Annotated in this window: 98 protein-coding genes, 2 tRNA genes, 1 pseudogene and 2 riboswitches (2 of these 103 cut by a window edge); of the genes and pseudogenes, 38 read left to right on the forward strand and 63 right to left on the reverse strand. The window is 60.8% G+C overall.

Features of this window, described 5'->3' with window-relative positions; translation table 11 throughout:
• From RY113_RS06075 to RY113_RS06090, 4 genes are all read right to left on the reverse strand, one after another.
• Positions 1-1,374 carry the 5' portion of a helicase HerA-like domain-containing protein gene (locus RY113_RS06075; protein ID WP_315913885.1) on the reverse strand. 210 nt of this gene lie to the left of the window's left edge, so only the first 1,374 of its 1,584 coding nucleotides appear in the window; it begins with the start codon at positions 1,372-1,374; the stop codon falls past the left edge of the window.
• A 34-nt stretch (positions 1,375-1,408) separates the two neighbouring features.
• A complete protein-coding gene (locus tag RY113_RS06080; protein WP_315913886.1) occupies positions 1,409-2,335 on the reverse strand; it encodes an AEC family transporter in 927 nt (308 codons plus the stop codon).
• Between the two features lie 63 nt (positions 2,336-2,398).
• The gene (gene panD, locus RY113_RS06085) at positions 2,399-2,815 is read right to left on the reverse strand and encodes an aspartate 1-decarboxylase (RefSeq protein ID WP_315913887.1); all 417 of its coding nucleotides are present in this window, start codon (positions 2,813-2,815) and stop codon (positions 2,399-2,401) included.
• A 72-nt stretch (positions 2,816-2,887) separates the two neighbouring features.
• Entirely contained in the window at positions 2,888-3,763 is an 876-nt protein-coding gene (locus tag RY113_RS06090) for a LysR substrate-binding domain-containing protein (protein WP_110105353.1), read from the reverse strand.
• Positions 3,764-3,910: 147 nt separating this feature from the next.
• Here RY113_RS06090 and RY113_RS06095 point away from each other — a divergent pair, with 147 nt between their 5' ends.
• Positions 3,911-5,242 carry an MFS transporter gene (locus tag RY113_RS06095; protein ID WP_315913888.1) on the forward strand — a complete coding sequence of 444 codons (1,332 nt, stop codon included), beginning with the start codon at positions 3,911-3,913 and terminating at the stop codon, positions 5,240-5,242.
• A 45-nt stretch (positions 5,243-5,287) separates the two neighbouring features.
• Here RY113_RS06095 and RY113_RS06100 read toward each other — a convergent pair whose 3' ends face one another.
• The 4 genes from RY113_RS06100 to RY113_RS06115 form a co-directional block, all read right to left on the reverse strand.
• Positions 5,288-6,466, reverse strand: coding sequence for a N(5)-(carboxyethyl)ornithine synthase (locus tag RY113_RS06100; RefSeq protein ID WP_110105229.1), 1,179 nt, complete (start codon positions 6,464-6,466; stop codon positions 5,288-5,290).
• 295 nt (positions 6,467-6,761) lie between these two features.
• Positions 6,762-6,832: transfer RNA gene (locus RY113_RS06105), tRNA-Gly, on the reverse strand.
• Between the two features lie 440 nt (positions 6,833-7,272).
• Positions 7,273-8,457 carry a cation:proton antiporter gene (locus RY113_RS06110; protein ID WP_110105228.1) on the reverse strand — a complete coding sequence of 395 codons (1,185 nt, stop codon included), beginning with the start codon at positions 8,455-8,457 and terminating at the stop codon, positions 7,273-7,275.
• A gap of 6 nt (positions 8,458-8,463) precedes the next feature.
• Positions 8,464-8,949 carry a cation:proton antiporter regulatory subunit gene (locus RY113_RS06115; protein ID WP_110105227.1) on the reverse strand — a complete coding sequence of 162 codons (486 nt, stop codon included), beginning with the start codon at positions 8,947-8,949 and terminating at the stop codon, positions 8,464-8,466.
• 153 nt (positions 8,950-9,102) lie between these two features.
• Here RY113_RS06115 and dcd point away from each other — a divergent pair, with 153 nt between their 5' ends.
• Positions 9,103-9,678, forward strand: coding sequence for a dCTP deaminase (gene dcd / locus RY113_RS06120; protein ID WP_110105226.1), 576 nt, complete (start codon positions 9,103-9,105; stop codon positions 9,676-9,678).
• 51 nt (positions 9,679-9,729) lie between these two features.
• On the opposite strand, the gene RY113_RS06125 is transcribed toward dcd, so the two are convergent.
• The gene (locus RY113_RS06125; RefSeq protein ID WP_315913889.1) at positions 9,730-11,058 is read right to left on the reverse strand and encodes an MFS transporter; all 1,329 of its coding nucleotides are present in this window, start codon (positions 11,056-11,058) and stop codon (positions 9,730-9,732) included.
• Between the two features lie 209 nt (positions 11,059-11,267).
• Between RY113_RS06125 and RY113_RS06130 the strand changes: the two genes are divergently transcribed.
• From RY113_RS06130 to mnhG, 6 genes are read left to right on the forward strand one after another with little or no spacing between them, the layout of a single operon-like run.
• The gene (locus RY113_RS06130) at positions 11,268-14,246 is read left to right on the forward strand and encodes a Na+/H+ antiporter subunit A (protein WP_315913890.1); all 2,979 of its coding nucleotides are present in this window, start codon (positions 11,268-11,270) and stop codon (positions 14,244-14,246) included.
• The gene (locus RY113_RS06135; RefSeq protein ID WP_315913891.1) at positions 14,243-14,773 is read left to right on the forward strand and encodes a Na(+)/H(+) antiporter subunit C; all 531 of its coding nucleotides are present in this window, start codon (positions 14,243-14,245) and stop codon (positions 14,771-14,773) included. The genes RY113_RS06130 and RY113_RS06135 overlap by 4 nt, the downstream gene beginning before the upstream one ends.
• Positions 14,770-16,398, forward strand: coding sequence for a Na+/H+ antiporter subunit D (locus RY113_RS06140; protein WP_110105222.1), 1,629 nt, complete (start codon positions 14,770-14,772; stop codon positions 16,396-16,398). Before RY113_RS06135 ends, RY113_RS06140 begins: the two co-directional genes overlap by 4 nt.
• Entirely contained in the window at positions 16,395-17,054 is a 660-nt protein-coding gene (locus RY113_RS06145) for a Na+/H+ antiporter subunit E (RefSeq protein WP_110105221.1), read from the forward strand. The genes RY113_RS06140 and RY113_RS06145 overlap by 4 nt, the downstream gene beginning before the upstream one ends.
• Positions 17,055-17,059: 5 nt before the next feature.
• Positions 17,060-17,326 carry a monovalent cation/H+ antiporter complex subunit F gene (locus RY113_RS06150; RefSeq protein ID WP_110105352.1) on the forward strand — a complete coding sequence of 89 codons (267 nt, stop codon included), beginning with the start codon at positions 17,060-17,062 and terminating at the stop codon, positions 17,324-17,326.
• Positions 17,323-17,685 carry a monovalent cation/H(+) antiporter subunit G gene (gene mnhG, locus RY113_RS06155; protein WP_315913892.1) on the forward strand — a complete coding sequence of 121 codons (363 nt, stop codon included), beginning with the start codon at positions 17,323-17,325 and terminating at the stop codon, positions 17,683-17,685. The genes RY113_RS06150 and mnhG overlap by 4 nt, the downstream gene beginning before the upstream one ends.
• A 109-nt stretch (positions 17,686-17,794) precedes the next feature.
• On the opposite strand, the gene RY113_RS06160 is transcribed toward mnhG, so the two are convergent.
• A complete protein-coding gene (locus RY113_RS06160; RefSeq protein ID WP_110105219.1) occupies positions 17,795-18,055 on the reverse strand; it encodes a DUF4235 domain-containing protein in 261 nt (86 codons plus the stop codon).
• Positions 18,056-18,305: 250 nt separating this feature from the next.
• Here RY113_RS06160 and RY113_RS06165 point away from each other — a divergent pair, with 250 nt between their 5' ends.
• The 6 genes from RY113_RS06165 (at position 18,306) to RY113_RS06190 (ending at position 27,522) form a co-directional block, all read left to right on the forward strand.
• On the forward strand, positions 18,306-21,377 hold the full coding sequence (locus RY113_RS06165; RefSeq protein ID WP_315913893.1) for a beta-N-acetylglucosaminidase domain-containing protein: 3,072 nt from the start codon (positions 18,306-18,308) through the stop codon (positions 21,375-21,377).
• A 142-nt stretch (positions 21,378-21,519) separates the two neighbouring features.
• Positions 21,520-21,639: riboswitch (TPP riboswitch) on the forward strand.
• A gap of 46 nt (positions 21,640-21,685) precedes the next feature.
• Positions 21,686-22,318: an ECF transporter S component gene (locus RY113_RS06170; RefSeq protein ID WP_110105217.1), complete on the forward strand. Its 633-nt coding sequence runs from the start codon at positions 21,686-21,688 to the stop codon at positions 22,316-22,318.
• Positions 22,319-22,320: 2 nt separating this feature from the next.
• Entirely contained in the window at positions 22,321-23,859 is a 1,539-nt protein-coding gene (locus tag RY113_RS06175) for an ATP-binding cassette domain-containing protein (protein WP_315913894.1), read from the forward strand.
• Positions 23,856-24,650, forward strand: a complete 795-nt coding sequence (locus RY113_RS06180) for an energy-coupling factor transporter transmembrane protein EcfT (RefSeq protein ID WP_110105215.1) — start codon at positions 23,856-23,858, stop codon at positions 24,648-24,650. The genes RY113_RS06175 and RY113_RS06180 overlap by 4 nt, the downstream gene beginning before the upstream one ends.
• Before the next feature lie 119 nt (positions 24,651-24,769).
• Positions 24,770-25,723, forward strand: coding sequence for an L-lactate dehydrogenase (locus RY113_RS06185; RefSeq protein ID WP_110105214.1), 954 nt, complete (start codon positions 24,770-24,772; stop codon positions 25,721-25,723).
• A gap of 266 nt (positions 25,724-25,989) precedes the next feature.
• Positions 25,990-27,522: a UDP-N-acetylglucosamine 1-carboxyvinyltransferase gene (locus RY113_RS06190; protein WP_110105213.1), complete on the forward strand. Its 1,533-nt coding sequence runs from the start codon at positions 25,990-25,992 to the stop codon at positions 27,520-27,522.
• A 41-nt stretch (positions 27,523-27,563) separates the two neighbouring features.
• Here RY113_RS06190 and RY113_RS06195 read toward each other — a convergent pair whose 3' ends face one another.
• The 3 genes from RY113_RS06195 to RY113_RS06205 are packed head-to-tail and all read right to left on the reverse strand — an operon-like array spanning position 27,564 to position 29,417.
• On the reverse strand, positions 27,564-28,775 hold the full coding sequence (locus tag RY113_RS06195) for an O-succinylhomoserine sulfhydrylase (RefSeq protein WP_315913895.1): 1,212 nt from the start codon (positions 28,773-28,775) through the stop codon (positions 27,564-27,566).
• A gap of 10 nt (positions 28,776-28,785) precedes the next feature.
• Entirely contained in the window at positions 28,786-29,178 is a 393-nt protein-coding gene (locus RY113_RS06200; RefSeq protein WP_315913896.1) for a rhodanese-like domain-containing protein, read from the reverse strand.
• A complete protein-coding gene (locus tag RY113_RS06205; protein WP_315913897.1) occupies positions 29,175-29,417 on the reverse strand; it encodes a DUF1737 domain-containing protein in 243 nt (80 codons plus the stop codon). The genes RY113_RS06200 and RY113_RS06205 overlap by 4 nt, the downstream gene beginning before the upstream one ends.
• Before the next feature lie 105 nt (positions 29,418-29,522).
• Positions 29,523-29,641: riboswitch (SAM riboswitch) on the reverse strand.
• 144 nt (positions 29,642-29,785) lie between these two features.
• Between RY113_RS06205 and RY113_RS06210 the strand changes: the two genes are divergently transcribed.
• Positions 29,786-30,427, forward strand: coding sequence for a Pr6Pr family membrane protein (locus RY113_RS06210; RefSeq protein WP_315913898.1), 642 nt, complete (start codon positions 29,786-29,788; stop codon positions 30,425-30,427).
• A gap of 5 nt (positions 30,428-30,432) precedes the next feature.
• Here RY113_RS06210 and RY113_RS06215 read toward each other — a convergent pair whose 3' ends face one another.
• Positions 30,433-31,362: an aminodeoxychorismate lyase gene (locus RY113_RS06215; RefSeq protein WP_315913899.1), complete on the reverse strand. Its 930-nt coding sequence runs from the start codon at positions 31,360-31,362 to the stop codon at positions 30,433-30,435.
• 65 nt (positions 31,363-31,427) lie between these two features.
• Positions 31,428-32,033, reverse strand: a complete 606-nt coding sequence (locus RY113_RS06220) for a DUF308 domain-containing protein (RefSeq protein ID WP_315913900.1) — start codon at positions 32,031-32,033, stop codon at positions 31,428-31,430.
• 186 nt (positions 32,034-32,219) lie between these two features.
• Between RY113_RS06220 and cls the strand changes: the two genes are divergently transcribed.
• A complete protein-coding gene (cls, locus tag RY113_RS06225) occupies positions 32,220-33,695 on the forward strand; it encodes a cardiolipin synthase (protein WP_396334221.1) in 1,476 nt (491 codons plus the stop codon).
• A 17-nt stretch (positions 33,696-33,712) separates the two neighbouring features.
• On the opposite strand, the gene pabB is transcribed toward cls, so the two are convergent.
• The 3 genes from pabB to RY113_RS06240 form a co-directional block, all read right to left on the reverse strand.
• Positions 33,713-35,932, reverse strand: coding sequence for an aminodeoxychorismate synthase component I (gene pabB / locus RY113_RS06230; RefSeq protein ID WP_315913901.1), 2,220 nt, complete (start codon positions 35,930-35,932; stop codon positions 33,713-33,715).
• On the reverse strand, positions 35,925-36,416 hold the full coding sequence (locus RY113_RS06235; protein WP_315913902.1) for a low molecular weight protein-tyrosine-phosphatase: 492 nt from the start codon (positions 36,414-36,416) through the stop codon (positions 35,925-35,927). Before RY113_RS06235 ends, pabB begins: the two co-directional genes overlap by 8 nt.
• Positions 36,417-36,565: 149 nt before the next feature.
• Entirely contained in the window at positions 36,566-37,186 is a 621-nt protein-coding gene (locus RY113_RS06240; RefSeq protein WP_315913903.1) for a LysE family transporter, read from the reverse strand.
• Positions 37,187-37,282: 96 nt separating this feature from the next.
• Between RY113_RS06240 and RY113_RS06245 the strand changes: the two genes are divergently transcribed.
• A complete protein-coding gene (locus RY113_RS06245; RefSeq protein WP_315913904.1) occupies positions 37,283-38,764 on the forward strand; it encodes a multicopper oxidase domain-containing protein in 1,482 nt (493 codons plus the stop codon).
• Positions 38,765-38,842: 78 nt separating this feature from the next.
• On the opposite strand, the gene RY113_RS06250 is transcribed toward RY113_RS06245, so the two are convergent.
• Positions 38,843-39,730, reverse strand: coding sequence for a methyltransferase domain-containing protein (locus RY113_RS06250; protein ID WP_396334217.1), 888 nt, complete (start codon positions 39,728-39,730; stop codon positions 38,843-38,845).
• Positions 39,731-40,110: 380 nt separating this feature from the next.
• On the opposite strand from RY113_RS06250, the gene dnaK reads away from it, so the two are divergent.
• From dnaK to RY113_RS06270, 4 genes are all read left to right on the forward strand, one after another.
• The gene (gene dnaK, locus RY113_RS06255) at positions 40,111-41,976 is read left to right on the forward strand and encodes a molecular chaperone DnaK (protein WP_315913905.1); all 1,866 of its coding nucleotides are present in this window, start codon (positions 40,111-40,113) and stop codon (positions 41,974-41,976) included.
• Between the two features lie 2 nt (positions 41,977-41,978).
• Complete coding sequence (locus tag RY113_RS06260; RefSeq protein ID WP_110105200.1) at positions 41,979-42,572, forward strand: nucleotide exchange factor GrpE; 594 nt, start codon at positions 41,979-41,981, stop codon at positions 42,570-42,572.
• A gap of 102 nt (positions 42,573-42,674) precedes the next feature.
• Positions 42,675-43,661, forward strand: coding sequence for a DnaJ C-terminal domain-containing protein (locus RY113_RS06265; protein ID WP_315913906.1), 987 nt, complete (start codon positions 42,675-42,677; stop codon positions 43,659-43,661).
• A 44-nt stretch (positions 43,662-43,705) separates the two neighbouring features.
• Positions 43,706-44,146 (forward strand): heat shock protein transcriptional repressor HspR, encoded by a 441-nt coding sequence (locus RY113_RS06270; RefSeq protein WP_110105198.1) that lies wholly within the window; start codon positions 43,706-43,708, stop codon positions 44,144-44,146.
• Between the two features lie 188 nt (positions 44,147-44,334).
• On the opposite strand, the gene RY113_RS06275 is transcribed toward RY113_RS06270, so the two are convergent.
• The 7 genes from RY113_RS06275 to trmB form a co-directional block, all read right to left on the reverse strand.
• On the reverse strand, positions 44,335-47,736 hold the full coding sequence (locus RY113_RS06275) for a DEAD/DEAH box helicase (RefSeq protein WP_315914118.1): 3,402 nt from the start codon (positions 47,734-47,736) through the stop codon (positions 44,335-44,337).
• A 265-nt stretch (positions 47,737-48,001) separates the two neighbouring features.
• The gene (locus RY113_RS06280; RefSeq protein WP_315913907.1) at positions 48,002-49,246 is read right to left on the reverse strand and encodes an MFS transporter; all 1,245 of its coding nucleotides are present in this window, start codon (positions 49,244-49,246) and stop codon (positions 48,002-48,004) included.
• A gap of 13 nt (positions 49,247-49,259) precedes the next feature.
• Positions 49,260-50,006 (reverse strand): respiratory nitrate reductase subunit gamma, encoded by a 747-nt coding sequence (gene narI / locus RY113_RS06285; protein WP_315913908.1) that lies wholly within the window; start codon positions 50,004-50,006, stop codon positions 49,260-49,262.
• A 3-nt stretch (positions 50,007-50,009) separates the two neighbouring features.
• The gene (gene narJ, locus RY113_RS06290) at positions 50,010-50,630 is read right to left on the reverse strand and encodes a nitrate reductase molybdenum cofactor assembly chaperone (protein ID WP_110105195.1); all 621 of its coding nucleotides are present in this window, start codon (positions 50,628-50,630) and stop codon (positions 50,010-50,012) included.
• Positions 50,627-52,357, reverse strand: coding sequence for a nitrate reductase subunit beta (gene narH / locus RY113_RS06295; RefSeq protein ID WP_315913909.1), 1,731 nt, complete (start codon positions 52,355-52,357; stop codon positions 50,627-50,629). The genes narJ and narH overlap by 4 nt, the downstream gene beginning before the upstream one ends.
• The gene (locus RY113_RS06300; RefSeq protein WP_315913910.1) at positions 52,357-56,070 is read right to left on the reverse strand and encodes a nitrate reductase subunit alpha; all 3,714 of its coding nucleotides are present in this window, start codon (positions 56,068-56,070) and stop codon (positions 52,357-52,359) included. Before RY113_RS06300 ends, narH begins: the two co-directional genes overlap by 1 nt.
• Before the next feature lie 348 nt (positions 56,071-56,418).
• Positions 56,419-57,360: a tRNA (guanosine(46)-N7)-methyltransferase TrmB gene (gene trmB, locus RY113_RS06305; RefSeq protein ID WP_315913911.1), complete on the reverse strand. Its 942-nt coding sequence runs from the start codon at positions 57,358-57,360 to the stop codon at positions 56,419-56,421.
• A gap of 327 nt (positions 57,361-57,687) precedes the next feature.
• On the opposite strand from trmB, the gene RY113_RS06310 reads away from it, so the two are divergent.
• Positions 57,688-59,358, forward strand: a complete 1,671-nt coding sequence (locus RY113_RS06310) for a DEAD/DEAH box helicase (protein WP_315913912.1) — start codon at positions 57,688-57,690, stop codon at positions 59,356-59,358.
• Positions 59,359-59,476: 118 nt separating this feature from the next.
• Here the strand turns inward: RY113_RS06310 and RY113_RS06315 are convergent, their stop codons facing one another.
• From RY113_RS06315 to RY113_RS06330, 4 genes are all read right to left on the reverse strand, one after another.
• A complete protein-coding gene (locus RY113_RS06315) occupies positions 59,477-60,610 on the reverse strand; it encodes a cation:proton antiporter (protein WP_315913913.1) in 1,134 nt (377 codons plus the stop codon).
• A gap of 178 nt (positions 60,611-60,788) precedes the next feature.
• Entirely contained in the window at positions 60,789-61,394 is a 606-nt protein-coding gene (locus RY113_RS06320; protein WP_315913914.1) for a HutD family protein, read from the reverse strand.
• Positions 61,394-61,630, reverse strand: a complete 237-nt coding sequence (locus RY113_RS06325) for a hypothetical protein (RefSeq protein ID WP_110105189.1) — start codon at positions 61,628-61,630, stop codon at positions 61,394-61,396. Before RY113_RS06325 ends, RY113_RS06320 begins: the two co-directional genes overlap by 1 nt.
• Positions 61,631-61,683: 53 nt before the next feature.
• A complete protein-coding gene (locus RY113_RS06330; protein WP_315913915.1) occupies positions 61,684-62,085 on the reverse strand; it encodes a YccF domain-containing protein in 402 nt (133 codons plus the stop codon).
• A gap of 248 nt (positions 62,086-62,333) precedes the next feature.
• Here RY113_RS06330 and RY113_RS06335 point away from each other — a divergent pair, with 248 nt between their 5' ends.
• Positions 62,334-62,912, forward strand: a complete 579-nt coding sequence (locus tag RY113_RS06335) for a hypothetical protein (protein ID WP_110105188.1) — start codon at positions 62,334-62,336, stop codon at positions 62,910-62,912.
• 6 nt (positions 62,913-62,918) lie between these two features.
• Positions 62,919-63,440 carry a hypothetical protein gene (locus tag RY113_RS06340; protein WP_315913916.1) on the forward strand — a complete coding sequence of 174 codons (522 nt, stop codon included), beginning with the start codon at positions 62,919-62,921 and terminating at the stop codon, positions 63,438-63,440.
• A gap of 107 nt (positions 63,441-63,547) precedes the next feature.
• Here RY113_RS06340 and RY113_RS06345 read toward each other — a convergent pair whose 3' ends face one another.
• From RY113_RS06345 to RY113_RS06365, 5 genes are all read right to left on the reverse strand, one after another.
• Positions 63,548-65,221: a sialidase family protein gene (locus tag RY113_RS06345; RefSeq protein ID WP_315913917.1), complete on the reverse strand. Its 1,674-nt coding sequence runs from the start codon at positions 65,219-65,221 to the stop codon at positions 63,548-63,550.
• A 327-nt stretch (positions 65,222-65,548) separates the two neighbouring features.
• Positions 65,549-66,208 carry a pentapeptide repeat-containing protein gene (locus RY113_RS06350; RefSeq protein ID WP_315913918.1) on the reverse strand — a complete coding sequence of 220 codons (660 nt, stop codon included), beginning with the start codon at positions 66,206-66,208 and terminating at the stop codon, positions 65,549-65,551.
• A 47-nt stretch (positions 66,209-66,255) separates the two neighbouring features.
• Positions 66,256-66,573, reverse strand: a complete 318-nt coding sequence (locus RY113_RS06355; protein ID WP_315913919.1) for a hypothetical protein — start codon at positions 66,571-66,573, stop codon at positions 66,256-66,258.
• Between the two features lie 4 nt (positions 66,574-66,577).
• Positions 66,578-67,003, reverse strand: coding sequence for an ASCH domain-containing protein (locus RY113_RS06360; RefSeq protein WP_110105184.1), 426 nt, complete (start codon positions 67,001-67,003; stop codon positions 66,578-66,580).
• Complete coding sequence (locus tag RY113_RS06365) at positions 67,000-67,902, reverse strand: DUF4031 domain-containing protein (protein ID WP_110105183.1); 903 nt, start codon at positions 67,900-67,902, stop codon at positions 67,000-67,002. Before RY113_RS06365 ends, RY113_RS06360 begins: the two co-directional genes overlap by 4 nt.
• 87 nt (positions 67,903-67,989) lie before the next feature.
• Here RY113_RS06365 and RY113_RS06370 point away from each other — a divergent pair, with 87 nt between their 5' ends.
• The 3 genes from RY113_RS06370 to RY113_RS06380 all read left to right on the forward strand — a co-directional run bounded on the left by RY113_RS06370 (position 67,990) and on the right by RY113_RS06380 (position 69,827).
• On the forward strand, positions 67,990-68,679 hold the full coding sequence (locus RY113_RS06370) for a ubiquinone/menaquinone biosynthesis methyltransferase (protein ID WP_315913920.1): 690 nt from the start codon (positions 67,990-67,992) through the stop codon (positions 68,677-68,679).
• A gap of 80 nt (positions 68,680-68,759) precedes the next feature.
• Positions 68,760-69,179, forward strand: coding sequence for a GNAT family N-acetyltransferase (locus RY113_RS06375; protein WP_315913921.1), 420 nt, complete (start codon positions 68,760-68,762; stop codon positions 69,177-69,179).
• Between the two features lie 24 nt (positions 69,180-69,203).
• Positions 69,204-69,827, forward strand: a complete 624-nt coding sequence (locus RY113_RS06380; protein WP_315913922.1) for a maleylpyruvate isomerase family mycothiol-dependent enzyme — start codon at positions 69,204-69,206, stop codon at positions 69,825-69,827.
• 83 nt (positions 69,828-69,910) lie between these two features.
• On the opposite strand, the pseudogene RY113_RS06385 reads toward RY113_RS06380, so the two are convergent.
• From RY113_RS06385 to RY113_RS06395, 3 genes and pseudogenes are all read right to left on the reverse strand, one after another.
• Positions 69,911-70,213 (reverse strand): annotated as a pseudogene (locus RY113_RS06385) (GNAT family N-acetyltransferase); the annotation flags it as partial.
• Positions 70,214-70,231: 18 nt separating this feature from the next.
• Complete coding sequence (locus RY113_RS06390; protein WP_245932064.1) at positions 70,232-70,399, reverse strand: hypothetical protein; 168 nt, start codon at positions 70,397-70,399, stop codon at positions 70,232-70,234.
• A gap of 23 nt (positions 70,400-70,422) precedes the next feature.
• On the reverse strand, positions 70,423-71,193 hold the full coding sequence (locus RY113_RS06395) for a MerR family transcriptional regulator (protein ID WP_315913923.1): 771 nt from the start codon (positions 71,191-71,193) through the stop codon (positions 70,423-70,425).
• Positions 71,194-71,343: 150 nt separating this feature from the next.
• Here RY113_RS06395 and clpB point away from each other — a divergent pair, with 150 nt between their 5' ends.
• Positions 71,344-73,959, forward strand: a complete 2,616-nt coding sequence (gene clpB, locus RY113_RS06400; protein WP_315913924.1) for an ATP-dependent chaperone ClpB — start codon at positions 71,344-71,346, stop codon at positions 73,957-73,959.
• 92 nt (positions 73,960-74,051) lie between these two features.
• Here clpB and RY113_RS06405 read toward each other — a convergent pair whose 3' ends face one another.
• A complete protein-coding gene (locus tag RY113_RS06405) occupies positions 74,052-75,947 on the reverse strand; it encodes a hypothetical protein (protein ID WP_315913925.1) in 1,896 nt (631 codons plus the stop codon).
• A gap of 323 nt (positions 75,948-76,270) precedes the next feature.
• Between RY113_RS06405 and RY113_RS06410 the strand changes: the two genes are divergently transcribed.
• The gene (locus RY113_RS06410; protein ID WP_110105179.1) at positions 76,271-76,498 is read left to right on the forward strand and encodes a DUF3073 domain-containing protein; all 228 of its coding nucleotides are present in this window, start codon (positions 76,271-76,273) and stop codon (positions 76,496-76,498) included.
• Between the two features lie 178 nt (positions 76,499-76,676).
• Here the strand turns inward: RY113_RS06410 and purM are convergent, their stop codons facing one another.
• From purM to RY113_RS06450, 8 genes are all read right to left on the reverse strand, one after another.
• Positions 76,677-77,825, reverse strand: coding sequence for a phosphoribosylformylglycinamidine cyclo-ligase (gene purM / locus RY113_RS06415; RefSeq protein ID WP_110105178.1), 1,149 nt, complete (start codon positions 77,823-77,825; stop codon positions 76,677-76,679).
• A gap of 24 nt (positions 77,826-77,849) precedes the next feature.
• The gene (gene purF / locus RY113_RS06420; RefSeq protein WP_110105177.1) at positions 77,850-79,415 is read right to left on the reverse strand and encodes an amidophosphoribosyltransferase; all 1,566 of its coding nucleotides are present in this window, start codon (positions 79,413-79,415) and stop codon (positions 77,850-77,852) included.
• A 129-nt stretch (positions 79,416-79,544) separates the two neighbouring features.
• A complete protein-coding gene (locus tag RY113_RS06425) occupies positions 79,545-79,868 on the reverse strand; it encodes a hypothetical protein (RefSeq protein ID WP_315913926.1) in 324 nt (107 codons plus the stop codon).
• A 53-nt stretch (positions 79,869-79,921) separates the two neighbouring features.
• On the reverse strand, positions 79,922-80,275 hold the full coding sequence (locus RY113_RS06430) for a sterol carrier family protein (protein WP_110105175.1): 354 nt from the start codon (positions 80,273-80,275) through the stop codon (positions 79,922-79,924).
• Between the two features lie 101 nt (positions 80,276-80,376).
• Entirely contained in the window at positions 80,377-81,381 is a 1,005-nt protein-coding gene (locus tag RY113_RS06435; protein ID WP_315913927.1) for an asparaginase, read from the reverse strand.
• A gap of 46 nt (positions 81,382-81,427) precedes the next feature.
• Complete coding sequence (locus RY113_RS06440; protein ID WP_315913928.1) at positions 81,428-81,955, reverse strand: hypothetical protein; 528 nt, start codon at positions 81,953-81,955, stop codon at positions 81,428-81,430.
• A gap of 122 nt (positions 81,956-82,077) precedes the next feature.
• On the reverse strand, positions 82,078-84,621 hold the full coding sequence (locus RY113_RS06445) for an LPXTG cell wall anchor domain-containing protein (RefSeq protein ID WP_315913929.1): 2,544 nt from the start codon (positions 84,619-84,621) through the stop codon (positions 82,078-82,080).
• A gap of 483 nt (positions 84,622-85,104) precedes the next feature.
• Positions 85,105-87,918, reverse strand: a complete 2,814-nt coding sequence (locus RY113_RS06450) for a fibronectin type III domain-containing protein (protein ID WP_315913930.1) — start codon at positions 87,916-87,918, stop codon at positions 85,105-85,107.
• A 322-nt stretch (positions 87,919-88,240) separates the two neighbouring features.
• Between RY113_RS06450 and purD the strand changes: the two genes are divergently transcribed.
• Positions 88,241-89,533 carry a phosphoribosylamine--glycine ligase gene (purD, locus tag RY113_RS06455; protein ID WP_315913931.1) on the forward strand — a complete coding sequence of 431 codons (1,293 nt, stop codon included), beginning with the start codon at positions 88,241-88,243 and terminating at the stop codon, positions 89,531-89,533.
• Positions 89,534-89,543: 10 nt separating this feature from the next.
• The gene (locus RY113_RS06460) at positions 89,544-90,503 is read left to right on the forward strand and encodes a phosphoribosylaminoimidazolesuccinocarboxamide synthase (protein ID WP_315913932.1); all 960 of its coding nucleotides are present in this window, start codon (positions 89,544-89,546) and stop codon (positions 90,501-90,503) included.
• A 72-nt stretch (positions 90,504-90,575) separates the two neighbouring features.
• Here the strand turns inward: RY113_RS06460 and RY113_RS06465 are convergent, their stop codons facing one another.
• From RY113_RS06465 to RY113_RS06495, 7 genes are all read right to left on the reverse strand, one after another.
• On the reverse strand, positions 90,576-91,820 hold the full coding sequence (locus RY113_RS06465) for a helix-turn-helix transcriptional regulator (protein ID WP_315913933.1): 1,245 nt from the start codon (positions 91,818-91,820) through the stop codon (positions 90,576-90,578).
• A gap of 134 nt (positions 91,821-91,954) precedes the next feature.
• Complete coding sequence (locus RY113_RS06470; RefSeq protein WP_315913934.1) at positions 91,955-93,949, reverse strand: DUF6541 family protein; 1,995 nt, start codon at positions 93,947-93,949, stop codon at positions 91,955-91,957.
• Positions 93,950-93,995: 46 nt separating this feature from the next.
• Positions 93,996-94,349, reverse strand: a complete 354-nt coding sequence (locus tag RY113_RS06475) for a zinc ribbon domain-containing protein YjdM (protein WP_110105168.1) — start codon at positions 94,347-94,349, stop codon at positions 93,996-93,998.
• A gap of 93 nt (positions 94,350-94,442) precedes the next feature.
• Positions 94,443-94,519, reverse strand: a tRNA-Pro gene (locus tag RY113_RS06480).
• A 135-nt stretch (positions 94,520-94,654) separates the two neighbouring features.
• Positions 94,655-95,227: an META domain-containing protein gene (locus RY113_RS06485; RefSeq protein WP_110105167.1), complete on the reverse strand. Its 573-nt coding sequence runs from the start codon at positions 95,225-95,227 to the stop codon at positions 94,655-94,657.
• Positions 95,228-95,290: 63 nt separating this feature from the next.
• Complete coding sequence (locus tag RY113_RS06490; protein ID WP_110105166.1) at positions 95,291-96,241, reverse strand: metallophosphoesterase; 951 nt, start codon at positions 96,239-96,241, stop codon at positions 95,291-95,293.
• Between the two features lie 12 nt (positions 96,242-96,253).
• On the reverse strand, positions 96,254-98,554 hold the full coding sequence (locus tag RY113_RS06495) for a transglycosylase domain-containing protein (RefSeq protein WP_315913935.1): 2,301 nt from the start codon (positions 98,552-98,554) through the stop codon (positions 96,254-96,256).
• Between the two features lie 36 nt (positions 98,555-98,590).
• Between RY113_RS06495 and RY113_RS06500 the strand changes: the two genes are divergently transcribed.
• From RY113_RS06500 to RY113_RS06510, 3 genes are read left to right on the forward strand one after another with little or no spacing between them, the layout of a single operon-like run.
• Positions 98,591-98,746, forward strand: a complete 156-nt coding sequence (locus RY113_RS06500; protein ID WP_170120892.1) for a hypothetical protein — start codon at positions 98,591-98,593, stop codon at positions 98,744-98,746.
• On the forward strand, positions 98,743-99,234 hold the full coding sequence (locus tag RY113_RS06505) for a RidA family protein (RefSeq protein WP_110105164.1): 492 nt from the start codon (positions 98,743-98,745) through the stop codon (positions 99,232-99,234). Before RY113_RS06500 ends, RY113_RS06505 begins: the two co-directional genes overlap by 4 nt.
• A 49-nt stretch (positions 99,235-99,283) precedes the next feature.
• Entirely contained in the window at positions 99,284-100,162 is an 879-nt protein-coding gene (locus RY113_RS06510) for an NUDIX hydrolase (RefSeq protein WP_110105163.1), read from the forward strand.
• Positions 100,163-100,429: 267 nt separating this feature from the next.
• Here the strand turns inward: RY113_RS06510 and RY113_RS06515 are convergent, their stop codons facing one another.
• Entirely contained in the window at positions 100,430-101,107 is a 678-nt protein-coding gene (locus tag RY113_RS06515) for a Crp/Fnr family transcriptional regulator (RefSeq protein ID WP_038465875.1), read from the reverse strand.
• Between the two features lie 253 nt (positions 101,108-101,360).
• Here RY113_RS06515 and RY113_RS06520 point away from each other — a divergent pair, with 253 nt between their 5' ends.
• Complete coding sequence (locus RY113_RS06520) at positions 101,361-102,563, forward strand: MarP family serine protease (RefSeq protein ID WP_218867972.1); 1,203 nt, start codon at positions 101,361-101,363, stop codon at positions 102,561-102,563.
• A gap of 57 nt (positions 102,564-102,620) precedes the next feature.
• Here RY113_RS06520 and aroQ read toward each other — a convergent pair whose 3' ends face one another.
• From aroQ to acs, 7 genes are all read right to left on the reverse strand, one after another.
• Positions 102,621-103,091 (reverse strand): type II 3-dehydroquinate dehydratase, encoded by a 471-nt coding sequence (gene aroQ, locus RY113_RS06525; protein ID WP_315913936.1) that lies wholly within the window; start codon positions 103,089-103,091, stop codon positions 102,621-102,623.
• A gap of 54 nt (positions 103,092-103,145) precedes the next feature.
• Entirely contained in the window at positions 103,146-105,332 is a 2,187-nt protein-coding gene (locus tag RY113_RS06530) for an alpha-galactosidase (protein ID WP_315913937.1), read from the reverse strand.
• Positions 105,333-105,356: 24 nt separating this feature from the next.
• Positions 105,357-106,136 (reverse strand): DeoR/GlpR family DNA-binding transcription regulator, encoded by a 780-nt coding sequence (locus RY113_RS06535; protein WP_315913938.1) that lies wholly within the window; start codon positions 106,134-106,136, stop codon positions 105,357-105,359.
• A gap of 70 nt (positions 106,137-106,206) precedes the next feature.
• The gene (locus RY113_RS06540; RefSeq protein ID WP_110105159.1) at positions 106,207-107,115 is read right to left on the reverse strand and encodes a carbohydrate ABC transporter permease; all 909 of its coding nucleotides are present in this window, start codon (positions 107,113-107,115) and stop codon (positions 106,207-106,209) included.
• Positions 107,115-108,089: a carbohydrate ABC transporter permease gene (locus RY113_RS06545; protein ID WP_110105158.1), complete on the reverse strand. Its 975-nt coding sequence runs from the start codon at positions 108,087-108,089 to the stop codon at positions 107,115-107,117. Before RY113_RS06545 ends, RY113_RS06540 begins: the two co-directional genes overlap by 1 nt.
• Positions 108,090-108,197: 108 nt before the next feature.
• Positions 108,198-109,520, reverse strand: coding sequence for an ABC transporter substrate-binding protein (locus tag RY113_RS06550; protein ID WP_315913939.1), 1,323 nt, complete (start codon positions 109,518-109,520; stop codon positions 108,198-108,200).
• Positions 109,521-109,801: 281 nt separating this feature from the next.
• A complete protein-coding gene (acs, locus tag RY113_RS06555) occupies positions 109,802-111,778 on the reverse strand; it encodes an acetate--CoA ligase (protein WP_315913940.1) in 1,977 nt (658 codons plus the stop codon).
• A gap of 366 nt (positions 111,779-112,144) precedes the next feature.
• Here acs and RY113_RS06560 point away from each other — a divergent pair, with 366 nt between their 5' ends.
• Genes RY113_RS06560 through RY113_RS06570 form a run of 3 tightly spaced genes read left to right on the forward strand, consistent with a single transcriptional unit; the run spans position 112,145 to position 115,084 of the window.
• On the forward strand, positions 112,145-113,572 hold the full coding sequence (locus RY113_RS06560) for a hypothetical protein (RefSeq protein ID WP_315913941.1): 1,428 nt from the start codon (positions 112,145-112,147) through the stop codon (positions 113,570-113,572).
• 13 nt (positions 113,573-113,585) lie between these two features.
• Positions 113,586-114,392: an endonuclease III gene (gene nth / locus RY113_RS06565; RefSeq protein WP_315913942.1), complete on the forward strand. Its 807-nt coding sequence runs from the start codon at positions 113,586-113,588 to the stop codon at positions 114,390-114,392.
• Positions 114,389-115,084, forward strand: a complete 696-nt coding sequence (locus tag RY113_RS06570; RefSeq protein ID WP_315913943.1) for a CoA pyrophosphatase — start codon at positions 114,389-114,391, stop codon at positions 115,082-115,084. Before nth ends, RY113_RS06570 begins: the two co-directional genes overlap by 4 nt.
• A gap of 34 nt (positions 115,085-115,118) precedes the next feature.
• On the opposite strand, the gene RY113_RS06575 is transcribed toward RY113_RS06570, so the two are convergent.
• A protein-coding gene (locus RY113_RS06575) for a bifunctional 3'-5' exonuclease/DNA polymerase (RefSeq protein ID WP_315913944.1) crosses the window boundary here: on the reverse strand, positions 115,119-115,343 show its 3' portion. 1,506 nt of this gene lie beyond the right edge of the window; the window shows 225 of its 1,731 coding nt (coding positions 1,507-1,731); its start codon lies off the right edge, out of view; its stop codon occupies positions 115,119-115,121.

Genomic DNA, 115,343 nt, shown 5'->3' on the forward strand with positions numbered 1-115,343 from the left:
GCCTGTGCTGGGGGCGGCTTTGGTGGCAGACGCCAGCTTTTCATAGGCGGAGACGGGATCCACGGCGGTCCCATAGGTGGCCAGCAAGGCCGAAGCTGCGATGACAGCCTTGACGGTGTCCTCCGTGCTGGGACCCATGAGAGAGCCCGGAGCGCGCAGCCTGGTCAAGGCCACGGGGGTGGGAGCACCGTTCTCATTCATGACGGTGACCACGGCCTCACCAATGCCGGCACTGGTCAGGATCTCGCCCAGATCGTAACTGCTGGTGGGGAACGTGGAGACGGTTGCTTTGAGCGCTTTAGCATCCTCGGGGGTGAAGGCGCGCAGGGCGTGCTGGACGCGGTTGGCCAGCTGGGCCAAAACCTCGCCCGGCACATCCTTGGGCGTCTGGGTGACGAAGAAAATACCCACACCCTTGGAACGAATGAGCCGCACCGTGCTAGTGATGGCGTTCAGGAAGGCCTTGCTGGCGCCATTGAACAACAAGTGCGCCTCATCGAAGAAGAACACGAGCTTGGGCTTCTCGGCGTCGCCCACCTCGGGGAGTTCACGGAAAAGATCCGCTAGCAACCACATGAGGAACGTGGAGAACAGCAGTGGCTTGTCTTGGATGCTGGGCAGTTCCAGGCAGGTGATGACGCCGCGGCCGTCCGGGGCCGTGCGCAGAAGTTCGGCGGTGTCGAACTCGGGCATGCCAAAGAATTCACCCATGCTCTGGGCATCCAAGGTGATCAGATTACGTAAGATGACTCCGGCCGTGGCCTTGGAGAGCCCGCCGAGTTCGCTCAAGTCCGCTTTGCCCTCATCCGAGGTGAGGAACGTGATGACAGCGCGTAGATCCACCAGATCATAAAGTTCTAGATTTTTGGTATCTGCGTAGTGAAAGACCAGCTGCAGACTGGATTCCTGGGTGGCATTCAGGCCCAGTACCCGGGCCAGCAGGATGGGGCCGAATGAGGTGACGGTGGCCCGCACGGGAACACCGTTGCCGTTGCCACCCAGAGCCAGAAATTCGACGGGGAACGCTGTGGATTCCCACTGCTGGCCGAGAGCCTGGGTGCGTGCCGTCAGCTTCTCGCTACCCGAAGCCGCCGTGGCCAGGCCCGTCAGATCACCTTTGATATCCGCCATGAAGACTGGGACGCCCGCAGTGGAAAGCTGTTCAGCCATCATGTGCAGCGTGACGGTTTTTCCCGTACCGGTGGCCCCGGCCACCAAACCGTGCCGGTTCATCATGGCCAGCGGCAGTGACACCTGCGCTTCCGGGTGGATGGCGCCGTCGATCATGGCCGCGCCCAAGGCTATGGACGGGCCCTCAAAGATGTAGCCGGCCTGGATGGTGGTGAGCAACTCTGCTGCGGAATTGGTAGCCATAACGACAGCGTACCGTGACTCACCCGCACGTGACTCACCCGAGGAGGAGGGCAACCACGAACATGGCCGGGATGGCCAACACGGTGGTAAGCAGCGCGGTGTCCTTGGCCACTGCAAGGCCCACCTGGTAGCGCTGGGCGGTGACATAAATGTTCTGGGCCGTGGGCAGGGCTGCGGCAACCACCACGGCGAACAGCGCGGCACCGTCCAGCCCCAAGGCAAAATGTCCCAAGAGAAAAGCAGCGAACGGGTGCAGGATGAGTTTGAAGCCCGTCCCCAGCAAGATATCGGTACGCCGTTCATCGGCGGCATTGAGCGGTTTAGTGGTTCCCAGGGACATGCCAAAGGCAATCAAGATGGCCGGGATAGCGGCACCGGCAATGAGGTGGAGGGGTTCTGCCACCAGTGCGGGCAGCACCCATCCTGTGCTGGCCAGGATCAAGCCGGCAGCCGTGCCTGCAATCATGGGGTTGCGCACAACCTGTACGAGGATGCGTCCGGGCGTGGCGCGGTGGCCGCTGGTCAGACTGTCCAAAAACATGAGGTAAATGGGAGTGTAAAAAGCTAGCTGAAACACCAGCACCGGGGCAATCAGGGCGGCATCACCTAGAACGTATGCCGCAATGGGAATGCCCAGATTGGCGGCGTTGGAGGTGGAGGATGACATGGCCGCCAGCAGCGACTCAGCCAGGGAACGTTTGAGCCAAAACTTCACAATTAGCAAGAACAGTGTGGCCGTGATGATTGCGCTCAGTGCAGCCACTAGGAGCGGTTGGGCAAAAACAGTGCGCAACTGTGCGCGGGCCAGGGTTTCCACGAGAAGCGCGGGGCTGGCCACGAAGAAGGAGAGCCTACTGAGTACGGTTTGGGCGTTCTCGCCCAGAACTTTTTTACGCCCCACAAACCAGCCCACCAAGATGATGAGCCAAACTACGGAGAATCCCTCAATAACAGCCAGCACACATCACAGCATAGTGACAGCAGGCCTAGTGTTAAGGGTGCAGGGTATTAAGGGTGCAGTGCGTTAGGGGCGCAGGGCGAAGGCGGGGCGCAGCAGCCCCTCGGTGATGGCCTCGGCGGGATCGGTGCCCAACTGCACTATTGCGTTTTGCGCATCAACGTGGACCACGGTGGGCACGTAATCGCGCGCCTCGGCGTCGTTCATCTGGGCGTAGGTGATCAGGATGACCAGATCTCCAACGTTGACCAGATGCGCGGCGGCACCATTGATGCCGATGACGCCGGAGCCCCGCTCACCGGCAATGGTGTACGTTTCCAGGCGGGCACCATTGGTGATGTCCACTATGGAGACCAGCTCGCCGGGGAGGATATTTGCAGCGTCCAGCAGATCGGCGTCAACTGTCACGGAGCCAACATAGTGCAGGTCAGCGTGGGTGACGGTGGCGCGGTGGACCTTGGATTTAAACATGGTTCGCATCATAACGGGCTCAAGTCTACCGCTCCCGGTCATGGGTTGGCTGTGAGCTTGCTAACCTGGCCTCACTCGAGAGTTCTAGCGCCTGCCCAGCGGGGTGAGCTTGCGGCCCATGATGGCTTGGGTCAAGGCATCCACCACTTCCGTGTTGGCCAGTGGGTTGCGGATCAGTGTGAAGTCCACATCACCCACGGGCGGCAGGTCAAAGCGCTTGGTGATCACCTTGAGATCCTCCGGCACCAGCGAGGTGGGCATGACGGCAATGCCAATCCCGGCACGGAGCGCGGCCAGAACGCCACTGATCTGTTTGGTGGTGCAGGTGACACGCCACGTGCGGCCGGCCTGCTCGAGGGCATCCAGTGCCAGTTTCCGGCTCAGGCTCGGGGCCGGATACACAATGACGGGGACGGGTGCGCCAGGCTCCAAAACTGTCTGCTCCAGCCCCACCCAGGCGAAGGTGTCCTGCTTGACCACTTCACCTTCCTGGGCGCCAGAGACCCACTTGACGAATACCAGATCCAGGGCGCCAGCCTTTAGCCGGCGGTGCAGTTGATCGCTCTGACTCACCGTGAGTTCGAGGTTGATTTGTGGGTACAGTTGGCGGAACTCACGCAGGATCCGTGGCAGGCCCGTGATGGCCAGATCATCCGCGGTGCCAAAACGCAGCCGCCCGCGCATGGCGGCACCGGAAAAGTAGCGTGTGGCGGCGTCATTAGCGGCCAAGATGGTTCGGGCGAAACCGGCCATGGCGTCCCCATTGTCCGTCAGGCGCAACACGCGGGTATCTCGGGTGACAAGCACCCTTCCCGCGGCCTGCTCCAACTTACGCACATGCTGACTCACGGTGGGCTGGCTAATGCCCAGGCGCTCGGCTGCCCTGGTGAAGTTGCGGGTTTCGGCAAGCGCAAGGAAGCTTTTGAGCTGGATGGGGTCAAAAGTAGGTGATTCGGGCATGCGCATCCTCAGAACTATTACGTACCTCAATAGTATTTATAGGCATCATACTCTTTCGGCATAACTTGGTGCCGTCTAGGGTTGAAAAGGTAAAGTCCCCTCCGCCTTTTTAGCCCCATCCACTTTTCGAGTCCCAGGAACAACGCGTTGACGCCCCCACCAGCTGAATTGAACGCTTCCCCAACCGCCCCCATCAACCTAGTTGCCACGTGCCCGCCGTGGAGTCAGACATTTTCCTCGCTGAAAATCCGCAATTACCGCATCTTTGCCTCCGCCAACCTCCTTGCCGTCATTGCCCTCTGGATGCAACGGGTGGCCCAGGACTGGGTGGTTCTGGAGCTGTCAGGTTCGGTGACCGCGGTTGGAATAACCGTCTTCATGCAATTTCTGCCCTCCTTGCTACTCATGCCATTGGGTGGGATCTTGGCCGATAGGTACTCCAAACGGCTCATCCTCATGATCAGCCAGGGCGCTGCCGGAGTGCTGGCAACACTCATGGCCGTTTTGGCGCTGACCGGCAACCTTCAGGTGTGGCACATCTATGTGATTGCCTTTGTTCTTGGCTTGGTGGTGGTGGCCGATCAGCCTGCACGTCAAGTATTCGTCAACGAACTTGTTGGTCCGCGGCAATTGCGCAACGCCATCAGCTTGAACTCTTCGATTTTCCAGATGGGTGGCATGATCGGCCCCGCCGTTAGCGGCGTGCTGATCATGGCAGTGGGCGGCGGCTGGGCCTTCGCGGCCAATGCGCTGGCCTGCACCATCACCGTGATCTCGCTGTGCCTGATCCGCAGCAGCGAACTGGTCAAGATGCCGCCCGTGCAACGTGCCAAGGGCCAGCTCATGGAAGGCGTACGCTACGTGCTGCGCAAGCCCACCATTTTCTGGCCGGCCATGATGGCAGCGGTTTTTGCCGTGTTCGGCTTGAGCCTGGCCGTGCTGCTGGCGGCCTATGCCAACAACGTGTTCGACGCCGGGGCCGGAGGCTACGGCCTGCTGAACACTTTGGTTGCGCTCGGCGCCCTGTGCGGGGCGATCGCCTCCACCCGTTTTGCCACGCTGCGACTGCGCGGGGTGATGGCAGCTGCCGGTAGCTACGGGGTGGTGCTCATGATTGCTTCGCTGGCCCCCAATATGGTTACCTTTGGCGCCGTCATGGTGGTGGCAGGGTTCGCCTCCCTGCTGTTTCTGACCAGTGCCAACCAGCTGGTGCAAATGTCAACCAACGTGCGCATTCGTGGCCGTGTTATGAGCCTGTACATCATGGTGCTCATGGGTGGTCAGGCTCTGGGTGGCCCGCTCATGGGCTGGCTGGCCGAGCATTGGGGTGTCCAGTGGGCAACGGTGGTTGCTGGCGGCATGCCAGCTTTGGCCGCCGTGGTGATCGGATTGGTTCTGGCCAAGCGCGGGCAGCTAACCTTGCAGATCAACCTGCGTAGCGCCAAGAAGCCCGTGTTTATTGTCCCGAAGACGAGCTGAGCAGCTAAAAAGTAGGTGGGGGTGCGCCTCGCACACCCCCACCGTTTAGCCAGCCACCGGCAGGTGCGGGTAGCTTTCCTGGCGATTCTGGAACTCGAGGATCGCCGGGTTGACGATCACGCCGTCGGATATTTCAATGGCGCGGGTGATGGTGTCGCTGCCAGTCCACGCCTCGGGGCCTCCCAGCACCGTTTCAAGGAAAGGCATGAGCGCCTCGCTGATTTCCCAGGTGGCCGAATTCCAGAGGTAGCTCGGCGTGTGGTCTACGGCGTAATAGTTGATGTTCTCGCCCACCGTGAACATGGGGTCGGTGAACGTGGTGTTGCGGGCCCAGCTGAACCCCATGCCTTCGTCACAGGACACATCCACGATCAGGCTGCCGGGCCGGAATGCCGCAAGATCGGCCTCGGTCAAATACGTCATGGGCGCGTTCGGGTCCTGAAGGGTGCAATTGACCACGATGTCCGCCTCGGCGAGGAAATCGGCCAGCGGCACCTCACCGTCATCGAGCATGACGAAACCGGTGTACGGCGGTTCTGGGGCGAAATCGAACTGCACCATCTCTGCCGAGTGGATGGGTGAGGCCACGGCTGCCACGTTGCGGCTGGTCAGCACCTGCACCTCATGGATGCCCAGCGCGCTCAATGCCGTCACCGCGCCACGGGCGGTGGCACCAAAACCAATGACGACGGCGTTCAGGCGGCGGCCATAGTCTCCGGTGGAACCGATCAATGACAGCGAATGCATGACCGAGGAGTAGCCTGCCAGCTCATTATTCTTGTGGAACACGTGCAGGCCGAAGCCGCCGTCGGAGGCCCAATGATTCATTGCCTCAAAGGCAATCAGCGTCAGCTTCTTGTCAATGGCCTGCTGTGTGATGGCACGGTCCTGGACACAGTGCGGCCAGCCCCACAGGACCTGCCCGTCCTTCAGATCGGCCAGATCGGCGGCTTGGGGTTTGGGCAGGAGTATTACGTCTGTTTGCGCAATGACCTGCTCGCGGGGGGCCACTGTGCCCACCAAAGTGGCCAGCACGGCGTCGGACATGCCAAAACGGGTGCCGTAACCCTCCTCCACCACCATTTTGGCGCGGATCTCAGGCTCAATCCGGGAGAAATGGTCGGGGTGGATGGGTGCGCGCCGCTCATCAGGCTTGTGTGACTTGCCCAAAACTCCAAGACGAAGTGTGGGTCCATGGTGAACGGTGTGTGGATCGTGGGTCATCGTTGCTCCTCATCGAAGAACCCGCCAGGGCCCTTTCTTTTTGACCCTACACGCATGGGGCGTCGATGTGGGTGCTCTCATGCAGCGGTGAGCAGTGGCTTTTGACCTCCGCTTCGATGTGCGTGGTTGCAACCGGGCACCTCGAGGTAGGGGTCAGAATTTGGATTGCAGGTTGCAGGTTGTGGGTTGCAGGTTGCGGGTTGCTGAGTACGGGTTAGCGGCACGGCGCCACTGGCAGCACCAAATGTTAAAGCAGTTTGGCCCCCGAGATGTCGGGGGCCAAACTGGGAAACTGAGCGGGCGACGGGAATCGAACCCGCGTATCGAGCTTGGGAAGCTAGCGCTCTACCATTGAGCTACGCCCGCAATGGAACGTCCACAGCAAGCTGCAGCATTTGTTCCGCTATTGATTCTAGCCCGAGCAAGGCCATGGTCATGACCAATGACACGGGGTTGCTTGCGCCGATCTTGCCAGCGGCATGCATAGTTAGCTGATGATGGAGGCCTTGCCGGCGGCAAACTCGGTATCGGTGAGGGCGCCTGAAGCATGTAGTGCCGCAAGCCGTTCCAATTTACTGAGCAGATCATCCGCTGCTGCAGGTGCGGTAGCCGCTTCCGGAACAGGCAGCAGCTGCGCCTGCTGGGGGAGGTGTTGCTGCTCAGCTTCCTGTTGGGCGGCTGCTTGCCGGGCAGCTCCGAGCCGCTACTTTCTTCATGCCGCCGCACCTCACAAGTGGCACTGATACCGCAACCGGTGTGAGGCCGTGGTACTGAACAAGAATGGTTGCTCTGGGAAGAGGGTGGGTCTAGAAAATCGGCTCAGGCTCTTGCTTTTTGCCCTGGATCAGCCGCACAAGAGGCTCCACATAGCGGGCTGCGATGGGGCCGCTGACGGCCATGATCAGCACATAGGTGGTAGCTAGCGCGGCCAGTTCAACGGGGACGGCGCCCGAGGCCACAGCTAGCCCGGCAATGACGATGGAAAACTCGCCGCGGGCAATCAAGGCGGCGCCGGCACGGGCCCGGCCCGGTATTCCGATGCCTTGCCGCGATGCCGCCCACCAGCCTGTCACCACCTTCGTGATGGTAGTGACCAGTGCCAGCAGCAGGGCGAACCCGAGCACGGGCGGGATGGTGTGGGGATCGGTGTTCAAGCCGAACAGGACAAAGAACATGGCGGCGAAAAGATCTCGCAACGGCTCCAGCACGCGGGCGGCGTTCTCTGCCGTACCGCCGGAGATCGCGATGCCCAAGAGGAAGGCGCCCACGGCCGCTGAGACCTGCAGCGCCGAGGCTACACCAGCCACCAACAAGGCGGCGCCCAGCAGCTTGAGTAGGAACGATTCCCTGTCAGGGCTGTCCAAAACAGTCGAGACCATATGTCCGTAGCGCAGCGCACCCAGCAGCACCAAGGTGATCACGGCCAAGGAAATTCCGACTGCGGTGAGCCCGCCCAGGAATGAGACTCCCGCTAAAACGGCCGTCAGGATGGGCAGGTACGCGGCCATTGCCAGATCCTCGATGACCAAGATGGCCAAGATGACGGGCGTTTCACGGTTACCCAGCCGGCCTAGATCACCTAAAACCTTGGCGATAATCCCTGATGATGAGCTATAAGTAATGCCAGCCATGACCAGTGCCCCCACCGGGCCCCACCCCAAGATCAATGCCACGGCAACACCCGGAAGCATATTCAGCACCAAGTCCAGCACCCCCGCCATCCACGACTGTTTCAGTCCCGTGACGAGTTCCTTGGCCGTATATTCCAAACCGAGCATAAGCAGCAGTAAGATGACACCAATTTCACTGGCAATATGGGCGAATCCATCAATGCCGCCAAGGTTGACCAGGCCGCCCTTTCCAAAGGCCAGACCGCCTAAAAGATAGAGGGGGACGGGGGACATGCCGATCCGTCCAGCCTGACGACCCAAAAAACCGAGCCCGAAAAAGACGATGCCGAGCTGAACCAGGGAAAGGGTCGTTGAATCCATGGCGGGCTAGGGTCTGGACTGCAAAATATGTGCAGCCTCTGCCAGTCCATCTTCAGTGCCGACAATGACCACCATGTCCCCAACATGGAGGACCTCATCAGGGCGCGGAGACCCCACCACGTCACCATCGCGCAGCAAGGCCACAATGGAAGCGCCCGTGCGCGTGCGCATCTGGGTCTGCCCCAGCGTGCGCCCGGCGAAGGTGGAGCCCGGACGGATCATGAATTGGTGCGTGGTGATGCCCGTGAGGTTTTCTTGTTCCGTGCTGAGTTGGGCAATGAGCTGCGCCGATCCCAGCAACTGTCCCAGCCCGGCGGCTTCCTCGGCGGTGAGCGGGATGGAAGCGGCACAAGCATCAGGGTCATCAACACGGGACAGGATTAACTCAGCGTGACCATCCCGGTGGGTCACCACGCCTACGCGCCGTCCGGTAGCAAGCCGCAATTCCCTACGCACACCAATGCCGGGAAGAGGCGTCTCTTCAATATTCATGGTTCTTACCTTAGCTGCGCTGCGCGGATCTATGGGCTTTAGTACAACGCCAAGAACGCACATATTAGTCCTGCCGCGTTGATCCTGGCCCTTTCCGGCCCGGCCAAGGGGATCATTCTGCTGATCTTGGTCTAGATACGCTATTTTTAGAGGGTGCTGATCTCTGACCGCGACATACGTGCCGAAATTGACGCCAAGCGGATTGTCTTGGACCCCTACGACCCTTCCATGGTGCAGCCATCGAGCGTTGATGTGCGCATCGACAGGTATTTCCGGCTCTTTGACAACCACCGTTACGCCTACATTGACCCGGCGGAGGAGCAGCCTGAGCTGACCCGGATGGTGGAAGTTGAACCCGACGAGTCATTCATTTTGCATCCGGGTGAATTTGCGCTGGCCTCCACCTATGAGACGGTGACGTTGCCCGATGATGTCGCTGCACGCCTCGAAGGCAAGTCCTCTCTGGGCCGCCTAGGCCTGCTCACACACTCCACCGCCGGCTTCATTGACCCGGGTTTCTCCGGTCACATCACCTTGGAGCTCTCCAACGTGGCAACCTTGCCGATCAAACTCTGGCCCGGTATGAAGATTGGCCAGCTGTGCTTCTTCCAGCTCAGCTCCCCGGCTGAAAACCCTTACGGTACGGGCACTCATCAGAACCGCTACCAGGGCCAGCGCGGCCCCACAGCCTCGAAGTCATTCCAGAATTTCCACCGCACCAAGATCTAGGGTTCGCAGTGGTGTTTAGGGCTCGGGGACTATCCTCCCCTAGCCGGGCCGCTAGTGTGCCCCCGCACCGTGTGGCGGGGCCTTGACGGGCAGAAGTAGCAACAAGCCGAGCAACAGCACCACCAAAATGCCAATGATGCCCCACCGTTGCGCTCCGAAGATCACAATGGCGAGCCCAAACAGTTGTGGGGCCAAGAAGGATACGGCGCGGCCTGTGGTGGCGTACAGCCCAAAGATCTCCCCTTCCTGCCCTTCCGGCGCTAAACGGCCCATGAAGGTTCTTGCAGAGGACTGTGCCGGGCCCACGAACAGGCACAGGATCAGCCCGAAGACCCAAAACGCGTTCTTCCCATCCAGGAAGAGCAAGGCCCCGCCGGAAATGAGCAGGCCTATCAGTGAGGTCACAATGACGGCCTTGGGGCCGAACTTGTCATCGAAGAATCCGGCGGATAAGGCGCCCACTGCGGCCACCACGTTGCCGGCGATGGCGAAGATCAATACGTCACCGGTGGCAAAACCAAAGGACCCCACCGCCAAGACCGCCCCAAAGGTGAAGATGGCGGCCAGGCCGTCACGGAAAATGGCGCTGGAAATCAGGAAGTACAGGGTGTGCCGTTCAGTGTGCCAGAGCCGCACAATAGTGTGAACGAGCTCCATGTAGGACTGGATGAATCCCACCTTGGGCATATTTGGATCGCGTTTGGTTTCGGGGATGGCGAACATGATGGGGATTGAGAACACCAATATCCACAGGGCCGAGAACACGGCCACGGCCCGGTACGTCATGCCGTCGGCGCTCGTGATGCCGAAGATGCCTACCTCGGGCTTGATCAACGCGAAGTAGACAATGAGCAAGGCCACGATTCCGCCGAGGTATCCGGCGGCCCAGCCAATGCCACTGATCCGGCCAATGCTCTTCTTCGTTGAAATCTGCAACAGCATGGCGTTGTAGTTCACACCCGCGAGCTCAAAGAAGACGTGGCCGGCAGCAATGAGCATGCACCCGAAGAGCAAAAAAGACTCTTGGGGCTGAACAAAGAAGCACGCTGCCGTCAGCACCACCACAATCAAGGTGTTGATGCCCAACCAGAGCCTGCGGCGTCCGCTGTGATCGGTGCGTTGCCCGGCAACCGGGGCCAGCAAGGCGATGGCCAAACCAGAAATGGACATGGCAAATGCCAGTGTGACCGTTGCCTTGTCGGCACCACCAAAGTCATCGCCCGTTAGATAAAGGGCGGTGAAGATGAACGTGGTCATGACGGCGTTGAAGGCGGCGCCGCCCCAATCCCACAGCGCCCAGGCCGTGATCTGCCACTTGGTTGCCGGTGTTTTGGCCGGAGTCGCGGTGAAGGCGGCGGCAGAGGGAGGGTACTCAGTCATACGGCACATGCTATCCGGCGGAATCAACGGGGCGGGGTAAGGCACCGGAACATTTCGCGCAGGTGGTCCCGGGCAGCCGCATTCGGGACACCGACATGGAGCCAAAGCTCACCCTGAGAAGGGGCAGGGTTGGTAGACTAGCGGTGTCGGGAACCGACTTTAACCCCCGTGATTCGCTCATTTCCAGCCCGAAACATGTGGAGCCCTTAGTGTTGTTTGTCCTGTGTGCACACTTCCTTGTGGCCATTTTCTCGCCCATTTTGTTCTCCAGATGGGGTCGCTCGGCGTTTTACATCCTTGCTGCGGTGCCCGGGATCAGTTTCGTCTGGCTTGTGGCGCAGTACAACAATGTGTATTCGTCCACGTTGCCCAGCCCGTCGCTGGAGATCCCGTGGGTTCCCGTCCTTGATCTGAACCTGAGCTTCAAAATGGACCAGCTGTCCTGGCTCATGTCACTGCTGGTGCTTGGGGTTGGTGCCCTGGTGCTGGCCTATTGCGCCAGATATTTCAAGACCAACGACGCCGGCTTGGCCGGCTTTGGTGCCCAGCTGCTCGCCTTCGCAGGTGTCATGTTTGGTCTTGTGACGGCGGATAACCTCATCCTTTTGTTTGTTTTCTGGGAACTGACAACAGTGCTTTCCTACCTGTTGATTGGTTACGCCCGCACTCGCATCGCCGCCAGGCGTGCGGCCCTGCAAGCCTTGATCGTGACAACCTTCGGCGGGCTGGCCATGCTGGTGGGCTTGATCATGGTGGGTGAAAGCGCCGGCACATACAGCATCTCCGAGATCTTGGCGAAGGCACCCGAGCTGATCTCCGCCGTGGGAAGTCCCCAGCTGATGCTGGATATTGGCATTGCCCTGCTCCTTGTGGGGGCCGTGACCAAGTCGGCGCTGCTACCGTTCCACTTCTGGCTGCCGGGCGCGATGGCAGCCCCCATACCCGTGAGCGCCTACCTGCACGCAGCAGCAATGGTGAAGGCCGGGATCTACCTCATTGCCCGTCTGTCTCCGGGCTTCTCCGAGACCGAATATTGGCAGCCCATCATTGTGGTGCTGGGGCTGGGCACCATGCTGCTGGGCGGATGGCGGGCCCTGCGCCAGCACGATCTCAAGCTGATTCTGGCCTATGGCACTGTCAGCCAGCTCGGTTTCATCGCCCTGGTGGTGGGCTTTGGCGGTCAGGAAGCTGCCATGGCCGGTATGGCGATGGTCCTGGCGCACGGCTTGTTCAAAGCCTCCCTCTTCCTTGTGGTGGGGATCATTGACCACCAAAGCGGTACCCGCGATATTCGTGAGCTTTCAGGGGTCTTCAAATCGGCTCCGAAGCTGGGCATCGTTGCCCTGATCGGGGCCGCATCCATGGCCGGGCTGCCGCCCATGGCAGGTTTTGTGGCTAAGGAGGGCATCTTCCAGGCGTTCATTGCCTCTGCCGCTTATGGGCCAGCCGGCCCCGTGGTGGGGTGGACTGTCTTGGCCGGGATGGTTCTGGGCTCGGCGCTGACCTTTGCCTACAGTGCACGGTTCCTGTGGGGCGGTTTCGCCGCCAAGTCCAAGGGCATGTCCACAGCCTTCAAACCCGTCAGTTGGCTTTTCCTGGCAGCCCCTGCCCTATTGAGCCTCCTGACGCTGGTTTACGGATTCTTCCCGCACCTCGTTGAAACGTGGATTAGACCCTATAGCGATCAGTTCCCCGCCTATGACCCGGACGGCATGCATCTGGCGTTGTGGCACGGCTTCTCACCCGCGCTGGGACTCAGCGCGCTAGTGATTGCAGTGGGAGTCATCCTGTTTAAACTGCGGGATAAGTTTGAAGCCTTCCAAGCTAAGTTGCCTGCGGGGATTGATTTTGAGCGTGCCTACCGGAAAACAATTGTGGTGCTGGATGCCGTAGCCATTTGGGTTACGGGCCGCACCCAGCGTGGTTCCTTGTTCTTTTATCTTTCCGTGATCCTCTCCACCGCGATAGTTTCCGTGCTAGCTGTCTTGCTCCTGAATGTGCAGGACTGGACAGAAGATATTTACTTTGTTGACCCAGGCTCGCCGTTCCAAATCATTGCTGGGGCGGTTGTTATCATCGGCGCACTTGCTGCGGCCAGGGCGAACAAGCGCTTCATGGCCGTACTGTTGGTGTCCGTCACCGGGTACGGGTTAGCGCTGATTTTTGCTTTGCAGGGAGCACCGGACCTGGCTTTGACCCAGATGCTTGTAGAAACCATCATTTTGGTGGCTTTTGTGTTGGCCATGCGCTCACTGCCGCCTGGATTGCTTGAACGCAAGCAGGCGGGCAGTCACCGCCTGGTACGCCTGATCTTAGGCATTGGCTTCGGCGCAACCATGGTGGTTGTGGCCGTCGTTGCCATGGGGGCCAGGATCCATGAGCCCGTGAGCCTTGTCCTGCCCGTGCTGGCCTATGAGGGCGGGGGTGGTCTCAACGTTGTCAACGTGACCCTCGTAGACATTCGGGCGTGGGACACTTTTGGTGAGATTTCCGTCCTGGCCATCGCCGCTACAGGTGTAGCCAGCCTGATCTTTGTCAGGGGCCGCGGCCAGCGCCTTCCCCGGGCAGAGACCGTGGAAACGGGCAGCATTGGCAAGCTGCCCGTGTCCCAGTTTGAACCCACCATTCACCTTGCCAAGAAATTCACTGCCTCACCGAGCAACCCTTGGCTCGTGGCCGGGCGGACGCTGGCACCAGAACGGCGCTCCATCATTATTGAAGTTGTCACCCGGCTGTTGTTCCACAGCATCATCATCATCTCCATCTACTTGCTGCTGGTGGGGCACAACGGCACTGGTGGAGGCTTCGCAGGAGGGTTGATAGCAGGGCTTGCCCTGACCATCCGCTACCTTGCTGGCGGACGTTTTGAACTAGCCGAGGCCACCCGCATCTCAGCGGGAACTCTTCTGGGTCTGGGCCTAGCCATGGCGGCGCTGGCAGCACTGGCACCACTGTTCTTTGGCGGGGAAATCTTCCAAAGTGCCATTATTGCTTTTGATCTGCCGGTTTTTGGCCATGTGAAGTTTGTGACCTCCACGGTGTTTGACATTGGCGTCTACCTGGTGGTTGTGGGGCTCGTGATTGACGTTTTGCGCAGCCTGGGCTCGGAGATTGACCAACATGAAGAGGACGGTCTGGACTCCATGGAGATGATTGAGGACGACGAGCCGTTGGAGGTTTCTCGATGAGTGTCAACCTCACACTGCTGCTGGTGATGGGTGTTCTTTATGCCGTGGGAATTTACCTGTTGTTAGAACGCAGCCTGACACGCGTGCTGCTTGGGCTGATGTTGCTGGCCAACGCCACCAATCTGCTCTTGCTGGCCACGGGCGGCTATGCCGGTTTAGCACCCATCTTCAATAAAGACATTCCGCCAACGGAATATAATGATCCCTTGCCGCAGGCCTTTATCCTGACCTCTATTGTGATTTCCTTCGCCGTCACAGCGTTTATGCTCAGCCTGATCTACAGGTCCTGGCTGCTCAGCCGAGCCGATGACATCCAGGTGGACAGGGAAGACCTTCGGGTTGCCAAGCAGGCGCTGTATGACGATGAAGAGGACTCCGAAATCCCCATTGAAGTCTCCGACTTCCATGAGAATAACCAGCCCGCAGCTAAGCGCGAAACCATCCCAGGTATAGGGCCGAAGAGGGCAGTGCAGCTACTTTCTGAACCTGCCGTCCCCCACAAAAAGCCCAGAAAGGATAAGGCATGAATGTTGCAAGTTTCGCCCCGCTCGCGGTAGTTCTGCCCTTCTTGGGCGCCGCCTTGGCTTTTGTGTTGATCAGAAAACCGCGCGCTCAACGCCGTGTCAGCCTGGCAACCCTCACCCTGACCCTTGGTTTGGAGGTCTGGGTATTGGCCAGTGTGTGGACAGTGGGGCCCATTGCCGTCCATCTTGGTGGCTGGGCGCCGCCCTTTGGGATCGTCATGGTGGCCGATCAGTTCTCCTCGTTGCTGTTGGTGATTTCTTCAGCGGTGAGCCTGGCCGTCCTTGCCTACGCATCAGGTCAGGGCGCGGCTGACGGTGAACAGGGTGGCCCCCTGTCTGTTTTCCACCCCACCTATCTGATCCTGGTGGCAGGTGTCTCTAATGCTTTCCTGGCAGGGGACCTGTTCAACCTTTATGTTGGCTTCGAAATCCTCTTGACCGCGAGTTATGTGCTGATGACACTAGGTGGCACCGGATCGAGAGTCCGGGCTGGCATCACCTACGTTGTGGTCAGTGTTGTTTCCTCGCTGCTGTTCCTGATCGCCATCGGCATGGTTTACGGTGCCACTGGAACTGTCACTCTGGCGGATCTGGCCGTGAAAATTGGCGAGCTGGACTCGGGAACTCAAGACCTTTTGCATGTTCTTTTGCTTGTAGCGTTCGGCATCAAGGCCGCCGTCTTCCCGCTATCATTCTGGCTGCCTGACTCCTACCCCACCGCCCCCGCCCCCGTAACTGCAGTGTTCGCCGGGCTGCTCACAAAAGTTGGCGTCTATGCCATCATCCGCACGGAAACCCTGCTCTTTCCCTCCGATAAGTTCAATGCGGTGCTGCTAGTTGTTGCCCTTTTGACAATGATCGTAGGAATTCTTGGGGCGCTGGCACAGACGGACATTAAACGTATGCTCTCCTTCACTCTGGTCAGTCACATTGGGTACATGATCTTTGGTGTGGCACTTTCCTCCGTGCTGGGGCTGGCCGCCACCATTTTCTACGTCATTCACCACATCACCATTCAAACCTCGCTATTTATGGTGACAGGGTTGGTGGAACGCCGTGGCGGAACATCCTCGATCATGCGTCTGGGTGGGTTGGCAAAGCTCTCCCCGATCCTTGCGGTGCTTTATTTCATTCCCGCCATGAATCTGGCCGGCATTCCACCCTTCTCAGGGTTCCTGGGGAAGTTGGGGCTGCTGCAAGCGGGGGTGGCTGACGGCTCACCCATGGCCTACGCAGTGGTGATTGGCGGTGTTGTGGCTAGCCTGCTGACGTTGTTGGTCATGGCCCGGGTATGGAACCGAGTATTTTGGCGCAGCACTGCCGACGCCGAGAACCCGGACCCCGTCCTTTTGGCCACGGCACCTGACTCCTCCGGCCAGCCCAGCATGAGCGCATTGCGCACTAGCAAACATGTGGATGCCACCGAAGGACGTTTTTCTGGAGAGAACGAGATCCCCATCCTGCCCAAGATGATGGTGTATTCAACCATGGGTTTGGTGGTTTTGGGCCTTGCAATGAGCATCTTTGCGGGACCATTGTTTGAACTGAGCCAAGATGCTGCCACCAGCATGCTGGCCCGCACTCCTTACATTGAAGCCGTGCTTGGCGAAGGGGCAGGTACGCCATGAGCCAGAGCATCAACGCCAGGCGCAAGCTGAACCCTTTGCAAAAACTACCGCTGCTTATTTGGCTGGTCCTTGTCTGGGGCGCCCTGTGGCAGGACTTCAGTGCCGGGAATCTTCTTTTTGGGGCCCTCATAGCGCTAGCAGTGTCACAAGTTTTTTACCTGCCGCCCATTGAGCTCAGTGGACGCTTTAACGTGCTGCAGGCCGTGATCTTCCTTTTGTGGTTCCTCAAGCAAGTCACCGTTGCCAGTTGCCAAGTGCTGTACTGGGCGGTTGCCAAGGGGCCCAAAATCCGCAACGCAGTCATTGCCGTCCCGCTTCGTAGCCCCTCGGATCTACTCATGACCGCGGTGGGTCACGTGCTCTCACTGATTCCGGGTTCCTTGGTGGTTGAAGTGGATAGGGGTTGCGCCACTCTCTACGTCCACGCAATGAACGCGCCCACTCCAGAAAGCGTGGAGCGGGTTCGTACAGGGATCCAAGACATTGAAGCCAGGCTGATCACTGTGATGGGGACCAAGGAAGAGCTGGCGGAGCTGCGCTCTGAACGCACTGGGGCATCCATGGTTGCGTATGCGGATATCCTCAAAAGTCCCGATCAGCAAGATTCTGATCAGCAAAGTCCCGATCAGCAAAAAGACCTAGGTGAGGGGCAGTGAGCGTCATGGATGTTGTGGTCATTATTGTTGCAGCGGTGCTCACGCTCGCGGCTGCCGGAACTATCTACCGGATTGCCTCCGGGCCGTCATTGCTGGACAGGGTGATCGCCGCTGATGTTTTGCTGGCCATCTTCGGCGCCGCACTGGCCACGGACATGGCCGCAAATAAACATACGGACAATCTGGCCCTGCTGGTGGTCCTGACGGTGATTGGGTTCATTGGATCAGTCACGGTGGCTCGTTTTGCGGCCCATAAGAGAGGCGACGGATGAATACGCTCATTGATGTTTTGACGGTGATCGCCCTGCTGGGTGGCGCACTCATGAGCCTTGCCGCCGCCATTGGGCTGCTGCGGTTTCCGGACTTGATGAGCCGCATGCATGCTGCAACAAAGCCACAGGTTTTAGGTTTGCTGCTGATGTTGACGGCCATTGGCTTGCAAATGCACGTCTGGTCTTTGCTGCCGGTTCTGCTTGTGGCCTGGCTGTTCCAGCTACTCACGGTGCCGGTATCGGCGCACATGGTGGGCCGGGCCGGCTACCGGACCAAACACCGCCGCCCTGAGATGCTCAGTGTTGATGAGCTCGATCAGGTGGTTGCCGCAGTGGTGGAAGAGGAAAGCAAGCCCTAGCCATCCGCCGTCGTAGTTTCACGGAAGCCGCAGTAATGGAAGCCTCAGTAACGCGGAAGCCTCAGTAACTTTTGGGGGAGGGACTGCTGCGTTTTTGGGAGGAGTGGGCTCAGATTTCTTCGGGGTGCTTGTTAAAGCGTGCAATGGCCTTCTGGGTGGTGCGTGAAGCCAGGGTCTGAATGATGGCCGCAACCACCGAGGAGACCAGCGCAAAGGTCAGTGCTGACCGGAGACTGTTATTTAGATCCGCCCCATCCTTGGGCGGCTTGTTGCCGGTGCTCTTTTCCCAGACGGAATCCACGAGCTTGCTGGCAACAAAGCCGGCACCGAGGCTGATGCCGGTTCCGAGCAACTTAAAGACGATGTTCATAAAGGACTCCTTTGTGGGGATTCACGCTGGTGCGGGAAAGCACTGTAGTTCAGCCTAGCGCTTTCACTGCCTTAGCTGCAGCGGGTAACCCGGGAGCTGGCGAGATTCACTGGCGCTTTGCGTGCTCTCACAAGGCAAGCCGGGCCCTTAACCAGTTGACGTGATCCGCGCCACATCGTTAGAGTTGCGAGCGAATGTGATCCATATCAAACAAGGTTTGCCGTGAGCGTGGAGCACCAAGGGGAACAGATTGAAACGAGCGTATAAGAACGTCACTTCCGGGGCTCTGGCCCTGGCGATTATTGCCGGAGGTGGGATGGCTGCGTTGTCTCCGTCAGCGATTCCGGCCGCTCAGGCAGCGGTTTCGGCCGCCGAAATTTTGCCCACTCCCCAGGAAGTCAGCACCGCAGGCGTTGCTGTTCCCTTGACAGGCGCAGTAAAAGTGGCAGTCGGTGAAAATGCGGATGCCGCAGCCAAGAAGCTGCTAGCGGAAGTAATTACCGCTGCCGGTGGTACCGCCACCTTTGTCAGCGGTGTGGGCACCACCGGCGCCACAGTCTTCCTTGGCACCGTTGCGGACAACCCGGCTGTATCCACCGCGCTCACGGCCGTGGGATCCGGCAGCGCAGCTGGACTGGATGCTGACGGATATGTCATCGCCACCGGAACCGTCAGCGGCAAGCCTGCGCTGGTACTTAACGGCACCGATGCCACAGGTACTTTCTACGCCGTGCAGAGCCTGAGTCAGGTTGTTGCCAACGGTGTGGCGCCAGCCATGACGGTCAAGGACTGGCCGTTGATGTCCATCCGTGGCGGCATTGAGGGCTTCTATGGCATCCCGTGGTCTCATCAGGCCCGCCTGGATCAGTTTGATTTCTACGGCAAGCACAAGATGAACACTTACATCTACACGCCCAAGGACGATAATTACCTGCGTGCCAAGTGGCGTGATTTGTACCCGCAGGCGCAGCTGAACGATTTGAAAGAACTCGTGGATGAGGCCAATGCCAACCACGTTAATTTCACTTTTGCACTCTCACCGGGCAATGACGTCTGCTACTCCGACGATCAGGATTTCGCCGCCACCGTGGCCAAATTTGATCAGCTGCGCGCAATCGGTGTCAGCAGCTTCTACATTGCGCTCGATGACATCAACCCGTACCTGAACTGTGCCGCGGACAAGGCAAAATTCACCTTGCCGGGATTCCGTTCACTTGCCCAGGGCCAGGGGTTCTATTTGAACCGGATCGTCAAGGACTACATTAACGTCCATGGGCTGGCACCGTTGCAGACAGTGCCCACCAACTATGCCGGTTCCGGTCCAGACCCTTACAAGGGTGAGTTTGGTCTGCAGACGGATGATTCGATCCGTATTCAGTGGACCGGTGAAGGCGTCTTCTCCAACACCATTACGGAAGCTTCAGTAACCAAGGCGGTGACTTCCTACAACGCCGAGCATTTCTACATCTGGGACAACCTGCCCGTGAATGATGGACAGCGCGGACGCCTGTTCCTGAACCCGCTGGAGGGCCGCGACGCCAACCTGTACAAACACATTGACGGCATCACTTCCAACCCGATGATCGAACCGTATTCTTCGATGATCGCCCTGGCCGGGTTCGGCGACTACTCCTGGAACGGCCCCCAGTATGTGCCCGCAACAACACAATCCTCCATTATCAGTGAGCTTGCCGGCCCCAATGAGGCCATCAGGGCGTCTCTGGAAACCTTCGTGGACCTGAACCAGAGCTGGAAGCCCTACCGTCCGGAATCCAAAACGGCGCCGGCCCTGAGCGCAGACATCGCAACCTTCTGGACAGCTTTCGACGCCGGAAACACGGCCGGAATGGCACCGTTGAAGGCTCGTTTGGCCACCATTGCAGCAGGCCCGGAAACCTTGCCTGACATGGCCATGACAGGCTTCTACGATGATTCCAAGCCGTGGATTGACGCCGCAGCACACTGGGCCACGGCCATGGAGAAGCAAATCAGCATGCTGGAGGCCATTAAGGCGGGAAATGGCGTAGCCGCCACGGATGGTGCGCTTGCAGCCAATGGAGATATTGCTCTGGCCAAGGCGGCCACCGTGCCCGATGTTGGGCCGAACAACATTGGCATCACGCCTAACGTCATTGTTCCTTCGGTGGGAGATGGACTCTTTGAAATCTTTAGCAAAGAGGCACAGGGACGGTACAACACCTGGCTGAACCTGAGCCCCGTGGCAGCGTCCAGCTACTTCCCCGCAACGGCTACTTCCTCACTTCCCACCTACCAAAGCAACGCGCTCACACGCATGGTTGACGGCGATCCCAGCACTCTTTGGTGGTCCAGTGCACCTCCCGTGAACGGTTCCACCGTCACCATTGACTTAGGCGCCGTGAAGACGGTGGGCAAGGTGCTGATCCAGCAGGCCGATTCCGACACCAATAACGGTGACATGTTCTACCACGCACGGGTGGAGTATTCGGCGGACAATGCCACCTGGACACAGGCCGGAGTGTTTGAGAGCAAGCCGCGCATTGAGCAGAACTTTGATACTCCTGTAAGCGCACGGTACATCCGTCTGGTGTCCACGGGCACCAACCCGGGTGGCCAGTGGGTGAAGATCCGCGAGTTCCAGGCCCTGGAAGCAAATGAACGGCTGGCCAGCAACCTGCCGGGCGCAAATGGTACTGGTGCGCAGAGTGCCTTTGACGCAACCATTGCCACAGCCTTCGAGCCTGCCCAGGCCCCGGTAGAGGGTTCATACCTCTCCAATACCCTGGATGCACCGGCCGCCATGAAGTCAGCCGTTGTGGTGGGCCATGTGGCAGGGGACCTGCAAGTTAAGGTCGACAGCGAATGGGTCACCGTGGGTGCCTTGGATCCGAAACGCAGTTTCCAGGAAGCTGTTCTGGAGCAGGAAAGCATTGAGGGTATCCGCATCCTATTCACTCCGGGCGCAGCAGCCATGGGTGAGCAGACCTTGGCCGTTTATGAGCTTGGTTTGCGCGCCACCGGTCCTGTGGCTGGCGGCCCGTACATTGGTGAGGAAGTGGTGGAACCGACTCCGACGGCCACGGCGACCCCGACTCCGACGGCCACGGTTACTCCGACCGAATCGGCCACCGCCAGTACCGCACCCAGTGACACCCCGTCACCGAGTGCCTCGCCCACGAAGGACGGTTCAACCACACCTTCCGCCAGTGCCAGCGCCACGGCAGGTGCCGGTGATGACCTCGCCAGCACCGGGTTCAACCTCGGTGCAGCAGGTGGGATCGCTGTGATTCTCATGCTCGGTGGGTTGATCATGGCTAGCCGACGCAAGGTGCGCCAGCACTAGCAACAGCAAAAACTGAAAAAGGTTCCATCAAGTACTGCAGGCCTCCATCTCACGGTGGGCGTCTGCAGTACTTTTTTCATGACGCATTTCTTTCCACGCATTGGCTACCGGGTGTGAGCGGGGGTAAGCTGAAGCCGCAATTCAAACACGACAGGGGAGCGTGCACCCATTTATCGGGTGTCGGCGCTGAGAGTGCGGTTCGCCGCAGACCCTCGAACCTGCTCCGGCTAGTACCGGCGAAGGGAGTCGAGTTCTCTTCGGCTGCGCGGAAAGACCGCTGCAGCCGCCCCTCCTGAAAAGGAGGAAACATGAGTAAGTCAGTTACGGGCACGTCCGCCCCGAAAAACACGCAACAAAAGAACAAAAGCACCTGGCGGGTTGTCGACATTGTTGTCGTCTCGGTTCTGGGTGTTGCCGTTGGCGTTATCTTTTGGCTCTGGTCCGCCGGCTACGGTTTCATCGCAGCCTTCACCGTAGCCTTCCCACCCGTTGGTGCACTTTACGTTGGCGGCTGGCTGATTGCCGGCGTGCTGGGTGCCTTAGTGGTCCGCAAACCGGGCGCGGCGTTATATTGCGAATTGATCGCCGCCACCGTTGAAGGACTGCTGGGAACCCACTTCGGGTTCACGGTGCTGCTCTCAGGCTTGATTCAAGGCCTAGGCGCCGAGCTGGCCTTCGCCGTATTCCGTTACCGCAAATTCAATCTTCCCGTTGCCATCTTGGCCGGAACCTTGGCCGGCTTGGCGCTGGGCGTCTATGAAAACCTTATCTACAACGTGGCCTGGGCCTTGGAATGGAAGCTCGTCTACGCGGTGCTGGCCATGGTCTCCGGTGCTCTCATTGCGGGGGTAATTTCTTGGCTGGCCGTGCGCGGGTTGGCACGCACAGGCGCGCTGGCGAACCTGCCCTCACGTGGGGCCGCCACCGAAAAGGCAATCTAGTCATGGCCATCGTGCAGAACCGCGGTGCACCAGTACAGGTCTCTGTCAGGGGGTGGGGCTGGCAGCATTCGGGCCGGAACAACCAAGCCCTCCACGGCCTGGATTTGGAAATCTCCCCGGGTGAACGCGTACTGCTGCTGGGCCCTTCGGGTGCCGGAAAATCAACCTTGCTGCACGCCCTAGCCGGTGTGCTCGGGGATGACGAGGACGCCAATGAGATGGGTGAGCTGCTCATTGACGGGCGCCCTGTGCACGAATCGCGCGGCCGTACCGGGCTCATGCAGCAGGACCCTGATGCTCAGGTGGTGCTCTCACGCATTGGTGACGACGTTGCCTTCGGCGCTGAAAACCTTGCCGTGCCGCGCGAGGAAATTTGGCGCCGCGTCCCGGCTGCCTTGGAGTCGGTGGGCCTGAACCTGCCACTGGACCACTCCAGCTCCGCACTCTCCGGCGGGCAGAAGCAGCGCCTGGGACTAGCCGGTATTTTGGCCATGCGGCCCGGCCTGCTGCTGCTCGATGAGCCCACCGCCAACCTGGATCCGGCCGGTGTGGTGGAGGTCCGTGACGCCGTGCGCCGCAGCCTCGATGAAACCGGGGCCACCCTGGTTGTGGTGGAGCACCGCGTCTCCGTCTGGCTGGAGGTGGTGGACAGGATAGTGGTGTTGGCTCCGGCCGCCCTGGGAGAGCCCGGTGGCGTGCTGTTCGACGGTCCTCCCGCCACGGTTCTTGCCCAGAGCCGGGACTTACTGGCCAAGGCTGGTATTTGGGTTCCTGGCCACGTCCCGGAAGTCCGTGCCCGCATCACCAACCCGTCCGACGCCGGACGCCCCCTGCTGCTAGAGGCGGAGGCTTTGGCGCTCTCCCGCACCAAGGGACGCAAGCGCCGCCCGGTGGTGCCGGCAGCCGTGGTGCCTTCAGTGCAGGTGCGGGCCGGGCATGCGCTGAGTGTGACCGGGCTCAATGGATCCGGAAAGTCAACGCTCGCACTGACCCTGGCCGGACTGCTGGCCCCAGTGAGTGGCCACTTGGCTGCGCTGGAACCCTTGGCGCGCGGTGCCGGGCCCGAGCCGCTGAAATGGCGTGGACGGGATTTGATCAGCCGGATTGGCACCGTCTTTCAGGAACCCGAGCACCAATTTGTTGCTGGTACTGTCCGGGATGAGCTGTTGTTTGCGCCGAGGCTGCTAGGCCGTGGCGAGGATACCGTGGATGAACTACTGGTGCGCCTGCGGCTGGAACACTTAGCGGACGCCAACCCGTTCACACTTTCGGGTGGGGAGAAGCGGCGGCTGTCAGTGGCAACAGTGCTGGCGGCGAGCCCACAACTCCTGGTCTTGGACGAGCCTACGTTTGGACAGGACGCGAACACGTGGGCCGAGCTGGCCTCCTTGTTAACGGAGCTGCTGGATGCAGGCACGGCCGTGGTGTCGGTGACGCATGACGCCGCGTTCAGCGCAGTGCTCGGTGGGGACCGGCTGGTCTTGGGCGCACCAGCGGACCTTGCCGGAGCGCAGGCGGCTGCAAGGATGGCGCAGCGATGAGCGTTGACATTATTGCTACACCGCGGTCCACCGCACTGCTGGCCCGGGCCAACCCGTTGGCGAAGCTCGGAGCCGGAATGGCCCTGACCGTGGTGTTGCTGGTGAGTGTGGACTGGGTCTCTGCCACGGTGGCACTCGTACTCGAATGCATACTTCTGCCGCTGGCTGGATTGAGCCTGCGAATGCTACTGACCCGCGGCTGGCCCATCCTGCTGGCTTCCCTGGTGGGTGGCTACGGAACAGCTCTTTTGGCGCCCAAGACCGGTGAACTGCTGCTGGCCTTGGGCCCGGTCACCTTCAGCACCGGATCCCTGGAGGCTGGCGTGGCTATCGCCTTGCGTGGTCTGGCGATTGCCCTGCCTGGGATCATCGTACTGGCCTCCACCGACCCCACTGATTTGGCCGATGCGCTGGCCCAAAAGCTGCGCCTGCCCCATCGCTTTGTACTGGGCGCGCTCGCAGCGATGCGCCTAGTGGGGTTGCTTGTGGCCGAATGGCAAACGTTGGGGATGGCACGCCGCGCACGTGGTGTGGGCGGCGCTTCCGGGCTGTTCAGCCGGTTAAAGGCGCAACTGGGACAGGCCATGGCGTTGCTGGTGCAGGCTGTTCGGCGGGCATCGCGGTTGGCAGTGACCATGGAGGCGAAGGGCTTCGGTACGGGTGAGCGGACCTGGGCCCGTGAATCGACCTTTAGCCATATCGACATCGCGGTGGTGGCCACAGGATTGGTGATCGCCGGCGTGTCAGTGAGCGCCGCCGTCGTACTGGGCACCTGGAATCCAGTGTTCTGATAGTTCCGGCTTTAACGCACCGTTCCCCGCGGCGTGCACGCGGGGAACGGGATTTGCGCTCTGGCTGAAGTGCTAGGACATAATCCGTGTCTGGCCGGCTGGGCGGGGATACTGGGAGCATGACTATCCCTCGCAGTACCAAACTGACCATTGTTGGCGCCGGCAGTGTCGGGACCTCACTGGCCTACGCCGCCCTGATCCGTGGATCCGCCCGCGAGGTGGTGCTCTATGACATTGCCACGGCCAAAGTTGATGCCGAAGTTTTGGATTTGGCCCACGGCACGCCCTTTACCGGATCCTCACGAATCACCGGCGGCAGTGACATAAATTTGGTGGCCGATTCGGACGTCATCGTCATCACTGCGGGGGCCAAGCAGGAACCGGGGCAGACCCGGCTGCAGCTGGCTGAGGTCAATGTGGGCATCCTGGAAAAGATGCTGCCGCCCATGGTGGCGCTGGCGCCCAACGCCGTTTTCATCCTTGTCACAAACCCGTGCGATGTGCTCACCGCTGTAGCGGAACGCATCACCAACCTGCCTCCCGGGCGGATTTTCAGCTCCGGGACGGTGCTGGACTCCTCCCGGTTGCGCTGGATCGTAGCCGAGGCGGCGGCCGTTGCGCCGCAGAGCGTGCACGCGCTGATCATTGGCGAACACGGTGATACCGAATTTCCGTTGTGGTCCTCTGCCACTATTGGGCAGACTCCACTCTCGCAGTGGACTGATGGCGCTAAAGGCTTGCTCTTTCCCCGCGAACGGCTCGAAACCATCACTCATGACGTGGTCCACGCCGCCTACAAGGTCATTGCCGGAAAGGGTGCCACGAACTACGCCATAGGGCTTTCCGGTGCCCGCATCGTGGAGGCTGTGTTGCAAAATGAACGCAGTATTCTGCCTGTCTCCAGCGTCCTCCACGGCTACCGCGGTATTGATGGTGTGGCCCTGAGCGTGCCCTCAGTTGTTGGAGCTGGTGGAGTGCAGCGGGTCTTGGACACCCATCTGGATGAGCGCGAGGCAGAACAGCTCCAGCACTCGGCGGAAACCTTGGCCGCAAGCATCGCGCTCTTTTCCTAGACCCCGTAATTTTCTGTGCCCGCTGCGGTTCAAGGGCGGCAGCGGGTCAATGTGGGCAAGTGTTTGGTTAAGCGTTGGGCGTGTAATGGGCGTTGTGTGGGGCAGCTGGCACAAGCCGGGGTACCGTAAAGGGAGAGCCTGCCAGCTTGGACTGGAGCGGCCTGGATTTATCGCATGCAACGGTTAATTTAGAGGTTTTTTGCCATAATTGACCATCAGGTCACATAATTCTCCTATAATATGCATCCTGTGATATAAAAGTTGTTATGACTCAAGTGGCTGCAGAAACCGTTGGCGTGTTGGTGCGAGACGCACGTAATGAAAAAGGTTGGACCCAAGGCGAACTGGCAACCCAGTTGGGGACAAGCCAGAGTGCTGTAGCCAGGATGGAACAGGGCAAACAGAACCTGAGCCTGAAAATGATCCAACGCATGGAAGCGCTCTTGGAGGCCAATCTGGTCAGCCTGGGGGCGGTCAGTAAGAACGAGGTCACCCATTTGCGCGTGCGCGGTGGGCGTGAACTCTCCGGCAGCGTTGATGTGAACACCAGCAAGAATGCGGGAGTGGCCCTGCTGTGCGCCAGTCTGCTCAACCGCGGCACCACCACGTTGCGCCGTGTAGCTCGCATTGAAGAGGTCAACCGCATTGTTGAACTTCTAACGTCCATCGGTGTCCAGTGCCGTTGGCTCGAAGACAACGACCTCCAGATCCGCCGCCCTGCCGTTTTGAACTTAGCTGCCATGGATGTTGCCGCAGCCAAGCGCACCCGGAGCGTCATCATGCTGCTGGGCCCACTCCTTGATGAAGCTAACCCGTACCGTATCCCTTACGCCGGCGGCTGCGACCTTGGCACCCGCACGGTGGAGCCGCACATGCAGGCGCTGCGTGAATTCGGCCTCATCGTCAACGCACATGACGGTTTCTACCAGGTACAGGCACCTGTCAGCGATGCCGAAGACCGCACTTTTGTCCTGACCGAGCGTGGGGACACTGTCACGGAAAATGCCATCATGGCTGCGGCACTGCGTAGCGGAACCACTGTCATCCGCAATGCCAGCCCCAATTACATGGTCCAGGACCTCTGCTTCTACTTGCAGGGTCTGGGCATCTCGGTGGACGGTGTTGGTTCCACCACGCTGACCATCAAGGGCAAGTCAGTGATTGACGTTGACATTGAGTACGCCCCATCAGAGGACCCCATCGAGGCCATGAGCCTAATCACCGCCGGCATCGTGACCAAGTCCAAGGTCACGGTCCGCCGCGTGCCGATCGAGTTCATGGAAATTGAGCTGAAGGTCCTCGAGCAGATGGGTTTTTGTTACCTTAAATCGGCTGAATATATGGCCCGCAACGGCAAGACACGGCTCGTGGATATCACCACTTTGCCGTCCGAGCTAAAGGCTGCCCCGGATAAGATCCATCCCATGCCATTCCCGGGCCTGAACATTGACAACCTGCCGTTCTTCGCCGTGATTGCCTCCTGCGCCGAGGGCACCACGCTCATCCACGATTGGGTTTACGAGAACCGGGCCATCTACCTGACGGAACTGAACCGCCTCGGCGCCGGCGTCCGCCTGTTGGATCCGCACCGCATTGACATCAAGGGCCCCGTTGCGTGGCGTGCCGCCGAGATTGGCTGCCCGCCGGCACTGCGTCCGGCCGCCTGCATCCTGCTGGCCATGCTCGCCGCCAAGGGCACTTCTGAATTGCGCAACATATATGTGATTGAGCGCGGCTACGAAGATCTGGCCGAGCGGTTGAACACCATTGGCGCCGAGATCGAGTACTTCCAAGACTGAGTACAAACGCCAGCGGCCTTGCCACTGCTGTTTTGGCCAGCCTAAATGGCCGCCAGGGCCACCGCGAGATCCAGCTTCAAATCATCCACATCCTCCAATCCCACCGACAGGCGCAAGAACCCGTCGCTGAGACCGATCGCGGCGCGCCCCTCGGGGCCCATGGCACGGTGCGTGGTGGTGGCCGGATGCGTGATCAGCGACTTCGCATCCCCTAAGTTATTGGAGATGTCGATGATGGACAGCGCGTTCAGCAGCGCAAACGCGGCATCCTTGCGAGTGCCCGACGCTGGCTGAGCCAGCTCAAATGTCAGCACCGTGCCTCCGGCCTTCATTTGTTTTTTGGCCAAATCATACTGCGGGTGGGACGGCAGATGCGGGTACAGCACGCGTGCCACCTGCGGTTGGGCTTCAAGGAATTCTCCGAGTGCCAGGGCATTGCTGCACGAGTGTGTAACCCGCAGATTCATGGTTTCCAGGCCCTTGGTGAGCACCCATGCGTTGAACGCGGAGAGCGCCGGGCCCGTGTGGCGCATCAGGTTCTTGACGGGCCCTTCGATGAACTCCTTGCTGCCGAGGATTGCGCCACCCAACACCCGGCCCTGGCCATCAATGTGCTTGGTGCCCGAGTAGACGATGATGTCCGCGCCGAAATCGCCGCAACGCTGCAACAAGGGAGTTGCGAAGACGTTGTCGGCTACCACCTGCGCGCCAGCGGCATGAGCTAGATCGCACACAGCCGCCACGTCAATGATTTCCTGCATGGGGTTCGACGGTGACTCGAAGAACACGGCCGTGGTGGGCACCGACAAGGCCTCGCGCCACTGATCCAGGTCCGGCCCGTCAACAAATACGGTCTCCACACCCCACCGCGGCAGCAGCTCATTCAGAATCACAAAGCAGGAGCCGAACAGGGACCGTGCTGCCACCACGCGGTCCCCGGCTGCTAATAAGGCACCCAAGGCGGTGAATACGGCTGACATGCCCGACGCCGTCGCAAAGCACGCCTCTTTTCCTTCCAGCAGCCGCAGCCGTTCCTGGAAGGTTGCCACGCTCGGGTTGCCGTAGCGCGAATACACGAAGCGGTCCACCTCACCCGTGAACGCCTGCTCGGCAGCTTCCGCCGATTCGTAGACAAATCCGGAGTTCAAAAAGAGGGCTTCGGAGGTTTCTTGAAAATTGCTGCGGTCAAGCCCGCCGCGTACCGCCTGGGTGTCCTGCCCCCAAGTGGCTGTGTGCTCATTAAAGTTGCTCAATGATATTTCCTTAGCGCCAGGGGAGGTTGCGGTTCTTCCAGCCGTTGAGAATCCGATCTCCGTAGGGATCAGTTTCTCCTTCAAAGCCTTCAAGTACGTTGTAGGCGGTGTACCCGGCGGCGGTGGCTGCTTCGGCGGCGGCAATAGAGCGGGCACCGGAGCGGCACAGCACTATCAGCTGCTTTTCCGGGGGTACTGCCGCCGCCAGCTCTGCCAGAAAATCAGGGTTGCGGGCGCCCGTGGCGAGATTCCACTGGATAAAAACCGGTTCTGATTTCAGCGTTGAGGTGTCGGGGACGCCAATGTGTGCCCATTCGCCCTCTGTCCGTACATCCACGAGTGTTGCCCCCGCGGCTACAGCTTCCCAGGCTGTGCCCGGGCTCACATCTCCCGCGTGGCTCATGCGATGCCCTCGCCATCAAACTCAAGTTCGGCGTCGAGATCATCCACGGCAGTGGCGACGGCGGCATCGCTGCTGGCCACGGCCTGCGCGCAAATGACACTGGTGCCGTTGTAGGTGAGGGCGGGGCCGCCGTGCAGCACATAGCCGTCGGCAAGGGCGGTGGAAATGCGCTCGCAAAAAGAGCGGTCGTCAGGGCCGGTGATAAGCCGGTAGGCCAGGGGGGATTCGTCCGCGGTCATGGTTCTCTCCTCATTGCAAATGGCTGCGCGTTGCAAACGGGAGCTGGTGGCAGTTGACGAAGAGTTGGTTGAAAATGTCCACTCTTGAGCCCGCACCACAAGGAAAGTTCACGCTTGCAAACGCCAGCCTAGGTAGCTGGTTTGCCGAGTAGTCACCTGAGGCACCCCGCCGGAAAGAGGGTTGCCGGCCAGCAAGTCAGGGCTTAACGCTGGCACTCATTACTCACCTTGAAAGTAGCACACCACGTGCCGGGTCCGGTGAAGAACCTGCCAGTGTGCACAAACATGACGGCGACACCCAGATATCCGTTCACAGGGTGGCGGGACGGACCTGATATCTCTGCCGCGTCCATGACATGATGAAACCCATGACAACTCGGCGATTGTTGGCGGCACTACGGTTTCTCTTCGGCGCGTTCACTCTTGTGGCAGTGGGCATCCAATTTGGCGTTCACCTGAGCCACGGTTTCAACGTGTTGAACTTCTTCAGCTACTTCACGAACCTGTCCAATATTCTTGCCGCCGCCGTCCTGCTCACGGAGTCAGTACTGACCTGGCGCGGGAAGGAGCTGGGCCCGGCTTGGCAGGTTCTGCGGTGCGTATCGGTGGTGTGCATGGCCCTGGTGGGGATCGTGTTCACCGCCCTGTTGCGCGAGGTGGATCTCGGCGCGCTCCTGCCTTGGATCAATACCTGGCTGCACTACATCATGCCCATTGCGGTTGTCGCGGACTGGTTGATCCAACCGCCGCGCCGGCCCATCCCGCTGACCCGGTTGGGTGTTGCAGTGCTGTTTCCGCTGGCATATTTGGCCTATTCCCTGATTCGGGGCGCCGCCACGGACTGGTACGCCTATCCCTTCTTGAACCCCGGCAACGGGGGCTACGGCGCCGTGCTGCTCAGTTGTGTGGGGATCGCGGTAGCCTTCCTGATCGCCAGCGCGGTGCTGATTCTTCTGGGCAACAAGCTCAGCCCGCTTGTTAGGCCTGTGCCCAGCGGTCAGTCGAACTGATGTGTTTACAACGTGGTAGCCAGGAGCGCCGATAGTTCCGCTGTAAGCTCGGCTCGGATGGCGGCCGTGCCGATTTCCTTCCCGTCAATGGTGGTCACGGGCGCCAGTAGCCGCAGGCTGGAAATGAGCCACACGGCGTCGGCATCCAGCAGATCGGCAGGTGTTAGTGGACCGTAACCCAGCTCCCACCCGGCTTCCTGCGCAGCGGCGAACAGTGCGCCCTGCGTGGTGCCGGGCAGTATCCCGGTGTCCAAATGCGGGGTGATGAGCCGCTTGAGCGGTACGCCGGAATCGTCACTAACGTGTGCTAGAAGAACTGACGATGTGGGCCCTTCCAACACGAGCCCGTCACCGCTGGTGAAGATCACGTCATCCGCGCCCTGGTGGTGTGCGTGCCGAAGTGCGGCCATGTTCACGGCGTAGGAGAGTGTTTTGGCGCCCATCAAAAGCCAGGGGGCACGGGCTGCAATATCGCTGTCATAGCCACGCTCCAACAAGAGCACGGCCAAGCCCTTCTCCCGCTGGGCAGCCAACGAGGCGGACACCGGGCTGACCGTGACCCACGCTGTGGGGGAGTTGGCGCCCTCGGGGCCTCGGGTAGCGATAAGGCGAACCACGCACTGGCGAGATTCGTTGCTTGCACCGTGGTCTGCGGAATCCTCTGGTACCCCGGCAGCATAAGCTGTGAGCGCCGTCGTAATTGCCGCCTGCCACACCCCGGCGTCAGGGATGAGTAGGTCCATGGTGCTGGCCGAGACGGCAAGGCGATCTAAATGAGCCCGGATTTTGCGTGGCTCCCCATCAATAGCGAGCATGGATTCAAAGATCCCGTCACCGCGGGTGAGCCCCTGATCCGTAACCAGAATGTTGGGAACGGTGGCGTCTGCAACGCGGCCGGCCGGGTGGGCGGGGTCCAAGAAAACCAGAGTTGTCATGACTGAGATCTTATCCCCACCCGCTCCCTGCCCTCGTGCCTCGGTCTGGGTCCCTCGCAGTCGTACTAGCGTGTGAGGGACTTGCCGAAGGTGAAGGCACGGACCAGGCCCACCACACCCAAGATGATCAGCATGATGGCTGTTATCAGCAACAGCCATTGTGCGGTCCAGACGGGAACAGCGAGCACCGTGATGCCGGCTACCACGCTGATGGCGCCGAACACGATGGCCCAGGTGCGGGTGGGGCCCTTGCCGGCTTCGGCCATGGCGATGATGCCTTCAATAATCCAGCCGATGCCGATCATGATGACGGTGAATACCAGCAGGAGCTCGCCCGTCGCGGCCGAGTTACGCAGGGCGATGATGCCGGCAACCATCACGAACAGGCCCAAGAGAACATCCAGGATCCGCATCCCGGCGGAAAGGCTGTGGCTAAAGATGCCAACAGCTACCTTGATACCACCAGTGATGAGGAAGTTGATGCCTAAGATTACGGCCACCACAGCCAGAGTCTTGGTGGGCCACAACAGCAGGATAATACCGAGAACCAAGGCCGCAACGCCGCTAATGGCAAAGGCTAGGCGCAAACCCTTTACTGCCTTCTCCGTGATTTTTTGCGGATCTAAGGCAAAAACGTCCATGCTGACGGTTGGATTGTTTGAGCTGCTCATGGCGCTACATCCTCACTTCGGGAAGTTCAAATTATGCTCAGCATAGCCGCAGCACCTCACCCGAGCACAGCAAGTCACAGCTGGCGCACGTCACACGGCCAGCGTTGCGAGTGGGCCTGTGCGAAAGAGCCGTTAGGCTATTGTCACTCGCGGCTGAAAAGCCGGTTTAGCTAGGAGGCATGCGTGATTTGGACGGCGTTTAGCCTGCCCACAGGCAGTGTCTGGCTGTCTGCGCTGATTGTACTGGTGGATTTTGGCATCCGAGTGGTTGTTTTGGGTGTGATTCCGGGAAACCGGCGCCCCACTACTGCCATGGCGTGGCTGCTGTGCATCTTCTTCCTGCCCTATGTAGGGTTGCTCCTTTTCCTCATGTTCGGCAATTTTCGGCTTTCCCGGCGACGGCGTGAGAAGCAAGACGCCGTCAACCAGCGCATCATGGAAGGCACTAAGGGCATTGCGTCTTTGGTGCCCGAATATGATGGGCCGGCCTGGGTTAAATCGGCCATTGAATTGAACCAGAATCTGGGGTTTTTCCCGGCCATTGGTGGCAATACTGTCCGTCTGATTAAGGGATACCAGGAGTCCTTGGATCTTATGGCCGATGAAATCAGCCAAGCCACCGACTACGTCAACGCCGAGTTTTACATCATGAGTTCAGATGCCAGCACGAACAGGTTGTTCCAGGAGCTGGAAGCTGCGGCTGAACGCGGAGTCCGGGTGCGGGTACTTTTTGACCACATTGGGTCACTGCGGGTACCCGGCTATCTGGGGATGATCCGCCGGCTCAAGGCGAGCAAAATCCAGTGGCGGCGCATGCTGCCACTGCTGCCTGTCAAAGGCCAATGGCGCAGGCCGGATCTGCGCAACCACCGCAAGATTCTGGTGGTGGATGGCCGGGTGGGTTTCACGGGTTCGCAAAACGTCATTGAGCCCTCCTATCGAAAAAAACGTAACGTCAAGGTTGGCCGTCAGTGGGTAGAACTCATGACACGTTTGGAAGGCCCCATTGTTGGCACCCTGAACGTCATGTTCGCCACTGATTGGTCCTCGGAAACCGAAGAAAATCTTGAATCTCAAATGGCTGCATACCATTGGGACACGTTTGAAGGTGGAGCCCTCTGCCAGGTGGTGCCCAGCGGGCCGGGATTTGTTACTGAGAACAATCTTCGCCTTTTCAACACTTTGCTGTATTCGGCAGAAAAACAGATCACCATCTCCAGCCCCTATTTTGTTCCGGATGATTCCCTTCTCTATGCCATCACCACCGCAGCGCAACGCGGTATTAAAGTGGAACTCTTCGTCTCCGAGGTGGGTGACCAGTTTCTGGTCCACCACGCTCAACGCTCCTATTACGAGGCGCTCTTGCGGGCCGGGGTGCGCATTTTTCTTTACCCCAAACCACTAGTGCTCCATGCCAAGCACTTCACCGTGGACTACGACGTTGCCGTGATTGGCTCCTCCAACATGGACATGCGCAGCTTCTCACTGAACCTTGAAGTCACTGTCATGATGATCGACCGCGCAGTGGTTGAACAAATGCACGCTGTTGAAGACCACTACCGCTCCATGTCACGTGAGCTGCATTTGGAAGAGTGGCTCACACGCCCAATTCTGGCCCGTTATGTGGACAACGTGGCCCGCCTAACCGCTACTTTGCAGTAGGCAACGCCCCGTGCTGCCTACCGCGGGAAATCGGCTCCCAGAGTGGATAAAACCCCGTGAGCCTTGGCCTGAATCTCCTGCCACTCCGCCTCGTCATCAGAGTCTGCCGTGATGGCGCCGCCGATCCCCAGCGAAAGGTGCGTGCCGCCGTCGTCCAGGTCTTGGAGGACCAGCGTGCGGATAACCACCGATAAATCAGTAGCAGCATTGAGGGAAAAATAGCCGATAGCGCCGGAATAGACGCCGCGCGGGCCGGATTCGAGGCGGCTTAAAATGGCCATGGTGCTGATCTTCGGCGCACCCGTCATGGACCCGGCCGGAAATGCGGCAGCCACTGCTTGGGCTCGCGAACTGCCCGGGGCCAGCCGCGCCTCGATGGTACTGACCATCTGGTGCACCGTGGCGTAACTTTCAATAGCGCACAGCCGCGGAACCCTCAGTGAAGCCGGGACAGCAAAGCGCGAAAGATCATTGCGCAGCAGGTCCACGATCATCACGTTCTCGGCCCGATCCTTGGGTGATGACGCCAAATCCTCCTTGAGCGCGGCATCCAGCGCAGGGTCCGGATCACGCCGTCGGGTGCCCTTGATAGGCTCGGCACGCATCAGCCCCGCCGCATCAATGCGCAGGAATCGTTCAGGGGAAGTGCTGGCAATGCTCAGCGGACCGAGCCGGAGGAACGCTGCGAACGGGGCCGGGCTGCGCTTGCGCAGAGCCTGGTAGGTGGCCCAGGGATCCAGCCGTTCCGGCATGTTTGCCTCCAGCGTGGTTGTCAGGCAAACCTCGTAGGAGTTGCCGTCGCGGATCTGGGCTTGTGCCGCCGCGATCTTGTTCTTATAGCTGCGTTCGCCGTCCCTGCTAGTGAATTTCGGCGCTTTCCCATGTGGTGCCTGCTGTGGTGCCTGTTGAGGTTCAGGCGTCACTTTCGAGAGGGTTTGCTCCGTTTGGGCTGCTGGGCTCTCCAGCGCTGCTGCGTGAACTGCGCGGACGGTCTCCAAAAATTCTTGCGCTTCCCGCTGTGACGAGGGCTGCTGGGCTCCTGTCAGCGTCAGGACATAGAGGCAGTTCTGCCAGTGGTCAAGAACCACTGCGCGGCCTGCGAATATCAGCGCAGCATCAGCAATGGAATCCGGCCCAGTAGACAACCCAGCATCCGGACCGGTAGGCAGCCCGTCATTTGGCCCGGCAGTTTTCGGATGTGCAGGGGCAGCCTGGACGCCGTCCGGATCGCCGAGACCGTAGCCCAAATACCCCAGCCAACCCAAAGTAAAGTCACCCGGATAGTCAGCCGGAGCGCGCACGGCCTTGCGCCCCCACGCCGAGTCCAACCAAGGGAAAAACTGTCCACTGATATGAGCACTCACCTGACCCGCGGAAAGAGTTGTCAGCCCGCCCTGGTGGTGGGCTAGCTGGCCAAAACAACCTGAATCATCCGCCATGATAGAAAAGCGGGAACGGGCTGCTGCCGAGAACTCCCCGGGATCTCGTACCAGCTTGATTGTCCCAGCCGGCTGCGCCGCCCCGCCTGTCTCAGCTATTGAACTGTCCAGCCAGATGGCGTGTTCTGCCGCCCCATACAGCGAATGGAACAGCTGTTGGGCAGGTGGCAGCCCTTCGATCCTGACGGCGGAGAACTCCAGGCCACGCCGGCCTGCCAGTTCCGGGGAGAGCACGTGTTCCAGCTTGGGTAACTGGGTCAGCGCCGTTAAGACACCCTCGAGGGCGTTGGCCACACCATTACTTCCGTCCACAATTACATCGGCCAGCTGTGGGCGGTGACTGTCATCGAGGAGGCGGTCCTCCTGCTCAGCCCAAAGATCCCAAAATGGGGCGTAGGTCTCGCCGTCGCGCTCCAGCGCACGCTTCTTCCTGGTGGGGGAGGGCGTATCCACCCAAATGACGGCGTCTAGGAAATCCCTGGCCCTGCCATGGGAAGATCCCACACCCTCTACAAGAACCACCGGGGCAAGCTCGGTGGTGCGGGAGGCGCCGTCGTGCTTGGCCTCCCAATCCCATGCCGTCCATGTAGCGGGTTTCCCGGAATGCAGGGGCTCCAGGACGGTTTCAATATAGCGTTCCACGCCGCCGGCCAGTCCGTCCCAGCCGGTGTAGATGTCCTCAAGATGAAAGAGGGAGATGCTGCGGTGGCGTCGCAACAAGGTGGCCAGTTCCACGGCAAGGGTGGTTTTGCCGGCGCCGGATCGCCCGTCCACGGCAATGATGACGGGCTTAGGCACGGGCGCGGGCCAGGGCCAGGATGCCGGGGATCGCGGCGGAGATCAGGTTCGCGCTTTCGTCAAAGTCGCACGCGTTTCCGTACCAGGGGTCGTAAATGCCCTGCTGTTCGGTTGGCAAGTGGGCGGCTTCGGGATCGAAGGAGCGGAGCATGTGCACCTTGGCAGCGGCCGCGTCGTCGGGGGCCAGTGCCGTCAGCGCGTCGTAGTGGTCCGTGTCCAGGGCAAGGATGAGGTCCCGGCTGACGAACCAGGCGGGGTTGAACGTGCGAGCGACATGCTCCGTTGCGGTGATGCCATGCTTGGCAAGGACATTCTTGGCCCTCGGATCGATCGGGTTTCCAATTTCCCACGCACTGGTCCCTGCGGAATCTACTTCCACGTCCAGCCTGGCCTCCGCTGCCGCATGCGCCAGCATGAACTCAGCCATGGGGGAGCGGCAGATATTGCCGGTGCAAACGGTAATGATCCGGTAGGGGTTGGTCATGGTGCCAGTCTATCGGCGCTACTGCGGCTACAGGTGGCCGTCTGCGCTACCGCCCCCCACTTATGCGCCCCGTCGTAAGGGCGCCGAAGTGGGGGGCGGTAGCGGAAGGGAGAGCCGGGCGCGGAAGCGGGGTGCGGGCGCGGTGGCTGCTACACCATCGCCAGTGTCACGCCCACGCCGATGAAGAGGATGCCGAAGATCCTGTTGAGGATGAGTTGACCGCGCTCGCTGGTGGTCAGGTGTTTGAGCTGTTTGGCGCCTGCGGCAAAGACAAACCACATCACGATGATGTCAATCACCACCACGGTGGCGGTCAGAATGACATATTGGGCCAGCAGTGGTTCGGAGGGGCGGATGAATTGTGGCATGAACGCCAAGAAGAAGACGATCGCCTTTGGGTTCAGGAGATTGACCCACAGCCCGCGGCGGAACATCGAGAACCCGTGCTCAACAGCGGCAGGTGCGTCCCCGGCGTCGGCCGTCTCAGCCTTCGCCAGCAGTTTCCTGATACCCAGATAAACCAAGTAGGCCGCACCCACGTAGCGGATCAGCAAGAACAGGAACGGCGAGCTGGAGACGATGATGCCCACGCCGGCGGCAACAACTATCACATGGATAACAAGCGCCACTTGCTGGCCAAGGATGCCCCAAAAGGAGCGCCGGAACCCAGAGGTGAGAGCGTTGGACATGGTGTTGATGGCGCCTGCGCCCGGGGTCAGGCTGATCATGGCGCCGGCGCCGACAAGGGCCAGCCAGAGGGAGAATTGCACTGGGTAATCCTACAAGGGGCGATCCTGCTAGTAGCAATCCTGCTAGCAGGGACGGCCAAAATGACCCGCCGGGACCCGCCAACTAAGATGAGGAAAATGAGTGATGCACTGCAACGTCCCGGACTCAACCGCCGCCACCTGCTCCAGCTGACCACGTTGGGTCTGGGAGCCGGCGCCCTTGCGGCACTGGCAGGCTGTTCCGGCAGGACGGGCCGTGAGGTCTTAGATACCTTCGGAAAGCTCGATTTCCGAAACCCGCTGCACATCCCACCGCTGGCGGAATCTGTAGTCAAGGACGGCCAGCGCGTCTTCGATCTTGTCACCCAGGCCGGCCAGTCAGAGATTGTTCAGGGCGGAAAAGCCGATACCTGGGGCGTCAACGGCGCGTTGCTGGGCCCCACGCTCCGGGCGCGGCGCGGCGAGGACATCCGCATCAATATCAGCAACAGCCTCGAGGTGGCCACCACCTTGCATTGGCACGGCATGCGCCTACCTGCCGTGGCCGACGGCGGCCCCCACCAAATGGTTGAACCCGGCGGAACATGGTCTCCCGCGTGGGGAATTGACCAGCCCGCGGCGACCCTCTGGTACCACCCGCACCCGCACGGTGAGACGGAAAAGCACGTCTACAAGGGCCTCGGTGGCATGTTCATCATTGACGACGACGAAGAAAGCCGCCTTGCGCTGCCACGTCACTACGGTGTGGATGACATTCCGGTCATTGTTCAGGACAAGACGTTCAACGCACAGGGCCAGCTCGTTGAGAGTGGCAGGGTTAGGGTTGGGATGCTGGGCGGTACGGTGCTGGTTAACGGAACCGCGGCTGCCGTACTGGCCGTCACTGCCGAGCACACGCGCCTGCGCCTGCTGAACGCCTCAACCGCTCGCAGCTACAACTTCGGCTTCTCCGATGATCGCAGCTTCACCACGATTGGCAGCGACGGAGGCCTCCTGGCCCAGCCGGTGCCGCTCACCCGCATCATGCTCACCCCGGGCGAACGCGCCGAGATCATTGTTGCGGCAGCCCCCGGGGAGAAATTCACTTTGCGGTCCTTCCCCCAAGACTTAGGCGTTGCTGATTCGCGTGCCGCCGAGGTTGGAGCACAGGACAAACTGGAGATCTTGGAGCTCACGGCAGCAGCCACGCTGAGCCCTTCCGCACCGATCCCCACCCAGCTCGCCACCATGGACTACCCGGATCCGGCACTGGCCGGTGACATGCGCATGTTTCAGCTGGGCGATAACTCCATCAACAGCAAATTCATGGACATGGACAGAATTGATCTGGAAGTGAAGGCCGGGGCAACAGAAGCCTGGGGTGTCATCAACGCGCACAACCAGCCCCACAACTTCCACATTCATGACGTGCAGTTTCAAATTCTCAGCATGGACAACCAGCCGCCGCCGCCCGAGCTGGCCGGCTGGAAGGACACCGTCTATGTCCCTCCGCGCATGACCATTCGGCTGTTGATGCGCTTCGGGGAGCACACAGATCCGGTGATCCCCTACATGTATCACTGCCATTTGCTATGGCATGAGGACATGGGCATGATGGGCCAGTTCCTCGTGGTGGAGTAGCTGGTACAGCTGAATAGTAGCGGCCCCGGCCCCGTCAGGCGTGGTGAGTACCCTGCCGGGCCCGCTGGTACGCCCGGGTTAGGCTCGGGCTATAACTTCCCCGTTGGGCATGGCGAACCAGCCATCAGGTGCACTGCCCCAACTGCGCCAGGCAGCCGAGATATGCTGCAGGGTTGCGGTATCGGCGAGACCATAGGCAATGGCTTGTTCGGCGAATGTGGATCCCGTCACCCGATCCGCCCACACTCCAGCCAACCAGGTGCGTTCTTCGGCTGTCGCGTACAACCAAGTGGTGCTTGACGGCGTGATATCGGTGAATCCGGCAGCCTGGACCCAGTGCAGCAACCGCCGGCCAGCGTCCGGTTCAGCCTGGTTGTGCCGGGCTACCTGCTGGTACAGGGACATCCACTGCTCCATTTCGGGCAGCTGGGGGTACCAGAACATGCCGCGAAAATCGGCATCTCGAACGGCCACTATGCCACCCGGTTTCGCCACCCGGCGCATCTCTTTCAGTGACGCCACAGGATCGCTCAGATGCTGCAGAACCTGGTGGGCATGGACCACGTCGAAGCTGTCATTGGGAAAGTTCAGCTTGTAAACATCCCCCATCTCGAAGCTGAGATTGCTTAAATGCTGTTCCCGGGCCAGCGCGGTTGCAGCAGCCACAACTTCCGGTGAGCGGTCAATCCCCACCGCCTGCCCCGGCGCCACTAGCCGGGCAAAGTCCGCCGTGATGGTGCCTGGGCCGGAGCCAACATCCAGCACGCTGAGCCCGTGGGTGAGGTGCGGGATCAAGTATGTTGCAGAGTTTTGGGCAGTGCGGGCCATGTGGGAGCGCAGCACGCTCGCATGATGTCCGTGTGTGTACACGTCCTGGTTCGCCGGTTCCGGCTGCTGGTCGCGTGATGGCTGAGCTCCCGGCTGTTGCGTGCCTGCGTGGCACGACGGCGTCGTGTGCTGATTCATGAAAAGGAGCGTACGCCTGCCGGGACGTAGCCGCTAGGCCCTGTCATAAGTTGGACCCGCGCACCGTTCGCAGGGTAACCATGCGCAGGATGGTTTCTACGCACGGTTGCCATACGAACTGTGCGCCGCTTCAGCCAGGCCGGCCCGCCCGTTGCTCAAGTACCCCAGAAAATAGTGGTGCAGACCACCAAAACCGACCATCCGACGCAGTACGTGTTCGCCTAAAGTGAAAGTTGAGCCAACTACACTCAACTCTATTTGACACCGGGATGAGTCTGAGTAAAGTTGAGTGCAGAACGCTCAATACCGCTGGTGAGCGAAACCGCACCCTACCGGGCAGACGGAAAAGTTTAGGCAGCGGCCCATGAAAGGAACCACTTATGTCACGTGCCGTAGGTATTGACCTCGGAACCACCAACTCGGTTGTATCGGTCCTGGAAGGTGGCGAGCCCACCGTTATTGCCAACGCTGAAGGCGGACGCACCACACCTTCCGTTGTTGCCTTCTCCAAGACCGGCGAAGTCCTGGTAGGCGAAATTGCCAAGCGCCAGGCCGTCAACAACATTGACCGCACCATCTCATCCGTCAAGCGCCACATGGGCACTGACTGGTCCATCGCGATCGATGACAAGAAGTACACGGCGCAGGAAGTCTCCGCCCGTATCCTGATGAAGCTCAAGAACGACGCCGAAGCGTACCTGGGCGAAAAGGTCACCGACGCTGTTGTTACCGTCCCGGCCTACTTCAACGACGCCGAGCGCCAGGCCACGAAGGAAGCCGGCGAAATCGCGGGCTTGAACGTGCTGCGCATTGTCAACGAGCCCACCGCTGCCGCGCTGGCTTACGGCTTGGAAAAGGGCAAGGAAGACGAGCTCATCCTGGTCTTCGACCTCGGTGGCGGAACGTTCGATGTTTCCCTGCTCGAAGTTGGCAAGGACGAAGACGATTTCTCCACCATCCAGGTGCGCGCAACCTACGGCGATAACCGCCTCGGTGGCGATGACTGGGATCAGCGGATCGTTGACTTCTTGCTGAACCAGCTCAAGGTCAAGGGCATCGACCTGTCCAAGGACAAGATCGCCCTGCAGCGTCTGAAGGAATCAGCTGAGCAGGCCAAGAAGGAACTCTCCTCGGCCTCCAGCACCAACATCTCGCTGCAGTACCTCTCCGTTACCGCTGACGGACCGGTGCACTTGGATGAGCAGCTGACCCGCGCCAAGCTCCAGGACCTGACCAAGGACCTGCTCGAGCGCACCAAGAAGCCGTTCAACGACGTCATCAAGGAAGCCAACATCAAGGTTTCTGACATCGATCACATCGTGCTTGTTGGTGGCTCCACCCGCATGCCTGCCGTCGTGGAACTGGTCAAGGAACTCGCTGGCGGCAAGGAGCCCAACAAGGGTGTCAACCCCGATGAGGTTGTGGCCGTTGGTGCCGCACTGCAGGCCGGTGTGTTGAAGGGCGAGCGCAAAGACGTTCTGCTGATCGACGTCACCCCGCTGTCCTTGGGGATTGAAACCAAGGGTGGTGTGATGACCAACCTGATCGAGCGCAACACGGCTATCCCCACAAAGCGTTCCGAGACCTTCACCACCGCTGATGACAACCAGCCCTCGGTTGCCATCCAGGTCTTCCAGGGCGAGCGCCAGTTCACTCGTGACAACAAGCCGTTGGGCACGTTCGAGCTGACCGGTATTGCACCGGCTCCGCGCGGCGTCCCGCAGGTTGAGGTCACCTTCGACATTGACGCCAACGGCATTGTGCACGTCTCCGCCAAGGACAAGGGCACCGGTGTTGAGCAGTCAATGACCATCACGGGCGGCTCCTCACTGTCCAAGGATGACATTGAGCGCATGGTTCAGGAAGCTGAAGAGCACGCAGCAGAGGACAAGGTTCGCCGCGAGGCAGCCGATCTGCGCAACTCCGCAGAGCAGCTGCACTACTCGGTGGACAAGGTCCTGGCCGATAACGATGACAAGCTCTCCGACGAGGTCAAGAACCCGGTCAAGGAAGACGTCACCGCGCTCAAGACCGCTCTTGCAGGCGATGACGATGCAGCCGTGAAGACCGCGTTTGAGAAGTTGCAGGCTTCGCAGTCCTCGCTGGGTGAGGCTATCTACGCCGCAGCCCAGGCTGAGGGTGCAGCGGCCGACGCCGGAGAGCCTTCCGAAGGCGCTGCTGGTGCAGCGGCTGCTGACGAGGACATCGTTGACGCCGAGATCATCGACGAAGACGAAGCGAAGTAAGCATGTCTGAGTCCGTAAACCCCGAAGAGGTCCCGGAGGACGCCCCTGTTGGCGAGCCCGCCCAGACCCCTGCAGCCGAGAATTCCGCAGCCGAGGGCGATGCCCTGGCCCAGGCCGAGGAGATCCTCAACGGTGTTGAGGTTCCTGCGGAGGAGTCCGTGGCTCAGGGTAGCGAAGCTGACGAGGTTATTGAGCTAAAGAATGACCTTCTTCGCTTGCAGGCCGAGTACGTCAACTACCGCAAGCGTGTTGAGCGCGACCGGGCAGTTGCCGGCCAGATGGCTGTCATTGGCGTGCTGAACTCGGTGTTGCCCGTGATGGATGACATCGACGCAGCACGCGCCCACGGCGATCTGGTGGATGGCCCGTTTGCGGCCATTGCCACGAAGCTGGAAACAGTGTTGAGTACCTATGGCTTGGAGAAGATCGCCGCCGTTGGTGTTCCGTTCGACCCCACGGTCCACGAGGCACTGATCCAGCAGCCCGGAGCTGATATTGAAGTTGATACTGTCAGCCAGGTGCTGCGCAACGGTTACAAGTCCGGCGAGCGTATCCTGCGCGCCGCACAGGTGATCGTGGCAGTTCCCGAAGCCTAATCCCCACGCCCTCCCTGGCTGAATCCGCTGGCGCGGATTCAGCCAGGGCCCTCGGGCGCGTGGGCCCAGCATTACCCCACAAATTTTTAGGAAGGAGGCGTCTTGGCAAGTCAGGATTGGGTCGAGAAAGACTTTTATAAAATCCTTGGTGTGTCCAAAGATGCATCGGAGGCCGAGATCAAGAAGGCCTACCGAAAATTGGCCCGCAAGTATCACCCGGATACCAACTCCGGTGATCCTCAAGCGGAAAAGACTTTCAAGGACGTCTCCGAAGCGTATTCAGTGCTCTCCAGCAAGGAAGACCGCGAGCAGTACGATGCCATCCGTGCCATGGGTGGAGGCGCCCGGTTCAGTGCCGGCGGCGCGGGCCATAGTGGCGGAGGTTTTGAAGACGTCTTTGGAGACCTCTTTGGTGGCGGACGTGGCGCACCCCGCGGGAATCCCCGGGGGAATCCGGGGTTTGGCGGCTCCGGCCTACCGCCGGAATTCGCAGACCTTTTTGGTGGCGGATTTGGCGGCGGTGGCGGTTTCCAGCCCACGCCCACCAAGGGTGCAGACCGAACTGCCAGCACGTCCATCTCCTTTGGCGGCTCCGTCCACGGAACCAAGATTGCCTTGCGTGAGCCCAATGGTGAGGTCATCGATGTGCGCATCCCCGCGGGCATCAAGGATGGCCAGAAGGTCCGGGTCAAAGGCAAGGGGCAACAAGGCGCTGCCGGCCCCGGCGACTTGATGGTCACAGTCAATGTCAAAGCCCATGAGTTCTTCCAGCGGGACGGGAACAATATCCGCATCCACGTCCCGGTCACCTTCCCGGAAGCCGCGCTGGGAGCCGATATCAGTGTCCCCACCCTCACGGGGGACACGGTGCGCGTCCGCGTTCCTGCCGGGACGCCGTCGGGCCGCACTTTGCGGGTCAAGGGTGCCGGCGTCAAAACTAAAAAGGGCGACGGCGATCTGCTCGTCACGATCGACGTGGCAGTTCCGCAAAAGCTCAGCAAGGAAGCCGAAGAGGCGGTGCGCGCCTTCGCCCAAGCAACAGCAGATGGCGATCCTCGCGCAGCGTTGGCGGAAAAAGCCAAACTCTAATCCCCGCCTGCCCGATTGGGCCCACCGTTGGAAAGGAAATTGCAATGATTGTTGATCAGTATGCCCCCATCTTTGTGATTTCCGTGGCGGCCGAATTGGCGGAGATGCACCCGCAGACGCTGCGCCAGTACGATCGTTTGGGCATCGTTAAGCCCAACCGTGCTCCGGGACGGGCTCGCCGGTACTCCCAGCATGACGTGGAGATGCTCCGCGAAGTGCAGAGGCTCTCTCAGGAGGGCGTGTCGCTGGAGGGAATTCGGCGCATCATGGAGTTGGAGAATCAGGTTGATGCGTTGCGGAGCAAAGTGCTGGAGCTAAGCCAACAGCTCGAAGCAGTGAGCGCCGAAATGGAATCGCGGCCGCTACGCGCCAATAGCAGGGTTTTTGCCGCAGGGCTGACAGGCGGGGACATTGTGGCCCTTGCCCGCGGACAACGTCCGCGCCCTCGTAGCCAGGCCATGGTGATCTGGCGCCCGCAACGCTAGTCCCCACCCGCTCCCCGGACTCGTTCCTCGGCCGGGGCCCCTCGCGGGCGTGGGCCCACCACCCGCTCCCCGGACTCGTTCCTCGGCCGGGGCCCCTCGCGGGCGTGGGCCCACCACCCGCTCCCCGGACTCGTTCCTCGGCCGGGGCCCCTCGCGGGCGTGGGCCCACCCAGATGTTTGACGTGAGGCTAGTCGCGGAACAGGCCCGCCAGATCCGTGGCTGTCAGGGCCCCGCCGGAGAGTGAATCCCCACTCATGACATCCGAGAACAGTTGCGATTTCTTCGCCTTCAGGGCCATGACCTTTTCCTCGATGGTGTCCTTGGCAACCAGCCGGTACACCATGACGTTCTTCTTTTGCCCAATACGGTGTGTACGGTCCACGGCCTGCGCCTCGGAGGCCGGGTTCCACCAGGGATCCAGAATAAAAACGTAGTCAGCCTCGGTCAGGTTCAAGCCGAAACCACCAGCCTTGAGGCTGATCAGGAACAGCGGGGCGTCACCATTCTTGAATTCATCCACCACGGCGGCCCTGTTCCGGGTACCACCGTCCAGATAAGTAAAGTCAATGCCCTCGGCAATGAGACGCTCCCGCACCTTCCCCAGAAAGCCTGTGAACTGGCTAAAGATCAAGGCGCGGTGGCCTTCCTTGACCACATCCTCCAGCTGCTCAAAAAGTACATCCAACTTGGAGGAGCGCACACCGGCCTGGCCCTCATCTACCAAAGAGACATCCAAACTGAGCTGACGGAGCAGGGTCAGGGATTGGAAGATGGTGAAACGGTTTTTGTTCACATCCTCCAGCAAGCCCAAAATCTTGGCCCGTTCACGCTGCAAATGTGTTTGGTAGATCTTCTGGTGGCGCGGGTTTAGTTCAACTTCTAGAATCTGCTCCTGCTTGGCCGGCAGGTCAGCAATGACTGCTTCCTTGGTGCGGCGCAGCATAAGCGGTTTTACCCGGGCACGCAGCTTGCCCAGCAGCTCGGAATCGGCGTTCTTCTCAATGGGACGTTGGTAGAACTCAGCAAAACGCTTGGGGCTGGGGAACAGGCCCGGTGCCACGATGGACAGCAGCGCCCACAGTTCCATGAGGTTATTTTCCATGGGAGTACCCGTGACAGCCAGTTTGAACGGTGCCTTCAATTTACGCACACACTGGTATGCCTTGGACTGGTGGTTCTTGACGAACTGGGCCTCATCCAGGATCAACCCGGCAAACGGCTGCATCGCGTATTCGGCGAAATCTATGCGAAACAGTGCGTAGGAGGTGATGACAATGTCCGCTCCGGCAAAGAAGTCCGCTGACACCAGCCCTGACTTGGCAAAGGTTTCTGAAACGGTGACAACCTTTAGCCCCGGCGCGAACTTCACGCTTTCACTGGCCCAGTTGCCCACCACGGAGGTGGGCGCCACTACCAGGAACGGCTCCGAATGGCCGGGGTTATCCGCCTTCACCTGGCACATCAGCGCCAGAGTCTGCACGGTTTTACCCAAGCCCATATCGTCAGCCAGCACGCCGCCAAGCCCGTAACTGTACAAAAAATGCAGCCAGTTGAAACCCTCAAGCTGGTACGGGCGCAGGGTTGCATGTAAAGCGACAGGAGCCGGCAGCGGCTCGGGCGGGCCGCCGTCGAGCAGCCCGGAAACGGCCGCTCGCCACGCTTGCGCCTGCTCGTCCACAATGCCCAGTTGGGCCAGCTCATCCCACAACCCGGCTTGGAAGCGGCTGATGCGTAGCTCGCCGTCCTTGTTGTCATTGAGGCTGCGAGCCTCATCAATCAAGGCACGCAGCTGGTGCAGTTCGGGGCGGTCCAAGGAGAAATAGGCGCCGCTGGGCAGCAGCATGCGGGTATTGCCGGCGGCCAAGGCGGAGAACACGGCAGCAAAGGAGACGTACTGGCCCTCGAGCGTGATCACAATGCCCAGATCGAACCAGTCCCGCTCATCCGTGGCCTTGGTGGAAATGGTGACAATGGGAGCCTCAGTGACCTCGCGGTAGCTGGCAATATCGCCAGTTGTGCTCACCTCAACGCCGGGCAGCTCCGCCAGACGTGGCAGGACAATTTCGGTGAAGGTCAAGGTGTTCAGATCACTCAACGCCGCAGTGGCCGCCAGCGTAGGCTCCCCCCACGCATGATTGGCTGCCACGCCCATGGCAGTGATGTCCTCCCACGGCGCGCCCACACTGGCCAGCAGACGGGCCTCGGCGCCAGTGTCGCGAACAGCGGTTTCCCCCAGATCGGGCCACAGCGGCAGTGACATCACCCGGGCGCCCACAGGGTAGTGCCATTCCCAGTGCAGCCGCACGGTATGGTCACTGCCGTAGGCAGCCAGCAAGGACAACGTGGGTTCCGTGTAGGCCGGCAATTCCACGGAATTATTTGCCGAGACCACGGGGGCGGTCTGCTTCAGGGACGGGTAGAAGTGGGTTAGGAATTTCTCCCTGGCCTGCTCCGGAATGTGGATGGCTTCCTTGCGCAGCGCAAATTCGAGCAGTTGCGGGGACGTTTCCCCCGGCAGCGGAGCCAGTGTAACGCTGCCACGGACGACGGCGTTGCGGCCTTGTGTAGCGGCGGCTGCTGTTGCATTGGGGTCGGCCGGGTCGGAAAAGAACAAACCGTAGACGGGGGAGCCAATCTGGCCCACGATTTCGGCGGTGACGGGTGCGCCCTCGAGCTCTATTAGCGGGCCAACATCCAAGGCGCCAGAGTCATCCTGGGTCACGTCCAGCTGAAGCGTCACGGCTTCGCCACTGACCCGGATGGGATCGCCCGTGCCGGAATGAATGAGCGCAATCCCGCTCTTGTGGGCTGTGCCCAGAAGCTGCCACAGGTTCCGGCCGGCAAAGTCGTTCAAGGACAGCCACGCCCCGGCATTTCCGTGATTAGTTTGGCGGGGGCTATGCGAGGCCAGGAACTCGGTGAGCCACTCAAGCTGGGTGCGATCGTGGGCTCCACCATAGGAGAGGTAGCCCAGCGTTGACCAGCTGACACCGGATTTGACCCACTTGCCGCGGGTTCCCATGACCACGGGCCGGACGTTCAGGACCGGCTGGGAGGGGACCGTACTGCCCCGGCCCCGGTAGGAAAAGCGCGGCGGGGGAACGTGAAGTTCAAACTGCAGGCCCAGAGCGGGAGTGTCCGGGCTGGGGGCGGAGGCGGCGGGGGGCAATAGCGCCGAAAGGGCGGCCTCCCAGGAGTTATCTGCAGTGATCTCCGTGCTCGGGGCAGGTGCAGACTTGCTGTCCTTGGCCTTGGCCAAGAGAGTTTCTAGGAAGGTGGGTTCCCGCGGGGATTCTTCCGGGACAAAAAAGTCAGTGAATGAGGGATCCTGCTCGGCCGCAGCAATCAGTGCCACCACATGCTTACAGTTTTGCCGGATAGAACAGTTGCAGATACCCACCCGGCAGGCGATGACGCCGTCGTGCTCACGGACCAGTTTGGCCGTGGGCCGGTACACCTGGGTGCCTGTCACCTTGCCGGAGAGCAGGCCCGTTGCCGGTTCCAACACAATGTCGCTAACGCGGTCCTCATCGGCGTAGGCGCGGCCGGCGGCAATGGAATTCTCAGTAAACTCGGCGATCCGCGTCATCAAGGGCGAGCCAGCGGAGGAGTACGTCACGGAACTTATCCACCTGTCGGTTGGGGATGACCCTAGGCGAAGGACCACATCTATCAATCCTACGCAGTATTGGCGGCCATTTTTTACCTAGGGGCTGCTCTGCGCCAAAATGTGTAGCAAAAAGTTTCCCGCCATGTCAAAAACGGGAGCGGCGTGCCGGGCAGGTGCCCGGCATGCCGCCTGTGGGTTTGAGGAAGGGCAAGGAGGAACAGGGTAGAAGGAAAAGGGGGAAAGACTATGGGATGGCCGGTGTCACTTGTGATTTTGCCCGGTCTTTAACAAAGACCAGCGCGAACAACAAGGCCACCATGGCGGTGACAACCAGAAGTGAAAGGCCAATGGCGTACTTGTAGCTTTCGGCGTCGGGGTTGTACGTCATGCCCATGATCAGGGGTGGGAAGTAGCCGCCGAGCCCGCCGGCGGCACTGACTATGCCGCCCACGGTGCCCATCCTGCCCTCCGGGGACAGTTTTCCCACCCAGGCAAAGACGCCGCCGGTGCCCAGGCCAAGCGCTGCAGCCAGACCAATGAAGATGGGGCCCGCTTCAACGTCAGCCGCTGGTTCCAAGGCTACAAGGAAGCCCAAAATGGCCACGCCTGCCAGCGAAGCGATAACCACGGGCTTGGACCCTATTTTATCTGCCAGCACGCCACCAATGGGCCGGGCGAGCACGGCAGCTAGGGCAAAGCCGGCTGTTCGGGCGCCGGCTGAACTCGGGTCAAATTCGTAAACATCGCGCAGATAGGTGGGCAGATACGTTGCGAAGGAGACAAAGCCGCCAAAGACCACCGCGTACAGGAAGCACAGTTTCCAGGTGACGGCCAGCTTTGAAGCCTCGATGAGTTCGGGCAACACGGGCGTTGTGCTGGGCTGCCAATCGGGTGCGTTCTTCATGAAGAACCAGACAAGGACTGCCATGACAGCCAGCAAAACAGCAACCAGGAGGTGGGTGGGCACGTACCCGATGGACTTCACCAGACGCGGGTTCAGGAACGCGGCCAGGGCGGTTCCACCCATGCCAGCACCAAAGATTCCCGTGGCGAAGCCGCGCCTAGCCGGCGGGTACCAAGCACTGACAAAGGGAATGCCCACGGCAAATACAGTGCCCGCCACACCGAGTAAAAACCCGCCAATAAGGACAATCGTGAACGAGTTCAACGACCCGCCCAAGGCGACCAGAAGAACTGTTGGAATGGTGGCAAGCAAAACGAACGTGAAAAGGGCGCGTCCCCCGTATCTGTCCGTCATGGCGCCCACCACAATGCGCCCTAACGAGCCCACAAAGATGGGCATGGCCACCAGAACGCCCATGACCCCTGCAGAGAGCTCCATGTTGTGGGCGTAGTGCGTGCTCAGGGTGGCAATCATGTTCCAAGCCCAAAAGGCCACCACCGAAGCTGCAGTGGCCATAACCAAGTTCAGGGCTTGGCCCTTAACGGCTTGTTGGGGAGGCGCGGGTGCGGATGTTTCTCGTGCCATTCTCTCTCCTGGGCTAGCGGTGCTGGGTGTCTCGGTCGTGGGTGCCAACGTCGGACCAGCCGTGACGGTTTGCCACGCTGGCCCCCTTGTCCCGTGAGCGGTAGACAATGTAGGGCCGGAACAAGTAGTGCAGAGGGGCTGTGAAGGCGTGAACCAGGCGGGTGAACGGCCACACCATGAACAACAGCATGCCTACCAAGGTATGAAGGTGGAACGCGAACGGCGCCGCAGCCATGGCGGCCACATCGGGCTGGAAGATGAACAGCGAACGGAACCAGGGCGAGACGGTGTCCCTGTAGGTCAGGTCATGAGAGGGCCAGAACACGCTGGCCAATGTGGTCCACAAGCCAAAGATGATCGCAGCCACCAGCACCACGTACATCATCTTGTCGTTCTTGGTGGTGGCCATGAAAACCGGGCCGGTTTTGCGGCGGCGGATGATGAGGATGATGATGCCACCCAACGTCCCCACTCCGGCAATGGTGCCAACAAAAAGCGCGTTGAAGTGGTACAGGCTCTCCGTCATGCCAACCGCTTCGGTCCATGACTTCGGGATCACCAGTCCAAAGAAGTGCCCGGCAATGACGGCCAATAATCCAAAGTGAAAGATGGGCGAGCCAATCCGCAGCAGCCTGGACTCATAGAGCTGGGAGGAGCGGGTGGTCCAGCCAAACTGATCGTACTTGTACCGCCACAGGGAGCCGCCCACCAAGATGACAACCATGACGTAGGGCAGCACGCCCCAGAGGATAATATCCATAGCTTATGCCCCTTTCATGGGCAGCAGCCGGGGGTCGTAAGGGTCCAGACCCACGGATTCGGTGGGCGGGCCGAAGCCAGCCATCCGCATGACGGCTTGTTCATCTGCCGGGGAGGCCCCGGGCAGCGTGTTGCAAACGGCTTGCACAATCTCGGTGTGCGCCAAGTCATCACGCAGCAGCCCAAATTTGATCAGCTCAAGGCTGGGCCGGTACTGCTGCAACAATTCTTTACCTGTGGCCATGTCAACGGTTGCCGCGAATTCAAGCACCATGGGCAAAAAGTCGGGCAATTCTCCGCGCGTGTTCACCAAGGTGTCGGAACCGCGGTACACCTTCTTGAACGCCCCGAGGACCTCGCCGCGGCGGCGGGTATCGCCGTCGGTCCAGTAGGAGAGGTGCAGGGCGTGGCGCTTGCCGAGATCGAACTCTGCGACGTACTGGCTCTGCAGCGCCATCAAATCATTGTCTTGGAAGGAATCAAGCACCACGGCGAACGGGGCCAGGGCTCCGGGGAACTCGCCGAGTGCGGCCCGCATGAGCGGAACCCGTTCCAGCAACAGCTCATCCGGGTAGGACAGGCACCACGCCGCAGCCAGGAACGTCACCTGATCTTTGCGGCTCATGAACCGCCACCGCCTTCGATTGCGCTCTCGAGGTCGCCCTCACGCTCATCGCGGTCCGGCTCGGTGGGGTGATGCTGGGGGAACAGTCCGGCAGGTGCACCGTTGCCATCCCAGTTGAGCAGGTTCACACGCCCACGGAGGGTGTCTGCCCCCGCGACGGAGTCGGAGGTTTGGCGGTCTCGCAACGCATTGAACGTTTCCACGGCAACCGGGGTGGGGCGTCCGCTTGCTTCGCCGAACGGGGAGTCTCCCATGGCGCCCATGCCGGGTCCGCCGTCGAAGTCCAGGGAGCACCCCATTTCCTCCAGGTCATGTGCCTGCTCGGCGTGTGCCTTCGGGATCACATAGCGTTCCTCATACTTGGCGATCGCCATCAGCCGGTACATCTCATACATTGTTTCCCCGTCCATGCCCACCGAGGCAGGAATGGATTCATCGGGATCGTTACCCAGAGAAATACCGCGCATGTAGGCTCGCATGGCGGCCAGCTTGCGCAGCACACCCGTGACAAGCTCCGTGTCCCCGGCGGTGAACAGCTCCGCCAGGTACTCCACCGGGATACGCAAGGCGTCAATGGCGCCGAACAACACACCCGAATCCTCCGCGTCGTGGCCCTGATCGCGGAGCAGGTCAACCACGGGGGAGAGCGGCGGGATGTACCAAACCATGGGCATGGTGCGGTATTCCGGGTGCAATGGAAGAGCCAGCTTGTATACCTTGGTCAGCGCATACACGGGAGACTTCTGGGCAGCATCGATCCAGTCTTCCTGGATGCCCTGCTCCCGGGCGGCCTTGATGACGGCGGGATCGTTGGGATCCAGCAGCACATCCATCTGCGCCTGGTACAAATCCTGCGGGTCGGTGACCGAGGCAGCAGCGGTGACGGCATCGGCGTCGTACAGGAACAGTCCCAAGTACCGCAGCCGGCCAACGCAGGTTTCAGAGCAGACGGTGGGCAGGCCCACCTCGATGCGCGGGTAGCAGAACGTACACTTCTCGGCCTTGCCGGTCTTGTGGTTGAAGTAGATCTTCTTGTACGGGCAGCCTGTCATGCACTGGCGCCAGCCGCGGCACTGGTCCTGATCAACCAGAACAATGCCGTCCTCCACGCGCTTGTAAATGGCGCCGGACGGGCATGAAGCCATGCAGGAGGGGTTCAGGCAGTGCTCGCAAATGCGGGGCAGGTAGAACATGAACGTCTGCTCGAACTCGAACTTGATCTTGTCCTCGGACTCGCGGCGCACCTTCTCCACGATCGGGTCCAGGTGACCCATTTCCTCGGTGCCGCCCAGATCGTCATCCCAGTTGGCGCTCCATGTGATCTTGGTGTCCTTGCCGGTGATCAGGGACTTGGGCCGTGCCACGGGGAAGTCATCGCCCAAGGGGGCGTCAACGAGGGTTTTGTAGTCGTACGTCCAGGGCTCGTAGTAGTCCTTGAGCTCGGGCTGGATGGGGTTGGCGAAGAGGCCAAACAGCTTCTTTACACGCCCACCGGCCTTGAGCTTGAGGCGGCCGCGCTTGTTCAGCTCCCAGCCGCCCTTCCACTTTTCCTGATCCTCGTAGCGGCGTGGGTAGCCTTGTCCGGGGCGGGTTTCTACGTTGTTGAACCAGACGTATTCCACCCCTGCCCGGTTGGTCCATGCCTGCTTGCACGTGACGGAGCACGTGTGGCAGCCAATGCACTTGTCCAAGTTCATGACCATGCCCATTTGAGCCATTACACGCATTAGTACTGCACCTCCTGGGAACGGCGACGAATAGTGGAAACGTTGTCTCGCTGGTTACCTGTTGGGCCAAGATAGTTGAACGCGTAGGTCTGTTGCCCGTAGGCGCCAATCAGGTGAGACGGCTTGACCAACAGCCGGGTCAGAGAGTTGTGGATGCCGCCGCGCCGGCCGGTGGCCTCGGACTTGGGCACATCGATAGTGCGTTCCTGGGCATGGTAGACGTACACCACACCCTCTGGCATGCGGTGGCTAACCACGGCGCGGGCCACGAACACACCGTTCATGTTCACCGCCTCCACCCAGTCGTTGTCCATGACCTTGATGGACTTGGCATCCTGCGGACTCATCCACACCGTGGGACCGCCACGGGAAAGCGAGAGCATGAGCAGGTTGTCCTGGTACTCGGAGTGAATGGACCACTTGGAGTGCGGGGTGAGGTAGCGCACCACCACCTCCTTCTCCCCGTTGGGGCCGAACTTCGGCTCCCCAAACAAACGCTGCATATCCAGCGGTGGGCGGTAGATCGGCAAGGCCTCGCCAATATCGATCATCCAGTCGTGATCCAGGAAGAAGTGCATGCGCCCGGTGAGCGTATGGAAGGGCTTGAGCCGTTCGATGTTTTGGGTGAACGGTGAGTAGCGCCGCCCGCCCGTCTCCGAGCCCGACCATTCCGGGGACGTGATGACAGGAACCGGCCCGGCCTGGGTCATGGCGAAGGAAATGTGTTTTTCTTCGCTGCCCTCGGCCAGATCCGCCAGCTTCACACCCGTGCGCTTCTCCAACTCTTTGAAGCCCGCAACGGCGAGTTGGCCGTTGCAGGTGCCGGAGAACGTCAGGATGGCCTCAGCCATTTTCGCGTCCGTGTCAATGGCCGGGCGCCCGTGTGCGTAGCCGCCCATCATGACCCCGTTGGCTTTGGCCAGGTGATCCAGGGCTTTGTCCAGCTTGTAGTTGACGTCCTTGACCGTGAAGCCGAGCTTGTCTGCCAGAGGTCCAACGGCGGCCAGCTTGTGGGCGATGGCCGTGTAGTCGCGCTCCACAATAGTGAAGTTGGGCATGTTCGCCCCCGGTACGCCGTCGATACCGTCTTCGCGCCAGTCGCTGACCACCCCGCCTGGCTGGGCGATCTGGCCCACGGTGTCGTGGATCATGGGCACGGTCACCAGGTCCTTGCGGGTGCCCAAGTGCTTTGCCGCCTGCCGGGAGAATTCCTCGGCGAGGAGGTGGAACATCTCAAAGTCGGTTTTGGTTTCCCACGGCGGATCGATGGCCGGGGTGAATGCGTGCACAAACGGGTGCATGTCAGTGGAGGAGAGATCGTGCTTCTCGTACCAGGTGGCCGCCGGGAAAACGACGTCGGAAAGCAGCGTGGTGCTTGTCATGCGGAAGTCCGCGGACATCAAGAAGTCCAGCTTTCCTTCAGGACCCTTCTCATGCCACTTGACAGTTTTTGGCTTCAGCGAGGCCTCACTGTCCTGACCCATCACGTTATTGTGCGTGCCGAGCAAATTGCGCAGGAAGTACTCGTTGCCCTTGGCGGAGGAGCCAAACAGGTTTGAGCGCCACAGGATCAGCGTGCGGGGCCAGTTTTCGGGGGCGTCGATGTCCTCGATGGCCAGATCCAGTGCCCGGCTCTTGAGCGACTGCGCCACCCACGTCTTTTCATCGGGTGCCTCACCGGCGGCGACCGCCGCGATGGCTTGATCGGCGATATCCAGCGGGTTTTTGTCAAAGAACGGGTAGAACGGCATCCAGCCAAGCCGGGCGGACTGCGCCAGGGCGTCAGCCGTGTGCATGCCGTCCAGGCTGCCCGTGGACAGGGGCGATTTCAGCGCATCGGCCGAGTACCCGTCCTGGCGCCACTGGTCGGTGTGCATGTACCAATAGCCGGTGCCGATCATTGTCCGCGGCGGGCGCGACCAGTCAAGAGCGTTGGCAAGAGACACCCACCCGGTGAGCGGACGAGTCTTTTCCTGGCCCACATAATGGGCCCAGCCGCCGCCATTGCGACCCATGCAGCCGGTCAACATGACAAGGGCCAAAATGGCACGGTACGTGGTGTCGCCGTGGAACCACTGGCAGATACCGGCGCCCATGATGATCATGGAGCGGCCCTTGGATTGCTCGGCGTTGCGGGCAAATTCGCGGGCTATGCGGATACAGGCCTGGGCGGGGACCGAGGTGATCTCCTCCTGCCACGCCGGGGTGTAGGGGGTGGATGTGTCGTTGTAGTCCTTGGCCCAGTCGCCGGGAAGGCCTGGGCGGCCCACACCGTACTGCGCCAGCATTAGGTCATAGACGGTGGTGACAAGGTGCCCGCCCACCACAGTGGTGGGGACGCCGCGCCGCAACACGGAACCTGCCCCGCCCGGATCCTCAAAGCACGGCAGAAGGACTTCTGCGGACTCCGTGGAGACTTCCTCCAGGCTCAAGGCCGGTTCGATGCCGGTCAAGTCAAGGTTCCACTTGCCCTCACCGGTCTTGGAATAGCGGTGGCCCAGGGTTCCGTTGGGGATGATGGCCGTGCCGGAGACCTTGTCAAAGAGCATCGTCTTGAACGCGGCGTCCTCTTCGAGCTCATTGCCGGGGACGAAGGCGGCGGTGAGGAACTTCCCGGCGTTGTACGTCCCGTCGTGGTTCTTCTCCAAGCGCACCAGGAAGGGAAGGTCGGTAAACTGGCGCACGTAGTCCTGGAAGAACGGGACCTGACGGTCCACGAAGAACTCCTTGAGCGTCACGTGGCCCATGCCCATGGCGAGGGCGGCGTCGGTGCCCGCCTGGGCCGGGAGCCATTCGTCGGCGAACTTGGTGTTGTCCGCGTAATCGGGGCTGATGGCGATGACCTTCGTGCCGCGGTAGCGGACCTCAGTCATCCAGTGCGCATCAGGGGTGCGGGTGACGGGGACGTTGGAGCCCCACATCATCAAGTACGTGGCATCCCACCAGTCCCCGGACTCCGGGACGTCCGTCTGATCGCCAAAGACCTGCGGGCTGGCGACGGGAAGATCGGCGTACCAGTCGTAGAAGGACGTCATGACCCCGCCCACGAGCTGGACAAAACGGGTGCCGATGGTGTGGCTGACCATGGACATGGCCGGGATTGGGGAGAAGCCGGAGCAACGGTCCGGACCGTAGTTCTTGATGGTGTTCACGTGTGCGGCGGCGGCAATTTCCAGGGCCTCAGCCCACGAGGTGCGAACCAGACCGCCCTTGCCACGGGCGTTTTGGTACTTTTTGCGTTTTTCCGGGTCCCCGGCAACCTCCGCGAAGGCCAGGACGGGGTCCTTCAAACGGGACTTGGCCTCACGGTACATATCTACCAGCACGCCGCGGGCATACGGGAAGCGGACCCGGGTGGGGGAATAGGTGTACCAGGAGAACGCTGCGCCGCGGGGGCAACCGCGGGGCTCATACTCGGGGCTGTCCGGGCCCACGCTGGGGTAATCGGTCTGCTGGGACTCCCATGTGATGATGCCGTCCTTGACGTAAACCTTCCATGAGCAGGAGCCCGTGCAGTTCACGCCGTGCGTGGAGCGCACCACCTTGTCATGGCTCCACCGGTCCCGGTAGAAGATGTCACCGGCCCGGCCGCCCTCCCGGAACACGGCGCGGGAATCAGCGCTCTCGTCCCACTTGGTGAAAAAGCGGCCCAGTTTTAACATCGCGTCCGACGCCGGTCCATCGACCCCAGCGACAATTGGTTCAGCAGTCATGAGCTCACCATATGTGGCTTAGAAGAGGTTTTCTACAGCCCTTGGAATAGTCAACGTTAGGGTGTGCTAATTCTGATCTAATTCTTGCCTAATTCATGCGACTTTAACTCGCGGAAGAGGAATCTGGCCCCTTTGGGTCATTAAAAATGACGCCCACTTGTGTAATTATGACGCCCGTTCTGTATGTGCCCGGGTGGGGTGCTAAGGGGCGCCACTGTGCCAGCTGCGCCGTTATAGAAGCCCGGCGGGCGCATACGTTAAACAAAAAAAGCGGGGTGGTCCGCTGCATGAAGCAGTGGACCACCCCTTAGCCCGGATGGCGCAGTGGCCAGGACGGTGCCGGTGGTGTTAGTTCCGGCGGAAGGTGAGATCGAAGATGACTCGCCCAGCCTTATGCGCCTTGCTCTCAAAGCTGGTCAGGATGCGCCCGTCAAAGCGGGGGGCCCAACCGCCCACTAGGTCCAGGTCCTGGCTTTGCTCGCAATCAACTCCGCTGCGCCGCGCCTCGGTGAGGGGGCTGTGCGCACCGGTGCGCTCGCCGTCGTGCAGGTTGCTGAAGTCAGGGGAGGCAATGCCCACCTGAAGCATCTGCTCTGCATAGGCCGACCAGTCTGTGGCCAGGCGCCAGAAGCCACCTTCCGTCAGGACTCGAGCCACGAGCGGGGCGAAGGTGTCCTTGACCATGCGGCGCTTGTTGTGCTTGGTCTTGTGCCAGGGGTCTGGGAAGAACACCCATACTTCGCTGACGGAACCCGCCGGGAGCATGGAGCTGAGAACTTCCGGCGCATTCGCCTGGACCACACGGACGTTTTCCAGCCCGTTGGCAACAATCTTTTGGATGGTCTGAGCCAGCCCGGGCGTGTAGACCTCCACCGCCAAAAAATCCTTGTCAGGGTTTTCCTTGGCGGCGTGGATCACGGCATCGCCTAGGCCGGAGCCAATTTCAACAACAAGAGGGGCTATGCGGCCAAACTCCGCCTGGGCGTCAAAAACGTAATCGGGATGCACCGATGTGTCAGAGATGTGGCGGGGAACGTCCACGGCCAAGGTATCGGAGTGGTCATCCCAGGCCTGCTGGCGGCGTCCCTGCAAACGCGTACCGCGGCGCACAAAAGAGACGGGCTGGGAGCGGTAGGTGCCTTCTGCGGCTTGGCTGCCCGGGGTAATTGGCCGTGCCGAACCGTCTTCGGTACGCGGGGCCCGCTGCTGGTCACTGGCGCAGGGGCCGGTGAGAGAGGCATCGGGGGCGGATGCGGGCAGTTCGGGGCTGGAAGCTGGGATTTCACTCATCACCATTAAGGGTACCGGGATTTTTTGTGGCGACTTCGTGAAATGGGCCGTATCCCGGGGTTGATGGGGCGGTGTTCTATGCATGGGGCAGGCTCGCCGATGGTGAGATGCGGCACTTTGGGGGTGTCCGGCGTCGTGCCGCTGATAGTATGAACATACTTAATGTGCTTCAAGCGCATTCTGCGTCGATGAACGCATGCATCTAGTCCCGCAATGGGGTTGCCTTGAGGCAGCCGCGGTTGACTCGCTCTGGCATTGAATCGGCGAACCCGCGGTCAAAACTGATTGTGGGACGTTGAACCGCCTTACGAAAGATTCTCTCTTTACATGACAACTTTTGCTGCCCTTGGTGCGCCCAAGGAAATCGTTGCTTCACTCGCCGCTCAGGGCATTGAAGAAGCATTCCCCATTCAGGTCAAGACTCTCCCAGATACTCTGGCAGGACGTGACGTGCTGGGCCGCGGCCGCACCGGCTCCGGCAAGACCATTGCCTTCGCTATCCCGCTCGTTGCCCGTTTGGCCGAGCGTGAAGCCCCTTACTTCCGCAAGCCGGGCCGTCCCATGGGCCTGGTTCTTGCACCGACCCGCGAGCTGGCCACCCAGCTGAACAACACCATCGAGCCCCTCGCCAAGGCCATGGGCCTGAACACCACCGTCATTTACGGCGGCGTCTCACAGGCTCGCCAGGAAAAGGCGCTGCGCGCCGGTGTTGACATTGTCATCGCCTGCCCGGGCCGCCTTGAAGACCTCATGAAGCAGCGCATCGTGTCGCTGGAAAGCGTTGAGATCACCGTCCTGGACGAGGCCGATCACATGGCTGACCTCGGCTTCTTGCCAGTTGTGAAGCGCCTGCTGGACACCACTCCCACGCAGGGCCAGCGCATGCTGTTCTCCGCCACCTTGGATAACGGCGTGGACAAGATTGTCCAGCGCTACCTCTCCAACCAGCTCACCCACTCGGTGGACGAGGCCAAGGCCGCCGTTTCCACCATGGAACACCACGTCCTGGTGGTCAACGATCAGACCGTCAAGAGGCAGGTCATTGTTGAATTGGCATCCGGCGCCGGCCGCCGTATTCTCTTCATGCGCACCAAACACCACGCCCGCAAGCTTGCCAAGACGCTGACCGACGCCGGTATCCCCGCCGTTGACCTGCACGGAAACCTTTCGCAGAATGCTCGCGATAGGAACCTTGCCGAATTCTCCACTGGAGACGTTCGCGTCCTGGTTGCCACCGACGTTGCCGCCCGCGGCGTGCACGTTGATGACATTGAATTGGTCATCCACGTTGACCCGCCCACAGAGCACAAGGCATACCTGCACCGTTCAGGCCGTACCGCCCGTGCCGGGTCCGACGGCGTTGTTGTCACCTTGACGCTTCCCGAGCAGCAGGGCGACGTCAAGAAGCTCATGCGTGCAGCAGGCGTTGACGTGAACTTTGAGCGCGTCACCACGTCATCTCCCGTCATTGCCACTTTGGTAGGCGACGTTGCGGACAAGATCGATCCCCGCACCCGTGCGGCTCTCCTAGCCTCGAAGCGGCCTGCCCAGGGCGGCGGCACCTCAACCGGTGCAAACGCTCAGCGTAAGCGCGCCCGTACCGGAGCTGCCCCCACCGCTGGTGGACGTGGCGGCCGAGGCGGCCGTGGACGCGTTTCCGCCGACTCCAACGAGCGCGGCGCTGCTACGGGCAACCGCGGCGAACGCCGCGAAGGTGTTCAGCAGGGCGCACGCGCGGCCGGTTCAGGCCGCCCGGCCCGCGACGGCGACGTGGCACGCGGACGCCGCGCACCTCAGGGCGGCTCACGCGAAGGCGCCGGCTCACGCGAAGGCGCCGGTGCACGCAGCGGATCCAGCGTTGCCTGGTCCTCCAATACGGGTGGCACCTCCGGTGGCAGCTACAACGCCAACGGCGGCGACAAGTCCCGCCCGGCACGCTCCGCTGGCGGAGCCCGCCGTGCCTCGGCACCTGCCTCAAACCAGCGTCGCGGCCACTAGCCTTTACACGAAACCGACCCGCAGTAGTGGTCGAAGAATCCCGGAAATTCTGGGGATTTTTCGACCACTACTGCGGGTCGGTTTTATTTAACGGCGGCGAGCTTTGGGCCGCTGGAATTTAAGCCGTCGGTTTTCGGGAAACAAAGCGGCTCCCCGCCACTGTCGCCGCGGCCATGGTGACGAGGGCGCCTAGGACAAGCGCCGCGGGTTCACCAGGGGACAACAGGTTCTGCTGGATGCCAATCGTGGCGGCCGCAACGGGCACGCCCAGCTGCGATGCTGACAAAACCGCCAGCGGCAGCGGCTGACCCAGGAGGCGGGTCAGTGCGTGGACAGCGATGGCGCCAAGCCCCAGTGCCAGCCCAAGCAGCACCATGGGCGGATGGGCGGCGAGCTCGTTAAGGTTCAACGATGCGCCCAGCCACAGGAAAAATACCGGCCCCAGGAACCCCTCAGTGAGGGCAAAGAGCTGCCGCGCCAGTCTCCGGGGCTCTCCCACTCCCGCAACGGCAAGGCCAAACGCGAACCCAGCGAGCATGATGGAGACGTGTCCCCACACTGCCAGCCCCGCCAGCGCGAACAGAATGATGAGCTGGATGCGCAGCTCCAACGCGAACTTGCGGCGCTCGGACACCTTGTGGAAGCGCAGGCGGAGACCCTTTTGGTCAGCTTGGCGGAGAATGAGAAATACGACGGCGGCACCCGCCAACACCGCCAGCGAACCGAGTGCGGCCCGCCCCGCGGTTGACGGGTTCAGTGCGAGCGGCAGGGCCACAATCGCAAGGGTGTCGGCTAAGGCCACCTGCGCCGTCATGGCCAGCACGGAGGGACCGGACAACCCCAGCGAACCGATGATTGGCAGCACCAGGGCTGCGGAGGATGAGGTCAGCAGCACAGCATAAAGCGGGGCATGGCCGTTGCCGAAGACGGCTGCAAGCCCGATGCCCACGGCGGCCGCGGCCACCGCCACCACCACGAGAGCCACGGCACCGCTGCCAAGCGCCGACCGAATTTGTTTGTCTCGGATGGGCACGTGGGAACCGGCCACAAACATGATCAACGCAAATCCTATGTCGGCAAGGAAGGTGAAAGTGGAATCGCTCGGAACCACAAGGTTCAGGCCCGTTCGGCCTATAAGAATGCCGGCAAGCAGCTCACCGATGACCACAGGGATGTGCCATTTTCGCGGCAAGGCCAACAGTGGTCCCAGCAAGGCCACCGCACAGATCATGGCCAGAAGGGGCAATGTCATGGCAGGGCCTGGCAGGTGGCGCGCAAAAATCGCGGGTTCATGTGCTTATTGTGCACGGCAGGCGGGTTTTTGCCCATGGGCCGCCCCGGCCGAGATCAGGACAAGCATTGATCATACCGAGACCGGAGGTGTCAGGGTTGAGTGGGGCAATGAACCCGAACAGTTTTAGCGGCTGGTGCTAGCTTGCCGGGTCGATGCTCAGCACGGCCAGGAAGCCGCGGCCGGAAATCTCCGGGGCATCCTCGGAGCCAACCACGGTGTCGAACTTGCCCAGCGCCTCGGTGACGGGCGCAGGGGTGGAGGCTTCGGCGTCGTCCGAGGCAGGCTGGGAATTTGTGGAACCGGGGGAAACCGTGGCCGAACCCTGCAACAGCACCGCAAACTGGTCTGCGAAGACGGGATGCGGGCGCTTCTTGGACAACTCGATGATGGCCGCATAGCCCTTGAACGCGCCGCGGCGGGTCATGAGGTTCAGATCCTTCAGCGCGCCCGTGGGCAGTGTGGCGGACGTGTCAGCGTCGCCGGAAAAGCGGAAGGGGCGGAATTTTTCCAGAGCCTGCTCAACGCCGTCCACGCTTAGCGCGATGAGCTCACCTTCCACAACGGTGATGATCCGGTCAATGCCGGGCAGCGGCGAAAACGGGCCAGCCTTGGATACCTCGGCCAAACTCAGGCGCCAATCCCACTCTGCGCCGGTGCCGGCGCCTGCCGCGATTTGCCGGGTGATTCCGCCGCCATTGGCCCACGGGGCAGCCTTGAGGGAGGCGTAGCGAATGATCTCCACTATTTTTCGTCCACGCTTTTCTCGCTGTACACGTGCAAGCGTTTGAGGTTTGACGGGCGGCGGCGGAGCTTGCGTTTGTAGTACGACCAGCCGCCCGTAATGGCCAAGGACACGGCGAACGCCAGCACGATCTTCAGGGGCAGCCCAAAACGGGCAAAGGTGAGGACCAGGATCATGGCCGCAAAACTGGCGAAATTGACCAGAATATCTAGCCAGTCGCTTTTCTTAGTGCTCATGGCACCAGCTTACGCGGCTGTACGTTGTCCCAGTGTGCAAGGCTCGTAACCCGCTACCGGTAGGTGCTAACAAAGGGGCGATTGGTGGGAACAATCTCCTTCCCCAACGGCATGAGGGACACCGGGATCATTTTCAGGTTCGCGATGGCCAGAGGGATGCCGATGATGGTGATGGCCATGGTGAACGCCGTGGTGACGTGGCCGATCACAATCCAGATGCCGGCAACAACAATCCAGATGACATTGCCCAGAGTGCTTGCCACGCCGGGCCCGCCTGGTTTGTCCACCACCATGCGGCCAAAGGGCCACAGTGCGTACCCGGCAATGCGGAACGAGGCAATGCCCCAGGGGATGGTGATAATGAGGATGCAGCACACAATGCCTGCCAAAAAATAGCTCAGTGCTAGGAAGAAACCGCCACATACTAGCCAAATGACATTCAAGATTGTCTTCATCACACCATTGTGCACTGAGCCACTGACAAACACATCAGGGATGTCCCTGTGCTTCCACCTGAATCTGGCTGCTGGTGTCCGGGTTCGCAGCCTGGTTGTGGGGTAGTTGGGGCAAAATTTTCGCTGCTGGAGCAGACGGTTGGAAAGATGGAAAGCACCCGGATGGAAGCCGGGATAGACACCGCGGCCGGTGCTACGCTGATTTCTAGGAGCACTCACCCTTCAAGCGTCAGGAGAACGGACAGTTCATGGACCTCGGCACAGTTTTTTTGATCCTCATGCTGGTGATCATCGCCATTGTCCTAGGTGTGGCCATCACTATAGGGGTGTTGATCTCTCGCGGCGTGGTGGGCTTGGTCAAAATTGGCAAGCCAAAATATGAGTCGGCAAAACGCGGCGCATTAAAGGCCCGGGCCGAATCCAGCACTGGACCCGTTGCCGCCATCCTGAAACAGAGGGTGGCCCTCGCGGAATCACTTGATGCCACCCAGCGTTCCCTCGCCGTGGCGCAGTCGAGCGGGCAGTACACGGGCAATCTTGAGTCCATTTTCAACACACTCCAGCAGACCGGCACCGTCATGGAGCATCAGCTTCTTGTAGCCCAGCGCGAGCCCGATCCCGCAGTCCAAGCGTTGTATGCGAAAACGCTGGCGGGCCAGGTTGAACAGATTACGCTGACGGCCAAGGGTGTCCGGAACGCTCTGGCCAGTGCCGCCGCCCCAGCCGGAAGCGCGGACTTGGGCGACCTCACCCGAACCCTGGAAATTGAAGCCACCATGCTGGCAAACTGGTCCAAAACGTACACCGATCTTGGCCCGGAACAGTAACAATTCATGAGTATTGTTTCCCGGATCAGGGCACTCTTTGGCCACAAGAGTTCCCCCCAGAAGCTCTGGCCCGGTGCCTCTGCCAGTGACTGCGCTCGTGACTCATCCGGTGCACAGCTCAGCGTGACGGAGGCCCAACTCAAACAGCAGGCCGCCGTGCAAAAGATGCGTCGCGGCGTCGCAGATGTTTCCGTCAGCAGACAGCGGCTGGACCTCCAGCGGGCGGATCTTCAAAAGGCTCTGGACGCACTCACCGCCCAGGCGGAGAGATCCAGGCTCGCCGGCGATGAAGGAGCGGCGCAAACCGCACTGGGCAGGCACCACATCATGGGTGAGCAGATGGCTGATCTCATCTCTCAACGGGATGCTCTCGCGGAACAAGAGACCATGCTGATAGCGGCACTCACCCAGTTGCAGGCCCGGGTTTCCGGCTTCAACGTCACGGCGGAAACACTCAAAGCAGCCCACACCTCCGCAGACGCCCACCAGTCCATCGCCAAAGCGTTGCGGGACTTTGACGAGAACTAACCTTCAACCAGACTGCATGTTGCTCATGCACACGGTTTGCTGCGAATGGCGTGCCACTTCAAGTGCTGCGCGTCATTTGGGCCCAAACGGTGTGCAGAAGCTGCGTCTTAGTGCTCGGTGACATCTCCTGACACCATGTCAAAGGTGAAGCTGTGCAGTGCCCCGGACGTGGCCACACCCGCATCGACACCCATGCTGAACACCAGCGTCAACGAACTGGTGGCAATGTCCGCATCGCTTACCGTGTAATTACTGCTGAACCCGAGCGTGACTCCGGGTTCCAGAGGCTGCCACCCCATAATCGAGGCGTTGCCAGAAGGCCCGCCGTCAAGGAATACGGCCACTGCGGGGGCAGCCACGGTGCCCGTATTATGAATTCGGCCGGCAAAGGCCAGCACATCTCCAGCCTTGTATCCGGGCACCACTGCACCATAATTGAGGTCCTGGGATTCCCGATTGGAGAGGACCTGAGGGGCGTCCTCGGAATAACCCTGGCCCACTTCCTTCCAGGCGGCCGGATCCCAGTCCCCGTCGGTCTGGGACAGTACAAAGCTCTCACCAACACTTTCCCACCGGGCTGGGCGGGCGGGCGTGATGGAGCGCAACACCACATCAAGGGCAATGCCGCGCGAGACGGCGGTGCCAGTGGTGTGCGTCAGGGTAGCGGCGGGGGAGGCGAGCAAGTCCTGGGGATCGATGCTGGTGAACACAATTTCCTGGTAGCCCTGCCGTTCATACAGGACACCAATCCGGCCATCGGGCAGCCGCGCAGCCGTGGAGTATTGCGAGCTTCCACCGCATAGTTCGAGAGCGAATGGCCAGCTTGCGCCGTTGTCTTGCGAAAGTTTCAGGAGGGTATTGCGGCGCAGGAGCGGGTCATGGTTGTGGGTGGCAATTAGCCAGTTACTGGTCTCAGCGCAGGCCAACTGTGAGACGTTGGGCAGGCCGTCAAAACGGGCCACGGAACCGTTGTCGCTGGGGTCAGGTAGTTCCGGGTGGGGACGTGCCGGCGTCCAGCTTTGGCCGCCATCGGAGGAGGATGCGGTGAGCCGGTGCGGGGTGGCGCGCGAATGCATCAACAAGGTGCCGTCGGCCAGGCACACGGCCTTGTTCTCATTGCCGCCAGCAATGTATTCGCCCAGCGTCCAGCTCTCGCCATGATCGTCACTGTAGGCGCTGGCGGCCTTGATGCTGCCCTCGTGTAGGAGTACGAACTGCTGAATCAGGCGGCCGGCGAAGGGGCCTGTGTGGATTTGAATCCCGGCACCTGCTGCGGCAAAGAGTCCAGTGACGCCGCTGCCCTTGAGCATGGCGGTGAGGCGGCGGTGTTGCCAGGTGGCGCCGTCGTCGTCGGAAAAACTGAGATCTGCGTGTTGAATGGCGTCCGGGTTATCCAGCCCCGGCGCGGCCTCGAAAAAGCCAGCGTGCGTGCCGGCTGCATGGAAGCAGAAAATGCGGCCGGTTTCCACGTCCACGAGCAGGCTCGGATCGCCGTAGCCATCAAGTCCGGTTCCGGTGCGAATGGTTTGCTGTGGTCCCCATGTGGCGCCGTTGTCTGTGCTGCGCCGGATCAACAGGTCTATTGGGTTGGGTAGATCATCCAGATTGGGCCGGCCGTCATAGGCGGCGAGGAGGGTGCCGCGGGGGGAGAGAGCCAGGGCCGGAATGCGGTACTGGCGGTGGCCACCAACGCCCCGGCGGGCCAAGACAACCTCGGCTGTGACGGTTTCTCGTAGGTCATGTTCCGTCAGCTCCGCTGCTGAGGTAGGACGTGGCATCATGAAGTCAGTCTAGCGTTTTCCGCCGTAAACCGGCAGTTTTGTGAGCCATCACCGGAAGTTGCGCTCAGGGGATCAATGGCCTAGATCCAGCCCTGCTGCTATGCCTTCTCAGCGGCTTTATGGCTTCGGCATTGAGTTTGAGCATGGCTGCGGACAAGCAATTGTGGACCGTTCCCTGTGCGGGCAACGCTGTGCGCCGGCAATGAGCAGCCGGATCCGGTGGTCCCGTTGCCAGCTCGTTGTCTAGGGAAGTTTGGCGGTACTTGGTGTCGAGGAGGCGTTCGGCCAGCTCGGACTTCAGCGCAATGACCTGAAGATGATGACCACTTAGGCGAGCGTGATGCCCAGATGCGCTGCGAAGAGGGGAGCCAGCAGCCCCAGCTGGTAGTCGTCTATCACCACGCCGGCCATGGAACCAATGCCGTGGAGGGTACGGAACTCCGTGCTGCGTAGATCAAGATCCTTCAGCGTGGCCTGTTGGAGATCCAAGGTGCCGATCCGGCAGTTCTTCAGGGACATGCGGGTCACCGTGGCGCCACCTAAATCCAGTTCACCGATGATGGCATCGCTGATCTGCAGGTCAACGATCTTCGATGCGCGCAGGTTCAGGAAGTCGATCTTTCCTCCGTCGATCCGCACTGACTGCCAGCTGCTGTCATAGAGCTCGGCCGAACCCCACCGCGGCGAGGTGACATTGGTGTCCCGCCAGCTGGTGCGCGGGCCCTTCATGACCGGGGCAAAGCTGTCATTGAGTGCCGTGCCACGGAAGCGTACACCGCGCATCTCGGTGTTGTTCATGGTGGGGCCGTTGAGCTCACAGTCAATGAAATCTGTGGACGTCAGGTTTGCCTCGTCAAAGCCGGGACGGTCAAAACGTTCTCCGTCATAGCTCTCTCCAGGGCCAAAGAAGGCATCCTCATTCTCCACGAGATCGTGCAGGTCAAGGGAAGTGAGCCGGGGTGCCTGGGGTGTGTTCTTCGAAGCCATGCTCTTAGGCTATCCGGCTGCGGCGGTCTTCGAATTCCGCTACTGCCTCACTCGTCGAAGCGGATGGACAGCCTGGACCGGTAGGTGCCGCCAGGGTTGTTCATGGGGTTCGCCGGTGGCGGGATCACGGCCCGAATACCGTCCCCGGCAGGGGTGGCCGCCCTTGCTCTGAAGCAGAAGCCGTCCTGGTCCGCGGCCTCCCACTCAAAGAGGACCTCCTGTCCGGGACTCAGCGAGAGAAAGCCCGGCGCCTGAAGCCTGACGTCGGCGAAGCTGACCCAGCAACCGCCGGGGGTAACGGGCGAGTCAATGACTCCCCACCCCTCCTCGTCATTCCAGCTGCGGACTGTGCCTGTGGTTACCATGGCGTCAGGGTAGCCGCGAAATGACCGTGAAGCGTTGGAGTACCAGTATGGTGTCATCATTCACCGTGAATTCCGGGTCCTGCATGGCCTGACGCATGTCCGCGGAATGCCAAAACTCCTCATGGCCGGCACGCCACTGGGCCACCGTGGTGAAACCTTCGCCCTCATCTACGGCGTGCGCCAGGTCCACTTCGGCCAGCCGGGCCTGGCGGACTTCCGTCATTTCAATGATGGCAACACCCTTCCCTGCCGAGTCAACCACCACCTCCTGCAGCCCCACGGACGGCAGTTCCTCCTGCTCAATTTCATACTCAATGAGTGTGGCCGTGGTGGATGTCTTGGATCCGTCAAGAACGGCTGCCACAAGCTGGTCCCGCAGCGGGCCCGGGAATGCGAATTCGCAGATGGGCAGGGAACTGAAATCTGTCATGGGGTACTGGATTCCTTCTTCTCGGATATTATTTGATTCAGGTGCGCTAATTCCATGGAGAGATTCCCCTGGGCCTGTTCTGCCCATAATTCCCTGCCCTTTGCCGTTCTGAACAGTGGGTCAAGGGTTAGCAGTTGGAGCACGACGGCGGCCCTCCCCTTTGTGAATTCTTCGTCCGGGACGTGGGTATAATCCCTGCGAACGCCCGCAACGTAGCGGTTGTAGTGCTCGGAGGCTGCGCCCAAAATGGACAGGTCGGCATCGCACAGGAGTGCGCCGGCGTCGTCTCCGGGTGCGGGGGAGTGCGTGGCGGTCAGTCGCACGAGTCGAGCTACCTCAGCCACGTCGGTGTCCGGCAAAACGCCTTCAAGGCACGCCTGTGCCAAAATAGCAGAGCCTTCCTCATCGGTGGCGCTGCCGTTGTAGACGGCGTCGTGGAACCAGGCCGCAAGGGCCACCGTCCGGAGGACGCGGCGTTCGGTCAGCAGCTCCAAGGCCTCCAAAACCGCCAGCAGGTGGGTGGCGGAATGGTAGCTGCGGTGGGGTTCATTCCAGCGGCCCAGCAGCTCAACACCCAAGTTCGCCTGCCCCGGCATGAGCGCCTGCCAGCGGCGTTCGAGCACAGAAGCGACGGACTTGACCCGGTATTTCGCCTTGATGCGCAGACCGGACGCGGCCAGGGTCCGTGCCAGTTCTTTTCCGGAGAGCGGTGTGGCCCCAGCCTCCACGAGAGCGTTGTAAAGCCGCTCCGGGACATCGTAATGGTCCAGGTCAAAGGCTCGCTCGCTCACGCCGTTGGCGGCGGCAAAGGTGTGGAGCTCCGCCACGGACGTGTCTGAGATCAGGTGAGAGAACACTGTTCCGTGTGCCGGCCAGTAGGGCGGATCGATGAAGATCATGGACTCAGCTTATGCCGGTGACGTGAACTGCAGCCGCCCCACATAGACTTTCCTTTAGTCCAATAATTCAAGTGAAGACCGGCGGCTATGCGAAACGAAGACTCCAGCGTCCAGGCGACATTCAATAACATCGCGCGGCGTTATGACCTCATGAACAAGCTCATGACACTGGGTTCGCACCGGCGCTGGTGCCGTGAGGTGGCCATTTACGCCACCGGCCGCGGCGGGCAAAGATTCCTGGACCTGGCCACGGGAACAGGCGTCATTGCCCGGGCCGTGCTCGCGCAGAGTCCTGATAGCACCGTTGTGGGTGCTGATTTTTCCGAATCCATGCTCAATGTTGCCCGTGCAGGGGAGGGCAATGAAGGCATCGAATGGCAGTTTGCTGACGCCCATGAGCTCCCCTTTGAGGATGCCGAGTTCGACGGCGTCACCCACGGTTACCTGCTCCGGAACGTGAGCGATCTGGACCGGGTCCTGAACGAGCAGTTCCGTGTTCTGAAGCCTGGCGGCGTTGTCGTCGCGCTGGAATCCTCGCCTCCTGCCGGCATTCTTGCCCCGTTCATTCGCACCGGCATGCGCGTTGTCATCCCCACGCTCGGCACCGTCATTGGGCGCGACCGTGAGGCCTACCAATATCTTGTTGACTCAACCTTGGGTTTTTTGACTCCCGAGGCGCTGAAACTGCGCTTCGAGCAGGCCGGCTTCACCGATGTTGCCGTGAAACCGAAATTTATGGGCACCAACATGATTTGGACGGCACGCAAGCCCCGCTAAGAGCCGCCCGGTCCCGCCATAGCGCGTGAGCGCTTATGGCGAAAACGTCTTAAAGAATGGGAGCCAAGAACATGGACCCGATGAGCACAGTTGAATGGGTGGCAGGGCCGCCTGCCCTCGAGGATTACCTGGCCCAGCGCAAGGATGCTGGACTCTCACAAAAGACGCCCGAGCAAGGTGCCGCTGCACTGACCGGCAGCTGGTTCTTCTGCCATATTCGGGAAAGGGCCACCAGCCGGGCCGTGGCCATGGGCCGCGTCATTGGCGACGGCGGCTGGTACTTCCATATCGCTGACATGGCCACACTGCCTGAATTTCAAGGGCAGGGACTGGGCTGCCAAGTCATCGATGCGCTGGTCGCACACATTCGTGCGCACGCTCCGGAAGACCCGTACATCACGTTGATTGCGGACCCGCCGGGCAGGCGCCTGTATGAGCAGGTAGGCTTCACCGAAATCAATCCCTCCCGCGGCATGGAACTGCCCTGGGTCCGGAACTGAGAACCCGCGAAAGGTTGCGCCAGTATGAATCTTGAGGAAAACCCGGAGCGTGCGGCCCAGTTGTGCCGTACGGCGCAACAGCGCTTGATGCTTCGAGTGTCAGGGCTAGGTGACGGGGACGTACGGGCCCCGAGCCAGCTGCCAGGCTGGACCGTGGGTCATGTTCTGACCCATCTGGCCCGCAACGCAGACGCCCACGCGCGGCGCCTGGCCGGTTCACTGGCCGGTCTGGACGTGCCGAAGTATGAAAACGGACCCGAGCAGCGCAGTAGCGAGATTGCAGCTGGCGCCGTGCGCCCGGCGGTGGAGATACTTGCTGACCTCAAAACCAGCATGGCGAACTTGGAGGACGTCTTCTCCCAATGTTCCGCGGCGGGCTGGCCCAATGTGCACCTGCGCGGTGGAGGACACTACGGGGCAGCGGCCTGCCCCGCCCACAGGCTCCGTGAAGTGGAGATGCACCACGTCGATCTTGGACGGGGGTATACGCCGGCGGACTGGCCTGATGAATACGTTGACTGGGACCTGCAGGTTGTGCTTGACACCGCCTCCGGACGGCTTGGCTCCGCCAACAACCGTCGTGCATTCATGGCGTGGCTGGCCGGGCGCGGCCCTATGGATCCGCAGGCGCAGTTGGACCCCTGGTAGGGGATCCTGTTGCACGGGAGAGCAACTGGCTAAATGAGGATGTCTTCCCAATCAAACCCGGTCACGGTGCCGCTCTCCCAGTCTTATCGCAGGATGGCGTAGGCGATGGAGGCAACATGGCCGCCGCTGTTTGTAGGCCACGCCAGTCTGTAGTGCGCTTCCTTGAGGAAGTCTGCTCGGATGAAGGTTTTCCGCATTGCGATGTTGTCTTCGCGGGTTTGTCCCTCGAATCGCACTGTCTCCGGCATGGACGTGAAAACAAGTTTGCACAGTGCGCGAAGGACTGCCAGCCCAAGGCCCTTGCCTCGTTGCGATTCGTCAAGGCGGAGATCAAAGAGGGGTGCAGCTCCCTCTTTAAGATCTTCCAGTGCAACCATGCCGACTTGCTCGCCGTTATTCGTGACCTAATACCCTTGGGTGTCGGGGTTCCAAAATCGGCCCTTTTCAATGCTGGCGCGAATGGAAGCAGCTTCCGGTGTGGCTTGAACATGGAAAGGGAAGTGATTGCCCGCCAGGAAACGGACCACCTCGTCGGTGTCGGAGGGTGTCATTGCGGTGAACTCGATGGGCATGGTCCGAGCCTAGCGCCTGGCGTTCAGCCCTGAAACTCCCGCTCCACATACGCCGTCAGGGCATCCCGCACAAATGCCGCCCCTTCTGCCCCGCCGTAGTTTGCTACGAAACGTTCATCGGCAACGTACATCTCCGCCAACCCCAGCACATAACCGCGAACATCGGCAGCCGAGGCAGCCTTTGCCGCCGGCGTGCCGGGAACTGAACTCAACCACTCAACGTGGCGCCGTGCCAGCTCCTGCGCCGCGTCAGATTCCGGCGAAACGCCGCTGGAGAAAGCAGTAATCCAGTCGTGGTTCAACGCCGCCACCTGCTCCTTCCATCCCACCTGACCTGCGGCATCCTGCGCCCGCCACCACGCGTCGGAGCTGGCGTACGCCTCCTTGCCCCAGCGCTGCTCCACCTCGTCCCTGTACTGGGTGTGGTCAAAGCCGTCAAACATGTCCTGTGCCATGATCGCCTCTCCTTGTTCCTCTGCTGTAATGGTTTTTTCGACGGAAACTATCAACCGTGCCACCCGTTTCTGCTCGGTGCGCAGCCACGCCACATGGGAGCGCAACGCTGCAGCGGGCGAGGTTTCCTGCTCGAGCACCGCGGCAATTGCCGGCAGACCCAGTCCCAGTTCGCGCAGCAGCAAGATGCGCTGGAGCCGCCCCAGGGCGCCCTGGTCGTAGTGCCGGTACCCGTTGGCAGCAATCCGGCTCGGCGGCAGCAGTCCAATGGCATCGTAGTGGCGCAGCGTGCGGCTCGTGACACCTGTTAGGACGGCCAGTTCCTGAATTGAAAGTTCCATAGAATCCACTGTAGAGGTTGACGCAGCGTCAAGGTCAAGAGCAATTTCGCCCATGGGAAAACCAGTGGAATAACTTCCACAAGAAACAAGTTGAGCGTAGTAGACTCAACTTTACGAGCAGTGAGTTACCAACCGATGAAAGGACCCCTCTTGGACGCCAAATTCACCACAAAGAGCCAGGAGGCTCTTTCCTCCGCCGCCATGAACGCCTCTACTGCCGGGAACCCGGCGGTAGAGCCCGCTCACCTACTGAAGGCCCTCATGGACCAGCGCCAAGGCGTTGCCGTTGCGCTCCTGAAGGCCGCCGGGGTAGACCCGGATGAGGTCAGTGTCGGTGCCAGCGCCGCCATTCGCACCCTCCCGTCGTCGTCCGGGACCTCCGTGGCGCAGGCTCAGCTCAGCCGCAACACCTTGATCGCAGTCCAGGGCGCACAGCAGGCCGCCGAACGCATGGGGGACAGCTACGTCTCCACCGAGCATCTGCTGTTGGGTTTGGCGGACGACGCCGGAGCGACGGGAAGTGCCCTGCGCCAAGCCGGTGCCACCCGGGCCGCGCTCGACGCCGCGCTGCCTTCCGTGCGCGGCGACGGTAAGGTCACCACGCCTGATCCGGAGAATACCTTCGAGGCGCTGGCGAAGTTCGGCGTTGACATGACAGCCATTGCCCGGACCGGCAAGCTTGACCCGGTGATTGGCCGTGATGCTGAGATCCGCCGAGTCATTCAGGTGCTGAGCCGGCGCACCAAGAACAACCCCGTGCTCATTGGCGAACCCGGCGTGGGCAAGACCGCGGTAGTGGAGGGCCTGGCCCAGCGCATGGTGGCAGGAGATGTGCCGGAATCGCTGCGCGGGAAGACACTGATTAGCCTTGATTTGTCCGCCATGGTGGCCGGAGCCAAATATCGCGGCGAGTTCGAGGAGCGTCTGAAAGCAGTTCTGGAGGAAATTAAGGCCTCCGACGGTCAGATTGTGACGTTCATCGATGAGATTCATACCGTGGTCGGTGCAGGTGCCTCTGAAGGCGCCATGGATGCTGGCAATATGCTCAAGCCCATGCTGGCCCGCGGGGAATTGCGTCTGATCGGCGCCACCACACTGGATGAATACCGCCAAAACATTGAGAAGGATCCGGCTCTGGAACGCCGCTTTGCACAGGTGTACGTTGGCGAGCCCAGCGTTGAGGACACCATCGGCATCCTGCGCGGACTCAAGGAACGCTATGAGGCACACCATAAGGTGGCCATCGCCGACTCCGCCCTCGTGGCAGCGGCAAACCTGTCCAACCGCTACATCAGTGGCCGCCAACTGCCTGATAAAGCCATTGATCTCATGGATGAGGCTGCGTCCCGGCTGCGCATGGAGATTGATTCGGCGCCGGAAGAGATTGACCAGCTGCGCCGCGCCGTGGACCGGCTGACCATGGAAGAGCTCGCGTTGTCCGGGGAGACTGACCCGGCTTCCATTGAGCGCCTGGAAGCCCTGCGGGCTGACATGGCGGATAAGAAGGAGGAGCTCAGCGGTTTGAACGCGCGGTGGGAGGCTGAAAAAGCTGGTCTGAACCGCGTGGGTGATTTGAAGGCGAAGCTTGATGAGCTGCGTTCCGTGGCGGACAAGGCCCAGCGCGATGGCGACCTCGAGCAGGCATCACGCATTCTGTACGGTGAAATTCCGGCGCTGCAGCGTGAGTTGGAGGCGGCCGCCGCTGAAGAGGAGTCCGCTGACAAGGCAGAGTTGATGGTGGCCGAGGAGGTTACGGCAGACGATATTGCCGAGGTCATTTCCGCCTGGACAGGTATCCCCGCCGGGCGCATGTTGCAGGGCGAAAGCCAGAAGCTGCTGCAGATGGAACAGGTCCTGGGCTCACGCCTGATCGGCCAGAGCGCTGCCGTGACCGCCGTGTCCGACGCCGTCCGCCGCGCCCGTGCCGGCATCAACGACCCCGACCGGCCCACTGGTTCCTTCTTGTTCCTGGGCCCCACGGGCGTGGGTAAGACGGAGCTGGCGAAGTCGCTGGCCGACTTCCTCTTTGACGACGAGCGCGCCATGATCCGCATCGACATGTCTGAGTACTCGGAGAAGCACTCCGTCTCACGTCTGGTGGGTGCCCCTCCCGGATACGTGGGATACGACGAGGGCGGGCAGCTGACGGAGGCCGTGCGCCGTCGCCCGTACTCAGTGGTGTTGTTGGATGAGGTGGAGAAGGCTCACCCGGAAGTCTTTGACATCCTGCTACAGGTGTTCGACGACGGCCGGCTCACCGACGGTCAGGGCCGCACGGTGGACTTCCGCAATGTCATCATTGTGCTGACGTCCAACCTTGGCTCGCAGTTCCTGGTGGATCAGACTCTGAGCGATGACGAGAAGCACAGGGCGGTGATGAGCATTGTGGAGGCCTCATTCAAGCCCGAGTTCCTAAACCGCCTCGATGAGATTGTGATGTTTGATGCGCTCACTGTGGAGGAGCTCTCGCGAATTGTTGAGTTGCAGGTGCAGGCGTTGTCCGCTCGCCTGTCCGAACGGCGTCTGAGCCTGGAGGTTACGGATGCCGCGAAGGCATGGCTGGCGCTGACAGGCTACGACCCCGCCTATGGTGCCAGGCCGCTGCGCCGTCTTGTGCAGCGCCAGATCGGGGACCGGTTGGCGAAGGAGATCCTGGCTGGCTCCATCGTCGACGGCGACACCGTCCTGGTGGATACTGCTGCTGACTTCGACGAACTGGGCATGGGCTCGTCTGCGGGAGCTGGCCTGACGCTGCGCCGGAAATAGCCAGAGCCGTCCCGCTGGTTGAGTCTGTAACCCGCTGGTTGAGATTGACGAAACCAGGTTTCGTCAATCTCAACCAGCGGGGTTTCGCTGCTTTACTCGGTGAGTGAGATTTTCAGTGGGTTGCCGCCACGTGTGTCGAGAACCAGGCAGTCCACTCGGCGATCGCCCGAGTCTTTCCAGGTGGTTTCCGTTGGGTAGGCCGACATCTGCTTGAGCGTCTTGATGGTGGCTGCCTCCGTGGTCAGCTGGACGTCGGAGCAGACTTCCCCAGCCTTGGCCTTGAGCGCATCTACACCAGGGAACTCGTCACCGTCGCCGTAGTAGTAGGCCCCTACCAGCTGGGCGCCGTGAGGGCTGTCGCAGTAAACCACATCAGCGGGAGAGGAAGCATTCGTGAAGCCACGGAGGCAGTCGCCTTCAAGCCACTTCAGCGGTGAAACCTGAGACAAGATCACGTCCGCATCCGTGCCGGGGTCAGCTCCGGGTGCGGGGTCACCAGAAGCCCCGGGATTAACTTTTTGTTCCTGCGACTGGGCTGTGGTTGGAGCGCTGCCGGGGTCCGATTTGGAGATAGTACCCAGAAAACTAACTAGCAGCCAACCCAGCAAGCCCAGTAAGGCTAGGCCAAGCAGGACAATGCCCAAAATGATGAAGAGCTTCTTGTTGCCTCCGTCACCGGGTCCGTTAGGGCCGCCGAACTGGCCTGGTCCTTGGGGACCGCCAAACTGACCTGGTCCCTGGGGGCCCTGGGGACCGCCAAACTGACCTGGTGCGGGTGGTAAGCTTGGCCCGGCTTGCTGTCCAGCCTGCGGGGCACCACCGAAAGCGGGTACACCGTGCTGGGATGGTGCCCCATAAGGCTGCTGCCCCGGAGTGCCAGCTTGGCCGTAAGGGTTGGCCGCAGCGCCGTTGGGCTGATCCTGCGCCGGAGCGCCGGGCTGCCCATACGGGTTTTGCTGGCCAAAGGCCGGGGGAGCGGCTAAGGGTACATCGGGGATGGACGGGACTGAAGTCGCACCAGCACCAGCACCAGCAGCAGCAGCAGCTGCCGCTGCTGCATCGGCTTCGCCGCGCGCCATCTGGGCAGGAGACTGCCAGGCGCCAGCCTTGGGCTGCCATGGCGTCGCCGACTGCTGCCACGGGGTTTCCGGGCGGCGCCAGCCGTGGCCATCGGCAATGCCTGGACCAACGTGTGGTGGGGTTGGCGGGGCCGCAACTGTTGCGGACTCGGCAGCCGGCTGGGCGTCGCCCTGCACATGTTCCGGCGTGGCTGGTAGCTGTTCGCCGAGCGGTTCGCCGGGGGATGCAGGGGCATGACCCTGCTCCGCTGAAGCCGGAGGCTGGGTTGGAGCAGGTGGCTCGAAGCTGGCGGGTACGTCCGGCTTATCCAGGGAAAGCAGAGGCTCGTTCTTGGATTCTGCTGCTTGCGACCAAGGATTGTTCGAGACCGGAGGTTGGCTGAAGTCTGTGCGCAGCACAGTGGTGGCGCTGTCCCAGTCAATCGGCTCAGCCACCTCGGCCGGCTCAGCTCCTTCAATCGGCTCAGCCACCTCGGCCGGCTCAGCTCCTTTACTCGGCACAGCCTCCTCGTTGCTCCCAGAGGTAGCGGCCACCTCTGGGCTCAGGGTGGAAGCGGGTGACTCGGCCATCTCGGGCCTATGAGCGGCAGTGGGCTCAGTGAAGGGGTTGTGAGTGGGTGCGTTACGGAAGTCCGGGATGGGCGTGGCGTTCTCCCCGAGACCGGTAGCAACACCTTGGGCTGCCAGCTGTGCCTCATGCTCAACGCGGGCCGCTTCTTTTTCCGCAGCTTCGAGATCCGCGCTCTCAACAACGTCTTCGCTGATGATGGCGGCATCTAGCTGCGGTTCCGCGAACTCGTAGTCGGAACCGGAGACTTCTTCAGAAGCGGACGCGGCGGATGGCTGACCATGCTCAGGGGGAGGGCCTTGTGGAGCGCCTTCTTCGTTGGCGTTACTGCTCTCGTTCATGGGGCTAACCTTCCGTGCTGCGTCCAAAAGTGGCACAAAAACTATGGATTGAAGTGGGAGTGTGCCACGTAGAGCAATCGCTTTCGCGAGCATTCAGGCACCCTGACCTGGCAAAAAGTACGGTCTATACGTGACTCTACCGAATAATGACTGCGCTTTAAGGCTAATGCACTGTTTGGCTATGGGCAGAACAGCCCATAGGCGGACACGGAGGGCGCAGAACTAATGTAATCTAGAAGTACGACAAATTGACCGAATATTCCGGAGCCTCGCTCTTAGCCCGAGCGACTACCTCCGGTCCAAGTGTAAAAGGGGGTCACGCCATGGGGCGCGGCCGTCAAAAGGCGAAGGCAACCAAGCAGGCTCGGGACATTAAGTATTACTCCCCGAACACTGATTATTCTGCTCTGCAAAAAGAGCTTGGTGCGACTACTCGGCGAGCCCCGAGCCATCACACTGAGATTCCTGCAGAGCCGGACTATTCGGCATATGAAGACAAGTATGCGGATCCGTTTGATGACGATGAGGTAGACACCCGCCGCATTGGCTAGGACCGTCTAAAGTACCATCCGCAACAAGCCCTGCATGACACACCGCAAATTTGCTGGTGTGACGTGCGGGGATTTTGTTGTTCCCAATCGCTCCAGTAAAAAAATGATCCCGATCCCGCTTTCTGGCACCGGAATTCTGGTGTCAGAAAGCGGGATCGGGATCATTTCCCGAAAAAACTTACAGGGCGTAGTTGCCAACCAGGCGAACGGCGCCGCCATCAACACCCTTGGCGCCCTGCGTGTAATCCGGACCTGACTTATCCGAGTCGGAGGACTCAGCCGTCACGGTGCCCATAACCCACGCGGGCAGGCCACGTGAGTTCAGGCGCTCCACAGCGGCGTCCGCTGCATCGGCGGAAACAACAGCAACCATGCCCACACCCAGGTTCAACGTGCGCTCAAGATCGGCCAACGGCACGTTGCCTAGCTGCGAAACCAGGTTGAAGATGGCAGGAAGGCTCCAGGTGGAGCGGTCAACCGTGCCGATGAGGCCCTGCGGCAGCACGCGCGCCAGGTTGGCAGCCAGGCCGCCACCGGTAATGTGGCTGAAACCGTGAACAGCCTTTTCCTGCGTGACCGGCAGGTAGCGGGTCAGATCCAGGCAGTCGGCTGCGTAGACGCGGGTGGGCTCCAGTAGTTCCTCGCCCAGGGTGCGGCCCAGCTCCGAAACTTGACGTTCCAGGGCCCAGCCTGCGTGGTTGATGACGCGGCGAACCAGTGAGTAACCGTTGGAGTGCAAACCTGAGGACGCCATGCCGATGATGACATCGCCGGCACGCACCCGTTCCGGACCAAGCAGCAAATCAGCCTCGACGACACCCGTGCAAGCACCTGCGACGTCGTACTCATCCGGGGCCAGCAGGCCGGGATGCTCGGCAGTCTCGCCACCAACCAACGCAGTTCCGGCAACCTTGCAGGCCCCGGCAATGCCGCGCACAATGTCAGCCACGCGCTGCGGAACAACCTTGCCGGTGGCAATGTAGTCGGTCATGAACAGCGGTTCGGCACCAACCACCACAATGTCATCGACGACCATGCCCACAAGGTCGTAACCGATGGTGTCGTGGATGTCCATGGCTTGCGCAATGGCAACCTTGGTCCCCACACCATCGGTGGAGGTGGCCAGCAGTGGCCTCTTGTACGTCAGTAGCTTGGAGACGTCGTAGAGGCCGGCGAACCCGCCGAAACCACCTACAACGGATGGACCGTGGGTGGCCTTGACGGCTTCTTTCATTAGTTCTACGGCGAGGTCGCCTGCTTCGGTATCAACACCGGCGCTGGCATAGGTGATTGCCGGGGCAGCCGAATCATGGGAGGCGTTGTTCATGGCGTCTCTTTTCTAGGGAATGCTCTAAGAACCGTTGGATGCGGTGCGGTCTTGCTCGGTGAGGATGTTTTCCAGCTCCGAGTCAGGGCCCGGATCGCAACCGGTGGAGGGTGTGGCGTTGCCAGCCTTGGTGCGCTCGAGCAAGTTCTTGCCCAAACGGTCGCTGGAGGGAAGTTCAATGGGGTACGTGCCCGTGAAGCAGGCCGTGCACAGGCGTTCGCGTGGCTGATTGGTTGCATTGATCATGCCGTCTTCGGAGATGTACTCCAAGGAATCGGCGCCAATGGACTTGGCAATCTCATCCACGGCTGCACCGTTGGCAATCAGCTCCGCACGGGAGGCGAAGTCGATGCCGTAGAAGCATGGCCAGCGTACGGGCGGTGAAGAGATCTTCACGTGGACCTCGGCGGCGCCGGCTTCCTTGAGCATGCGCACCACGGCGCGCTGAGTGTTGCCGCGGACGATTGAATCATCCACAACCACAATGCGTTTGCCGCGAATGACGGATTCAAGGGCGCTGAGCTTGAGCTTGATGCCGAGCTTGCGCAAGGTATCGCTGGGCTGGATGAAGGTACGGCCAACGTAGGCGTTCTTCACGAAGCCGTGGGCGAAGGGGATGCCTGATTGTTCGGCATAGCCGATGGCCGCCGGTGTCCCGGATTCCGGGACGGGAATGACCAGATCGGCGTTGTAGTGGCTTTCGCGGGCCAGCTGGCGGCCCATTTCCACACGAGACTCGTAAACGGAGCGGCCGGCAATGGTGGCATCCGGGCGGGCCAGGTATACGTACTCGAAAACGCAGCCGGCAGGGGTTGCCGGGGCGAAGCGCTGGGTGCGGACGCCGTCTTCATCGATCGCGATGAATTCACCGGGTTCGATTTCACGGATCAGCGAGGCACCAATGGTGTTCAGGGCGGCGTCCTCGGAGGCCACTACCCAACCACTTTCCAGGCGGCCCAGAACCAGCGGGCGAACGCCGTGCGGGTCACGTGCGGCGTACAGGGTGTGCTCGTCCATGAAGACAAAGCTAAACGCGCCGTGGATCTTGGGCAGCAATTCCATGGCAGTCTCTTCAAGAGAGGAGCCCTCTTTGCCACGCAGCAAGGTGGTGACCAGCGCAGTATCGGTGGTGTTTCCCTGAGCCATTTCACCCGCAGTGGGAACACCGTACTGGGCAATGACCATCTCATGCAGTTCAGCAGAGTTGGTCAGGTTGCCGTTGTGCGCCAGTGCTACGGTGCCGCTACCGGTTGCCCCCAAGGTGGGCTGAGCGTTGGCCCAATTGGCCGCACCCGTAGTGGAGTATCGACAATGGCCCACAGCCATGTGTCCGGTCAGGGTGTTCAGTGTGGGTTCGTCAAAGACCTGGGATACGAGCCCCATGTCCTTGTACACACTGATCCGCTTGCCGTCGCTCGTTGCGATGCCAGCCGATTCCTGCCCACGGTGCTGTAATGAATACAGCCCGTAATAGGTTAGTTTTGCAACCTCTTCACCGGGTGCCCAGATGCCCAGAACGCCACAAGCGTCCTGAGGTCCCTTTTCGCCGGGTAAAAGATCATGGGATAGTTTTCCGTCTCCGCGTGCCACGAGAAAATTATCTCATGTAAATTCGGCTCGCTCTAACCGGGTCTCAAGTGCGCGCAATGCGTGCTAGGTCCCGGCGCTTACGGGCACGCGGGGCGTACGCGCGCACGGGCATGCGGGCGCCAAACGGGCCTAGGCGGTCTCGGCCTCCGCGTTGCTGTGGTCATCGGGTAGCGGAGCTGCTAGGAGAGTTTTGCTGCGGCGCCGGCCCTGACGGTCCAAGATCAGGGCCATGACGGCGCCAAGGGTGGCGCCTGGGATCAGCAGCAGGACGGTGAAGAAGCCGAAGATGCTGGAGGTTTCAAATTCTTCACTGGGCGGTGCCATGAAGGTAAAAATGGCCGCTGTAACAACGCCTGCCAAGGCGCCGGCAATCATGAACGGGACATACTTCGGGGCGCGGCGCACTGTCAGTTTGCGGGGCTCTCCGGAGGTGGTTTCAGGCTGGGAAGTCATGCCTTAAGGGTACCCGGCGCAGCTTGGAATGCCCTGCGAGGGCGGAAAGTTCGCTACAGGGGCAGTTCGCCGGAGAGATCGGCCCGCAATCCGGAGGCCGCCACCTGGCCTCGTTCCACGGCATCCGCCCAGCTGAGGGTGCCGCTCACCAGCCCGAGCCAGGTTGCGGCGTCGCACTCCACCACGTTGGGCGGGGTGCCTCGGGTGTGGCGCGGTCCGGCGATGCACTGGGTCACCCCGAAGGGCGGCACGCGCACCTCCACGGAGTTCCCTGGGGCGCGCGCGGCCAATTCTTCCAAGGCGTACCGCACGGCCATGGCTGTGACGGGGCGGCTGTGCTCGCCGCCGCGCCACGCGCTCAGAGCGGCGCTTCCCTCGGCAATATCGATGCGGCGCCGGGCTGCCATGGTCTCTCCTACGGTTTTTGATGGTGGTGTTCGACGCCGGGTGGGCTGGGTTGGGCGGGCCAGATTGGGTGGCTGGGTTGTGCCCGAGCGGGCCCGGGGCGTTAGTCCAGGAGGGCGCTGACGGCCTGGCCCAAGCGGAGGCTGCCGGCGTGGTGGCTTCCACCCAAAACCGGAGGAACCACTTTGCCGAGCACCTGCGCTACGGCGGGAATGTCCAGGGCGCCGCTTGCCGCCAATAGTGTCAGGCCCACAAGAGTTGCAGCCCTGCCGTTGCCGTCGAGCATCTTCACGGCAACACTGGCCCCGTTGGGGGCAGCTAAAGCCAAAACTCCTTCGGCACCCAGCTTGGCAAGGACACCGAGTTCCTCCATGACCACGGTGTTGGGCCGGCCATGGCCTTGAACAGCCCACGGATAATCCAGCATGGAAGTTGCAATGGTGGCGGCCCGGGCGTTTGCGTTTTTATCTGAGGGAGCCTTGGCCAAGGTGGTGAAGGCCCGGGCGAGACCTGTCAGGGAGACTGCCATGACGGGAGCGCCGCAGCCGTCGGTTCCTGTGTGGCGGACCGTTTCGCCGGTGTACTCTTCCATCACGGTGCGCACGCCCCGCTGCATGGGGTGGTTAGGCTCCAGATAACCGTCCAGGTCCCAGCCGTTTTCCACACACGCCCAGAGAAACGCCGTATGTTTCCCTGAGCAGTTCATGGCAAGCTTGGATTTGCCCCGTTCGGTGCGGACAAGCCAGGCGCGGGCATCCGGATCGCCGGGCCAATCAGCGGGGCAGCCAAGATGAGCTTCTGTCAGTCCAGCCGTCTTGAGCATTCCTTCGACAAGGTCCATGTGCTGGAGGGAACCGCTGTGGCTGCCGGCAGCCACAGCCACTTGTGCCCCGCGTAGCGGAACCCCGGCCTGCATGGCGGCGAGGGCTTGGAGTGGTTTCGCGGCCGAACGCGGGTAGATGGGGGCGCTGACGTCTCCCAAAGAGGTCACTATTGATCCGTCACCGGCCAACACCACGGCCGAGCCGATGTGCCGGGATTCTACAAAGCCGCTGCGTTCAAGGACGGCAAGTTCAACGGCGTCATCCGCCCGGAATGTATGGATCATGGTGTCATCTTAGCGAGCGAATCCGTGACGGCTCCCATTGCCCGGCCTAAAGCGGTGACGCCAGTCCGGCGGATTCTTTAAAGACCAGTGGTACATCCCCGGCAGGTTTCGCGGCGGCGGCAGCAGCCTCGACGGAGCTGAGCTGGTCGGGGGCAACAAAGACGGTGACGGTTCCCGTGCGCCCGTCGGGGATGACCTTGTGGATGGCGGCGCCTTGTTCCGTGGGCAGCGTGTTTCGCCAGGCCAGGACCGCTTGCAGTGCCGTTTCAAGTTGTGCCGCATCAATGGTGACGAGTTTGGGGATGGCGCCAGCGGCCTTCACGATCGCTGCGGCGGCTTCCGTGGTCACGGCAACATGGAGTTGGTTCCCTTCAATCCAGGAATCCGAGTAGGCGTCGCCGAGTTCGCTGCGCAGTGATTCATTGAGCGCCAATAAAGTGTTGCTTTCTTCGGGGCTGGCCTGCTGGCTTGCCGCGGGGGATTCTTGTCCTTGGGTGGGTTTGCATGCACTCATGCCGAGGGCTCCTGCCATGGTGGCTGCGAGGACTATTGAGGAGATCTTCTTGGTGTTCATTGTTCCTCCGGTTAACGGCTATGGGTCCCGTCCACAGTGAACGGGACCCACAGCCTACATTCGTACCCGTGTGGGTCCGGCAGTATTTGTAGTGCATGGACAGCCTATTGCCTAGGTGATTATTAGCCTGCGTTGTTGCGGCGGCGAATCAGCAGGAATGCTGAACCTGCCAGCAGCAGCAATCCGCCGGCTCCACCCAGTACCAGCAGGGAGCTGGATGCGCCCGTGTTGGCCAGGTCGTTATTGTTCGGCGCGGTGGTCGGTGCTGCTGTCGGAGCTGTGGTGGGCGCCGTGGGCGCCTGTGTTGCCGGGGGAGTGGTCGGTTCCGGCTTCGGCTCAGCGAGTACCGTAAAGGTGGAGGTGGCCGTCAGGGAATCGAGGTCATCCACGCGCTGTACCACTGTGACGGTGTACGTGCCGCTGGCCAGCTGGGACCCCAAGTCAACGCTCCATGTGCCGCCAACTTCCTGTGCTGCTGTGACCGCGTACGTGCCCATGGCCAGTCTGGCGCCTAAGGCAACGCTCCCTGCGCCGTTGACAACGGTGGCGTCGTAGGTCTTGCCGTTTACGGTGACCTTGACGGTGGCACCTTCAATGTTGGTGCCCGTGATTTCGTTGGGACCCTCGTTGAAGGCGAACTGCTGGCCATTGCTCGGGGAGGTGATGGCCGGGGCGGCTAGTACAACGGAGAAGCTGCTGCTGGTAGATGTGGAGTCATTCCAATCCTCTAGCGTCTGTTTGGCGGTAACAGTGTAGTTGCCGACGTCCAAGCCGGGGGTGAGGGTGAAGGACCACTTGCCATCAGCGCCAACCACTGCGGTACCTTTAGCATCGCCGCTCAGTTCAACCGTGGCACCAGCCTTGCCGGTGCCGGCAAGGGTGGTGGCTGGGGTGAGAACCTTGCTGTCAGCGGCGGGGGAGGTGATGGCCGGTGCGGCCAGTGTCTCCTTGATGACCTCAATGGAAGCCTCGGTAGTTTCCGAGGTGCTGTAGCCGTTCGTGGTCTGCGCGGTGACGGAGAAGGTGCCGAACTTGTTCGGGGCCTTGACACTCCATTTGCCTTCGGTGCCGACTGTTGCTTTGGTCTCGACGCCGTCAATGGTGACGGTGACCTTGGTGCCTGCGGGGGCGCCAGTTACGGTGCCGGTGACGGCGCCTTCGCGGTATACCGGAGCGGTGGTGGTGACCTTGGGGGTCTCCAGGAAGATCTTCACGGTGTAACCGTCAGTGTGCTTCAAGGCGTCCGTCAGGCTGACGCCGTAGGTGACCTTGCCTGGGTCCCCTGCGCTGATCATACCCACTGCGGTGCCGCCGGAAATGATTGATCCTCCGGAGTCACCTTGATCGGACGTCAGGTTGGTAGAACCGAAGCCGCGCACGGCACGGACATCGGTCTTATCGGCAGCAAAATTGATGCCCTGCACAAGGAAAGCGCCAACGCCGGAAACAGTCCCGCAGCGCCAACCTGTAGTACGCCCCGATTTACAGATGGCAGCACCCACAATGGCGTCGGAAGTACTGGTCACCGCAGGGCCGGCGTCCTTGGGGTTGGCCGGCGTGGTCCACTTGGTGACCTTCGGTAGCTGGTTCAGCGCTACGTCTGGTAACCCTTCTATATCTAGCGGGCCAACGTCAATGACTGCCACGTCGGTACCAATGTTGTTGACTTTGTTGGGGTCTTCGTCCCAGTCGGTTGGGGCCGTGGCACGGCTGTTGCCGGGGCCGCCGAACTGTGACGCTCCGAAAAGTCCGAGGGATGCAATTAGATTGCCGCCGGGCCCACCTACTGCGGGCTCGGTCTCAGGGTTTGTCAGGAGCGTTAGCTTAGCTGCGCCATCCCTGGCGCAGTGACCGGCTGTGATGATGGCTGCTTTGCCTGTGGCGTTGAAGCCGTTCCAGCCAATGGAGCAGGCAGCGCCACCCTTTTCCGAGAAGGCGGCATAGCCTTGTCCGTTGGTAACCTCGGTTGCCAAGGCAGTGGCGGGACCTGCTGCGGTCTCCACTGTGACATTACTAAACGTGGCGGCGAAGTCAGTCACCGAGGGCTTAGCCGCTGCAGAGAACGAGCGAGCCTTGGCAGCGGTTCCGCTGCTTGCTGGTTCGCCGGTGCGGATGACGAACCCGCCATTTTCGTTGGTCATGATGGATTGCAGGTTTGCTACACCAAATTCGCTGATGTAGGCGGCCAAAAGAGCATCGATGTTGGTGGCATCAGTTCTTGAGGACAGTGGAGCCGCCGGAACCGAGCTGAGGGTGATCTTGGAGGGGTCGACGGCAGCTTTGGCTGCAGCGGCGCCAGCGGGAGTGGCGTGGACGTTGATTGTGTCCCCAGTGATGGAGATAACTGCCGCCGGGTCAGTTTTGGCAACCGCGGCCTGCACGTCGCTGGCCTTGGCGGCCAGTTCCCCCTGGGCGTTGAACTCATCAACACTCATGTTCAAGTCGCGGTCGAGCGCCTCGGCCAGGCCGCTGGGCAGGGCCGCTGTGTCAGAGCCTGTTGCTGAAGGCGTAGCAGAGTAGCTGGCCTCGGCAGCGATGGTTGAGGCAGAGGTCGGTTCAGCCGTGGGCGCTGCTGTGGCGACACTGAAGCTGCCACCCAACAAGACGGCAGCTGCGGCGCAGGCCGCACCTCCGCGTTTAACGAATGCGCGCGTGGATGCTTGCATGTAGGTGGTTCCCCCTGATGAGAGTGAAAAGTCCTGATGGATTGAAAGGTACGCGAAAGCACCATTATCTCCTGCGGGGCAACGGAGCAATCCGGGCATAAAGATATTAAGTGGAGCAATTGCTTGCACTATAGATTGCCGATCTGCTTCACAAGAGGGCCTACATCACTGCAATGGCAGGGAAATAGCTCCGCCCATTGTTACCTTTGAATGATCATGACTGATGATTCCGGGCACCTTCGCGGCACATCTTCTGAATATGAAATTCAAATTGTTACGGTACTCGCTAGTTTCGCAGGAATGTCCAAGCCCGGCACTCACACCCACATGCGGCAAGGCTTAAAGCAGAGAGCCTCCGCCTGGGTTTCGAACCGGTGTCTGCATCACACCAAACCGTGCCAGGAAGAGGCTCTGTAACCGTTCACCCAGGGTTGGGCGCTTAACCCGGGGGTGGGCACCCAACCTTGAATAATTCAGCGATCGCTAGCGATGCGAGGCCGCATGCTGGGATGCACGACGGCGACGAATACCAACTGCTGCGAAGGCGGTACCGAGTAGCAACAAGGCCAAGGCCACGCTGCTCACGAGGGCCGTGTTTGCGCCGGTGTTGGCCAGTTCGCCCTGGCTAGATTGCGGGCCTGGCGTAGCGCTGCTGCCGCTTGTACTGGCGCTGTTGCTGTTGCTGTTGCTGGGGCTGGCGCTGGGAATATTATTCTCAGCAGCCACTACCTGCAATGAGGCCCAGCCAAGAAGGGAGCCGTCTGAGTCTTGGACAACAATGCGGTGTTGGCCGAGCGAGGCATCAACGGGCACCCTTGCGGTGAAGATGCCCGCCTCATTAGCCGTGAAATTTCCCATGAGTGTTGGAGTTGAGTAGAGCCAAGCCCAAACCTTGGAGCCAGCAGCTTCACTCCCGAGTGAAACTTCAATATTTTGCCCGGCGGTGGCAGATGCAGGGGCCAGAACACCCCCGCGATTCGCTTCGTTAAGAGTCTGCGGATCAAGGGCCGCTGGGGTCGCGCTGGGTTCAGAAGTGACACTCGGTTCGGCTGTCACCGTGGGTTCAGAAGTGACACTCGGTTCGGCTGTCACCGTGGGTTCAGAAGTGACACTGGGTTCGGAAGTGACGCTGGGTTCAGAAGTCGCGCTGGGTTCGGCTGTCACCGCGGGTTCCGGGGTCGCCGTCGGCTCCGCCGGAGCAGTGACACCTGCCTCAGTCACCCACTTTTTCCCGGCATCAGACTTGTTGATGGTGAACTCGTCATAGAGGGCCCCTACCGGCAGATCGGTGGTTGCGTTGGCGGTCTTTTCGGCGAGGTAGGAACGGTATCGCAGCTTGTCGCTGGAAACGTCCACTACCTGGTACGTAGTCACGCCTGCACCTCGGAGCACCTGAGTGGCGCCATTGTTGGTCCACACGTTCTTGGCATCAGTTTCGAGGTTGTAGTGCTTAGCTCCGGAGTTGGAGACTGCGTAGACCGGGCCGGTCGTCAGCCCCGGAGTGTCAGTCTTGTCCGTGTTCAGGATCCCGCGGCCATAGGTATGGTCGTGTCCCATGAGCACCAAATCGATGTTGTGCTTCTGGAAGATCGGAACCCAGATCTCGCGCAGGACTGGCTCATCTCGGCCACTTGAGGTGGAGAAAACCGGCTGGTGGAACGTCACCACATTCCACTTGGACGGGCTGGTTTCAAGCACCTGATCAAGCCAGGCGCCCTGGAACTCGGTCCAGAGCCGGGCAACTTTGGTGGAGGGGCATGCCGCTTCAGTACATGCTGGCAAGTTCTCCGGGGTCAGGAACGCGGTGTCTCGAGTGGCGTTGATGGTGATGAACCTGGTGTCCTGATAATCGGTGAAGTAAACGGTTTCCGCGGCGAAATCAGCCCAGTGCGTGAAGTACGCGGCGTACTGGCGGGAAACATCCGTATCTCCAACGGCGAGCTTGGACATGTCACCGATGGTTTCGGCGCTGGGGTTGTTGTGCGGGTATTCGAAGTTGGCCTTCCATGCCTGGAGCTTCTTGTCACCGGAGTATTCATGGTTGCCGGGGGCTGCCATGACATTGGTTGTTGCCGCAGACTTTTCCATGCCAGCGAACCAGTTGAGCCACTGGGTTTCGTTATTGCCGGAGTCAATCAAATCTCCTGCGTGAACGGATCCTATGGAGTCAGGGGCCTTGGCTTCTGCTTGGCGCACCACCTCGGGCCAGGTGGAATCGAGGCCGATCTGTGCGTCACCGTAGTAAATGAACTGGAAGTCCTTGGCATTGGGGTCAGCTGTGGTGAACGTGTTCCACTCACTCCAGCTCCCTTCCAAGCCCACCCGGTACGTGTACTTACTGGCGGGGACCAAACCGGAAATGGTTGCTGAATAGTGCGGCTTTGGGTTGCCGTTCACCTTGCCGGCCATATAGGCGTCAATGGTGCGCTCACTGCCGCCTGATGTGCGCTTGATCTGGACCTGGCCACTGGTATGAGTGGCATCGCCGGCCAGCCAAGAAAATGACTGGGAGGTTTCCGGGGTAGTAGTGGGGGTCAAAATTACTCGCGACGGCGGTGCGCTCAGGGTTTCGCCAGCCTTCGTCAAGCGGACGGAGGGGACATCCAGGTAGATATCGGAGCTGGTTTCTCGGTCTTGGTAGAGGGCAATAGCAACCGTGTTGGTGCCCTCGGTCAGCACAGAGGAGCTCGCAGAGAAGGTGTTGGAGACGGGGTCGCCGTTGCCGGTGCCAGCGTATTGCTGATTCTCGCTTCCAGTAGCCCTTTCGTCCAAGAAACCAGCAACCTTGGTGCCGTTGATCCACACGGCTGCGGCATCGTCGTGGACCAGATCGCCAACAATGGAATCAATTCCGGCCTTGGCGCCTTGGCCAAGTTCGAAGGTGCTGCGGAAGAAGTATGTGGGGACGGCCGGCGAACTTTTGCCGTCCAGATAATGGTTCAGCAGCGTGGTGGGAGTGTGCGGCCCAACTGCGGTGAGTTGGCCCTTCTTGGCTCCGAATGATCCCTTGGCGCTCTTCCACGTTGAATCGTCAAAGCCGGAAGCGGTCCATGAGCGCACATCGGCTGAGCCACCTGCGGGGTCGGATCCGTCGTCCAGATACTGCCAGGTGGTCATTGCCGTGGTGATGACCGCAGCATTGCGAGCAGGAGCAGGAGCAGGAGCAGGAGCATCGGTAATCGGAGCAACGGCAAGGGCCGCTGCAGGGAAGGCAAGGGCGCCACCGAGCACAGCCAGCAGCACGGCCGAAGCTAACCCTCGGTGATGTCTTCGGTCCGGGGACTTGGTCAATGTCATGTATTCCTTCACTAGGGATTCAAAAAGCATGTGCGGTCCGCAGGTACTTGGTGCCTTGCTAGCCCCTTCACAACCTGTGGAGGTTGGAGAATGCGGGTGGCGCGCATGAATCTTGAGCCTATTGAGCCATGGTTGCCTCCAGCATGCGCCCAGATAGTTTTCAGGTAAATCGGCGGTGAACACTGCGCGGTGACTTTGCAAAGAACCTCGAGTGGAACGTCATTGCGTGGCGGCCCCGAGTGAAGCGTTGTGATGGGAGAACATTGAAGTCATCATCTGCCCCGAGGAGCGGATGATCTACCTAGCCAAGTACCCTAGAGGGGTGAAGGTTTTAGTCATTGGCCCCGGAGGCCGCGAACACGCCATTATCCGCTCGTTGCTCAGCGACCCTAACGTCAGTGAAGTGCACGCCGCACCCGGTAATGCCGGGATCGGCGCCATAGTACCCACACACGCCGTGAACGCCAGCGATCCAGCTGCCGTGGCAGCCCTGGCAGTGAAGCTTGACAGCGACCTGGTTGTGGTGGGCCCCGAAGCCCCGCTGGCAGCTGGCGTATCCGACGCCGTCCGTGCCGCAGGTGTTGCGGTATTTGGACCCAGCAAGGAAGCCGCGCAGCTTGAGGCGTCCAAGGCGTTCGCCAAGACCGTCATGGCAGAAGCCCAGGTTCCCACGGCCATGGCCAAGGTTGCGGTCAATAGTGGCGAAGCTGCCGACGCCCTGGACACGTTCGGCGCCCCTTATGTGGTCAAGGATGACGGCCTTGCAGCGGGTAAGGGTGTAGTGGTTACAAATGACCGCGACGAAGCCCTGGCACACGCCCAGTCCTGCTTTGACGTGGACGGCACGGTGGTCATTGAGGAGTTCCTTGACGGCCCCGAGGTCTCCCTCTTTGTTCTAGCCGACGGGCGGACTTGTGTACCACTGGCCCCCGCGCAAGATTTCAAGCGCATTTTTGACGGCGACGAAGGTCCCAACACTGGCGGCATGGGAGCCTACTCCCCGCTGGAATGGGCCCCGGCAGGGCTGGTGCAAGAAGTCATTGACCGCGTTGCCCAGCCCACCATTGACGCCATGGCCCGCCGCGGCACCCCCTTCACCGGTGTACTGTACTGCGGATTGGCCCTGACCAGCCGCGGCACCCGTGTCATTGAGTTCAACGTCCGCTTCGGGGACCCCGAAACACAGGCTGTCCTGGCCCGGTTGAAGACCCCCCTTGGCGGTGTGCTCCTTGCCGCAGCCAAGGGCCAGCTTGATGAGATTGACGAGTTGCGCTGGGCACCTGAGACGGCTGTCGCTGTGGTGCTGGCCAGCGGCAACTACCCTGATGCGCCGCGCACCGGGGACCGGATTCGCGGTTTGAAAAAGGCCAACCGGCTCGACGGCGTGCACGTGCTCCATGCGGGCACTGGCACGGACGCCTTCGGAAATACTGTCAGTGCCGGAGGCCGGGTGCTGGCTGTGGTTGGTTTGGGTGAGGACCTCGAAGACGCCCGCGAAAAGGCGTACGCCGGCATTGAGCTGATCTCCTTGGAAGGCGGCCAGTACCGCAAGGACATTGCGGCCAAGGCTGCCCGCGGGGAAATCACCGTGGCCACCATCCTTGAACAGGCCTAGGAGCCACCTCATGAGTTCTTCCATTCCCGCTGCCCCCGCCCTCCCCGGTTGGACCCACGTCTATTCAGGCAAGGTCCGTGACCTCTATATCCCCAACCCCTCCGCCTTGCCGGGGGACCCTGCCGGTTCCCCCGGCGCTGTCCGGACCCCGTTTGCCGGCCGCGATGATGTGGTTCTGGTGGTAGCCAGTGACAGGATCAGCGCCTTCGATCACATCCTGGTCAGCGAGATTCCGGACAAGGGTGCCATCTTAACGGGGTTGAGCCTGTGGTGGTTTGAACAGCTCAACGTGCCCAATCATCTGGTTGCCACCACTGTTGAAGATGGTGTTCCCGCGGCCGTGGCCGGCCGGGCCATGGTGTGCAAAAAGCTTCAGATGTTCCCCATTGAATGCATTGCGCGCGGCTATCTGACCGGTTCCGGACTGATTGAATACCGCGCCTCACAGACGGTGTGCAGCCTGCCGCTGCCGGCCGGCTTGGAGGACGGTTCACGCTTGGCGGAGCCCATTTTCACACCCTCAGCCAAGGCGGAAGTGGGCGAACATGATGAAAACATCAGCTTCGCACAAATGGTTCAGACGGTGGGCGAACACTCCTCCGAGGCGTTGCGTACCCTGACCTTGGAAATTTACTCCCGTGCCGAGGAAATTGCCCGTGAACGCGGCATCATTTTGGCAGACACCAAAGTGGAGTTCGGCACGGATCCGGCTACCGGCGTCATCACCCTAGGCGATGAGGTGTTGACTCCGGATTCCTCCCGTTTCTGGGATGCTGAGCTGTGGGCTCCGGGTCAGGCCCAGCCCAGCTTCGACAAGCAGTATGTGCGGGATTGGCTGATCAGCCCCGAATCGGGCTGGGACCGCGCCTCAGATACTCCGCCACCGGTACTACCTGCCGATGTCATTGAGCGCACCCGGGCCCGCTACGTGGAGGCCTTTGAACGCCTGACGGGCGCCACCTTCATCTAGACTCAACACAGCAACTGGCCGGGCAAAAAGAGTGATTTCACTACTTTCGCCAGGCCAGCTGCTTTTAAAGTGTTAGCTGTGAGACGGCTCCAGCTCCGTCATGAAATCCTGCGCCACGGCCGCCCTATCCAGCGCGCCAGCCAGCGTGTAACGCTCCCTGGCGTCGGTATAGGCGGCCACAGCTTCCGGGCAGCGGTTGGCTGCCTGCAGAGCGTTACCCAAAAGCAACGCTGAGTCTCCTGCAATGTGAGGTGCCAGCTCATCCTTCTGCTTCTCAATGCGTTCCAACAGCTCCAACGCCGCGGGCAGTTCATTGTTGAGGTAGTGCCAGCGGGCTCGAAGCATGGAAACTTCAAGAGTTTCCGCAAGGGTGGCGCCTACAACAGAGTGGGCCAGTTCGCTGCGTTCAATGGCTTGCAAAGTGGCAGGCTCCACCACGCCTGCCATGAGACGAACCCACGCAGTGGCCTTGTTGAACTGGGCCCAGCGTGAGAGATCTGAGGCCGGCGAGAGCAATCTGCTGGCCTTTGCATGGTGTTCGAGTCCCGTGCGGATGTCCGCCCGGATGAACGCTACATTGCCAATCACCCAGTGAATTTCGCCGGCCATCTGGGCAGGTGTGGAGTCGGTGACGGCATCGGCCAGGGTCTGGGTATGCATCCAGGCCTCATCCAGCCTGCCAGATTCCGTCAGGCCGCCAATGAGGGTTTGCAACGCCATCAAATAAGCGCCGAACTCTTCCTCACTGTCGCCGGAGCCAATACTGACGGCCAAGGTGCCATGCTCGATCGATTCCTGCAGGCGGCCTTGGGCCAGCGACGCCGCAGACATGACCTGGTGGGCGCGCAGTGACAAGGCATCACTATCGGCGGTGATGGGGTGTTCGAGCAAGGTTTGCAAGAGCTGCACAGCCTGGCATTCCTCGCCGTGGCGCAAGAGTGAATTGGCGGCCAGAAAGGTCATGTTCCACCAGGTGACCTGGTCCTTGTTGGACTGGGCCAGCTCGGCGGCGGCCTGCGCATTGGTGGCGGCACCTAGATAATCACGCGTATCCCAGCATTGCTGGGCGTAGAGGGAAAGCCGCAGCGAGCCGCTCTCCTTCGATGTGGCTGCTCCCTCGGCCCAGACGGTGATCGATGACGGGGCAAGATCGAGCTGCCGGGCAAGCTGCAAGATGATGTCAACCGTAGGTTCGCGGTGTGCGTTTTCCAAAAGGGAAATGTAGCTGGCAGAGTATAAATCCCCACCCAATTCGCCCTGGGTCAGGTGCCTCGCCAACCGTTCTTGTTTCAGCCGATCACCAAAACTACTGCCCATGGGGGATTCCTTTAACTCACCTGTTGCCGACTATTGGCTCAACTCTATTGCCTCGCCCAGTACTAATTGTGGAAAACATGACAAAAGCTGTCAAATGCGGCGTAAATGAGCGGATTGGCCAACTAATGCTCTCATCAGAGCTGTACTCCAGCACAGGTAGTGAGCTTATAAAGCTTGGCGTGGCCTTCGCTAGCCACGAGCGTGAAGGCATCTGAATCCGCCGCCAGGGTGATGCCAGGATAGAGCGAGCGCGGATCATTGAAGGCAGGGATATAGTCCGTGCCGAAATCCAGTAGGAATGTGACCCCCTGGCGTTTGGCGGCTGCACACACCTCTTGATCACTACCCACCCGGTTGAGCCAGAACCGCAGTGTGTAAAGATCCGGACTCAGATCGCCCTGTGAGCTGTACGGGAACAGCATGTGCCTATCAGCCAGTGCCATGGCCAGCGCCGATCCGTTGTACGGGTTATTGGCGATGACATCCTCGGTGGTGGTGTAATTGGGCAGCCTGTGGATGAGCGCCAATTCCTGCGCATCAATTTGGGACAGCCCATTAGGCTCCGCCGGCACCTCAAACATGATTCCCACCTGGCCCTGCATCTGCCACAATCCTGGGTTGCTGAAGGCAAGCACGACGGCGAGCCCGGCCGCCGTCGAAAGTTTCCCCTTGCGCCGCCACACGGCAGGAGAAAGATTCCGGGTGCGCAGCTTGGTGCTCAGGAAATCGACCAGCTGGACCAGCCCCAGAGCGGCCAGGGGCACTGCCAGCAGCGGCATGAGCGCGGCGATGCGCTCGGGGTTGTCCCACCAGGGAGCCATCACAATGTTGGCCAAGGGGAGGTTGGTGCCAGCAGTCAAAGGATAAGTGAAGGCAAGCAGCACCAGAGCGGCCGGCAGCCAGCGCAGACCTGGCCGGCGGAATCCGGCACGGACACCCACGAGCATTAGGACGGTCAACGCCAACGCCGGGAACCAGATGGGGGCGGGTGCGTGGGTGAAGTTGCGCAGCAGTGCCAGCGGGAAGAACAGGAATGCCGGGCTCGTGTAGGTAAAGAGGCTGCGGATTTGTGGCAGCACTGACAGCCCCGCGGCGGCAACCGCTATGACAAGCAGCAGTAGCGCCACACGCATCCAGCCGTGGCGGTGGCCACGGCGGTACCCGGTGCGTAGCCAGGAAAAGATCAGATAGGCCAACAGCGGGGTCAGCACCAGGAGAATACTAAAAACTCCGTTGGGTTGGGCCGTGATGGCACCGGGCAGGAACAAGGCCACCAGGGTCAGGGCCTGAGCCGGTTCTAGCCCGCGGTGAACGGAGGGGCGGAGAATGAGCAGTACTAGTGCAATGCCTACGGGAACCAGTGCGTTGGAGAGGAAATTGGGGTAGGCGGAGCCGTATTGCAGCAACAGCCAGGGAAAGGCGGGGAACGCTGCGGCTAGCACCCCTGCGCTGATTAGCAGAAGCGGGCGGGGGCCAAAGAGTGTGCGGGTCAAAAACATTGCGCTGAGCGGCCACACCAACCCTGCCACGGCCAGCCAGATCAAATTGGTGGCCGCCGGTACGCTGATGCCGCTCACTAGGATCAACAGGCTCACCAGCCCGTGCCACGCCCCGGGGTAAAACGAAGACTTGATGGTGGGCAGGATAAAGCTGGAAATCGCAAAGGATGACGCGTTTTTGGTATCCACCGCATGGGTGACCGCGTTGAGGTGGAAGACGGAATCGTAGCCCTGCGTGAACTGTTCAGGTGTGGGGGCCACCAACAGCAGTAACAACGTGGTGATGGCCAGGGACACGCCAGCGCCAGCGAGTGCTGCTCCTAGCCCTACCCGTGAGCGCGGGCCCGCTATGAGCAAGATATTGTTCAGCGCCGGAATGAGGCGCCGTGCCACCCACGCTGCCACGGTAGCAACGGCTGTTCCCAAAAGCACCACCGGGATGCCCCACGGCAGATGTATCAGGGGAGCCACCACGGCGCTTACGGCCAGCACAGAGACGGAAACGGCTGGGGCCAGGAACAGTGCCATGAGTCCGCGGATGCGCAGGGCCATCAGGACGGCGACTCCGGGCAGGGCCAGAATCAGCAATGCGAGGGCAAAGGCTGGCACCGCCTCAAACCAAGAGCTCACCCAAGATCCTTAGCAAGTAGTGTCAGCTCAGCTGATAGAGCGGAGATCAAACTTTTTTAACAATGCTGGACTTGAGCTTCATGGGCCCGAACCCGTCAACTTTGGCATCGATGTCATGGCCGTTGACGGGGGAGATCAAACGGATGTTGCGGACCTTGGTGCCGATCTTTAAGTCCTGCGGGCTGCCCTTGACCTTCATGGTTTTGACAATGCTGACAGTGTCTCCATCGGAGAGGATATTGCCTACGGCGTCCTTAATGACGCTCTGGGCCTCGGCCGCAGATCCCTCATCTTCGGTGGGGGACCATTCGTGCGCACATTCCGGGCACACCAAAAGTTCACCCAGCTCATAGGTGTACTCGCAATTGCATACGGGGCACGGTGAAAGTGTGTCGCTCATGGTTCCCATCTTAGACGGTGGGTGAAAAGTGGGTGCCGAGTGGGGCCACCAAATAAAAAACAGCGGCATCCGTTGGATGCCGCTGTTTTTATGTGGTCGGGGTGACAGGATTTGAACCTGCGGCCTCGTCGTCCCGAACGACGCGCGCTACCAAGCTGCGCCACACCCCGATCCGCTGTTTTCCGCAACCAGTGACGGTCTGGAAAAGCAACCTCTCAAGAATAGCGGACAACGGCCCTGAACACGAAATCGAGGGGGCTCGTAGGTAAACCGTTCTCACATAAGGGTTGCTTTGCGCAGAGCAATCAGGGCGCTGCTGGTTTGAAGGTGACGGTGCCGTGGCTGTTGCTCAGCTCCAGCGAATCCTTGGCCACGGTGTAGTCCAGAGGCGCCGAGAAGAACTTCACCACCCAGCCTTCGTAATCGTTCTGTGGGCTCTGGCAACCCATCATGGTCATGGCCATATTGGGGGCCACAGTGAACGTGGTGTCAGTGACCGTGGCTGAACTCATAACCGTGTTGCAGGGGGTCTTGGAGGAGAAGTGGATACCGCCGTCCTGCTCCGAGGTGACCAGAGTGAATGGATCGGTGCCCAACCAGGGGAGTGCGCCGGTGGCGTCACTGCCGCTGACTGAGATCAGGTTCAGGCAAGCAAAATCCTTGGCTGTGGCTGGGATGCCGCCGGCCACAGGGGTGCATGCTGGTGACATGGCATCGGCTGACGGATCTTCCTCGGAAGAAATGGTGTCTCCTGAGGCCGGTCCGGAGGATGAGGCGGGTGCGGCGGGTTCCCCTGCCGGGCCTGACGCCGGTGAACCACAGGCGCTTGTCAGCACCAAGGCCACCGATGCTCCCATGAGGAGCAAGAATTTTTTCACAGTAATTCCTTACATGTTTGGCTGCCGAACGGCGCTCCGTACTTGGCGCTCAGGATTTGGTATTCAGGATTTGGCGCTCAGGGTGAGGATAACCGCTTCAGGGCGGCAGGCGAAACGGAAGGGGGCCGTGCGGGAGGTGCCGATGCCCGCAGAGACGTTCACCGGCGCAGTACGTCCCTGGGATTCCCAATCATTGAGGCCCCTGGCTCGCCAGGTGGGCAGATCACAATTACTGACAAGCGCGCCATAACCGGGTATGCAAACCTGCCCGCCGTGGGTGTGCCCTGCCAAGATGAGATCAGCGCCGTCGGCCGTAAAGTGGTCCAATACCCGCTGGTACGGGGCGTGAGCCACAGCCACCTTTACATGGGGTGCGCGCTCCTGCCCGGCCGCACCACGCGGCCAGCCGGCATAGCGCTCCCGGAAGAGGTGGGGATCGTCAACGCCACTGAAATCAAAGCGTATGCCGTTCAGCGCCAGGGACTGGGCGCGGTTGGTCAGGTTGACCCAGCCGCCCATGCCAAAACCAGTGTGCAAAGCCTCCGTGTCCAGGGCAATGGGCTGGTGTTTACCCACTGAGGGGGCCTTGGACGGGCCGGCGAAGTAGGAGAACGGATTCCTGAAGCGGGGCGCAAAATAGTCATTAGACCCCGGGACAAAGACGCCCGGAAAATTCATGAGCGGGCCCAGTGCGTCCAAAAGTGGGGCAATGGCGTTGGGGTGGCTGAGGTTATCGCCGGTGTTGACCACCAGATCGGGCTGTAGCTGGGCCAGCTCCCGCAACCAGCGGGTCTTCTTCTGCTGGCCGGGGGAGAAGTGGATGTCGGAGATATGCAGGACCGTGAACGGGGCGGAGCCCGGCGGCAGGATGGCCAGCTGTTCCTCACGGAGGGCAAACCAGTTTCGCTCAATCAGTGAACCGTATGCCACGGCGCCCACACCAGCGGCAACGGCAAGCCCCGCCGCCGCTTTCACAGAGGAGAAGCGGGACGGGGCTTTTTGCTTACTAGGCATGTGAGCTGCGCTCTAGTCTTTCTTGTCTTTGTTATTGTCTTTGTTATTGTCTTTGTTATTGTCTTTATTGTTGCCGTTGTTCTGCTGGCCCTTGTCATCAGATTTTTGGTCTGAATCATTCTGGCTCTGACCGGGCTTGGGCTTTTCAACTACCGGCGGGGGTGCGGGCGGGTAGACAATGCTGGCCGGCGGGGGATCGAAGGCGCCTACATCGTAGTTACCGGCAATCTGGTTCATGTACCCCTGCCAGGCCTTGCCTGCATAGGTGGAGCCGTCAACGTAGGGGATACGCTGGCCGGCGATGAGCTTGCCGTTGATTGACTGATCCTTTAGTTCGGGCGAGCCTACCCACGAGGACGTAGCCACACCGCGGGTGAAGCCGGTGGTCCAGGTGTGTTGAGAATCATTGGTGGTACCTGTCTTGGCGCCAGCCGGGTACTGCAGCGGGATCGCGTAGCCGGAACCACCGGGCGCCAGTACCTGTTGGAGAGCCATGTTCACGCCGGCAGCCACTTCAGGCTTCACTGTCTGCTTGCAGTTTGCACCCGGAACTGGGAGCTTATCGCCCTTGGCGTTGGTGACTGAAAGCAAAGCTATGGGTGCACAGTAAATGCCACCGGAAGCGAACGTTGCGAAGGCATTGGCCATGGTCAGCGGTGCAACCGCGCCACTGCCGAGCAGTGCGCTGATGCTGGAGACGTTGTAGGGCTGGGTGACGTCTTCGCCCTGGTGGATACCGGTGGCCGTCATCATCTTCTGGATGTTGCAAATATCCAGCTGCGCGGCAGTTGCCATGGTTGCAGTGTTCAGGGATAGGGCGAGTCCCTGCCGGGCCGTGTACGTTCGGTAGTAGATACCGTCCGGGCCGTCGGCATTTTGCAGATCCTCGGCTACTTGGGGGTCGGAGCTGTCATAGAAACCGCCGGTAGAGCCGCAGCTGTTGGTCCACGGACGCGACTGGGGGTAGCGGCGCACCGAGGCGTTGACCGTGTCATCAGTCCTGTGACCGGAATTGAGCCATTCGGCAAAGGTGAAGGGCTTGATGGTTGAACCCACATCGAAGCCGCCGGAGCCGCCCAAGGAGTTGCCCTTGGCATCAAGACGGTCAACAGCAAAGTTGTAATCAGTTTTCCATTGCCCCTCTGGGGGTGCCATCTTCGTGTTTTGTGCCATGGCGAGGATCTTGCCAGTCTTGGGCTGAACGGAAACAATGGCCTGGCCAACTTTGTCCGGGTTGTTATCCATGGGAGTAAAGTTCGCCATCTGGGACTGGGCCGCGTCCTGCAACTTCGGATCCAGCGTGGTCTTGATGGTCAAACCGCCCTGAAGCAGCAGCTTGAGGCGGTCCTCCTCAGTTTTGCCGTAGGCCACGTCATTGACAAAGAGATTGCTGACGTACTCGCAGAAGTACTCTGCCCGCACGGCACTGGTGCAGCCGTTGCGCTGGGGCTGGAGCTTCAAATCAATCTTGGCGGCAACCGCGTCCTTGTGTTGTTTGGCATCGATCATGCCCTGATCCAGCATGTGGTCCAGAACCAAGTTCCGACGTGTCAGCGAATTCTCCGGATTGGCAATGGGATCATAAATTTGGGGGCTGTTGACCACACCGGCCAGCAGGGCAGACTGCTGCAGGTTCAGGTCCTTGGCATGAATGCCGAAGTAGCTATAGGCAGCCGATTCAATGCCGAAGTTGCCGTTGGCGTACAGCACCCAGTTCAAGTACCCCTGCAGGATCTCGTCCTTGGAGTACTTCTTCTCGATGGCGATGGCCAGCTTGATCTCGCGAACCTTCTCACCGACACCCTTGTCGGCGCCCAGCTTAATTTTGTCGTACTCACCATCGGCAGCATACGTCTGGATGATGACGTTGTTCACGAACTGCTGCGTGATGGTGGAAGCACCCTGGCGGCCGCCGCCTTGGACCATGGAGCTCACCGCACGCATCAGGCCACGGGTGTCAATGCCACCGTGCTCGTAATAGCGCGCATCCTCCACCGCAACGATGGCGTCCTTCATGAACGGCGAGATCTCCTCAAGAGGGACCTCGGTACGGTTCTGGTCATAGAACGTCGCCAGAAGAGAACCGTCAGAGGCCAAAATCTTTGAGGACTGGGCCGGAGTACCAACATTCATCTCATCCGGGAGCTCATCAAAGAGAGTGATGGAGGAGGTGGTTGTGGTGCTGGCCAGAGCCGCTGCCGGAACCATGAGTCCTGCTACCAGGACACCACAAATAGTGCTGACGCCCAGGAAGAGAACTAATTTACCCAGCGTTGTGGCGGTATCGAAAATAGGGTGTTTTTTTGCTGCCATTTTTCCAGTTTACCGGCAGGGGCTACGCTTTGAAGTATGACCAAATGGGAGTACTCTACGATTCCGCTGATTATCCACAACACCAAGGCGATCCTCGACAGCTGGGGTGACGAAGGTTGGGAGCTGGTTCAGGTTGTCCCCGGACCTGACGGACGCGGCCTGGTGGCTTACCTTAAACGAGAGAAGGCATAGCCGTGAATACAGCGCCAACTCAAGGAAATTCGCGCATTGAAGCGCGGCTGGCTGAGCTCGGATACAGCCTTCCCCCAGTGGCCCCGCCCGTAGCTGCCTACGTGCCGGCCATCATCTCGGGTCACCATGTTTACACCTCGGGACAGCTGCCTTTTATTGACGGCAAACTCACAGGGACCGGCAAAGTTGGTGCCGAGGTTTCCGCTGAGGACGCAAAATCCATGGCAGCAACCTCCGCAATCAACGCCATTGCGGCTCTGAAAAGCGTCCTGGGAGATCTTGACCGCGTGACAAGGATCGTAAAGGTTGTTGGTTTTGTGGCCTCCGATCCGTCCTTTACCGGCCAGCCGGGCGTCATCAACGGAGCTTCCGAGCTTTTGGGTGAAATATTTGGTGAGGCAGGAGTCCACGCCCGCTCCGCCGTCGGCGTGTCGGTTTTGCCGTTGGATTCACCCGTCGAGGTTGAGCTGATTGCCGAATTCCAGTAGCAACCCGGCGGGTTTTAGGCCCGCAGGCAAGCGGAGCTTCCCGCTGAACATGGATCAGCGCGAAGCCGCGCAGGCGTGGCTTGATTTTGGTGCACGCACCCCTGGCAAACCGCGTCCGGCGTCGTCGGTGGTGCTGTTGAAGGACAGCCCCGCCGGCCCCAAGACGTTTTTGACGTACCGTCCGGGCGGCTCCCCCTTGGGGGCCGTGGCGTTTCCCGGTGGCACCATTGAAGCCGCGGACGACGACGTCACCGACTGGGTGGGTCCCTCACCTGTTGTTTGGGCCAAGAGCCTGGGCACCTTGGACATTGGCTTGGCCAAGCGCCACGTGGTGGCAGCCATCCGGGAAACCTTTGAAGAGACGGGTGTTCTGCTGGCGGGGGCCGACGCGTCATCTCTTGTGGAAGACATCAATGGGCCCGAATGGATGCGGGCCCGCGAGTTGATCGCCACGCAGGAGATCACCTTTGCCTCTGTACTGGAACGGTACGGTTTAGCCCTGCGCACCGATCTGCTCAAGCCGCTGAGCCACTGGCTTAGCCCAGATTTTGCTCATAGGCGTTTTGACACCAGGTACTTTGCTGCGGCCTTGCCCGTTACACAAGAGCCCACGCTGCTTGCGAGCAAGGGTATCTGGGGCCGGTGGGTCAATCCCGGCGAAATTCTGACAGCTCGCAACACCACCTTGTTAGGCAACGAGATTGGCACACCTGCCACCACGGGGCATTGCCTCGATGAACTGGTTGTTCCCGGGGTGGAGATCATTCTGGAGAAGATTGCCGCGGCGCGCGGGTGCATCGCGTATTTGAACCACAAACGCCCCATCAATGAATATCAGCCTGCCCTTGTGGTGGGTGCGGACGGCGCGCTCAACCTGGAAGTGGCCACGGCCCCGGCATCCGAGGGCGGGCCCTGCCGGGAACGCTAACCCGCCCCCCTTCCGCCTCCTCCTTTTCCTCTTCTTCCGACGCTATCGCAGCAATGGTGCGTTTTTCACGGACGATATCTCACTTAGGGTTCCGCGCACGCCCATTGGTGGGACAGCGTTCGGTAAAAATTGACCATTGGTGGGATAGCGTTTGGGGGTTGGTTTAAAAACGGAAGCGGCCCGGTCACCTTTTGGTGACCGGGCCGCTTCCGTGCGCTGCCTTCCACTACTCGCAAGCTCGCAGCGGGTCCTTCGGCAGAGAAAAGGTTAGCGCGAGCGCTGGCGCAGACGGTTGACGTCCAAGATGACAACGGCGCGGGCTTCTAGGCGCAGCCAGCCGCGCTGGACAAACTCAGCCAGGGCCTTGTTCACGGTCTCACGTGAAGCGCCAACTAACTGGGCCAGCTCTTCCTGTGTGAGCTCATGGGCAACCAAAATGCCGTCGGTGGCGGGACGGCCGAAGCGGTCTGCCAGGTCCAGGATGGCCTTGGCTACACGGCCGGGAACGTCGGAGAAGACGAGGTCGGAGAGGTTGTCATTGGTGCGGCGCAGGCGGCGGGCCAGTGCCTGCAGCAACTGCATGGACACCTCGGGGCGGTTGCGCAGCAAGGCGTTGAGAGATTCGTTCTTCAAACCGGCCAGGCGGGTCTCGGACACGGCGGTGGCAGTGGTGCTGCGAGGAGCCGGATCGAAGAGTGCCATTTCACCGAAAAGCTCGCCCGGGCCGAGGATGGCAACGAGTGACTCACGGCCATCAGATGAGGTGCGTCCCAACTTCACCTTGCCGGAAACAATGAAGTACAGCTGGTCGCCCTGGTCGCCTTCACGGAATACCGAAGCGCCGCGGGAAAGGTCAACCTCTGCCAGTTCGTCAGTCAAAAGGCGGAATGCCTCATCGTCGAGCGTGGCAAAAAGTGGTGCCCGGCGCAATACCTCGATGTCCATGAAATCTCCTAAAAATAAGTAACGAAAAAGTTATGACCTGACACTGATTCTTTCAGATATTTTCCTCTTTTGTGACCAATTTGGCATTGCAAGGCGTCTTTGTCAGCATATTGACAGATTGAAGAGCGGAAATGATCAGCAGTTTTTCTGGTGCGGTCGGTAAAATGACCTCTGGGACTATCTAGCGTTCAGGAACCACCGGTTCCAGATTCGCCGTCTCAACGGTTAACCGGGCAGGCCGGAGCGGCCACTGATGGGAGCACACAAGAACGTGTTTGGTTTTTCCTGGCTGGATGCGGTGCTGGTGTTGTGGTTGTTGTGGCAGCTCATTTACGGTCTCAAAGCAGGGCTGGTGGTGGGTCTGGGCGGTATTGCCGGATTTGTTGCCGGGGCGCTCGGCGCCTTTTTTGCTGCCCCTTTCATCAGCCAATTTGCGCCAAGCCCAGGCTGGCGCACCGCCATGGTTATTGGCTCCACCATTCTCCTTATGGCCATAGGCCACGCCTTGGGCATGAAGCTCGGTAGAGCCATAGGACGCGGTGTGAAATCTGACTCTATCCGTGCCGTGAATCGACTCCTAGGCGGAGCCCTCAACGTGGTGGTGGGCTCCCTGGTCATCTCCATCCTCGCCTTCGGAGTAGGAAACCTAGGTATCCCCTTAGTCTCTGCGCAGCTGGGTAAATCCCAAGTGATCTCCCGCATTGAGGCGTGGACCCCGGACCCGGTCAAGGCTGCCGTGGCCCAAGTACGTTCCTTGGTGCTTGAAGAAGGTATTCCGGCGTTACTGAACCCCACCGGACCCAATGTTGAGGTGGCCGCTCCCACCACTGACACCAACACCCCTGCCTGGAATGCAGCGGCTAAGTCCGTCATGAAAATTTCCGGAACCGCCTTCCAATGCGGGCAAAACCAGACGGGTACCGGGTTTGTGGTTTCCCCCGGCCGCGTCCTCACCAACGCCCACGTGGTAGCGGGCGTTTCGATGCCCATAGTGCAGACACAAACTCAAGGTGCACTCCCTGCCAAGGTGGTTTATTTTGACGCCGTTAAGGATCTGGCTGTGCTGGCCGTGGACTCACTTGATGCGACACCTCTGCCAACAGCGGCCACGGTCCCCGGAAATACTGCGGCAGCCTTTGCTGGCTATCCGCTGGGAGGGCCCTTGCAAGTGCGACCGGCCACAGTTCTTTCCTCCGGGCCCATGCTGGTTCCTGACATCACGGGAGGAGCAAAATCACTCCTTGACGTGTATCAACTCGCCGGCAACGTCCAGTCAGGGAACTCCGGCGGACCGCTCTTGGACAAGGACGGGCACGTGGTGGGTGTGGTGTTCGCCAAGGCCACCTCCAACGAGCAGGTGGGTTTCGCCCTGACAATGGCTGAAGCTGCCCCTGTCATTGCGGCGGCGCCATCACTTAGCAACGCTGTGGGAGCAGGCGCTTGCAAGGTTGGCTGATCGCCTCCCCACTCGCCGGGGCGCCTCAGTGCCAGCGCGATTGCTGGCACGCCTCATTTACGCCAGTGTTTTATCGAGGTAATTCACACCGAGTTCGTAGCCGAGAATCCCCGCGCCAATAATGATGGTGGAGCACACCGATGACAAGTAGGAATGGTGCCGGAATTCCTCGCGCTGGTGAACATTTGAAATGTGCACCTCCACCGTGGGAAGTTGCACCCCGGCAATGGCATCCCGCAGCGCCACCGAGGTGTGGGTGTAGGCCCCCGCGTTGATGATGATCCCCACCGCCGTGCCGCGGGCATCATGGATGGCGTCCACCAGGGCACCCTCATGGTTGGACTGCAGGCACGTGGCGGTGAAACCCGCAGCCTCGGCAGCAGCCGTGGTGAGTTGTTCGACGTCGGCCAGGGTAGCCGAGCCGTAAATCTCCGGTTCCCGGGTACCCAACAGGTTTAGGTTGGGTCCGTTGAGGATCAGCAGGGTGCCACGGCTGGCAGCGCTCGAATCAGCAGTTGTAGAAGTCATGACTTAATAATGCCCCACGGAGGCGCAGGCGCTGCCGAGGTTCCCATCCGCAGGTCATTGCGCCACAAACTCCAACACTATGGCGTGCTCCGGATTCAGGATGGGCATGGGCAGCCCGGCGGCGGCAAGGAACCGTCCCGTGGCCACCACCCCGTCCGCAACCCAAGGTGGCGCGGCCCGCTGAATGTTGGTGTCGCCGGAGGATTCCGGGCCGGGATAAACCACGCGAACCTGGTAGCTGGTGTCCGGATCCAGCCCGGGGACCGCTACCCGTCCCGGCTGTTCTTGATACGAGGTTCTCAGGGCTACGAGCGCGAACAGCGCGTGCGAGCGGTCCTGGGACACCACCCCGTGCAGCCAGAGGGCTGGGTCAGGGACGTCTGCGCGGACCATGGTGCCGGTGTGGATGAGTTCCCGGTGTTTTTTGTACAGGGCAATGGCCTGGCGCAGTTCTTCACGCTGGGCACCAACTACCTCCCTGATGTCCCACTCCATGCCGAAGTGGCCAAACAGTGCTGTGATGGCGCGGAAAGAGAGGTCATGTGTACGGGCCGTGGTGTGTGAGGTGCCGGGGCCAATGTGGGATCCCATGAGTTCCGGCGGAAGCACCATGGATGTCCAGCGCTGAATGGTTTGGCGTTCCAGAGCGTCATTGCAGTCTGAGGCCCACACCCTGTCCGTGTGGGCCAAAATGCCCAGATCCACACGCGCGCCGCCAGAGGAGCAGCTTTCAATTTCCAGCGTTGGGTGCGCCTGTTTGAGCGCATCGAACAGCCTGTAGGCGGCGAGTGTCTGCTGGTGCACGCTGGGCGCTCCATGGTGGCCCATCTCGGCCAAGTCCCGGTTTTGATCCCATTTCAAATAGTCGATGGGGTACTCGCTCAGGAGCGCATCCAGACGGTCGAACAGGTACTGCCATGCCTGCGGATTAACCAGGTCCAGGACCTGCTGCTGGCGCCACTCACGCGGTAGCCGGGTTTCCGCGCCCGGTGGGGTGCTGCCCGTCCCGTGGATCTCCGTCCTAACTACCGGACCGGAGATCCACTCGGGGTGTGCCCGCGCCACATCGGAATCGACGTTGAGCATCTCCGGCTCCACCCAGAGCCCAAACTGCATGCCGCGGGAGGCCACAGCCTCGATCAGCGGATGCAGGCCCTGCGGCCAGATGTCCTGATCAACGTACCAGTCCCCGAGCCCGGCGTTATCGCTGCGGCGGTGCCGGAACCAGCCGTCATCAAGCACAAAACGCTCCACACCTAGCTCCGCCGCCTGCTGCGCCAGTTCGGTCAGTACCCCCAGATCGTGGTTGAAATACACGGCCTCCCACACGTTCAGCACCACGGGGCGCGGGGTTGCCGGGTGGTTTCCGCGGGCCCGGAACCAGGCGTAAAATGCCTCCGATATTCCGTCCAGGCCGTGATCCGAGTACGCCGCATAATAGGCGGGCGTTGCGTACGATTCTCCCGGTGCCAGCACCAGCTCACCAGCCCCTAGCAACTCCTGCGCACCCAAAACGGTGCGCCCGTCCGCCACCGTATCCACAAAGCTCTCCTGATCCCCGCTCCAGGCGAAATGCCCTGCCCATACCTGTCCGTGGCGGTTGCCGAACCCTTCGGTGCCAACGGCCATCAGCAGCGGGGAATCGTGCCCCGTGCGCCCGTGGCGTCCGCTACGAACCCACGTGCCCTGCCGCACGGGGCTGCGTTGCGGGTGGCGCTCGCGGCACCAGCGCCCCGTCAGATCCAACACTTCGGTGCCCGGCGCACCCACAGGGACCACGGCGGCCAGTGCCTCGAGTGCGAAGCCACCGGTTCCGCTGTTCCGCAGCTCATGCCGGATCTCCAGCAGGCCGCCGCCATGCAGTTCAAATGTGGTGGCCACGGTCAGGCCCAGATCCGTGTCAATTTGCTCGATGCGGGCGCTGTGCTCGTACTGGAACCAGCTGCTCACGCGCAGTTGAGGTGAGAAGCCTGCCACGGGGGTGCCTGTGTGGGATCCTTCCGCTATATTTTTGCGGTACCCGCGCAGCCCGGGCCTCCCTCGCCAACCGTCCGATGCTTGCGGGAGCAAACCCAGCGGAACGGGGGAATCCAGCGCAGAGTGCGGGACGGCGTCGAGAAAGCTGGTGGGGTCCGGCACAGTGGGGCCTAGGTCCGGGCCGAAATGCAGAAGTTCCGCGGCCTCCGGGCCGGCTCCGAGAAGTAGTGACACGCCGTCCCGGCGCAGGTGAATAACGGGCATGGGATCTCCTAGGGAATTTGGTTTTTACTGGCTGGGGACGGACACAAGACGCAGCGTGCCTACGCGTTCCCGGAGGGTGCGCCGGGCCTCGGTGCCGAGCAGTTCGTCGCTGATAACCTCGTCAACTTCCTCAAGGGCGGCAATGGTACTGATGCCCACCGTGCCCCATTTGCTGTGATCGGCCAGCACAACTACGGTGCGGGCGGCCCCAATGAGGGCCCTATTCATCTCCGATTCCAGCAGGTTGGGGGTGGTAAAGCCGGCCACCCCGTCCACGCCGTGCACACCAAGGAAGAGTACGTCCAGGTGCAGCTGGCGCATGGACGCCGTGGCGATGGGCCCCACCAAAGCATCCGAGGGTGTGCGCTCGCCACCTGTAAGGATCACGGCCACCTGGGAGCGGGGGCTCGCAAAGACATCGGCAATCCGCATGGAGTTAGTCACTACTGTGAGGTTCTTCTTACCCACCAGTTCCTTGGCCAACGCCCAGGTGGTGGTGCCCGCACTGAGGCCAATCGCCATGCCGTCACTGACCAATTTCACCGCCTCGCGGGCAATGGCTTGCTTCTCTGCCGTGCCCTGCGTGGATTTGAGCTCAAATCCGGGCTCATGCGTCCCCGCGGCTCCGGGAACCTTGGCGCCGCCATGGATTTTCTGAACCAATCCGGCGTCGTTCAGGGCCTCTATGTCCCGGCGCACCGTCACCAGGGACACTCCCAGCAGATCGGCCAGGTCCGAGACCCGCACCACGCGCTCGCGGGTCACTGCGCTCACAATCTCCGTGCGCCTCGCATCTGCCAGCATGTGTCCCTCCCTGTTCGTTCATGACTCGTTGAATAGTGGCTGGCCCAGATGCTCCGGGCAGGGCACATGATCATCCCTTGCTGGAGCCCAGTGTTAGGCCGGCAACAAACTGCTTTTGCAGCACCAAATAGATGATCAGGGTGGGAATGACGGTGATCATGGCGCCAGCGGCCAACAAGTTGTAGTTGGAGAGGAAGGTTCCCTGCAGGTTGTTGATGGCGGTGGTGACAGGGAGCCTGTCGCCACTTTGGATAAACAGCAGAGGCCAGAAATAGTCGTTGTAGATGAAGATCAGTTCCAGTGTTGCCAGCGCGGCGACAGCCGGCTTGCACAGCGGCATGATGATCGAAGCGTACTGGCGCCACAGCCCGGCACCGTCCACCAGAGCTGCCTCCGTCAGATCGGCTGAGAGTGCTTTCATGTAGTTGGAGAGCACAAAGGTGCAGAAGCCGATCTGGAATGCGGTGTTGGCAATGATGACTGAAATGTAAGTGTTCAGCAAGGAGCCGGAATCGCTGAACCAGTAGGGCAGTTGGGTGAGCTTGAACATTTCAAACAGCGGCGTGGCAAGGACCTGCGGGGGCAGCAGATTCCCGGCCGTAAAAAGTATCAACATGCTGATGTTGAATTTCCAGCTGACCCGGCTGACGGCGAACGCCATCATGGAGCTCATCCACAGCACCAAAATAATGGTGGGGACCGTGATGATGAGCGAGTTCATAAAGTACTGGGGGAAGCCGCCTTGGGTCCAGGCGGTGACGAAGTTGTCAAAGTTAAACGCTCCGCCGAGGCTGAAGTAGCCGTACTTGTCGGTATCGGCTTTGGGCCGCAGCGCCGTGAACAGTGCCCAACCAAGCGGTATGAGCCACATGATGGACATGACGATCAAAAAGATGTGGGTGCCGTAGTGCGGACGGCTGAGGCCGTGGCCCACTGCTTGTTGGGACTTTCCGGTGCGTGTGCGGGTGGAGGTAGACATCAGAACTTCTCCTTCCGGAACGTCCGGGACAGGTAGATGGTGATCGGTACGAGGGAGATGACAAGCAAGATCACGGCAAAGGCGGAGCCAATACCGATGGACTGGCCTTCACCAATCAGGTAAGTGATGACCAAGGCGCTGATGAGCTCCAAACCGTTGGTTCCTTTATTGATGACCCAGACAACGTCAAAGGCACGCAGGGACTCGATGATGGTAATGACCACTATGACGATGTTGATGGGGGCCATGGCCGGGAAGACAATGCGGAAAAATGTTTGGCGGGCGTTAGCTCCGTCTAGGGACGCAGCTTCCTTCAGTGAGGCATCCACGCCCTTCAAGCCAGCTAAATACAGGATCATGACATAGCCGGCATGCCGCCACGTGGCAGCGACCAGGGCGGCCCAGATGTTGACGCTGGGATCCCCGAACCAGTCAACGGCTTCCGGGGTGCCTGCCGTGCCGAGCAGGAAGTTCAGCAGGCCGTTGTCTTTTTGGTAGAACAGCTGCCAGATGATGCCAACTAGGGCCAGTGAGAGCATGACCGGAACAAAGAAGACGCTCTGGTAAATTTTGCTGCCCTTGATCTGTTGGTCAAGAAGTACGGCGAGCAGCAGCCCCAGCGGTGTGGCAATGACAGCGAGAAATACCAGCCACAGGATGTTGTGCTGGACGGCCGGCCAGAACGCGGGGCTGTCGTTGAAGACGTAGCTGAAGTTCGCGAACCCGGCCGCGCGGATATCTGAAAGGGCCAGGCCGTTCCATCGCGTAAAGGATAAAAAGACGGACAGTAACGTGGGGATCCACACGAACAGCAGTTGGATCAGTGTGGGCAAGCCGATCATGAAGCCAAGGATCACCTTGTCACTCTTTGAAAGGCGCCGGACGCGGCGGGCCTTGATCACTGGCGCTCCGGCGGGGCGTGCAGCCCTGCCATCTGGGGTGGACGGTTCGGAAACTTCGGTTGGCGTGCTCATGGCGGCAACTCGTTTTCTTGCGGGGGTCGGTGGCAAAGTCTCAGTGCTGATGGTTTCTTGAGGTGGCGGGCCTTGATGCGTTGTCCTGACCCGCCACCTCAAAGGCAGCTACTGGGCTGCGTACAGGGCCTTGGCCTGCGATTCGAGGTTTTTCACATCGATCTTGCCGTCCTTGATGAAGCCCTGCAGGGCAGGGATCATCACATTGTTAGCCATGGCCGGCAAGGCGTCCCTGTCAAAGAACTGGCTGATGCTCTTGGCGTTGGCTATGGTTTCAGCACACTTCTTCATCATGGGGCTCAAGCTGCTGGTATCGGCGCCCTTGGCCGTGGCGATGTTGGACGGGTCCACCTTCGCGTAGGCATCCTGACCGGCAGGGGTGCCGATGAATTCGACGAAGTCGCGGGCCGCCTGGTTATTGCCGCCCTTCTTAGACAGCAGCAAACCGTCAATGGGCGCCTCCACAGCGTCCTGGCCCTCCATGGCAATCTCCGGGAACGGGAAGAAATCAATATCTGCCAGAAGCGTTGCGTCGGTGTACTGCTGGGTCACGAAGGAGCCCAGCAGGTACATGCCGGATTTGCCCTTGCCCATGTTGATGGCAGCATCCTGCCACGTCATGCCCAAGGCTCCCGGGTTCTGGTAAGGAAGCAATTCCCGCCACGTGTCAAAGACGGCCGAGACCTTGGGCTGGTCCCAGGATTCCTCATGCGCGGTCAAGTCCATGTGGAACTGGTAGCCGTTCAGCCGCATGTTGATGTAATCGAAGGTACCCATGGCCGGCCAGCCGTCCTTGTCGGCGAACTCGATGGGGATGAGCCCATCTTTTTTCATCGTGGCGCACAGGGCCTTGAGCTCGTCAAAGGTGGTGGGGACCGCATAGCCCTTCTCAGCCCAGACACTCTTGCGGTAGAAGAAGCCCCACGGGTAGTTGTAGTTCGGAACAAAGTACATCTTGCCGTCGGGGCCCGTGGCCGCCTTTATCATACCCTCGGAGAAGTTGGCGCCGATTTTCTCCCACACGTCATCGATGGGGGAGAGTAGGCCCTGCTTGGCGTAGTACTGCATGCGGTAGCCGGCGAACCAGGTGAAGGAGTCATCAGGGCTGCCCTGCAAGTAGGTAGCGATCTTGTTCTGGAAGTCATTGTGGGGAACAACGTTGGAGGTGACGGTGTCACCGGACTTCGCGGTGAAAGCATCCGTTACGGCCTTGTACGCGGCCTTGGGAACATCATCGGAGGAACCGGAACCGAAGGTGAGCGACTTTGATGCGGAGGGGTCAGCGTTGGGACCGGAGCCGCCTGTGCAGGCGGACAAGAGCGGGATGCCGGCCGCGGCGACGGCACCGACGCCGATGGTCTTCAAGAGTGTGCGGCGGTCCATGCCCGGGAGGATGATTCCGCCGGAGGACCGTTCTTCGTTTCGTGACATGATTTCTCCCTTTGAAAAATGCAGCCTGTGAATTGGATCACATGAAACAAGCATGAGTTGTTCAAAAAAGAACGTCAATACTCAAAAGACAAAAATATTGATCACGGTTTGGTGTCGCTTTTGTCGCTTTAGTGACACGCATCCGTTCGGTAAGGGTTTTCCGTCAATGTTCCGGCGGTGAAGTGTCTTGGTGGTTAAAAGAGAAAATCCGCCGCCGAGGAGGTCCTGCACGGAGGGAAAACCTGCGCAGGGCCAGCTCGGCGGCGGATTATGTTGGAATGTTACTTGCGCAGGGACTCCGCGATCTGGTTCATAACGGTGTTATCCGCCAGCGTTGAGGAATCTCCAACGGCACGGCCTTCGGCAACGTCCTTAAGTAGGCGGCGCATGATCTTCCCTGAACGGGTCTTGGGCAGTTCGGGCACCACCAGAATGGTCTTGGGCTTGGCAATGGGCCCAATTTCGTGGCCCACGTGGTTGCGCAAGGTGGTGACGATGTCCGCATCCTCCGCGGCAGAACCGCGGAGGATCACGAAAGCTACCACGGCTTGGCCGGTGGTTTCATCGGCGGCACCCACCACGGCGGCTTCGGCCACTGACGGATGGCTCACCAGCGCCGATTCGATCTCCGTAGTGGAGAGGCGGTGTCCGGAAATGTTCATGACGTCATCCACCCGGCCCAGCAGCCAGACATCGCCGTCTTCGTCCCATTTGGCGCCGTCTCCGGCGAAGTACATGCCGTCAAAGCGGGACCAGTACGTCTCCTTGTAGCGCTCGTTGTCTCCCCAGATGCCGCGCAGCATGGCGGGCCACGGCTCGCGGATCACCAGGTAGCCGCCGTGTCCGTGCGCCACCGAGGCGCCGAGTTCGTCCACCACATCCACCGCGATGCCGGGCATGGGGACCTGGGCTGAGCCGGGCTTGGCGGAGGTCACCCCGGGCAGGGGGGCGATCATGATGGCACCGGTTTCCGTCTGCCACCAGGTATCCACGATGGGTGCGTTGTCCCCGCCAATGACGCGCCGATACCACATCCACGCTTCCGGGTTGATGGGTTCGCCCACCGAGCCGAGCAGGCGGATGGAGGAGAGATCGTACTTGGCGGGAATGTCCTCGCCCCACTTCATGAACGTGCGGATCGCCGTGGGGGCCGTGTACAGGATGGAGACCTTGTACTTTTGAACGATCTCCCAGAAGCGGCCCTGGTGCGGGGAATCCGGGGTGCCCTCGTACATGACCTGCGTTGCGCCATTGATCAGGGGCGCATAGGTGACGTAGGAGTGGCCGGTGACCCATCCGACGTCGGCCGTGCACCAGAAAACATCCGTTTCCGGGTGCAGATCAAACACGGCGCGGTGCGTGTAGGCGGTCTGCGTGAGGTAGCCACCGGTGGTGTGCAAAATGCCCTTGGGCTTGCCCGTGGTGCCGGAGGTGTACAAGATGAACAGAGGGTGCTCGGCGGCATGGCCCACGGCGGTGTGCTCGGTGGACGCGGTCCCTACGGTGTCATCCCACCAGACGTCCCGGCCTTCAACCCAGTTGACGTCTTGGCCGTTGCGCTTGACCACAACCACGTTCTGGACAGAGTGTCCGGGGGTGGTGAGGGCTTCGTCCACGGCGGGCTTGAGGGAGCTCGGCTTGCCGCGTCGGAAGGTACCGTCCGCGGTGATGACAAGCTTTGCCTGCGCATCATCGATGCGGCTGCGCAAGGCATCCGCGGAGAAGCCGCCAAAGACTACTGAGTGGATGGCGCCAATGCGGGCACATGCCAGCAAGGTGATGACGGCTTCCGGAATCATGGGCAGGTAGACGGCCACGCGGTCGCCTTTAATTAGGCCCAAGGTTTCAAAAGCGTTCGCAGCCTTCTTGACCTCTTCAGTGAGCTGCGCATAAGTGTACGTGCGGGTATCGCCAGGCTCGCCCTCAAAGTAAATGGCTACACGGTCTCCGTTGCCGGCCTCAACGTGGCGGTCCAAGGCGTTGTAAGCGGCGTTGATTTCGCCGTCTTCGAACCAGGTGGCGAAGGGAGGGTTGGACCAGTCCAGGGTCTTGGTGAAGGGCTTGGACCAGGAAAGAAGTTCACGGGACTGATCGGCCCAGAATGCGGGACGGTCAGCATTTGCTTTGCTGTATTCGTCACCGTGAATGATCGCGTTTGCAGCAAATTCCACGCTTGGGGCGAATCGGCGGTTCTCGGTGAGCAGATTTTCCAATGCGTCGCCGGACTGGTTGTCCGCTGCAGTTGTGACCTCAGACATCTAATATCCCTTCATTGCTTCTTAGCGATCCTGCGTTGCTGTTGACCCGCGGTACTCCATCCAGGCGAAGGCATGCGTCCGCCCTCGTTTGGCGACGCAAAAAATTCCGCTGGGTGGTTGCTAAGGACAACTTTTCGTTCCATCTTTAACTGTAGCGCTTCTCACAGATCAACGTGTCCGCCATCACAGTCGAATGGGGTCAGCGGGGCTGTCTCTGCGCTCAACAGCATGTTGTTGCCGTGTGCGGGTAGATGGGCAGAACTGCCCATCTGGCGTATTCACAGTCAGTTTGGGTTGTGGCTTGCTAGTGTTGCCCGCCCGCGTTAACTAGGCTGGGAGCAAACGTGACACTTGAGGAGTCAGACCATGAATGAACAAAACAGGCCAGCGTCGGCAATGGGATCGCCAGCAGTGGAAGGATCGCAGTCTGCGGTGAGTGCTCCGGCGGCAGCGGCGTCAGGTGTTTCGGGGGCTTCCGGGGTTTCGGGGGCTTCAAAGGTGACAGCTGCTAAAGCTGTAGCTGGGCCGCTGACTATCCGGGACCTGAGCGTACTAGGCGCCGTCCTGATCATCTTCGTGGCTTCCTTGCTGCCGATTATCAAGACGTTTGCAGGCGACTTCAACCTCTGGAACACCAGCGGCTTGTTTTTTGTGGGGATCGGCGTGGTCCTCCCTCTTGCCGTGGGAGGACTCTTCCTGGCCCGGCGCATGAGTCCGGCAACGCAGCTGCGCTTTGGTTCGCTCTCCATTGACCAGTTCGCCTCGGTAGTGGCTGCCTTCGCCACGTACTTCTTCTTCACAGCCACGGTGAGTAACTTCAGCCTCGTCTATTTGGTGGGCCTGATCGGTTCACTGGTGCTGCTGGTTTCCACCGTCTGTGCACAGTGGATCCCTGTCCTGGCCGCAGACTTTACCGGCCGGGCCGATGTTTTGGCCCATGTTGCCGCGCGCGACGCCGTCCCTGCGCTCAAGATCCCTGCTGCACCCAAGCCCGTGCTCGCCCAGGCTGGTCAGGCGGGTTACGCAGGTCCGGCTGGTCAGGCGTTTGGTCAGCAGAACGCCCAGGGTGCCTCTGCGGGTGCGCCGGCCCAGCATGGTGCGCCTGCCCAGCACGTCCCGGGCCAGCAGGGTGGCTGGAATGCCACACCGGCTGCCAACTCCCACACTCATGGCGGCCAGATCTTCACCCCCGCCAAGGAGAACACCACGGCTGGCGCCGCTGGTGTTGCGTCGCCAGCGGCGACCGCGGCAGACTCAAAGGTTGCGGGTGCGGTAAACCCGGCAGCAGCGTCTGCCAATGCCACCCATAACGCAGCGCAGAGCCCTCTCGCAGGCAGCGCAGCAGCCGCCAGCAGCAATATCCCCGCAGCGCAGACTGCTGCTCAGCCTTCCTTGCAGACCACCGCTCAGCCTGCGGTACAAGCCGCAGCCCCTGTGCAGGGCGGGAACGCGCCAGACAAGGAAGCAGTGGTGACCACACTGAACCCGCAGGTTGCCGAGGCGCCGAAGCCGGCCGTCGAAGCTCATGTGGCACCGGCCGTTGTTAAGGAGAGTATCTCGGCCACGGTCAACCCGGGTGCTGCCCCTGTCATTGCAGAGCCTTTCTGGTTTGCAGTTGACCGCCCACAAAACGTGATTGATGAAAGGACGCGGCAGTTCGCGTTCAAGCTGGCTCCAGGCGCCTGGATTCTGGCGTTGGAAGACCGCGGCAGCAGTTTCCTCGTGCAAGACAGCCATGGCAAGACGGGCCTCTTGCTGGACCTCGCCGGCATCGAACGGGCCTCAGACAGCTAGTAGGGTCCTCACTATGGCCGAACAGGAAACCGCGCTTGCGCTCAAGCGTCGGGCCCGAAGAATCAACCGTGAGTTGGCGCAGCTATACCCTTATGCGCATGCGGAACTGGATTTTCGGAACGCGTTTGAGCTGCTGGTGGCCACCGTGCTTTCGGCGCAGACCACTGACCTTCGTGTCAACGCGGTGACCCCGGGGCTCTTCGCCCGTTTCCCCACCCCGTTGGCGATGGCGCAGGCTCAGAGTGTGGAGCTTGAAGTGTTGATCAAATCCACGGGCTTCTTTCGCGCGAAAGCTGCCAATTTGCTGGCGCTGGCCACGCGCCTCGTTGACGAGTACGACGGCGTGGTCCCAGGTTCCCTTGACGAGCTGGTCACTCTCCCGGGAGTCGGGCGGAAAACCGCGAATGTGGTGCTGGGGAATGCGTTTGGGGTTCCCGGGATTACCGTGGATACCCACTTCATTCGTTTGGCCAGGAGGTTTGGCTGGACTGAATCCACCGACCCCGTACGGATTGAGGCCGATGTGGCGGCCCTGTTTGAATCCAGGGACTGGACCATGCTGTCCCATCGCGTGGTTTTCCACGGCAGGCGGATCTGTCATGCCCGGAAACCAGCGTGCGGGGCCTGTCCCATTGCACACCTATGTCCCGCCTATGGCGACGGGGAAGTGGACCCGGTCAAGGCCCCGAAATTACTCAAGTATGAGATGGCCCCAGGACAGGAAGCTCTGTTGGCCCGTATGCTCGCCGACGTGGACAATGCGTCCGTGTACCGGCAGGAATCACAGCTGGCGGCTCGGAGCAAGGCCGCCGCGCAGTGAGCGCTTATTCAGATCTGGCCATGCTGGCGGAGAAGGCGGCAGCATTTTCTGAGCTTCCGGAAGCTCTGCGGCGGGGGCGGCCTTCCCTCTGGAAACTGTCTATGGGCGGGGCAACTCCCCGCAAGGCCGCAGTGCTGATGTTGTTCGGGGCCCTTGATGACGTCCCGGCTGCTTCAGCGAAACCGCTGGCCTCAGCTGATCTGGACATTTTGCTTATTGAGCGGGCCGCAACCTTGAACGACCACCCCGGTCAGGTGGCCTTCCCCGGCGGGGGAGTAGACCCCGGCGACGCATCCGTGAGGGCCGCGGCCCTACGTGAAGCCGAGGAAGAAACGGGACTTGACCCTTTGGGGGTGGAGGTTTTGGGTATCTTGCCTGAAGTACCTCTGCCCGTCAGTAATTTTATGGTTACGCCCGTGATTGGCTGGTGGGCGCGGCAGACCCCCGTGGACGTGGTTGATTTTGGCGAATCGGCGCAGGTTTTCAGGGTTCCGGTGCGGGATCTGCTCGACCCGGAAAATCGTTTTACGGCGGTGCTGACACGTGGCGGAAATAGCTACCGTGGACCGGCCTTTGCCGTCAACGGAGTAGTGGTGTGGGGATTTACCGCGGGCATCTTGAACTATGTTTTCCACGAGCTAGGCTGGGCGGTTCCGTGGGATGAAGACAAAGAGTTTCCAGCCCCCATCTAAGGGGGGCAGTATCTCAGCTGTACGGTGCGGGCTGTTATTTGGCGTCAGCGTAGCACTGGACCACACTGACATTGACGGGAAACGCCAGCGGGATCGTACCAAAAAGTAGGTCAGTAGCCGCTTGTGAGGAGTCATGCAGGATGGCGCTGACCTCCTCCACTAATTCCACGGGACAGTGCACCACCACCTCATCATGCAAAAAAGCGACTAGTTGGGGGCCGCCTGCAACGGCCAAGCTCCCAGTGCTAGGCGTGCCGGG

It is taken from the genome of Arthrobacter sp. lap29, assembly GCF_032458965.1.
GTDB lineage: Bacteria > Actinomycetota > Actinomycetes > Actinomycetales > Micrococcaceae > Specibacter > Specibacter psychrochitiniphilus.

What these genes read in the sequence shown, in the direction of transcription:
- panD (WP_315913887.1), bottom strand. Translation starts at nt 2,815, where the DNA reads ATGATGCGAACCATGTTTAAATCCAAGGTCCACCGCGCCACCGTCACC.
- RY113_RS06090 (WP_110105353.1), bottom strand. Translation starts at nt 3,763, where the DNA reads ATGCCCGAATCACCTACTTTTGACCCCATCCAGCTCAAAAGCTTCCTT.
- RY113_RS06100 (WP_110105229.1), bottom strand. Translation starts at nt 6,466, where the DNA reads ATGACCCACGATCCACACACCGTTCACCATGGACCCACACTTCGTCTT.
- RY113_RS06110 (WP_110105228.1), bottom strand. Translation starts at nt 8,457, where the DNA reads ATGGATTCAACGACCCTTTCCCTGGTTCAGCTCGGCATCGTCTTTTTC.
- RY113_RS06115 (WP_110105227.1), bottom strand. Translation starts at nt 8,949, where the DNA reads ATGAATATTGAAGAGACGCCTCTTCCCGGCATTGGTGTGCGTAGGGAA.
- RY113_RS06125 (WP_315913889.1), bottom strand. Translation starts at nt 11,058, where the DNA reads ATGACTGAGTACCCTCCCTCTGCCGCCGCCTTCACCGCGACTCCGGCC.
- RY113_RS06135 (WP_315913891.1), top strand. Translation starts at nt 14,243, where the DNA reads ATGAGTGTCAACCTCACACTGCTGCTGGTGATGGGTGTTCTTTATGCC.
- RY113_RS06140 (WP_110105222.1), top strand. Translation starts at nt 14,770, where the DNA reads ATGAATGTTGCAAGTTTCGCCCCGCTCGCGGTAGTTCTGCCCTTCTTG.
- RY113_RS06145 (WP_110105221.1), top strand. Translation starts at nt 16,395, where the DNA reads ATGAGCCAGAGCATCAACGCCAGGCGCAAGCTGAACCCTTTGCAAAAA.
- RY113_RS06150 (WP_110105352.1), top strand. Translation starts at nt 17,060, where the DNA reads ATGGATGTTGTGGTCATTATTGTTGCAGCGGTGCTCACGCTCGCGGCT.
- mnhG (WP_315913892.1), top strand. Translation starts at nt 17,323, where the DNA reads ATGAATACGCTCATTGATGTTTTGACGGTGATCGCCCTGCTGGGTGGC.
- RY113_RS06160 (WP_110105219.1), bottom strand. Translation starts at nt 18,055, where the DNA reads ATGAACATCGTCTTTAAGTTGCTCGGAACCGGCATCAGCCTCGGTGCC.
- RY113_RS06170 (WP_110105217.1), top strand. Translation starts at nt 21,686, where the DNA reads ATGAGTAAGTCAGTTACGGGCACGTCCGCCCCGAAAAACACGCAACAA.
- RY113_RS06175 (WP_315913894.1), top strand. Translation starts at nt 22,321, where the DNA reads ATGGCCATCGTGCAGAACCGCGGTGCACCAGTACAGGTCTCTGTCAGG.
- RY113_RS06180 (WP_110105215.1), top strand. Translation starts at nt 23,856, where the DNA reads ATGAGCGTTGACATTATTGCTACACCGCGGTCCACCGCACTGCTGGCC.
- RY113_RS06185 (WP_110105214.1), top strand. Translation starts at nt 24,770, where the DNA reads ATGACTATCCCTCGCAGTACCAAACTGACCATTGTTGGCGCCGGCAGT.
- RY113_RS06190 (WP_110105213.1), top strand. Translation starts at nt 25,990, where the DNA reads ATGACTCAAGTGGCTGCAGAAACCGTTGGCGTGTTGGTGCGAGACGCA.
- RY113_RS06200 (WP_315913896.1), bottom strand. Translation starts at nt 29,178, where the DNA reads ATGAGCCACGCGGGAGATGTGAGCCCGGGCACAGCCTGGGAAGCTGTA.
- RY113_RS06205 (WP_315913897.1), bottom strand. Translation starts at nt 29,417, where the DNA reads ATGACCGCGGACGAATCCCCCCTGGCCTACCGGCTTATCACCGGCCCT.
- RY113_RS06210 (WP_315913898.1), top strand. Translation starts at nt 29,786, where the DNA reads ATGACAACTCGGCGATTGTTGGCGGCACTACGGTTTCTCTTCGGCGCG.
- RY113_RS06215 (WP_315913899.1), bottom strand. Translation starts at nt 31,362, where the DNA reads ATGACAACTCTGGTTTTCTTGGACCCCGCCCACCCGGCCGGCCGCGTT.
- RY113_RS06220 (WP_315913900.1), bottom strand. Translation starts at nt 32,033, where the DNA reads ATGAGCAGCTCAAACAATCCAACCGTCAGCATGGACGTTTTTGCCTTA.
- RY113_RS06235 (WP_315913902.1), bottom strand. Translation starts at nt 36,416, where the DNA reads ATGACCAACCCCTACCGGATCATTACCGTTTGCACCGGCAATATCTGC.
- RY113_RS06245 (WP_315913904.1), top strand. Translation starts at nt 37,283, where the DNA reads ATGAGTGATGCACTGCAACGTCCCGGACTCAACCGCCGCCACCTGCTC.
- RY113_RS06250 (WP_396334217.1), bottom strand. Translation starts at nt 39,730, where the DNA reads ATGAATCAGCACACGACGCCGTCGTGCCACGCAGGCACGCAACAGCCG.
- dnaK (WP_315913905.1), top strand. Translation starts at nt 40,111, where the DNA reads ATGTCACGTGCCGTAGGTATTGACCTCGGAACCACCAACTCGGTTGTA.
- RY113_RS06260 (WP_110105200.1), top strand. Translation starts at nt 41,979, where the DNA reads ATGTCTGAGTCCGTAAACCCCGAAGAGGTCCCGGAGGACGCCCCTGTT.
- RY113_RS06270 (WP_110105198.1), top strand. Translation starts at nt 43,706, where the DNA reads ATGATTGTTGATCAGTATGCCCCCATCTTTGTGATTTCCGTGGCGGCC.
- RY113_RS06275 (WP_315914118.1), bottom strand. Translation starts at nt 47,736, where the DNA reads ATGACGCGGATCGCCGAGTTTACTGAGAATTCCATTGCCGCCGGCCGC.
- RY113_RS06280 (WP_315913907.1), bottom strand. Translation starts at nt 49,246, where the DNA reads ATGGCACGAGAAACATCCGCACCCGCGCCTCCCCAACAAGCCGTTAAG.
- narI (WP_315913908.1), bottom strand. Translation starts at nt 50,006, where the DNA reads ATGGATATTATCCTCTGGGGCGTGCTGCCCTACGTCATGGTTGTCATC.
- narJ (WP_110105195.1), bottom strand. Translation starts at nt 50,630, where the DNA reads ATGAGCCGCAAAGATCAGGTGACGTTCCTGGCTGCGGCGTGGTGCCTG.
- narH (WP_315913909.1), bottom strand. Translation starts at nt 52,357, where the DNA reads ATGCGTGTAATGGCTCAAATGGGCATGGTCATGAACTTGGACAAGTGC.
- RY113_RS06300 (WP_315913910.1), bottom strand. Translation starts at nt 56,070, where the DNA reads ATGACTGCTGAACCAATTGTCGCTGGGGTCGATGGACCGGCGTCGGAC.
- trmB (WP_315913911.1), bottom strand. Translation starts at nt 57,360, where the DNA reads ATGAGTGAAATCCCAGCTTCCAGCCCCGAACTGCCCGCATCCGCCCCC.
- RY113_RS06310 (WP_315913912.1), top strand. Translation starts at nt 57,688, where the DNA reads ATGACAACTTTTGCTGCCCTTGGTGCGCCCAAGGAAATCGTTGCTTCA.
- RY113_RS06315 (WP_315913913.1), bottom strand. Translation starts at nt 60,610, where the DNA reads ATGACATTGCCCCTTCTGGCCATGATCTGTGCGGTGGCCTTGCTGGGA.
- RY113_RS06325 (WP_110105189.1), bottom strand. Translation starts at nt 61,630, where the DNA reads ATGAGCACTAAGAAAAGCGACTGGCTAGATATTCTGGTCAATTTCGCC.
- RY113_RS06330 (WP_315913915.1), bottom strand. Translation starts at nt 62,085, where the DNA reads ATGAAGACAATCTTGAATGTCATTTGGCTAGTATGTGGCGGTTTCTTC.
- RY113_RS06335 (WP_110105188.1), top strand. Translation starts at nt 62,334, where the DNA reads ATGGACCTCGGCACAGTTTTTTTGATCCTCATGCTGGTGATCATCGCC.
- RY113_RS06340 (WP_315913916.1), top strand. Translation starts at nt 62,919, where the DNA reads ATGAGTATTGTTTCCCGGATCAGGGCACTCTTTGGCCACAAGAGTTCC.
- RY113_RS06345 (WP_315913917.1), bottom strand. Translation starts at nt 65,221, where the DNA reads ATGATGCCACGTCCTACCTCAGCAGCGGAGCTGACGGAACATGACCTA.
- RY113_RS06350 (WP_315913918.1), bottom strand. Translation starts at nt 66,208, where the DNA reads ATGGCTTCGAAGAACACACCCCAGGCACCCCGGCTCACTTCCCTTGAC.
- RY113_RS06355 (WP_315913919.1), bottom strand. Translation starts at nt 66,573, where the DNA reads ATGGTAACCACAGGCACAGTCCGCAGCTGGAATGACGAGGAGGGGTGG.
- RY113_RS06360 (WP_110105184.1), bottom strand. Translation starts at nt 67,003, where the DNA reads ATGACAGATTTCAGTTCCCTGCCCATCTGCGAATTCGCATTCCCGGGC.
- RY113_RS06365 (WP_110105183.1), bottom strand. Translation starts at nt 67,902, where the DNA reads ATGATCTTCATCGATCCGCCCTACTGGCCGGCACACGGAACAGTGTTC.
- RY113_RS06370 (WP_315913920.1), top strand. Translation starts at nt 67,990, where the DNA reads ATGCGAAACGAAGACTCCAGCGTCCAGGCGACATTCAATAACATCGCG.
- RY113_RS06375 (WP_315913921.1), top strand. Translation starts at nt 68,760, where the DNA reads ATGAGCACAGTTGAATGGGTGGCAGGGCCGCCTGCCCTCGAGGATTAC.
- RY113_RS06380 (WP_315913922.1), top strand. Translation starts at nt 69,204, where the DNA reads ATGAATCTTGAGGAAAACCCGGAGCGTGCGGCCCAGTTGTGCCGTACG.
- RY113_RS06390 (WP_245932064.1), bottom strand. Translation starts at nt 70,399, where the DNA reads ATGCCCATCGAGTTCACCGCAATGACACCCTCCGACACCGACGAGGTG.
- RY113_RS06395 (WP_315913923.1), bottom strand. Translation starts at nt 71,193, where the DNA reads ATGGAACTTTCAATTCAGGAACTGGCCGTCCTAACAGGTGTCACGAGC.
- RY113_RS06405 (WP_315913925.1), bottom strand. Translation starts at nt 75,947, where the DNA reads ATGAACGAGAGCAGTAACGCCAACGAAGAAGGCGCTCCACAAGGCCCT.
- RY113_RS06410 (WP_110105179.1), top strand. Translation starts at nt 76,271, where the DNA reads ATGGGGCGCGGCCGTCAAAAGGCGAAGGCAACCAAGCAGGCTCGGGAC.
- purM (WP_110105178.1), bottom strand. Translation starts at nt 77,825, where the DNA reads ATGAACAACGCCTCCCATGATTCGGCTGCCCCGGCAATCACCTATGCC.
- RY113_RS06425 (WP_315913926.1), bottom strand. Translation starts at nt 79,868, where the DNA reads ATGACTTCCCAGCCTGAAACCACCTCCGGAGAGCCCCGCAAACTGACA.
- RY113_RS06430 (WP_110105175.1), bottom strand. Translation starts at nt 80,275, where the DNA reads ATGGCAGCCCGGCGCCGCATCGATATTGCCGAGGGAAGCGCCGCTCTG.
- RY113_RS06435 (WP_315913927.1), bottom strand. Translation starts at nt 81,381, where the DNA reads ATGATCCATACATTCCGGGCGGATGACGCCGTTGAACTTGCCGTCCTT.
- RY113_RS06440 (WP_315913928.1), bottom strand. Translation starts at nt 81,955, where the DNA reads ATGAACACCAAGAAGATCTCCTCAATAGTCCTCGCAGCCACCATGGCA.
- RY113_RS06445 (WP_315913929.1), bottom strand. Translation starts at nt 84,621, where the DNA reads ATGCAAGCATCCACGCGCGCATTCGTTAAACGCGGAGGTGCGGCCTGC.
- RY113_RS06450 (WP_315913930.1), bottom strand. Translation starts at nt 87,918, where the DNA reads ATGACATTGACCAAGTCCCCGGACCGAAGACATCACCGAGGGTTAGCT.
- RY113_RS06460 (WP_315913932.1), top strand. Translation starts at nt 89,544, where the DNA reads ATGAGTTCTTCCATTCCCGCTGCCCCCGCCCTCCCCGGTTGGACCCAC.
- RY113_RS06465 (WP_315913933.1), bottom strand. Translation starts at nt 91,820, where the DNA reads ATGGGCAGTAGTTTTGGTGATCGGCTGAAACAAGAACGGTTGGCGAGG.
- RY113_RS06475 (WP_110105168.1), bottom strand. Translation starts at nt 94,349, where the DNA reads ATGAGCGACACACTTTCACCGTGCCCCGTATGCAATTGCGAGTACACC.
- RY113_RS06490 (WP_110105166.1), bottom strand. Translation starts at nt 96,241, where the DNA reads ATGCCTAGTAAGCAAAAAGCCCCGTCCCGCTTCTCCTCTGTGAAAGCG.
- RY113_RS06495 (WP_315913935.1), bottom strand. Translation starts at nt 98,554, where the DNA reads ATGGCAGCAAAAAAACACCCTATTTTCGATACCGCCACAACGCTGGGT.
- RY113_RS06500 (WP_170120892.1), top strand. Translation starts at nt 98,591, where the DNA reads ATGACCAAATGGGAGTACTCTACGATTCCGCTGATTATCCACAACACC.
- RY113_RS06510 (WP_110105163.1), top strand. Translation starts at nt 99,284, where the DNA reads ATGGATCAGCGCGAAGCCGCGCAGGCGTGGCTTGATTTTGGTGCACGC.
- RY113_RS06515 (WP_038465875.1), bottom strand. Translation starts at nt 101,107, where the DNA reads ATGGACATCGAGGTATTGCGCCGGGCACCACTTTTTGCCACGCTCGAC.
- RY113_RS06520 (WP_218867972.1), top strand. Translation starts at nt 101,361, where the DNA reads ATGGGAGCACACAAGAACGTGTTTGGTTTTTCCTGGCTGGATGCGGTG.
- aroQ (WP_315913936.1), bottom strand. Translation starts at nt 103,091, where the DNA reads ATGACTTCTACAACTGCTGATTCGAGCGCTGCCAGCCGTGGCACCCTG.
- RY113_RS06530 (WP_315913937.1), bottom strand. Translation starts at nt 105,332, where the DNA reads ATGCCCGTTATTCACCTGCGCCGGGACGGCGTGTCACTACTTCTCGGA.
- RY113_RS06535 (WP_315913938.1), bottom strand. Translation starts at nt 106,136, where the DNA reads ATGCTGGCAGATGCGAGGCGCACGGAGATTGTGAGCGCAGTGACCCGC.
- RY113_RS06540 (WP_110105159.1), bottom strand. Translation starts at nt 107,115, where the DNA reads ATGTCTACCTCCACCCGCACACGCACCGGAAAGTCCCAACAAGCAGTG.
- RY113_RS06545 (WP_110105158.1), bottom strand. Translation starts at nt 108,089, where the DNA reads ATGAGCACGCCAACCGAAGTTTCCGAACCGTCCACCCCAGATGGCAGG.
- RY113_RS06550 (WP_315913939.1), bottom strand. Translation starts at nt 109,520, where the DNA reads ATGTCACGAAACGAAGAACGGTCCTCCGGCGGAATCATCCTCCCGGGC.
- acs (WP_315913940.1), bottom strand. Translation starts at nt 111,778, where the DNA reads ATGTCTGAGGTCACAACTGCAGCGGACAACCAGTCCGGCGACGCATTG.
- RY113_RS06560 (WP_315913941.1), top strand. Translation starts at nt 112,145, where the DNA reads ATGAATGAACAAAACAGGCCAGCGTCGGCAATGGGATCGCCAGCAGTG.
- nth (WP_315913942.1), top strand. Translation starts at nt 113,586, where the DNA reads ATGGCCGAACAGGAAACCGCGCTTGCGCTCAAGCGTCGGGCCCGAAGA.